Annotated in this window: 104 protein-coding genes, 1 pseudogene and 1 riboswitch (1 of these 106 running past the window's edge); of the genes and pseudogenes, 68 read left to right on the forward strand and 37 right to left on the reverse strand. The window is 63.9% G+C overall.

All coding sequences use genetic code 11. The features are described from left to right. The first annotated feature begins 640 nt into the window (after positions 1–640). Positions 641–784: a hypothetical protein gene (locus Q4G24_RS05535; RefSeq protein WP_303365514.1), complete on the forward strand. Its 144-nt coding sequence runs from the start codon at positions 641–643 to the stop codon at positions 782–784. Positions 785–820: 36 nt separating this feature from the next. Here the strand turns inward: Q4G24_RS05535 and Q4G24_RS05540 are convergent, their stop codons facing one another. Further along, entirely contained in the window at positions 821–1,696 is an 876-nt protein-coding gene (locus Q4G24_RS05540) for a hypothetical protein (protein ID WP_303365515.1), read from the reverse strand. A gap of 58 nt (positions 1,697–1,754) precedes the next feature. Further along, entirely contained in the window at positions 1,755–2,318 is a 564-nt protein-coding gene (locus Q4G24_RS05545) for a TetR/AcrR family transcriptional regulator (protein ID WP_303365516.1), read from the reverse strand. 84 nt (positions 2,319–2,402) lie between these two features. Here Q4G24_RS05545 and Q4G24_RS05550 point away from each other — a divergent pair, with 84 nt between their 5' ends. Next, positions 2,403–2,720, forward strand: coding sequence for a multidrug efflux SMR transporter (locus Q4G24_RS05550; protein ID WP_303365517.1), 318 nt, complete (start codon positions 2,403–2,405; stop codon positions 2,718–2,720). Between the two features lie 33 nt (positions 2,721–2,753). On the opposite strand, the gene Q4G24_RS05555 is transcribed toward Q4G24_RS05550, so the two are convergent. Then, complete coding sequence (locus tag Q4G24_RS05555) at positions 2,754–3,809, reverse strand: 2,3-butanediol dehydrogenase (protein WP_303365518.1); 1,056 nt, start codon at positions 3,807–3,809, stop codon at positions 2,754–2,756. 256 nt (positions 3,810–4,065) lie between these two features. Here Q4G24_RS05555 and pnp point away from each other — a divergent pair, with 256 nt between their 5' ends. The 4 genes from pnp to Q4G24_RS05575 all read left to right on the forward strand — a co-directional run bounded on the left by pnp (position 4,066) and on the right by Q4G24_RS05575 (position 8,788). Beyond that, entirely contained in the window at positions 4,066–6,207 is a 2,142-nt protein-coding gene (pnp, locus tag Q4G24_RS05560) for a polyribonucleotide nucleotidyltransferase (RefSeq protein WP_303365519.1), read from the forward strand. 66 nt (positions 6,208–6,273) lie between these two features. Then, positions 6,274–6,960 (forward strand): hypothetical protein, encoded by a 687-nt coding sequence (locus Q4G24_RS05565; protein WP_303365520.1) that lies wholly within the window; start codon positions 6,274–6,276, stop codon positions 6,958–6,960. After that, positions 6,957–7,712 carry a glycosyltransferase family 25 protein gene (locus Q4G24_RS05570; RefSeq protein WP_303365521.1) on the forward strand — a complete coding sequence of 252 codons (756 nt, stop codon included), beginning with the start codon at positions 6,957–6,959 and terminating at the stop codon, positions 7,710–7,712. Before Q4G24_RS05565 ends, Q4G24_RS05570 begins: the two co-directional genes overlap by 4 nt. Beyond that, the gene (locus tag Q4G24_RS05575; protein WP_303365522.1) at positions 7,709–8,788 is read left to right on the forward strand and encodes a rhamnan synthesis F family protein; all 1,080 of its coding nucleotides are present in this window, start codon (positions 7,709–7,711) and stop codon (positions 8,786–8,788) included. Before Q4G24_RS05570 ends, Q4G24_RS05575 begins: the two co-directional genes overlap by 4 nt. On the opposite strand, the gene Q4G24_RS05580 is transcribed toward Q4G24_RS05575, so the two are convergent. From Q4G24_RS05580 to Q4G24_RS05590, 3 genes are all read right to left on the reverse strand, one after another. Next, the gene (locus tag Q4G24_RS05580; RefSeq protein WP_303365523.1) at positions 8,773–9,639 is read right to left on the reverse strand and encodes a glycosyl transferase; all 867 of its coding nucleotides are present in this window, start codon (positions 9,637–9,639) and stop codon (positions 8,773–8,775) included. The genes Q4G24_RS05575 and Q4G24_RS05580 overlap by 16 nt on opposite strands. Further along, on the reverse strand, positions 9,639–10,295 hold the full coding sequence (locus Q4G24_RS05585; RefSeq protein ID WP_303365524.1) for a peroxiredoxin: 657 nt from the start codon (positions 10,293–10,295) through the stop codon (positions 9,639–9,641). The genes Q4G24_RS05580 and Q4G24_RS05585 overlap by 1 nt, the downstream gene beginning before the upstream one ends. A 69-nt stretch (positions 10,296–10,364) precedes the next feature. Continuing rightward, a complete protein-coding gene (locus Q4G24_RS05590; protein WP_303365525.1) occupies positions 10,365–10,991 on the reverse strand; it encodes a YoaK family protein in 627 nt (208 codons plus the stop codon). Between the two features lie 130 nt (positions 10,992–11,121). Between Q4G24_RS05590 and Q4G24_RS05595 the strand changes: the two genes are divergently transcribed. Then, positions 11,122–12,564 (forward strand): aldehyde dehydrogenase family protein, encoded by a 1,443-nt coding sequence (locus Q4G24_RS05595; RefSeq protein WP_303365624.1) that lies wholly within the window; start codon positions 11,122–11,124, stop codon positions 12,562–12,564. After that, the gene (locus Q4G24_RS05600; protein WP_303365526.1) at positions 12,554–13,924 is read left to right on the forward strand and encodes a deoxyribodipyrimidine photo-lyase; all 1,371 of its coding nucleotides are present in this window, start codon (positions 12,554–12,556) and stop codon (positions 13,922–13,924) included. The genes Q4G24_RS05595 and Q4G24_RS05600 overlap by 11 nt, the downstream gene beginning before the upstream one ends. Positions 13,925–14,097: 173 nt before the next feature. Here Q4G24_RS05600 and Q4G24_RS05605 read toward each other — a convergent pair whose 3' ends face one another. From Q4G24_RS05605 to Q4G24_RS05615, 3 genes are all read right to left on the reverse strand, one after another. Continuing rightward, complete coding sequence (locus Q4G24_RS05605) at positions 14,098–15,735, reverse strand: long-chain fatty acid--CoA ligase (RefSeq protein WP_303365625.1); 1,638 nt, start codon at positions 15,733–15,735, stop codon at positions 14,098–14,100. Between the two features lie 86 nt (positions 15,736–15,821). After that, a complete protein-coding gene (locus Q4G24_RS05610) occupies positions 15,822–16,556 on the reverse strand; it encodes a response regulator transcription factor (protein ID WP_303365527.1) in 735 nt (244 codons plus the stop codon). After that, positions 16,549–18,423, reverse strand: a complete 1,875-nt coding sequence (locus Q4G24_RS05615; protein WP_303365528.1) for a PAS-domain containing protein — start codon at positions 18,421–18,423, stop codon at positions 16,549–16,551. The genes Q4G24_RS05610 and Q4G24_RS05615 overlap by 8 nt, the downstream gene beginning before the upstream one ends. A gap of 203 nt (positions 18,424–18,626) precedes the next feature. Between Q4G24_RS05615 and Q4G24_RS05620 the strand changes: the two genes are divergently transcribed. The 14 genes from Q4G24_RS05620 (at position 18,627) to phoB (ending at position 33,813) form a co-directional block, all read left to right on the forward strand. Further along, the gene (locus Q4G24_RS05620) at positions 18,627–20,600 is read left to right on the forward strand and encodes an AMP-binding protein (protein ID WP_303365529.1); all 1,974 of its coding nucleotides are present in this window, start codon (positions 18,627–18,629) and stop codon (positions 20,598–20,600) included. Continuing rightward, positions 20,597–21,421 carry an ABC transporter ATP-binding protein gene (locus tag Q4G24_RS05625; RefSeq protein ID WP_303365530.1) on the forward strand — a complete coding sequence of 275 codons (825 nt, stop codon included), beginning with the start codon at positions 20,597–20,599 and terminating at the stop codon, positions 21,419–21,421. Before Q4G24_RS05620 ends, Q4G24_RS05625 begins: the two co-directional genes overlap by 4 nt. 21 nt (positions 21,422–21,442) lie before the next feature. Further along, the gene (locus Q4G24_RS05630; RefSeq protein ID WP_303365531.1) at positions 21,443–22,429 is read left to right on the forward strand and encodes a branched-chain amino acid ABC transporter permease; all 987 of its coding nucleotides are present in this window, start codon (positions 21,443–21,445) and stop codon (positions 22,427–22,429) included. Between the two features lie 22 nt (positions 22,430–22,451). Continuing rightward, a complete protein-coding gene (locus Q4G24_RS05635; RefSeq protein ID WP_303365532.1) occupies positions 22,452–23,528 on the forward strand; it encodes a branched-chain amino acid ABC transporter permease in 1,077 nt (358 codons plus the stop codon). Positions 23,529–23,573: 45 nt separating this feature from the next. Further along, positions 23,574–24,857, forward strand: coding sequence for an ABC transporter substrate-binding protein (locus Q4G24_RS05640; protein WP_303365533.1), 1,284 nt, complete (start codon positions 23,574–23,576; stop codon positions 24,855–24,857). A 57-nt stretch (positions 24,858–24,914) separates the two neighbouring features. Next, positions 24,915–25,736 carry an ABC transporter ATP-binding protein gene (locus Q4G24_RS05645; RefSeq protein WP_303365534.1) on the forward strand — a complete coding sequence of 274 codons (822 nt, stop codon included), beginning with the start codon at positions 24,915–24,917 and terminating at the stop codon, positions 25,734–25,736. A 9-nt stretch (positions 25,737–25,745) separates the two neighbouring features. Continuing rightward, a complete protein-coding gene (locus Q4G24_RS05650; protein ID WP_303365535.1) occupies positions 25,746–26,369 on the forward strand; it encodes a hypothetical protein in 624 nt (207 codons plus the stop codon). 24 nt (positions 26,370–26,393) lie between these two features. Further along, a complete protein-coding gene (locus tag Q4G24_RS05655) occupies positions 26,394–27,614 on the forward strand; it encodes a phenylacetate--CoA ligase family protein (protein ID WP_303365536.1) in 1,221 nt (406 codons plus the stop codon). A 235-nt stretch (positions 27,615–27,849) separates the two neighbouring features. Continuing rightward, positions 27,850–28,884 carry a substrate-binding domain-containing protein gene (locus Q4G24_RS05660; protein ID WP_303365537.1) on the forward strand — a complete coding sequence of 345 codons (1,035 nt, stop codon included), beginning with the start codon at positions 27,850–27,852 and terminating at the stop codon, positions 28,882–28,884. 93 nt (positions 28,885–28,977) lie between these two features. Beyond that, entirely contained in the window at positions 28,978–30,222 is a 1,245-nt protein-coding gene (pstC, locus tag Q4G24_RS05665) for a phosphate ABC transporter permease subunit PstC (RefSeq protein ID WP_303365538.1), read from the forward strand. Then, positions 30,219–31,571 (forward strand): phosphate ABC transporter permease PstA, encoded by a 1,353-nt coding sequence (gene pstA / locus Q4G24_RS05670; RefSeq protein WP_303365539.1) that lies wholly within the window; start codon positions 30,219–30,221, stop codon positions 31,569–31,571. The genes pstC and pstA overlap by 4 nt, the downstream gene beginning before the upstream one ends. A gap of 23 nt (positions 31,572–31,594) precedes the next feature. Beyond that, positions 31,595–32,392 (forward strand): phosphate ABC transporter ATP-binding protein PstB, encoded by a 798-nt coding sequence (gene pstB / locus Q4G24_RS05675; RefSeq protein WP_303365540.1) that lies wholly within the window; start codon positions 31,595–31,597, stop codon positions 32,390–32,392. A 12-nt stretch (positions 32,393–32,404) separates the two neighbouring features. Next, positions 32,405–33,124, forward strand: coding sequence for a phosphate signaling complex protein PhoU (gene phoU / locus Q4G24_RS05680; protein WP_303365541.1), 720 nt, complete (start codon positions 32,405–32,407; stop codon positions 33,122–33,124). Further along, positions 33,124–33,813, forward strand: a complete 690-nt coding sequence (gene phoB, locus Q4G24_RS05685; protein WP_303365626.1) for a phosphate regulon transcriptional regulator PhoB — start codon at positions 33,124–33,126, stop codon at positions 33,811–33,813. Before phoU ends, phoB begins: the two co-directional genes overlap by 1 nt. Before the next feature lie 932 nt (positions 33,814–34,745). Here phoB and Q4G24_RS05690 read toward each other — a convergent pair. The 3 genes and pseudogenes from Q4G24_RS05690 to petA all read right to left on the reverse strand — a co-directional run. After that, positions 34,746–35,456, reverse strand: a pseudogene (locus Q4G24_RS05690) (cytochrome c1); the annotation flags it as partial. 525 nt (positions 35,457–35,981) lie between these two features. After that, a complete protein-coding gene (gene petB, locus Q4G24_RS05695; protein WP_303365542.1) occupies positions 35,982–37,304 on the reverse strand; it encodes a cytochrome b in 1,323 nt (440 codons plus the stop codon). Positions 37,305–37,314: 10 nt separating this feature from the next. Next, entirely contained in the window at positions 37,315–37,875 is a 561-nt protein-coding gene (petA, locus tag Q4G24_RS05700; protein ID WP_303365543.1) for a ubiquinol-cytochrome c reductase iron-sulfur subunit, read from the reverse strand. 56 nt (positions 37,876–37,931) lie between these two features. Between petA and Q4G24_RS05705 the strand changes: the two genes are divergently transcribed. The 5 genes from Q4G24_RS05705 to Q4G24_RS05725 all read left to right on the forward strand — a co-directional run bounded on the left by Q4G24_RS05705 (position 37,932) and on the right by Q4G24_RS05725 (position 42,167). Next, positions 37,932–38,276, forward strand: coding sequence for a hypothetical protein (locus tag Q4G24_RS05705; protein WP_303365544.1), 345 nt, complete (start codon positions 37,932–37,934; stop codon positions 38,274–38,276). 65 nt (positions 38,277–38,341) lie between these two features. Then, complete coding sequence (locus Q4G24_RS05710; RefSeq protein WP_303365545.1) at positions 38,342–38,539, forward strand: hypothetical protein; 198 nt, start codon at positions 38,342–38,344, stop codon at positions 38,537–38,539. 739 nt (positions 38,540–39,278) lie between these two features. After that, a complete protein-coding gene (locus Q4G24_RS05715) occupies positions 39,279–40,439 on the forward strand; it encodes a S9 family peptidase (RefSeq protein WP_303365546.1) in 1,161 nt (386 codons plus the stop codon). Then, entirely contained in the window at positions 40,436–41,407 is a 972-nt protein-coding gene (locus Q4G24_RS05720) for a fumarylacetoacetate hydrolase family protein (protein ID WP_303365547.1), read from the forward strand. The genes Q4G24_RS05715 and Q4G24_RS05720 overlap by 4 nt, the downstream gene beginning before the upstream one ends. Then, positions 41,400–42,167, forward strand: a complete 768-nt coding sequence (locus Q4G24_RS05725; RefSeq protein WP_303365548.1) for a cyclase family protein — start codon at positions 41,400–41,402, stop codon at positions 42,165–42,167. The genes Q4G24_RS05720 and Q4G24_RS05725 overlap by 8 nt, the downstream gene beginning before the upstream one ends. 104 nt (positions 42,168–42,271) lie before the next feature. On the opposite strand, the gene Q4G24_RS05730 is transcribed toward Q4G24_RS05725, so the two are convergent. The 3 genes from Q4G24_RS05730 to Q4G24_RS05740 all read right to left on the reverse strand — a co-directional run bounded on the left by Q4G24_RS05730 (position 42,272) and on the right by Q4G24_RS05740 (position 44,583). Further along, positions 42,272–42,631 carry a Rieske (2Fe-2S) protein gene (locus Q4G24_RS05730; protein ID WP_303365549.1) on the reverse strand — a complete coding sequence of 120 codons (360 nt, stop codon included), beginning with the start codon at positions 42,629–42,631 and terminating at the stop codon, positions 42,272–42,274. A gap of 49 nt (positions 42,632–42,680) precedes the next feature. Next, positions 42,681–43,580, reverse strand: a complete 900-nt coding sequence (locus Q4G24_RS05735; RefSeq protein WP_303365550.1) for a transporter — start codon at positions 43,578–43,580, stop codon at positions 42,681–42,683. A gap of 94 nt (positions 43,581–43,674) precedes the next feature. Beyond that, positions 43,675–44,583, reverse strand: a complete 909-nt coding sequence (locus Q4G24_RS05740; protein WP_303365551.1) for a LysR family transcriptional regulator — start codon at positions 44,581–44,583, stop codon at positions 43,675–43,677. 104 nt (positions 44,584–44,687) lie between these two features. Here Q4G24_RS05740 and Q4G24_RS05745 point away from each other — a divergent pair, with 104 nt between their 5' ends. Then, the gene (locus tag Q4G24_RS05745; RefSeq protein ID WP_303365552.1) at positions 44,688–45,908 is read left to right on the forward strand and encodes an NAD(P)/FAD-dependent oxidoreductase; all 1,221 of its coding nucleotides are present in this window, start codon (positions 44,688–44,690) and stop codon (positions 45,906–45,908) included. 68 nt (positions 45,909–45,976) lie between these two features. Here Q4G24_RS05745 and Q4G24_RS05750 read toward each other — a convergent pair whose 3' ends face one another. The 4 genes from Q4G24_RS05750 to Q4G24_RS05765 form a co-directional block, all read right to left on the reverse strand. Beyond that, positions 45,977–47,131 (reverse strand): MFS transporter, encoded by a 1,155-nt coding sequence (locus tag Q4G24_RS05750; RefSeq protein WP_303365553.1) that lies wholly within the window; start codon positions 47,129–47,131, stop codon positions 45,977–45,979. Between the two features lie 24 nt (positions 47,132–47,155). Then, positions 47,156–48,289 (reverse strand): FAD-dependent oxidoreductase, encoded by a 1,134-nt coding sequence (locus tag Q4G24_RS05755; RefSeq protein ID WP_303365554.1) that lies wholly within the window; start codon positions 48,287–48,289, stop codon positions 47,156–47,158. 53 nt (positions 48,290–48,342) lie between these two features. Next, the gene (locus tag Q4G24_RS05760; protein WP_303365555.1) at positions 48,343–49,281 is read right to left on the reverse strand and encodes a VOC family protein; all 939 of its coding nucleotides are present in this window, start codon (positions 49,279–49,281) and stop codon (positions 48,343–48,345) included. A 97-nt stretch (positions 49,282–49,378) separates the two neighbouring features. Then, the gene (locus Q4G24_RS05765; RefSeq protein WP_303365556.1) at positions 49,379–49,825 is read right to left on the reverse strand and encodes a MarR family winged helix-turn-helix transcriptional regulator; all 447 of its coding nucleotides are present in this window, start codon (positions 49,823–49,825) and stop codon (positions 49,379–49,381) included. Positions 49,826–49,931: 106 nt separating this feature from the next. Between Q4G24_RS05765 and Q4G24_RS05770 the strand changes: the two genes are divergently transcribed. The 8 genes from Q4G24_RS05770 to Q4G24_RS05805 are packed head-to-tail and all read left to right on the forward strand — an operon-like array spanning position 49,932 to position 56,907. After that, entirely contained in the window at positions 49,932–51,008 is a 1,077-nt protein-coding gene (locus Q4G24_RS05770) for a cupin domain-containing protein (RefSeq protein ID WP_303365557.1), read from the forward strand. Further along, positions 51,005–51,553, forward strand: a complete 549-nt coding sequence (locus tag Q4G24_RS05775; protein ID WP_303365558.1) for a hypothetical protein — start codon at positions 51,005–51,007, stop codon at positions 51,551–51,553. Before Q4G24_RS05770 ends, Q4G24_RS05775 begins: the two co-directional genes overlap by 4 nt. 26 nt (positions 51,554–51,579) lie before the next feature. Further along, a complete protein-coding gene (locus Q4G24_RS05780; RefSeq protein WP_303365559.1) occupies positions 51,580–52,278 on the forward strand; it encodes a fumarylacetoacetate hydrolase family protein in 699 nt (232 codons plus the stop codon). Further along, entirely contained in the window at positions 52,275–52,907 is a 633-nt protein-coding gene (gene maiA, locus Q4G24_RS05785) for a maleylacetoacetate isomerase (protein ID WP_303365560.1), read from the forward strand. The genes Q4G24_RS05780 and maiA overlap by 4 nt, the downstream gene beginning before the upstream one ends. A gap of 27 nt (positions 52,908–52,934) precedes the next feature. Further along, complete coding sequence (locus Q4G24_RS05790) at positions 52,935–53,915, forward strand: TRAP transporter substrate-binding protein (RefSeq protein ID WP_303365561.1); 981 nt, start codon at positions 52,935–52,937, stop codon at positions 53,913–53,915. Next, on the forward strand, positions 53,912–54,430 hold the full coding sequence (locus Q4G24_RS05795) for a TRAP transporter small permease (RefSeq protein WP_303365562.1): 519 nt from the start codon (positions 53,912–53,914) through the stop codon (positions 54,428–54,430). The genes Q4G24_RS05790 and Q4G24_RS05795 overlap by 4 nt, the downstream gene beginning before the upstream one ends. Continuing rightward, on the forward strand, positions 54,427–55,692 hold the full coding sequence (locus Q4G24_RS05800) for a TRAP transporter large permease (RefSeq protein WP_303365563.1): 1,266 nt from the start codon (positions 54,427–54,429) through the stop codon (positions 55,690–55,692). The genes Q4G24_RS05795 and Q4G24_RS05800 overlap by 4 nt, the downstream gene beginning before the upstream one ends. A gap of 12 nt (positions 55,693–55,704) precedes the next feature. Next, a complete protein-coding gene (locus Q4G24_RS05805; RefSeq protein ID WP_303365564.1) occupies positions 55,705–56,907 on the forward strand; it encodes a 3-hydroxybenzoate 6-monooxygenase in 1,203 nt (400 codons plus the stop codon). A gap of 52 nt (positions 56,908–56,959) precedes the next feature. Here Q4G24_RS05805 and ggt read toward each other — a convergent pair whose 3' ends face one another. The 4 genes from ggt to Q4G24_RS05825 form a co-directional block, all read right to left on the reverse strand. After that, a complete protein-coding gene (ggt, locus tag Q4G24_RS05810; protein ID WP_303365565.1) occupies positions 56,960–58,696 on the reverse strand; it encodes a gamma-glutamyltransferase in 1,737 nt (578 codons plus the stop codon). A gap of 128 nt (positions 58,697–58,824) precedes the next feature. Further along, positions 58,825–59,310 carry a RidA family protein gene (locus Q4G24_RS05815; RefSeq protein WP_303365566.1) on the reverse strand — a complete coding sequence of 162 codons (486 nt, stop codon included), beginning with the start codon at positions 59,308–59,310 and terminating at the stop codon, positions 58,825–58,827. Positions 59,311–59,326: 16 nt separating this feature from the next. Next, a complete protein-coding gene (locus Q4G24_RS05820) occupies positions 59,327–59,719 on the reverse strand; it encodes a cytochrome c (protein WP_303365567.1) in 393 nt (130 codons plus the stop codon). A 10-nt stretch (positions 59,720–59,729) separates the two neighbouring features. After that, a complete protein-coding gene (locus Q4G24_RS05825; RefSeq protein WP_303365568.1) occupies positions 59,730–61,316 on the reverse strand; it encodes a flavin monoamine oxidase family protein in 1,587 nt (528 codons plus the stop codon). Positions 61,317–61,563: 247 nt separating this feature from the next. Between Q4G24_RS05825 and Q4G24_RS05830 the strand changes: the two genes are divergently transcribed. The 3 genes from Q4G24_RS05830 (at position 61,564) to Q4G24_RS05840 (ending at position 65,595) form a co-directional block, all read left to right on the forward strand. After that, positions 61,564–63,102 carry a subtype B tannase gene (locus Q4G24_RS05830; RefSeq protein ID WP_303365569.1) on the forward strand — a complete coding sequence of 513 codons (1,539 nt, stop codon included), beginning with the start codon at positions 61,564–61,566 and terminating at the stop codon, positions 63,100–63,102. A gap of 47 nt (positions 63,103–63,149) precedes the next feature. After that, positions 63,150–64,070 (forward strand): MBL fold metallo-hydrolase, encoded by a 921-nt coding sequence (locus tag Q4G24_RS05835; RefSeq protein WP_303365570.1) that lies wholly within the window; start codon positions 63,150–63,152, stop codon positions 64,068–64,070. A gap of 112 nt (positions 64,071–64,182) precedes the next feature. Further along, complete coding sequence (locus Q4G24_RS05840) at positions 64,183–65,595, forward strand: NCS1 family nucleobase:cation symporter-1 (protein WP_303365571.1); 1,413 nt, start codon at positions 64,183–64,185, stop codon at positions 65,593–65,595. Between the two features lie 50 nt (positions 65,596–65,645). Here Q4G24_RS05840 and Q4G24_RS05845 read toward each other — a convergent pair whose 3' ends face one another. From Q4G24_RS05845 to ptsP, 3 genes are read right to left on the reverse strand one after another with little or no spacing between them, the layout of a single operon-like run. Continuing rightward, entirely contained in the window at positions 65,646–67,361 is a 1,716-nt protein-coding gene (locus Q4G24_RS05845) for a PTS fructose transporter subunit EIIBC (RefSeq protein ID WP_303365572.1), read from the reverse strand. A 12-nt stretch (positions 67,362–67,373) separates the two neighbouring features. Further along, the gene (locus tag Q4G24_RS05850) at positions 67,374–68,318 is read right to left on the reverse strand and encodes a 1-phosphofructokinase family hexose kinase (RefSeq protein WP_303365573.1); all 945 of its coding nucleotides are present in this window, start codon (positions 68,316–68,318) and stop codon (positions 67,374–67,376) included. Next, complete coding sequence (ptsP, locus tag Q4G24_RS05855) at positions 68,315–70,819, reverse strand: phosphoenolpyruvate--protein phosphotransferase (protein WP_303365574.1); 2,505 nt, start codon at positions 70,817–70,819, stop codon at positions 68,315–68,317. Before ptsP ends, Q4G24_RS05850 begins: the two co-directional genes overlap by 4 nt. A 182-nt stretch (positions 70,820–71,001) precedes the next feature. Here ptsP and gyrB point away from each other — a divergent pair, with 182 nt between their 5' ends. The 3 genes from gyrB to Q4G24_RS05870 all read left to right on the forward strand — a co-directional run bounded on the left by gyrB (position 71,002) and on the right by Q4G24_RS05870 (position 75,311). Then, positions 71,002–73,437 carry a DNA topoisomerase (ATP-hydrolyzing) subunit B gene (gene gyrB, locus Q4G24_RS05860; RefSeq protein ID WP_303365575.1) on the forward strand — a complete coding sequence of 812 codons (2,436 nt, stop codon included), beginning with the start codon at positions 71,002–71,004 and terminating at the stop codon, positions 73,435–73,437. 219 nt (positions 73,438–73,656) lie between these two features. Further along, the gene (locus tag Q4G24_RS05865) at positions 73,657–74,376 is read left to right on the forward strand and encodes an outer membrane protein (protein ID WP_303365576.1); all 720 of its coding nucleotides are present in this window, start codon (positions 73,657–73,659) and stop codon (positions 74,374–74,376) included. Between the two features lie 164 nt (positions 74,377–74,540). Then, the gene (locus Q4G24_RS05870; RefSeq protein ID WP_303365577.1) at positions 74,541–75,311 is read left to right on the forward strand and encodes an outer membrane protein; all 771 of its coding nucleotides are present in this window, start codon (positions 74,541–74,543) and stop codon (positions 75,309–75,311) included. A gap of 73 nt (positions 75,312–75,384) precedes the next feature. Here the strand turns inward: Q4G24_RS05870 and Q4G24_RS05875 are convergent, their stop codons facing one another. Beyond that, positions 75,385–75,837, reverse strand: a complete 453-nt coding sequence (locus Q4G24_RS05875; protein WP_303365578.1) for an Lrp/AsnC family transcriptional regulator — start codon at positions 75,835–75,837, stop codon at positions 75,385–75,387. Between the two features lie 112 nt (positions 75,838–75,949). On the opposite strand from Q4G24_RS05875, the gene Q4G24_RS05880 reads away from it, so the two are divergent. The 13 genes from Q4G24_RS05880 (at position 75,950) to cobJ (ending at position 89,519) form a co-directional block, all read left to right on the forward strand. Further along, the gene (locus Q4G24_RS05880) at positions 75,950–77,347 is read left to right on the forward strand and encodes an aminotransferase class V-fold PLP-dependent enzyme (RefSeq protein WP_303365579.1); all 1,398 of its coding nucleotides are present in this window, start codon (positions 75,950–75,952) and stop codon (positions 77,345–77,347) included. A gap of 49 nt (positions 77,348–77,396) precedes the next feature. Then, on the forward strand, positions 77,397–78,128 hold the full coding sequence (locus Q4G24_RS05885) for an allophanate hydrolase subunit 1 (RefSeq protein ID WP_303365580.1): 732 nt from the start codon (positions 77,397–77,399) through the stop codon (positions 78,126–78,128). Continuing rightward, entirely contained in the window at positions 78,119–79,156 is a 1,038-nt protein-coding gene (locus tag Q4G24_RS05890; RefSeq protein ID WP_303365581.1) for a biotin-dependent carboxyltransferase family protein, read from the forward strand. Before Q4G24_RS05885 ends, Q4G24_RS05890 begins: the two co-directional genes overlap by 10 nt. 4 nt (positions 79,157–79,160) lie before the next feature. Next, positions 79,161–79,925: a LamB/YcsF family protein gene (locus tag Q4G24_RS05895; RefSeq protein WP_303365582.1), complete on the forward strand. Its 765-nt coding sequence runs from the start codon at positions 79,161–79,163 to the stop codon at positions 79,923–79,925. A 26-nt stretch (positions 79,926–79,951) separates the two neighbouring features. Beyond that, positions 79,952–80,136: riboswitch (cobalamin riboswitch) on the forward strand. Positions 80,137–80,176: 40 nt separating this feature from the next. Next, positions 80,177–80,848, forward strand: coding sequence for an energy-coupling factor ABC transporter permease (locus Q4G24_RS05900; RefSeq protein WP_303365583.1), 672 nt, complete (start codon positions 80,177–80,179; stop codon positions 80,846–80,848). Between the two features lie 60 nt (positions 80,849–80,908). Beyond that, complete coding sequence (gene cobF, locus Q4G24_RS05905) at positions 80,909–81,640, forward strand: precorrin-6A synthase (deacetylating) (RefSeq protein ID WP_303365584.1); 732 nt, start codon at positions 80,909–80,911, stop codon at positions 81,638–81,640. Further along, the gene (locus tag Q4G24_RS05910) at positions 81,637–81,993 is read left to right on the forward strand and encodes a DUF1636 domain-containing protein (protein ID WP_303365585.1); all 357 of its coding nucleotides are present in this window, start codon (positions 81,637–81,639) and stop codon (positions 81,991–81,993) included. Before cobF ends, Q4G24_RS05910 begins: the two co-directional genes overlap by 4 nt. Then, positions 81,990–83,036 (forward strand): cobalamin biosynthesis protein CobW, encoded by a 1,047-nt coding sequence (gene cobW, locus Q4G24_RS05915; protein ID WP_303365586.1) that lies wholly within the window; start codon positions 81,990–81,992, stop codon positions 83,034–83,036. Before Q4G24_RS05910 ends, cobW begins: the two co-directional genes overlap by 4 nt. Further along, entirely contained in the window at positions 83,036–86,293 is a 3,258-nt protein-coding gene (gene cobN, locus Q4G24_RS05920; protein WP_303365587.1) for a cobaltochelatase subunit CobN, read from the forward strand. Before cobW ends, cobN begins: the two co-directional genes overlap by 1 nt. Then, the gene (locus Q4G24_RS05925) at positions 86,290–87,324 is read left to right on the forward strand and encodes a precorrin-3B synthase (protein WP_303365588.1); all 1,035 of its coding nucleotides are present in this window, start codon (positions 86,290–86,292) and stop codon (positions 87,322–87,324) included. Before cobN ends, Q4G24_RS05925 begins: the two co-directional genes overlap by 4 nt. An 87-nt stretch (positions 87,325–87,411) precedes the next feature. Continuing rightward, entirely contained in the window at positions 87,412–88,041 is a 630-nt protein-coding gene (locus tag Q4G24_RS05930) for a precorrin-8X methylmutase (RefSeq protein ID WP_303365589.1), read from the forward strand. Positions 88,042–88,050: 9 nt separating this feature from the next. Further along, positions 88,051–88,788 (forward strand): precorrin-2 C(20)-methyltransferase, encoded by a 738-nt coding sequence (locus tag Q4G24_RS05935; protein ID WP_303365590.1) that lies wholly within the window; start codon positions 88,051–88,053, stop codon positions 88,786–88,788. After that, positions 88,785–89,519, forward strand: a complete 735-nt coding sequence (cobJ, locus tag Q4G24_RS05940) for a precorrin-3B C(17)-methyltransferase (RefSeq protein ID WP_303365591.1) — start codon at positions 88,785–88,787, stop codon at positions 89,517–89,519. Before Q4G24_RS05935 ends, cobJ begins: the two co-directional genes overlap by 4 nt. Positions 89,520–89,542: 23 nt before the next feature. Here cobJ and Q4G24_RS05945 read toward each other — a convergent pair whose 3' ends face one another. Beyond that, positions 89,543–90,268: a cobalt-precorrin-6A reductase gene (locus tag Q4G24_RS05945; protein WP_303365592.1), complete on the reverse strand. Its 726-nt coding sequence runs from the start codon at positions 90,266–90,268 to the stop codon at positions 89,543–89,545. On the opposite strand from Q4G24_RS05945, the gene cbiT reads away from it, so the two are divergent. From cbiT to Q4G24_RS05965, 4 genes are read left to right on the forward strand one after another with little or no spacing between them, the layout of a single operon-like run. Further along, a complete protein-coding gene (gene cbiT, locus Q4G24_RS05950; protein ID WP_303365593.1) occupies positions 90,267–91,439 on the forward strand; it encodes a precorrin-6Y C5,15-methyltransferase (decarboxylating) subunit CbiT in 1,173 nt (390 codons plus the stop codon). The two genes, Q4G24_RS05945 and cbiT, sit on opposite strands and share 2 nt — an antisense overlap. After that, positions 91,436–91,765 (forward strand): cobalamin biosynthesis protein, encoded by a 330-nt coding sequence (locus Q4G24_RS05955; RefSeq protein WP_303365594.1) that lies wholly within the window; start codon positions 91,436–91,438, stop codon positions 91,763–91,765. The genes cbiT and Q4G24_RS05955 overlap by 4 nt, the downstream gene beginning before the upstream one ends. Then, the gene (gene cobM, locus Q4G24_RS05960) at positions 91,762–92,535 is read left to right on the forward strand and encodes a precorrin-4 C(11)-methyltransferase (protein WP_303365595.1); all 774 of its coding nucleotides are present in this window, start codon (positions 91,762–91,764) and stop codon (positions 92,533–92,535) included. Before Q4G24_RS05955 ends, cobM begins: the two co-directional genes overlap by 4 nt. Continuing rightward, complete coding sequence (locus Q4G24_RS05965) at positions 92,532–93,857, forward strand: cobyrinate a,c-diamide synthase (RefSeq protein ID WP_303365596.1); 1,326 nt, start codon at positions 92,532–92,534, stop codon at positions 93,855–93,857. The genes cobM and Q4G24_RS05965 overlap by 4 nt, the downstream gene beginning before the upstream one ends. Before the next feature lie 3 nt (positions 93,858–93,860). On the opposite strand, the gene Q4G24_RS05970 is transcribed toward Q4G24_RS05965, so the two are convergent. After that, positions 93,861–94,451 (reverse strand): Crp/Fnr family transcriptional regulator, encoded by a 591-nt coding sequence (locus Q4G24_RS05970; RefSeq protein ID WP_303365597.1) that lies wholly within the window; start codon positions 94,449–94,451, stop codon positions 93,861–93,863. Between the two features lie 368 nt (positions 94,452–94,819). Between Q4G24_RS05970 and Q4G24_RS05975 the strand changes: the two genes are divergently transcribed. Together Q4G24_RS05975 and Q4G24_RS05980 are read left to right on the forward strand one after the other, a co-directional pair. Next, entirely contained in the window at positions 94,820–96,703 is a 1,884-nt protein-coding gene (locus Q4G24_RS05975) for an autotransporter assembly complex family protein (RefSeq protein WP_303365598.1), read from the forward strand. Further along, the gene (locus tag Q4G24_RS05980) at positions 96,703–101,187 is read left to right on the forward strand and encodes a translocation/assembly module TamB domain-containing protein (protein WP_303365599.1); all 4,485 of its coding nucleotides are present in this window, start codon (positions 96,703–96,705) and stop codon (positions 101,185–101,187) included. Before Q4G24_RS05975 ends, Q4G24_RS05980 begins: the two co-directional genes overlap by 1 nt. Positions 101,188–101,241: 54 nt before the next feature. Here Q4G24_RS05980 and Q4G24_RS05985 read toward each other — a convergent pair whose 3' ends face one another. Continuing rightward, positions 101,242–102,852, reverse strand: a complete 1,611-nt coding sequence (locus Q4G24_RS05985; RefSeq protein ID WP_303365627.1) for a PAS-domain containing protein — start codon at positions 102,850–102,852, stop codon at positions 101,242–101,244. 85 nt (positions 102,853–102,937) lie between these two features. Beyond that, on the reverse strand, positions 102,938–104,278 hold the full coding sequence (locus Q4G24_RS05990; protein WP_303365600.1) for an ActS/PrrB/RegB family redox-sensitive histidine kinase: 1,341 nt from the start codon (positions 104,276–104,278) through the stop codon (positions 102,938–102,940). A gap of 84 nt (positions 104,279–104,362) precedes the next feature. Between Q4G24_RS05990 and Q4G24_RS05995 the strand changes: the two genes are divergently transcribed. From Q4G24_RS05995 to Q4G24_RS06005, 3 genes are all read left to right on the forward strand, one after another. Continuing rightward, positions 104,363–104,989, forward strand: coding sequence for an SCO family protein (locus Q4G24_RS05995; RefSeq protein WP_303365601.1), 627 nt, complete (start codon positions 104,363–104,365; stop codon positions 104,987–104,989). A 67-nt stretch (positions 104,990–105,056) separates the two neighbouring features. Then, positions 105,057–105,611 carry an ActR/PrrA/RegA family redox response regulator transcription factor gene (locus Q4G24_RS06000; RefSeq protein ID WP_303365602.1) on the forward strand — a complete coding sequence of 185 codons (555 nt, stop codon included), beginning with the start codon at positions 105,057–105,059 and terminating at the stop codon, positions 105,609–105,611. Between the two features lie 92 nt (positions 105,612–105,703). Continuing rightward, the gene (locus tag Q4G24_RS06005; protein ID WP_303365603.1) at positions 105,704–106,009 is read left to right on the forward strand and encodes an H-NS histone family protein; all 306 of its coding nucleotides are present in this window, start codon (positions 105,704–105,706) and stop codon (positions 106,007–106,009) included. Here the strand turns inward: Q4G24_RS06005 and Q4G24_RS06010 are convergent, their stop codons facing one another. From Q4G24_RS06010 to Q4G24_RS06020, 3 genes are read right to left on the reverse strand one after another with little or no spacing between them, the layout of a single operon-like run. Beyond that, on the reverse strand, positions 106,010–106,615 hold the full coding sequence (locus Q4G24_RS06010) for an HD family hydrolase (RefSeq protein WP_303365604.1): 606 nt from the start codon (positions 106,613–106,615) through the stop codon (positions 106,010–106,012). Next, the gene (gene secB / locus Q4G24_RS06015; protein ID WP_303365605.1) at positions 106,615–107,115 is read right to left on the reverse strand and encodes a protein-export chaperone SecB; all 501 of its coding nucleotides are present in this window, start codon (positions 107,113–107,115) and stop codon (positions 106,615–106,617) included. The genes Q4G24_RS06010 and secB overlap by 1 nt, the downstream gene beginning before the upstream one ends. A gap of 54 nt (positions 107,116–107,169) precedes the next feature. Beyond that, positions 107,170–107,640: an FxsA family protein gene (locus Q4G24_RS06020; protein WP_303365606.1), complete on the reverse strand. Its 471-nt coding sequence runs from the start codon at positions 107,638–107,640 to the stop codon at positions 107,170–107,172. Between the two features lie 106 nt (positions 107,641–107,746). On the opposite strand from Q4G24_RS06020, the gene Q4G24_RS06025 reads away from it, so the two are divergent. Then, complete coding sequence (locus tag Q4G24_RS06025; RefSeq protein WP_303365607.1) at positions 107,747–108,403, forward strand: Tim44/TimA family putative adaptor protein; 657 nt, start codon at positions 107,747–107,749, stop codon at positions 108,401–108,403. Positions 108,404–108,406: 3 nt separating this feature from the next. Then, positions 108,407–108,994, forward strand: coding sequence for a Smr/MutS family protein (locus Q4G24_RS06030; RefSeq protein WP_303365608.1), 588 nt, complete (start codon positions 108,407–108,409; stop codon positions 108,992–108,994). Between the two features lie 144 nt (positions 108,995–109,138). Here the strand turns inward: Q4G24_RS06030 and Q4G24_RS06035 are convergent, their stop codons facing one another. After that, entirely contained in the window at positions 109,139–109,321 is a 183-nt protein-coding gene (locus Q4G24_RS06035) for a PLDc N-terminal domain-containing protein (RefSeq protein ID WP_303365609.1), read from the reverse strand. Between the two features lie 63 nt (positions 109,322–109,384). Beyond that, the gene (hslU, locus tag Q4G24_RS06040; protein ID WP_303365610.1) at positions 109,385–110,683 is read right to left on the reverse strand and encodes an ATP-dependent protease ATPase subunit HslU; all 1,299 of its coding nucleotides are present in this window, start codon (positions 110,681–110,683) and stop codon (positions 109,385–109,387) included. Positions 110,684–110,796: 113 nt separating this feature from the next. Between hslU and Q4G24_RS06045 the strand changes: the two genes are divergently transcribed. Beyond that, on the forward strand, positions 110,797–111,393 hold the full coding sequence (locus Q4G24_RS06045) for a WYL domain-containing protein (protein ID WP_303365611.1): 597 nt from the start codon (positions 110,797–110,799) through the stop codon (positions 111,391–111,393). On the opposite strand, the gene hslV is transcribed toward Q4G24_RS06045, so the two are convergent. Beyond that, positions 111,390–111,947 (reverse strand): ATP-dependent protease subunit HslV, encoded by a 558-nt coding sequence (gene hslV, locus Q4G24_RS06050; RefSeq protein ID WP_303365612.1) that lies wholly within the window; start codon positions 111,945–111,947, stop codon positions 111,390–111,392. The genes Q4G24_RS06045 and hslV overlap by 4 nt on opposite strands. A 113-nt stretch (positions 111,948–112,060) precedes the next feature. Here hslV and Q4G24_RS06055 point away from each other — a divergent pair, with 113 nt between their 5' ends. Next, positions 112,061–112,484 carry the 5' portion of an SDR family oxidoreductase gene (locus tag Q4G24_RS06055; protein WP_303365613.1) on the forward strand. 356 nt of this gene lie beyond the right edge of the window, so only the first 424 of its 780 coding nucleotides appear in the window; it begins with the start codon at positions 112,061–112,063; its stop codon lies off the right edge, out of view.

A 112,484-nucleotide genomic window follows, 5' to 3' on the forward strand; every position in this document is an offset into this window, starting at 1 on the left:
AATAAAACCCGCAGACTCTCGTTATAAACGAGGGAACAAAGGGGGGCAGGTCAGCGAACAAAGCAAGTAAAGAAATCGATAATGCCAAAATGATGCCATAAAGTGCGATAGCGGTGATCAGCATCACCTAGATTCGCGATGAAACACCGCTAGTGCGATACCGCCGGAGATGAGGGCTGACGCTCCGTCCTGAGGTAGCAATTTTTAGAGGTACGCTTCATAATAGAACTCTGGAGGTGCCTCACTTGGATAGAGATCGAGAATATGTATGATTGCGGCGTCGCCAATCTTGTCTCCGAGAACGAGCTGGCGTCTGATCATGGCTTTCGCTGTTTGCGCCGGGACTGTCCTTGGTCCTGACGCGAGCATTGGGGCTGTCAAAGCAGCTTTCGCCAGATCGGACCAACCGCGACATACTGACGGGCGACCGGTGCCTTCAGTATGAACCGCACCGGATTTTCCAAAGGCTGACCTCAGTTAGTTACGCGGCTATGCGTTCATCGTTCAGAATGGCGCAGAAGTTCGCCTCGGCTTCGGCGGGCGCGATGTTTCCAATGTACTCTAGCAAACGGTGATTGTTGAATCAATTGACCCATTTGAGGGCCGGCGCATTCGACGGCTTCGAAGCTGCGCTACGAACATGACCCTAGATGGTCTAGGTCTTGAGGAACCCATCGATCGTTTCGGCCAGCGCATTGTCATAACAGTCGCGGCACTGATCGCCATTGTCGTGGTCAGCCTGATGACGCCCGAGCGTGGCGAATACCGCGCCCCGCAGGCATGACGGAAACGCCCGCAGCACTGGCTGCGGGCGTTAACCTTAATTCGAGGGCGGTTTGCTGCCTGGGGGTGGGTTGCCCGGCCCACCGGGGGGCATCCCACCCGGAGGCGGTGCCATCTGCACCGTGCGGTCGGCATTGAAATCGACCGGAACCGTCACCGTTCCAAGATAGCCCGACTGGGTGTCGCCCTGCATGACCAGCGTTTGTTGGGTGATCTGGGCTTCGGTGTTGTCACCGAATACGTTATCCGTCGGGATGGTGATCCGCGCCAGATTGGCGGTGCCGTTGGAATAATGGGCGTCCTGCGCGTAAACCGCCGCGGCCTGATCCTGCGGTAGCGCAATTTGTGCGGTCAGCAGGCTGGCCTGACCGCTGACGGCGGCTTCGGCGGTCTCGAAAACCTCGAAATGGATATGCGGCCAGCGCCCATCATAGCAGCCCGGCACGATGGTCGTAACCCGCAGCTTGCCCTGATCGTCCGTCACAGCAACGCCGCGCAGGAAGTTCTGGTCCGGCAGATCATAGAGGGAATACAGCCCGGTTGCATCGCAATGCCACAGATAGACCGCATGGCCCGCCAGCGGCGTGCAGCCATCGGCGTTCAGCAGCGTCAGTTCCAGAACCAGCGGCACGCCTTCGGCCACGCCGCTCTTGCCGTTGAACGAGGCGCGCAGATCATCGCGGATCACCCCGGCTTCGGTCAGCACATTGATGACCTGACCGCTGCGGCTGTTGCTGCCATCTGCCGGATAGGGGCCTGCGGTTTCCCAAGGCAACGCCACGCAAGATGCCAGCGCCCGCGCGGGGGCTGACAGGCTGACCGCCCCTGCGCCAAGCAGCGCCAGCAGCCCGCGCCGTCCGATCAGGGCGGGCAGGTCGTGGGCGAAACCTTCGTTGTCGTGATGATTGGTCATTGTGGCGTTCCTGCTGCAATTGATGCGGGGGAACGGCCCGGCGGCAGGAAAAGTTCCGTTACGGCAAGGGTTGTTTTATCGGCTCAGCACCTTGCAGCAGCGTCAGAATATCCGCGCCCGCCTGTCTGCGGGTGGTCTCAGACAGGTCAGCGATGCCCAGATGGGTCAGATAGAACAACCCTTCGGCCGCCAGAAAGGCCAGCCGCAGCAGCTTGTCCCCCTCGGTCTGCGCGTCACCCTGCCCAATGATGCTGCGATACCAGTCGCGTTGTTCGGCCCGCAGATCGTCATTCTGGATCAGCGCGGCCAGCAGGGCGGTGCTGCGCTGGTCGTCGGTCAGTTCCGTTTCCACGGTGGTGCGGATATGGGCGCGGATGCGGGCCGTCCGGTCGGTGCCTTGGGCGACCTGATCCAGCCGGGCCTGATGTTCGTCCAGCCAGCGGTGAAACATCGCCCGCAGCAGCCCGTCCTTGGTGCCAAAACAGGACTGCACCCCGCCTTTGGTGATCCCCGCCTGTTTCGCCACCGCATCAATGGTCAGCGCAGCGGGACCGTCACGCTGAATGACGGCTTCGGCAGCGTCCAGAACGGCATTTCGGTCGATTTGCTTTGGTTTGGTCATGGTATTTCAATACGCTTGTATCTTTTTCTTGACAAGTAAAAATACAATTGTATTGAAATGCGCTGAGCGTTGATGGAGCAGGAAATGGCTTGGTTTTATCTGGTGGTGGCGGGTCTGCTGGAAATCGGCTGGCCGGTCGGGCTGAAGCTGGCGCAGACGCCCGGCACGCGCTGGCAAGGGGTGCTGATGGCGGTCGCGTTCATGGCGGCCAGCGGTTTCATGCTGTGGCTCGCGCAGCGCGAGATCCCGATGGGAACCGCCTATGCGATCTGGACCGGCATTGGTGCGGCAGGGACGTTTGCGGTTGGGGTGATGTTGTTTGGCGATGCCAGCAGCCTGATGCGCTATGCCGGGGTGCTGTTGATTATCGCCGGGGTCGTTACGCTGAAACTGGCACATTAAGGGAAAGGGCGCCCCGCAGGGCGCCCGATCCGTTTATTCCGGGGCCTGAACCAGAATCTTGATCTGGGTCTTTTCCTTGACCAGCGCCTCGAACCCTTCGTCCACGATGTCGTCGATCCGGATGCGTTTCGTCACCAGCCTGTCCGCCGAATACCAACCCTGCGTCATCAGTTGCATCACGGCGGGGAACACGTCGCGATAGGCGATGGTGCCTTTCATGCTGCGTTCTTTCAGCACCACGGTATTGGGCTGGAACGATGCCTCTTTTTCCCAAATGGAAACGATCACGGTTTCGCCCTCATACCGGGTGCAATCCACGCATTGTTGCAGGACGGCCGGCACGCCTGTGACCTCGAAGGCGACATCGACGCCGCCGGGGGTCAGTTCGCGGATGCGGGCCACGGCGTCTTCTTTGGCGGGGTTGATGATCGTGGTCGCGCCCAGTTCCAGCGCTTTTTGCCCGCGCTGTTCCGACAATTCGACCACATGAATATCGGTCGCCCCGGCGATGCGCAGCGATTCGATCAGCAGCAGCCCGATGGGACCGGCCCCGAACACCGCCGCTGTGCCGCCCGGTTTCAGGTTGGAGACGCGGATGGCGTGCAGCGCCACGGCGGCAGGTTCGACCAGCGCGCCCTGTTCAAAGGACAGCCCTTCGGGCATCTTGTGGACCCAGCGTTCGCCCACGGTGGTATAGGCCGAAAAGCCGCCGCCGCCGCCGGACAGGCCGTGGAAACCCAGCTTGTCGCAGGTGTTATATTTGCCGTGGCGGCAGGAATCGCATTCGCCGCAGGCAAGGATCGGTTCGACCACCACGCGATCACCGACGGCCAGCCGCGTCACGCCTTCGCCCAGTTCCGCGACCTCGCCGGAAAATTCGTGACCCATGATGATCGGGGCGACATCACCGCTGACCGGGTGCGGGGCCGTGACTGGCACGAAAATCGGCCCGGCCAGATATTCGTGCAGGTCGCTGCCACAAATCCCCGTCCATTTCACCTTGATCTTGACCTGACCCGGACCGGGGGCGGGTTCTGCGACATCCTCGACCCGGATGTCCTTGGCTTTATACCAGCGTGCGGCTTTCATCGTCTGATTCCTTGTGCTGTGGATTGCCGTTATGCGTATGTTAGCGATATCAACCAGTCTGTCTTTGACCTGTATCAGATTTCGGCGTGGTTTGCCATTTTACTGGCCAAAGATGTCATTTTCCTGTAAGCCCCCGGCATCTGTGACGTGAGGCCCGCCCCCGGCCTTATGCAAAGGATAGGGGCAAAGGCGGCAATGGGGTCGCCATATGACACGGCGCGGCCAGAGGGCTGGCATCGCGCCCAGAGGAAAACGTATGTTCGAAGAAGTGAAAAAATCTATCCAGTGGGGTCAGGAAACGCTGACGCTGGAAACGGGCAAGGTTGCCCGTCAGGCGGATGGCAGCGTGATCGCCACGCTGGGCGAAACCAGCGTCATGGCCAACGTGACCTTCGCCAAGGAACCCAAGCCGGGGCAGGATTTCTTCCCGCTGACCGTGCATTATCAGGAAAAATACTATGCCGCCGGCAAGATCCCCGGTGGTTTCTTCAAGCGCGAGGCGCGCCCGTCCGAAAAAGAGACGCTGACCGCCCGCCTGATCGACCGTCCCTGCCGTCCGCTGTTCGTGCCGGGCTTCAAGAACGAAGTTCTGGTCATGTGCACCGTGCTGTCGCATGATCTGGTCAATGATCCCGACATCGTGGCGATGATCGCCGCATCCGCTGCGCTGACCATTTCGGGCGTGCCGTTCCGCGGCCCGATCGGTGCCGCCCGCGTCGGTTTCGCCAATGGCGAATATATCCTGAACCCCGAGGTTCAGGACATGGACAACCTGCGCGGCAACCCGGAACAGCGCCTTGATCTGGTCGTTGCGGGCACCAAAGACGCCGTGATGATGGTCGAATCCGAAGCCTATGAGCTGACCGAGGCCGAGATGCTGGGCGCGGTCAAGTTCGGCCATGAGGCGATGCAGCCGGTGATCGACCTGATTATCGACCTGGCCGAAGTCGCCGCGAAAGAGCCGTTCAACTTCCAGTCGCCGGATTATTCCGCGCTGTCCGCCCGCGTCAACGATCTGGGTGGGGCCGATATGCGCGCCGCTTACGCGATCCGCGACAAGGGCGAGCGTCACGATGCCATCGAGGCCGCCAAGGCCAAGATCAAGGCGGGCCTGACCGAAGAAGAACTGGCAGATGCGAACCTTGGTTCGGCGCTGAAAAAGCTGGAATCGGGCATTCTGCGCGGTGACATCATTTCCGGCGGTGCGCGCATCGACGGCCGCGATACCCGCACCGTCCGCGCCATCGACAGCGAAGTGGGCGTCCTGCCGCGTACGCATGGTTCGTCTCTGTTCACCCGCGGCGAAACGCAGGCGCTGGTCGTGACCACGCTTGGCACCGGCGACGACGAACAGATCATCGACGCGCTGCATGGCAATTCGCGGTCGAACTTCCTGCTGCATTACAACTTCCCCCCCTATTCGGTGGGCGAGGTTGGCCGCGTCGGCAGCCCCGGCCGCCGCGAGATCGGCCATGGCAAGCTGGCATGGCGCGCGCTGCAAGCGGTGTTGCCTGCGGCGACCGACTTCCCCTATACCATCCGCGTCGTGTCCGAGATCACCGAATCGAACGGCTCATCCTCGATGGCGTCGGTCTGCGGTGGCTCGCTGTCGATGATGGATGCGGGCGTGCCGCTGAAAGCGCCGGTCGCCGGTGTCGCCATGGGCCTGATTCTGGAAGATGACGGCAAATGGGCGGTTCTGACCGACATTCTGGGGGATGAAGACCACCTGGGCGACATGGACTTCAAGGTTGCAGGCACCGCCGACGGCATCACCAGCCTGCAAATGGACATCAAGGTTGCCGGGATCACCCCGGAAATCATGGAGCAGGCGCTCGCGCAGGCCAAAGAGGGCCGGATGCACATTCTGGGCGAGATGGGCAAAGCCCTGACCGAAGGCCGGAGCGAGTTCTCTGCCCATGCCCCGCGCATCGAGACCATGACCATTCCGACCGACAAGATCCGCGAAGTGATCGGCTCGGGCGGCAAGGTCATCCGCGAGATCGTGGAAACCTCGGGCGCGAAAGTGGACATCAACGACGACGGCACCATCAAGATCGCCTCGGCCAATGCCGATTCGATCAAGAAGGCCTATGACATGATCTGGTCGATCGTGGCAGAGCCGGAAGAAGGCCAGATCTACACCGGCAAGGTGGTGAAGCTGGTCGATTTTGGTGCTTTCGTGAACTTCTTTGGCAAGCGCGACGGTCTGGTTCACGTCAGCCAGATTGCCAACAAGCGCCTGAACCACCCTTCGGACGTTCTGAAAGAGGGTCAGGAAGTCAAGGTCAAGCTGCTAGGCTTTGATGATCGCGGCAAGGTGCGCCTTGGCATGAAGATGGTCGATCAGGAAACCGGCGCAGAAATCGTCGAGGTCAAAGAAGAATCGGCTGAATAAGTCCGGCTTCTGTGCTATCTGCGGCCCCGGTCCCCGGATCGGGGCCGCAGTCATGTCGGGGGGATGATGCGCGACCTGATAACCCTTTGCCTGACCATCGGGCGGCGTCCTGATCTGCTGCGGCAGACGCTGGAATCGCTTGGTTCGCTACGGGATCTGCCGGTTCTGGCGATCAATGATTTTGGTGATGCCGAAACCAATGCGATGTTCCATCAGCTTTGCCCGCATGGCCGGATTGTCGGGCCGGGGCATCGGTTGGGCCATCACCCCGCCGTCGATGTGCTGTATCAGCAGGTAACGACGCCGTTTATCTTTCATTGCGAGGATGACTGGGCCTTTACCCGCACCGATTTTCTGCCGGATGCGCTGCGCCTGCTGAACGACGGTTCCGAGATTGTGCAGGTCTGTTTCCGCGATACCGGCGATATGCCGCTGTCTGATGCCGACCGCGCTCTGATCGTCACCGAGACCCGCGCTGGTATCGGTTTTCAGCGGTTGGACGGGCTGCATCAGCAATGGCACGGCTATACGCTGAACCCGCATCTGATCCGGCGCGATGAATGGCAGCGTTTGGGTGGCTTTTCCGGCTTTGCCAAGGAACGCCATATCTCGCGTCATATGCGGGGGCAGGGGCGGTTCGCGGCATTTCTGTTGCCGCCCGCCTGCCACCATATCGGAGAGGATCGCGGGGTTGAGCCGCCGAAAAAGACGATCTTCAAATCTATCAAGAACTGGCTGCGGGGGCGGGCGTGATCGACACCTATCTGATTAACCTTGATGGCAGCGATGACCGTCTTTCCAGCGCAACTGCGCAATTGGCCGCAGAGGGGATCGGCTTTACCCGCGTTCCGGCCTTTGACGGGCGCGGGCTGACCCCGGATCAGTTTCCTGATTATGACGCCGGTGCGGCGCTGAATTACATGGGCCGTCCGCTGCGGGGTGGTGAAATTGGTTGCTACCTGAGCCATCTGGATTGTGCGCGGCGGATGCTGGACAGCGGCGCCACCCGCGCGATGGTGCTTGAGGATGATATGCAACTGCCCGCCGGTTTTGCCGGGGCGTTGGAGGAACTTCTGGCCGGGCTGGACCGGCTGGAGGGGTGGGATCTGGTGAACCTTGGTGCGAACAAGCATCGGATTTACACGCCGATTTTCGGCTTTGGCCGCTATGCGCTGACCGATGCGCATTATTTCCCGATGACCACCACCGGCCTGATCTGGTCGCGGCAAGGGGCAGAGGCATTTGTTCAGGCGCATGACCGGATTTTCGCGCCGGTCGATAATTACTTTCGGCATTGGCAGACCCGGCGCGGGCGTGGGCTGGCGGTCTGGCCCGGTCTGGTGACGACCACCGGGGCGGAAAGCCTGATCGCCAATGAATCCGGTCCGGCCCGCCGCAGCAGCGCCGGGCGGCACCCGCTGTATGGGCTGCTGAAACAGCGGCGTTTGCTGGTCGACAAGCTGATCGCGCTGCGCTGGAAATACAGCCCCAGAGCCAAAGCATGAACCTGGCCCGCGTCTGGAATAAGGAAACCCAACGGCTGCGCGAACAGCTTGACAGCTTGCAATGGTGGTGGCGCGGGCCTTTGCTGCGCCGTCGCTATGACCGCCAGCGCGACCGGCTGGTGATGCGGGTGCGGGGCGAGCTGTCCGCTGCGCCGGAAATGGCGGTGCTGCTGATCTATCAGCCGGACGGGATGCTGGATTCGACGTTGTTCACGCTGGACTGGCTGGTGGGCCAAGGGGTTGCGCCGGTGGTGGTGTCGAACCTGCCGCTGTCGCCTGCTGATCTGGACCGGCTGCGGGCGCGGGCGCATCTGGTGATTCAGCGGCCTAATTCCGGCTATGATTTCGGCGGCTATCGTGAAGGTATCCTGACCATTCTGGAACAGGGTCTGACCCCGCAGGCGCTTTATGTGATGAATGACAGCATGTGGTTCCCGCTGCGCGAGGATTGCGACGCGATTGCCCACGCAAGGGCTTCATCTGCGGATATGTTCGGGCTGTTTCGCAACTGCGCCCCGCGTGGCGACCGTTGGGATCATCTGCAATCCTATTTCTTTCGTTTCAGCGGGCGGCTGGTCGCGTCAGACCAGTTCCGGCGCTATTGGCAGGACATGTCGCTGATTGACAACAAACGCGCCGTGATCCGCCGCTATGAACGTAAGCTGACCGGGCATTTCCAGAAGCATGGGTTTAATGTGGACAGTATCCACACCCGCGCCGATCTGATTCAGGCGATTCTGGCGTTGGATGATGCGGACTTGCGTATGGTTGTGGATTATCTGATCGCAACCGACCCAAAGGATGCCGACCGCCTGCGCCCGCTGGTGGAAACCGGTCAGCCTTTCGCACAAATCCGCCCGCAGATCGAGGCGCTGGTGCAGGCGCGTAAGGTCAACAATTCTTATTCCGCGGCGCATCCTCTGTTGCTGGAAAAGCTGGGGGTGTCGTTTCTGAAAAAGGGTCGCGGGCCGGGGTTTGTGGTGCAGCGGGCGGCTTTGCACCAGCTTGGGCTGGATGCGGGCTATTACCCGTCGGTCCGGGCCGAGGTCGCGGGCTGGGATCAACCCAGCCGCTGATCGTGGGGATAGCCGATCGACAGCAGGGCCGATACCGGCGAAGCGCAGGTCAGCCGGATGCCGCGACGTTCGGCAAGCGCACGGGCCAGTGCGAAACCGGCAAGGATACGGTCCAGCCCGCTGGACAGGCCCGAAGGGGCGGTGTCGGCCCCCTCGTAAAAGCGCGGCTGGCTGTCATTGGTCAGGTCGATCCCGGCCAGAAGGATCGCATCCGGTCCGGCGGCCAGCGCGAATTGCAGCGCGGAAAAGGCCACGGTGCCGGTAATCACCACGCCCTGATCCGGGTTGATGGACAGGGCCGCGCCAGATTTGCGGATCAGCACGGGTGACAGCGCCGGGTCTGACAGCTTGCGGCGCGGCAGGTTCACGGGCTTGGCCAGATTGTCGATCAGCGCCACCGCCCGGTCTTGCAGCGGTTCGGTTCCCCGTTCCGCCCATGCCCGCAATGCGGCAGGGGACAACAGCAGGGGGATTTCGGGCGACAGCGCCGCCAGCATGGCATGGTGGCGAAAGACAAAGCGTTCATCCTCGACCGCGACGGCCAGCGGGCGGATGCGCCCGGCCAGCGAGGCCGCGCCGTTGCACAGGATCGCGCAGCCGTCCAGCGCCTCGATGTGCTGATCCTTCAGCGAGGGGCCCGAGCCGACCACTGCCAGCAGATCCCGGCGCGGCATGATCTGTGCGGCAGGTTGCAGGGTCAGCAGATCGCGTCCCCGCCATGTCACCTGCCCGCTGGCCCGGTCGATGTGCAGGCCGGGCCACAGATCCTGACGATGCGCCCGCGACCGCCCCAAAGCCATCGCGCCAAGGCGGACCAGCTTGCGCGACAGGGGGCGGTCGGAATGGTGCATCAGGCGTTCGGGTCTTTCACAAAGCGCAGATAGGGCAGTTTCTTGTCGATCTTGCCGAACCGCGCCTCGGCTGCCGCATCGTCCAGCGACAGTGCCGCAATCACATCCTGACCCGGCTGCCAGTCGGCGGGGGTGGCGATAGGCACGCCATCGGTTGCCCGGATCGCATCCAGCGCCCGCAGGATTTCGGCAAAATTGCGCCCGACCGACATCGGATAGGTCAGCGTCAGCCGCACCTTTTTATCCGGCCCGATGATGAACACGCTGCGCACCGTTGCCGTATGCGCCGGGGTGCGGCCATCGGGCAGGTAAGCCTCGGCGGGCAGCATGTCATAAGCCTTGGCCACGGTCAGGTCGGTGTCGTCGATGATCGGGAAATTGGCCGGGGCCTGCGCGAAAGCCTCGATGTCGCGCTTCCATTTGCGGTGATCCTCGGCGCTGTCCACCGATACACCGATGACCTTGGTGCCGCGCTTCTCGAACTCGGGTGCCAGCCGGGCCACGGCGCCGAACTCGGTCGTGCAGACGGGGGTGAAATCGCGCGGGTGGCTGAAGATGATGGCATAGTTGTCGCCGATGAACTCATGCAGGTTCAGCGTGCCTTCCGAGGTCTGGACGGTGAAATCCGGGGCAATATCATTGATGCGCAGGGACATTTTGCGCTCCTCTATGGTTTCCTGGCGCAAAGATAGGGATTGTTGCCGCCCGTGCCAGAGTAATCTGATCTATGTTTCGGCCAAATACAGAATGAACACGGGCGCTATTGCCAATGCGACAGAAGCGGCCGCACCCAGCGCATGTGCTGCGATACTGCCCGCGACAACTCCCGCAATAAAGATCAGCCACCACAGCCCGTCCAGCAGCACCCCCTGTTCCAGCCGTCGTGCCATGATGGCGCGGCCAAGCCCCTGACCAAAACCGACCAGTGACCCGGTGACAAAGGATTTACCAAGCCCCGCGCCGCGCAGGGTAAAGGCCAGACTGTTTTGCAACCCCATGGCCAGCGCCAGAACGATCAGCCCGGGCACCGGATCTTGCGTCGCCAGTGTGACAGCGGCAACAGTCAGAATCACGATCTGAGCAGTCAGGACAGGGCGCGATGGCCGCAGGCACAGGGCCGTCAGCACGCCCCCAAGAATGGCACCGCAGACAAAGGCCAATATGACGGCGGACAGGATCAGCGCCATATGATGATCCCCCGCAACAAGCGCAGCGCCAAAGCTGGTGCTGTTGCCGCTCATAAAGGATACGAAAAGGCTGGTGCTTTGCGCATATCCGATGGCATCGGCATAACCTGCCAATGCTGTCATAACAGCGGCCTGAACGATCCGGCGGGTCTGATGTTCGGGCATATGCGCACCTTGTTCGTTTGGTTGATCTGGTGGCAAAACCGCATCCGGGTCAAGCAAAGCGGTTGCAGCCGGGGCGGGCTGGTGCAACCATTGCGCAACAGGATGCGAACGGAGGGCCACTATGGCGCAACTGGCGGACAAGCGGCAATTCTATATCAACGGCGCATGGGTCAACCCGGCGCAGGCGCGCGATCTGGAGGTCATCGACCCCTCGACCGAAGAAGCCGTGGCGGTGATCTCGCTTGGCGATCAGGCGGATACGGACGCAGCAGTTGCGGCGGCCAAGGCAGCCTTTCCGGCATGGGCGGCAACACCCCCGGCGGAGCGACTGGCAGCGGTTCAGCGGATTTTGGACATCTACAAGCGCCGCCAGCAGGATATGGCCGATGCGATCACCGCTGAAATGGGTGCGCCGCGTGATATGTCGCTGAATGATCAGGCGGATGCAGGCATCTGGCACACGCAGGTGTTCATCGACGCTTTCAAGGATTTCCAATTTATCCGCCCGCTTGGCGATCACGCGCCCACCAGTATGGTGGCATGGGAACCTGTCGGGGTGGTCGGGCTGATAACGCCTTGGAACTGGCCGATGAATCAGGTCACGCTCAAGGTGATTCCGGCGCTTTTGGCAGGCGATACGGTGGTGCTGAAACCGTCTGAAATCGCGCCTTTGTCCAGCATCGTCTTTACCGAGATCGTGGATGAGGCGGGCCTGCCCGCCGGGGTTTACAACATGGTCAACGGCGACGGGCCGGGGGTCGGCACGCAGCTTTCCACACACCCGGATGTGGATATGATTTCGTTCACCGGCTCGACCCGCGCGGGCATTGCGATCACCAAGGCGGCGGCGGATACGGTGAAAAAGGTCGCGCTGGAGCTTGGCGGCAAAGGGGCGAACCTGATCTTTGCCGATGCCGACGACAAGGCGGTGGTGCGCGGGGCGCGGCATTGTTTCTATAACAGCGGCCAGTCCTGCAACGCGCCGACCCGGATGCTGGTTCAGCGCCCGGCCTATGACAAGGCGGTGGAAACGGCGGCGCGGGTGGCGCAGGAAACGGCGGTTGCCAGCGCCCACCAGCCGGGCAAGCATATCGGCCCGGTGGTCAGCAAGCAGCAATGGGACCGGATTCAGGATCTGATCCAGACCGGCATTGACGAAGGCGCGCGGCTGGTCGCAGGCGGTCCCGGCCTGCCCGAAGGCGTCAATCGCGGCTATTTCGTGCGCCCGACTGTCTTTGCCGATGTGACCCCGGATATGACCATCGCGCGGCAGGAGATCTTTGGCCCGGTGCTGTCGATCATGGCCTTTGACAGCGAGGATGAGGCGCTGGCGATTGCCAATGACACCATCTATGGCCTGACCAATTACGTTCAGACGCAGGACGGCGCGCGCCGTAACCGTCTGGCCCGCGCCTTGCGGTCGGGCATGGTCGAGATGAATGGCGAATCGCGCGGGCGTGGCAGCGCGTTCGGCGGGGTCAAGGCTTCGGGTCGGGCGCGTGAAGGCGGCGTCATGGGGCTGGAAGAGTTCATGGACAGCAAGCAGATCAGCGGCTGGGATCGTGACACCTGACAGCAGCGGGCCGGCTGGGGAAGCAGTCTCGCTGGTCTGGCTGGGCCGCGACCTGCGGCTGAGTGATAACCCGGCGCTAAGTGCCGCGGCAAGCCGGGGCCGCGTGGTCCCGGTTTTTCTGCTGGAGGATGCGCCGCAAGGGGCTGCCGCCCGCTGGCGTATCGGGCAGGCGCTGGCGGCGCTGTCGCGCGATCTGGCCGGGGTTGCGCCCTTGGTCGTGCTGCATGGGCGCGGCGATATGCTGGCGCTTGCGGAGCGGTTGAGGGCGGATGAGATTCACCTGAACAGCGCCCTGCCGTTCTTTCGTGTCGATCCGGCTGCGGTCGAGCGGCCCGGTCTGCGGCTGGTCGTGCATCCCGGCAACTGGCTGTTGCCGCCGGGGCGGCTGCGGACCGGGCAGGGCGGGGGGTATCGCCGTTTTACCCCGTTCTGGCAGGCGCTGCGGCAGCAGGACATTGCCCCGCCGATCCCGGCCCCGCGCCTGCACGGGTTGCCGGTGCAGGGCGTGCCGCCCGAGGTATGGGGGCTGGACCGGGCGATGAACCGGGGGGCGTCAGTGCTGGCCGGGGTCACAGCGGCGGGCGAGGCGGCGGCGCGGGACCGGCTGGCGGTGTTTCTGACCATGACCGGCTATGCGCAGGACCGGGACCGGCCCGACCTGCCGGATGCCTGCTCTGGTCTGTCTGATGCTTTGGCAGTGGGCGAGATCAGCGCCCGCCAGATCTGGCAGGCCGGGCGGCAGGCGATGGTTGAGGGCAACCCGGCAGCCGAGCCGTTCCTGCGGGAACTGGCATGGCGCGACTTTGCCCGTGACCTGTTTCACCATGCGCCGGATATGGCTGGGGTGGCGTGGAACCCGGATTGGGCCGGGTTTCCCTGGCGCGGCGACAATGCCGATGCCGAGGCATGGCGGCGCGGCCAGACCGGCGTTGATCTGGTCGATGCCGGGATGCGCCAGCTTTACGCCACCGGCAAGATGCACAATCGGGTGCGGATGGTCGTCGCAAGCTATCTGACCAAGCGCCTGCTGACGGACTGGCGCGTGGGGCTGGACTGGTTTGCGGATACGCTGACCGATCTGGACCCGGCCAGCAATGCGATGAACTGGCAATGGGTGGCGGGCAGCGGCCCGGATGCCGCCCCGTTCTTTCGCATCTTTAACCCCGACACGCAGGCGGAGAAGTTTGACCCAAAGGCGCGCTATCGGGATTACTGGCTGCGGGGCAAAGGGGCTGCCGCCTTTGCCGCTGCGGTGCCGCGAAGCTGGCCCGATCCGCTGATCCGCCCCGCCTGCCTGGTCATTGGGCTGGCTGAGGGGCGGGCGCTGGTGGCCTATGAGGCAGCGCGCAAAGCCCGCTGACAGGCTTTGTGGGCGCTGTTGAATGGATATTTATATGAAGAAGAAAGCCAGCGGATGCGCCTTGCTGCGTACGGGGCTGGTTCGGGTTGCGGCCTAGCGGGCAAAAGACAAGGCACCACGACAGGATTTGACCTTTCGTGGTGCCATCTGTTGTGCAGATACCCGCGCGTGCCTCAGATGCCGCGGCCTTCCTCGGGCCATAGCACATCGCCATATTCGGCACGCAGGTCGGCCTTGACCACCTTGCCCGTTGCGCCAAGTGGCAGGGTTTCGACGAAGATTACCTTGTCAGGCACCTGCCATGTCGGCACCTTGCCGCTGTAAAAGGCCAGCAGCTCGGCTTCCTCCAGCCCGGATTGCGGGCGGCGCTGGACAATCAGCACCGGGCGTTCGTCCCATTTCGGATGCCGTGCGGCGATGGCGGCGGCATTGGCGACCTTGGGATGGGCGATGGCGATATTTTCCAGCTCGACCGTGGAAATCCATTCGCCGCCGGATTTGATGATGTCCTTGGACCGGTCGCGGATCACCATGAAACCGTCCGGGTCGATGGTGGCGATGTCGCCGGTGTCGAACCAGCCATCATAGGTCAGTGCGGTTTTTTCCTGCATGAAATAGGTGTCCACGATCCAGTGGCCCCTGATCTGCAACTCGCCCTGCGTTTCGCCGTCATGCGGCAGGCGGTGGCCTTCGGCGTCCATCAGCCGCAGTTGCACCCCAAGCAGCGGGCGGCCTTGCCCCTGCCGGATCAGGTCGGCCTGTTCGGCGGGCAGATCGGCATGTTTGGCCAGCGGGAAGTTCATCGTGCCAAGCGGGCTGGTTTCGGTCATGCCCCAGGCGTGGATCAGTTCGATCCCGTGGCGGTCGCGGAAAGCCGCGCGCATCGACGGCGGCAGTGCCGAGCCGCCAACCACGGTGCGTTTCATCGAGGACACATCCGCCCCGGTCGATTCGATGCCGGACAGCAGGCCCATCCAGATCGTCGGGACGCCTGCGGAGACGGTGACGCGCTCGGCCTCGATCAGCCGCGCAAGCGATTCACCATCCAGACGCGGGCCGGGCAGCACCAGTCGCGATCCGGTGGTGGCGGCCATATAGGGCGTTCCCCATGCGTTGACGTGGAACATCGGTACCACCGGCATCACCGTATCGCTGGCGGTGACGGCAAAGCCTTCGGCCTGATTGCCGACCAGCGCGTGCAGCAGCGTGGATCGGTGGGTATAAAGCACGCCCTTTGGGTTGCCGGTCGTGCCAGAGGTATAGCACAGCGAGGAGGGCGCGGTTTCGTCAACCTCGGGCCATTGATAGGCGGGGTCGCCCTCGGCCAGCAGTTCGTCGTGGAACAGCAGCCCGTCGATCTGTGCGGCGGCGGCCTCATCGCGCGGCCCCATCAGCACCACGGCGCGGACGGTTGGCAACTGGTCGCGGATTTTGGCGATCAGCGGCACGAAAGTCGCGTCGATGAACAGCATCCGGTCCTTGGCGTGGTTGATGATATAGACCATCTGTTCCGGTGCCAGCCGTGGGTTCAGCGTGTGGCAGACCAGCCCCGCGCCGGGAACGCCGAAATACAGTTGCAGGTGGCGATAGTTGTTCCAGGCCACGGTGCCGATGCGGTCGCCCGGTTCCATCCCCCGCGCCGTCAGCGCCGAGGCCAGGCGGCGGGCGTTCTGGCCAAGCTCGCCCCATGTGGTGCGGTCGAACCCGCCTTCGGTTGCGCCCGAGACGATTTCGGTCGGGCCGTGATACATTTCGGCATGTTCGATCAGGCTGCTGATAAGCAGTTGTTTGTGCATCATGCGGCCAAGCAGCATGGCGTCCCCCCTCAGTTTCGGAAGGCGATCATGGAGCCATGTGCTGCCAGTGTCCAGCGCGGTATTATGTCACATTCGCGGGATTATTCCCACGTGACTTCGGCCAGAAAGATATAGCCTGCACCATAGATGGTCTTGATCAGCGCGGGGTTTTTCGGGTCTTCGCGCAGCTTGCCGCGCAGGCGCGAGATGCGGACATCCATGGCGCGGTCAAACGCCTCGCCGCCCGCGCCGCCAAGGGTTTCCTGCATCTGGGCGCGGGTAATCAGCCTGCGGGGCGCATCAAGGAACAGGCGCAGCATTTCGGCCTCGGCATGGGACAGCGGTGTAATGTCGTCAGGGCCATCAGGGGCGGGGGCGGTCAGGGTGTAGCTGTCGAAATCGGCCTGCCAGCCCTCGAACCGGGCGCGCCTGCCCCGGCCCGCGCTGGGGCTGGCGGGGCGGCGCAGGCGGGCGCGGATGCGGGCGACGACTTCGGCGGGGTCAAAGGGTTTGGTGATATAGTCATCTGCCCCCAGCTCCAGCCCGGTCACGCGGTCCTGCACCTGCGCCCGACCGGAAATGATAATCACCGCCGCGCCGGTTTCGCTGGCCAGCCGATGCACCAGTGCCAGCCCGTCACGGTCGGGCAGGCCAAGGTCGATCAGGATGGCATCAGGGGTCATGCGGCGCAGCCCGGCCTCGAACTCGGTCGCGCGGCCAAAGCCGATGGTGCGAAAGCCCGCAGTTTCCAGCGCATCGGCCAGCAGGCGGCGGATCTGGGCCTCGTCATCCAGAATGGCGATCAGCGGGGCATTGGGTGGCAGGGCGTCAGTCATGGAACAGCTCGTTCAGGGCAAGGGCAAGGCGGCCTGTATCCAGCGGCTTTTGCAGCACGGGCGCAGGCAGGGTGGCGCGTTCGGGGGCATTGGCAGGCAGGGCGGTCATCAGCAGCAGGGGCAGCCCACCCGCCAGATCTGCGCCCGAGCCGTCACCCAGTTGCAGGTCGGACAGGATTGCGGACAGGTCCGGCAGATCGGCCAGCGCCTGCGCCTCGGCCAGCGAGGCAGCCTCGATCACCGCATGGCCCATGGCGGTCAGCATCTTGCGCGTGGTGGCGCGGATGTCGGGGTCGTCCTCGGCCAGCAGGATCAGGCGCGGCTTGACCGGGCGATAAGGCAGCAGCAGCCGCACCCTTGCGCCGATGCCGGAACCCGCCGGGCCATTGTCCAGCCGGATCAGCCCGCCCGCCGCCTTGACCGAATCATAGACGGTTGCCAGTCCAAGGCCCGAACCTTGCCCGCCCTTGGTGGTAAAGAACGGCTCCAGCCCGCGCTTCAGGGCAGCCTCGGAAAAGCCGGGGCCGGTGTCTTTGACCCGGATTTCCAGCCAGTCCCCGAACAGCCGTGCGGTCAGGGTGATGCGCCCGCTGTCGCCCATCGCGTCGCGGGCGTTCAGCAGCAGGTTCAGCAGCGTGTCCTGTAATGCGCCGTCGTCCAGCATCACCTGACCCGGCGGCAGTTCCGCGTGTAGTTCAAGCGTGATCCCGGCACCAAGCGAAGGCCGCGCCATCGCCGCCAGCCCGTCCAGCAGAGCCGACAGATCGACCGGCTGCATATGGTCGTGATGCGGCGCGGTCAGGTCGTTGATCCGGTCCAGAAGTGCCGCCCCGCGCTGGGCGGCGGCCAGCGTGGCGGCGACATCGGCGGCGGCCTCGGGCGGCAGATCAGCCGCCGCCAGTCGCCCTTGCAGGCCAAGGATGATGGTCAGCAGATTGCCAAAATCATGCGCCAGCCCGCTGGTCATTTGCGCCGCAAGGCTGCGCCGGGCGGTCTGCGCGATGGTTTCGCGGGACTGCACCTCGGCGGTGACATCGGTGGACAGGATATAGACCCCGCTGCCGGTCCCGTCCGGGGTCAGCGCGATGCGGATACGGCGGCCTGATGGCGCGTCGGTGATCTCGAACACCTGCGGCTGGCCGTCCATCGCGGCATCCATATGCGGGCGGATACGGGCGAATGTGTCGCTGCCCAACACCTGATCGCCGGGCAGACCGACCACATCTGGCCCGGCTGAGGGGAACACCGCGCCAATCTGGCGGTTGGAAAACGTATAATTATAGTCGCGGTCCATATGCGCGATATGGGCCGGGACCATGCCGGTAATCTCGCGCACACGGGCTTCGGATGCGCTGGCGATGCGCTGCGCCTCGGCCAGCGCGGCATTGGTGGCGGCAAGCTGGCGGTTGGCGGCGGACAGCCGTTCGGCATGGGCCAGAAGTTGCTCGGACGCCTCGGACGCCCGCGCCCGCAGCAGCGCCTCCTGCGCCTTGATCTGGGTGATGTCGGTGTAAACCGCAATCCAGCCACCCTGCGCCAGAGGGGCGCCCTCGACCGAGATTACCCGGCCATCGGGGCGTGTGCGTTCCAGATAATGCGGCTGGAAATGGCGGGCCTGATCGACACGCAGGCGAATGGCGGCTTCGGGGTCGGGTTGCGGGCCATATTCGCCGCGCTCGACCATGTGGCGGATGATGGCTTCAAAGCTGGTACCGGGGCGGGTCAGGTCGTCGGGCAGGGCGAACAGATCGGCAAAGGGCTGGTTCGCCACCGCCAGCCGCAGATCGGCGTCGAAAATCGAAATCGCCTGCGCAATCAGGTTCAGCCCCGATTGTGTCAGTTCAGCATGGCGTGCGGCTGTGTCCATCCATTCCCCCCTGTCCGAATTGCTAACAGCCTGACGCGCGGGGGGAAAGCGCAGGTTAGGCACAATTCATCGCCTTTGTAACAATTCGTTAGATTCTGGCAAAACCGCCGCAAGAATCAGCCGCAAATCTGCTCTTGTCGCGGTGGCTTGAGGGGGTTGCCGTGGCATTGGCCCGGAAAGGTCCGCGCCAAGAGGGAGGAAACATGCAGACTCAGCCGACCCAAGGGGCCGTGCTGCCGTCGATCCCCGCTGCGCTGGCGCGCAATGCGGATATTTACGGCAACCGTCCCGCCTATCGTGAGAAAGAGTTCGGAATCTGGCAAAGCTGGACCTGGGCGCAAGCGGCGCGGGAAACCCGTGACATTGCGCTGGGGCTGCTGGCTTTGGGCTTGCGTCCGGGCGACCATCTGGCGGTGATCGGGCGCAACCGCCCGGCACATTACATGACCATGGTGGCTGCGCAGATGTGTGGCGCGGTGCCGGTGCCGCTGTATCAGGACGCCGTGGCCGACGAGATGGCCTATGTGCTGGATCATTGCGGCGCGCGTTTCGTGCTGTGCGGCGATCAGGAACAGGTCGATAAGGTGCTGGAGGTGGGCGACCGCGCCCCCGCTATCGAGCAGATCCTGTATACCGACAAGCGCGGGATGCGGAAATACGACCACACCCGCATGAACGCTTTGGAACATATCGCCACCGAAGGCCGCGCGGCGGAGCAGCGTTTCGGCGCCGAGCTGGACGCCCGCACGGCGGCGCTTGGGCTGGATGACACCTGTGTGATGCTTTACACCAGCGGCACGACCGGCAAGCCCAAGGGCGTGGTGCTGTCGAACCGCAATATTCTGACGACCTCGGCTTCCTCCGTGGCGTTCGACAAGCTGAACCATAATGATGAGGTTCTGGCCTATCTGCCGATGGCATGGGTGGGGGATTTCATCTTTTCCATGGGGCAGGCGATGGTGGCGGGCTTTACCGTGAACTGCCCGGAAAGCCCCGACACGATGATGACCGACCTGCGCGAGATCGGGCCGACCTATTTCTTTGCCCCGCCGCGCGTGTTCGAAGGCCAGCTCACCAATGTGATGATCCGCATGGAAGACGCGGGCCGGATCAAGCGGTGGCTGTTCAAGCATTATATGTCGCTGGCCAAGCGTGTCGGCACCGCCATGCTGGACGGCCGCCCGGTCAGCGGGCTGGACAAGCTGCGCTATGGGCTGGGCCGGTTTCTGGTCTTTGGCCCGCTGAAAAACACGCTGGGTTATTCGCGCATCCGCGTAGGTTATACGGCGGGCGAGGCCATCGGGCCGGAGATTTTCGATTTCTACCGCAGCCTTGGCATCAACCTGAAGCAACTTTACGGCCAGACCGAGGCTTCGGTGTTCATTGCCCAACAGCCTGATGGGCAGGTGCGCTCGGATACGGTCGGGGTGCCTTCGCCCGGCGTGGAAATCCGCATCGCGGATAACGGAGAGCTGTTCTATCGCAGCCCCGGCAGCTTTGTCGAATATTACAACAACCCGGAATCGACGGCCTCGACCAAGGACGCCGAAGGCTGGGTGGCGACCGGCGATGCGGGGTTCTTTGAACCCGACACCGGGCATCTGCGGATCATCGACCGCGCCAAGGATGTGGGCAAAATGGCTGATGGCAGCCTGTTTGCGCCGAAATATGTCGAAAACAAGCTGAAGTTTTATCCCAACATCCTTGAGGCTGTGGTGTTCGGCAATGGTCGTGATTACTGCACGGCCTTTGTCAACATCGACCTGCAAGCGGTGGGCAACTGGGCAGAGCGCAACAATATCGCCTATGCCAGCTATCAGGAACTGGCCGGGCATCCGCAGGTCTATGAGACCATTCGTCAGCATGTCGAGGAGGTCAACGCCAGCGTGGCGCAGGACCCGATGCTGTCGGGCTGTCAGATCCACCGTTTCCTTGTGCTGCATAAGGAACTGGACGCCGACGATGGCGAAATGACCCGCACCCGCAAGGTGCGCCGCCCGGTGATTGCCGAGAAATTCGCGGATCTGATCGACGGTCTCTATAACGGCGCGCGCAGCGTCTATACCGAAACCGAAGTCACCTATGAGGACGGCCGCAAGGGCGCGATCAAGGCCGATGTCCGTATCGAGGACGCAAAGGTGTTCCCCTCGGCTCAGCAGAAGGTGGCAGCAGAATGACCTATGATCCCGCAGCAGAAGGCTATGTCACCGCAGACGGTCGCCAGATCGGCGGTGTGCTGATGGAGATGAAAAACATCACCCTGCGCTTTGGCGGTGTGGTGGCGATCAAGGACATCAGCTTTGACATCCGCGACGGCGAAATCCGCGCGATTATCGGGCCGAACGGTGCTGGCAAATCGTCCATGATGAACGTCATGTCGGGCTTTTACGTCCCGCAAGAGGGTGAAGTCTGGTTCAAAGGCTATCGCCGCGGCCCGATGAAGCCCTATCAGATCGCCCGTCTGGGCCTGGCCCGCACCTTTCAGAACATCGCGCTGTTCGACGGCATGTCGGTGCTGGACAACATTATGACCGGGCGGTTGACGATGATGCGCTCGGGCCTGCTGTCGCAGGCGATGTGGTGGGGCGCGGCCAGCCGTGAGGAGGACGAACACCGCGAAAAGGTCGAGAAAATCATCGACTTTCTGGAAATCCAGAACATCCGCAAGACGCCGGTGGGGCGGCTGCCCTATGGCCTGAAAAAGCGGGTCGAGCTGGCCCGCGCGCTGGCTGCCGAACCCAAGCTGCTGATGCTGGACGAACCCATGGCCGGCATGAATGTCGAGGAAAAAGAGGATATGTCCCGCTTTATCCTCGACGTGAACGACGAGTTCGGCACCACCATCGCCCTGATCGAACATGACATGGGCGTGGTCATGGACCTGTCCGACCGCGTGGTGGTGATGGATTACGGCAAGAAGATCGGTGACGGCACCCCGGACGAGGTGCGCAACAATCAGGACGTGATCGATGCCTATCTGGGGGTGGCCCATGACTAAGGCGAACATCCGGGGGGGCAAGTGATGGATCAGCTTATCTACGCATCCGAAGTCATGCTGAACGGCCTGATGGCCGGGGTCATGTATGCGCTGGTCGCGCTGGGCTTCGTGCTGATTTTCAAGGCGTCGGGCGTATTCAACTATGCGCAGGGCGTGCTGGCGCTGTTTGCCGCCATGACCTTGGTCGGCATCCAGAATGGGCAGGTGCCTTTCGCGCATCTGATTAACGCGGCCCTTGGCACCAACCTGCACCATTTCGGCTGGAATGTCCCGGCGCTGCTGGCCATTTTGCTGACGGCGCTGGTCATGGTCGGTCTGGCGGTGCTGATCGAAAAGCTGGTGCTGCAACATCTGGTCGGGCAGGAACCGATCATCCTGTTCATGGCGACCATCGGCCTTGCCTATTTCCTTGAGGGATTGGGCGATGTGATGTGGGGCGCCGACATCAAGACGCTGGACGTGGGCATCCCGCAGGGCGTGAATGACGCGATCGAGGGGCTGACCGACCGCTGGTTCGGCTATGGCTTCTTTGTCGATAATCTGGACATCTGGGCGGCGGTGATTGCGGCGGCGCTGGTGGCCTCGCTGGTGGCGTTCTCGCAATACACCAAACAGGGCCGGGCCATGCGCGCCGTGGCCGACGACCCGCAGGCGGCGCTGTCGGTGGGGATCAGCCTGCAATTCATCTGGATCATGGTCTGGTCGATCGCCGGTTTCGTGGCGCTGGTTGCCGGGATCATGTGGGGGACGAAATCCGGGGTCCAGTTCAGCCTGTCGCTGATCGCGCTGAAGGCGCTGCCGGTGCTGATGCTGGGCGGGTTCACCTCGATCCCCGGTGCCATCGTGGGCGGGCTGATTATCGGTATGGGTGAGAAACTGTTCGAGTTCTTCATCGGCCCGATGGTCGGCGGCGCGACTGAAAACTGGTTCGCCTATGTTCTGGCGCTGCTCTTCCTCGTGTTCCGTCCGCAAGGGCTGTTCGGCGAGAAGATCATCGAGCGGGTCTGAGGCTGGAAAGGGAGGAACACTGATGCTTTATCGTGAAGCGGGCGATTTCAAGACCACCTACCGCGAGGACGGGCAGACCTTCCCGATCCGACTGGACCGGATGGCCTATTATGTGACGATTTTTGCGGCCTTTTGTGTGGTGCCGTTCTTTATCGACAATTACTGGGCCAATGCGGTTCTGGTGCCGTTCCTGATCTATGCGATTGCCGCGCTGGGGCTGAACATTCTGACCGGATATGCCGGGCAGGTCAGCCTCGGCACGGGCGGGTTTATGGCGGTGGGGGCCTATGCGGTCTATAAGCTGATGACCGCTTTCCCGGATGTGAGTATCATCTTCCACATCCTGATCGCGGGCGGGATCACCTCGATCGTGGGGATGCTGTTCGGGCTGCCCTCGCTGCGGATCAAGGGGTTCTATCTGGCGGTAGCCACGCTGGCGGCACAGTTCTTTCTGGTCTGGCTGTTCAACAAGGTGCCGTGGTTCTACAACTATTCCGCATCGGGCCAGATCACCGCGCCGGAACGCAGCGTTCTGGGGCAGGTGGTGACGGGTCCGGCGACCTCGGCACCGGCGAAATACCTGATCTGTCTGGTCTTTGCCGTGGTGCTGGCATGGGTGGCGCGCAACCTGACGCGCGGCACCGTGGGGCGCAAATGGATGGCCATTCGTGACATGGACATCGCCGCCGAGATTATCGGGGTGAACCCGCTGACCGCGAAGCTGACGGCCTTTGGCGTGTCGTCGTTCTTTATCGGGGTGGCCGGGGCGCTGTTCTTTGCCGTCTATCTTGGCGCGGCCGAGGCCAGCGAGGCATTCGGTATCAACAAGTCGTTCCTGATCCTGTTCATGGTCATCATCGGCGGGCTGGGTTCGATCTTTGGCAGCTTTGCGGGCGCGGCTTTTCTGGTGCTGCTGCCGGTTCTGCTGAAAAACCTGCTGGTCGGCGGGATGGGCTGGCCGACCGACCTTGCGGCGCATATCGAGCTGATGATCGTCGGTGCGCTTATCATTGTTTTCCTGATCGTCGAGCCGCACGGGCTGGCACGCCTGTGGGCCTTGACCAAGGAAAAACTGCGTCTGTGGCCGTTCCCGCACTAAGCGGGGCCGCCATCCATCATTGCAACGTCTTGGGAGGAGACACGCATGAAAAAGACTTTCGTAACCCTGACCGTCGGCGCGATCATGGCCGCCGCGCCTGCTCTGGCCGATCTGGTGGTGCCGAACCTCAGCTATCGCACCGGGCCTTATGGCGCGAATGGCACGCAATATGCCGATGGTTTCAACGATTACTTCACCCTGCTGAACGAGCGTGACGGCGGCATCGGCGGCGAGCGTGTGCGGGTGCCGGAATGTGAAACCGCCTATAACACCGAAAAGGGTGTGGAATGTTACGAGGCGACCAAGGGGCAGGGCGCGCTGGTCTATAACCCGCTGTCCACCGGCATCACCTATCAGCTTATCCCGAAGGTCTCGGTCGATAAGATCCCGCTGTATACCCCCGGCTATGGCCGCACCTCGGCCAAGGATGGCACGGTGTTTGAATGGGTGTTCAACGCGCCTGCGAACTATTGGGATGGGGCCTCGATCATCGTCAAGCACCTGCTGGACCTGAACGGTGGCGATCTGTCGGGCAAGAAAATCGCCCTGCTGTATCACAACAGCGCCTATGGCAAGGAACCCATCCGCACGCTTGAAGAACTGTCGAAAAAGCATGGTTTCACGCTGTCGCTGATCCCTGTCGATGCGCCGGGGCAGGAACAAAAGTCGCAATGGCTGCAAATCCGCCGCGAAAAGCCCGATAACGTCATTCTTTATGGCTGGGGCGTGATGAACCAGGCCGCCATTCAGGAAGCTGCGAACACCCGCTTCCCGATGGAAAACCTGATCGGCATTTGGTGGTCGGGTTCCGAACTGGACGTGCGTCCGGTCGGCGCGGGGGCCAATGGCTATAAATCCACGACCTTCCACGGGGTCGGCACCGATTACCCGATGTATGACGACATGAAGCAATATGTTCTGGACACCGGCAAGGCGTCTCAGGGCGGGCAGCATGTCGGTTCGGTGCTGTATTCGCGCGGCATGTATGCGGCGCTGGTGATTTCCGAGGCGATCCGCAAGGCGCAGGAACTGGCCGGCACGTCGCAGGTGAACGCCGAACAGGTCCGTGCGGGCTTTGAGGCGCTGGACATCACGCCCGAACGTCTGGTCGAGCTGGGCCTGCCCGATTTCGGCCCGGAACTGGCGATCACCTGCGCCAACCACGGCGGCTCCGGCATGGCCCGGATGCAGCAATGGGACGCCGCGGCGGGCAAGTGGAACCTGATTACCGAGTTCACCGGCCCGGATGAGGAGGTTCTGGACCCGCTGATCAAACAAGACAGCGAGGCTTACGCCAAAGAAGCGGGTATCACCCCGCGCGATTGCTGACGATGATTGCCCCGGCGGGTTCACCTGCCGGGGACCAAGCCCACAGGGGAGCCGATCATGCTGGACACTCAGACGCCCGAAACCTTGCTTGAGGTCAACAATATCGAGGTGATCTATAACCACGTCATTCTGGTGCTGAAGGGCGTCAGCCTGTCGGTGCCAAAAGGCGGCATCACCGCGCTGCTTGGCGGCAATGGCGCGGGCAAGACCACCACGCTCAAGGCGATTTCCAACCTGCTGCAATCCGAACGCGGCGAGGTGACGAAAGGCGCGATCAGCTATCGCGGCCAGCCGGTGCAGGATATGGACCCGGCCAGCCTGGTGAAAAAGGGCGTCATTCAGGTGATGGAGGGCCGCCATTGTTTCGAGCACCTGACGGTCGAGGAAAACCTGATGACCGGTGCCTATACCCGCACGGATGGCGCGGCGGCGGTCAGGAACGACCTTGAGATGGTCTATAACTATTTCCCGCGCCTGAAAGAGCGCCGCCGGTCACAGGCGGGCTATACCTCGGGCGGGGAACAGCAGATGGTGGCCATGGGCCGCGCCCTGATGAGCCGCCCCGAGATGATCCTGCTGGATGAGCCTTCGATGGGCCTTGCCCCGCAGCTGGTCGAGCAGATCTTCGAGATCGTGAAGGCCGTGAACGAGGGCGAAGGCGTGACCTTCCTGCTGGCCGAGCAGAACACCAATGTCGCGCTGCGCTATGCGCATTACGGCTATATTCTGGAAAACGGTCGCGTCGTGATGGATGGCGAGGCACAGGCGCTGCGCGAAAACCCGGATGTGAAAGAGTTTTATCTGGGCATGTCTGACGAGGGCCGAAAGTCTTTCCGCGACGTGCGCAGCTATCGCCGCCGCAAGCGTTGGCTGGCGTGAGGCGGCGTAATGAGCACGCTTTACAGCTATTACGCCTATGCCGGCCCGACCCCGCCCGATGCGCCCGAGGTGATGGCGCGGGTCGAGGCGATCATGCGCGCGCAGGGGTTGATCGAGGGTGAGGCTGTCCCCTCCGCCAGTCCGGGCGAGCGTGACGGGCCGGCGTTTCGCCCCGGTCCGGGTGTTGATGCCTATTATCCCGACCGGCCTTCGATCCGGGGAAGCCTTCACTATCCCATGATCTTTCATGTCGGGCCGGTGCTGTCCATGGGCCAGCTTCATGATCCCGGCGACTGGCGCTGTCCGCATTGCGGCTGGCTTCCCTGCGATGATGCCGCGCGGGACCGGGACGAGGAACAGGCGGATGCGATGCACAGCCTGATCGGGAACGCCGCCTATCAGGCCAATTTCGCCCCCGATGCTACGGTTTGCCCGAACTGCGACCGGGCGGTTGCGGTGAATGACTGGTGCGCGCCTTACGGGCCGGATGGCGATCATGGCTTTCTTGTGGCCGGTTGCGGGATCGAGGCAGAGGGTTGGACCCGCTCGCCCGAGATGGTGGGCGCGATTGCCGGAATCCTGAAAGAGGCGGCGCCGGGGCGCCGGGTCGTCATTGACGCCTATCGGCTATAGGCGGCGAATGGAAAGGTTAAAGAAATGAGCGGATTTTACGACGAACTGGAAACCCGCAGCGCGGATGAGCGCGATGCCGCGCTGGCGCAGGCATTGCCTGCTGCGATCGGGCGGGCCAAGACGGCCCCGGCACTGGCCCGGCTGCTGCGCGATGTGGACCCGGCGCAGATCACCAGCCGCGCCACGCTGGCCAGCCTGCCGGTGATCCGCAAGGCCGAGCTGTCCGAGGCGCAAAAAAAAGCCCCGCCCTTTGGCGGTTTTGCCACCCGTCAGGCAGCGGGGTTCGATCATATCTTTCAATCGCCCGGCCCGATCTATGAACCGGGGCGGGTCAGCGGCGACTGGTGGCGGCTGGGCCGGTTTCTGCACGCGGCGGGTGTGGGGCAGGGGGATATTGTCCAGAACTGCTTCGGCTATCACCTGACACCAGCCGGGATGATGTTTGAATCCGGTGCGCGTGCGGTGGATGCCGCCGTGCTGCCTGCCGGGACTGGCCAGACCGAATTGCAGGTCCGCGCCGCCGTGGACATCGGCACCACCGTTTATGCCGGAACGCCGGATTATCTGAAGATCATTCTGGATAAGGCCGATCAGATGGGTGAGGCGCTGGCGATCACCCGTGCCACGGTCTCGGGCGGGGCGCTGTTCCCGTCGCTGCGGGCCGCTTATGCCGAACGCGGTATTGCCACGCTGCAATGCTATGCCACCGCTGATCTTGGCCTGTTGGCTTATGAATCCGAGGCGATGGACGGCATGATCGTCGATGAAGGCGTGATCGTGGAAATCGTCCGCCCCGGCACCGGCGATCCGGTTGCGGATGGCGAGGTGGGCGAGGTCGTTGTTACCACGCTGAACCCCGATTACCCGTTGGTCCGCTTTGCCACCGGCGATCTGTCTGCGGTTCTGCCGGGGATCAGCCCTTGCGGGCGCACCAATATGCGCATCAAGGGCTGGATGGGTCGCGCCGATCAGACCGCCAAAATCAAGGGCATGTTCGTGCGTCCTGAACAGGTGGCGGCGCTGGTTGCGCGCCACCCCGAAATCACCCGCGCCCGTGTCATTGCCGACCGTCAGGGCGAGATGGACGTGATGACCGTCCAGATCGAGACCGACGCGGCGGATGCGGCGGGCTATGACGCCTCGGTTCTGGATGTGCTGAAGCTGCGCGGCAAGGTCGAGCTGGTGGCCAAGGGCAGTCTGCCCAACGACGGCAAGGTGATCGAGGATCGTCGCAGCTACGACTGACGGGCGATTCGCAAACTGTCACAATGGGCGTCCCTTTGGGGCGCCCTTTCGCATTTCAGGCGATGTTTTCCTCTGCTCTGAGCCGTGATTCCAAGGGAATCCGGGGGATAATCAGCCAAGACAGCCATTGTCACAAAACCGTCACGGAATATTCGCATAAGCGACACGTTGCCACCTTAGGGAACGGCAAGGCCATCCCGGCCCCGTAATTATTCATGATTCAGGAGTTGCTCCCATGAAATCCGTCAAGCTCACCGTTTCGGCTCTGGCCGTTATCGCCGTTTCGGCTGGTGCCGCCGCTGCCCGTGACCAGATTCAGGTTGCCGGTTCGTCCACCGTGCTGCCGTTCTCGAACATCGTCGCCAGCGCCTTCGGTGAAAACACCGACTTCCCGGCCCCGGTCGTTGAATCGGGTGGTTCGGGCGCCGGCATCAAGCAGTTCTGCTCGGGCGTGGGGACCGGCACCATCGACATCGCCAATGCCAGCCGTCCGATCCGCGAAAGCGAAGTCGCCGATTGCGCTGCCAATGGCGTCACCGAAATCATGGAAGTGCGCATCGGCTATGACGGGATCGTCTTTGCCAGCGACATCAATGGCCCGGATTTCGTGTTCACCCCGGTTGAGTGGTTCAACGCCATGGCTGCCAAAGTGCTCAAGGACGGCGAAATCATCGACAACCCGAACAAGGTCTGGAGCGATGTAAACCCTGATCTGCCGAACCAGCCGATCCTGGCCTTCATCCCCGGCACCAAGCACGGCACCCGTGAAGTGTTCGAGGAAAACGTCCTGATCGACGGCTGCAAAGAAGCTGGCGCACTGGACGCCTTCACCGCTGCCGAAGGCGATGACAAGAAAAAAGGCGAAGCCCTGTGCAAGCAGGTCCGCACCGATGGCGTGGCCGTTGACATCGACGGCGACTATACCGAGACGCTGGCCCGTCTGGACAGCTCCAAGCAAGCGATCGGCGTGTTCGGCCTGTCCTTCTATGAGGACAATACCGACAAGCTGAAAGTGGCCTCGATGTCGGGCGTTGTGCCTTCGGTCGAAACCATCGCTGACGGTTCCTACCCTGTGTCGCGCCCGCTGTTCTTCTATGTCAAGAAGCAGCACATCGGCCAGATTCCGGGCCTGCTGGAGTTCGCAGAGTTCTTCGTCAGCGATGCCATGGCCGGTGCCGGTGGCGAGCTGTCGCGTCAGGGTCTGGTTGCCGATCCGAAGCTGGCCGACACCCAAAAGGCTGTCGCGGATCAGGTCACGCTGAGCAACTGATCTTGCCTTACGGGGCGCGGGTCAGCCTGCGCCCCTAGCGGCATCCGGTGCGCGGGTGCCGCAATTTTCGCCCGAGAGAATCCGAGTTCGCAGATGAGCCTGACCTCTATCGCCCTCATCGCCTATATCGCCATTGGTGTGATTGGCTATTATCTGGGCCGCCAGCGTGCGGTTGCATCGGTGCAAGGGGATACCCGTGTGCTTCATTCGGTTCCGGCCTTTCATGGCTGGAACGTCGTGCTTTGGGCGCTTCAGCCTGCGTTCCTGTTGCTGTTGGTCTGGTTCATCCTGAAACCTGCGCTGGTCCAGTTGCTGCCTGCGGGCGCGTCAGAATGGGTCGCGGACAGCGCCGGTCCGATTGTGACGGTTTTCGCGCTGCTGATGGCACTGGCCGGGGCGGTCTTTGGTTTGTCGCGCATCGCGCCGCAATACCGCGCTCGCAACGTGGTCGAGCAGATGATCCGTGTGCTGCTGGTCCTGTGCGCCGTGGTCGCCATTGCGACGACCGCCGGGATCGTGCTGTCGCTGCTGTTTGAAAGCGCTCGTTTTGCCAGCATGTATCCGCTGGGTGATTTCCTGTTCGGCAAGACCTGGGCGCCGCAGGCCGGTGGCGGGGACTTCTCGCGCATGGGTATCCTGCCGCTCTTGTGGGGGACGATCTATATTTCGCTGATCGCGCTGATCGTGTCGGTGCCGATCGGGCTGTTTGCGGCGGTCTATATGTCGGAATATGCCGGTCCCCGTGTGCGTGGCTTTGCCAAGCCGCTGATCGAGGTTCTGGCCGGTATCCCGACCATCGTTTACGGTCTTTTCGCGCTGGCCACCATCGGGCCGATGCTGCGCGATGCGATTGCCAGCCCGCTGGGCCTGTCGAACTCGGGTTCCTCGGTGATGACCGCCGGGCTGGTGATGGGTTTCATGCTGATCCCCTTTGTCAGCTCGCTGTCGGACGACATTATCAACGCGGTGCCGCAATCGCTGCGTGATGGCAGCCTTGGGCTGGGGTCCACCCATTCGGAAACCGTGACCAAGGTGGTTCTGCCCGCCGCCCTGCCAGGGATCGTGGGTGCGATCCTGCTGGCGGCCTCGCGCGCCATTGGGGAAACTATGATCGTGGTGCTGGGGGCCGGTGTGGCCGCGCAGATCAGCATGAACCCGTTTGAATCCATGACCACCATCACCAGCCGCATCGTGTCGCAGTTGACCGGGGATGGCAGCTTCGATTCGCCCGAAACGCTGGTCGCCTTTGCGCTGGCCCTGACACTGTTTATTATGACGCTCGCCCTGAACGTCTTCGCGCTCTACATCGTGCGCAAATATCGGGAGCAATACGAATGACCGAGGTTTCGCAAGCAATGCCCGGCGGTGCGCCGCGCAAGTCGCTGCTGGTCAAGGATGCCCGCACCAAAAAGCGCAATGCTGCCGAGGCCCGCTTCCGGGGTTATGGTATTGCCGCCATTGGTGCCGCGCTGCTGGTGCTGGTGTTCCTGATCGGAACCATCATCGTGCGCGGGCTGCCCGCCTTTACCCAAAGCTATCTGACCGTTCCGGTCACGGTCGAGGCATCCGTCGCGGACCCGCAGGGCAACCGTAACCCGGATGATCTGCGCAAGGTCTATACCATGGCCTATGCGCCGATGCTGACCACCGCGCTGGAACAATATCTGCAACGGGAAAACATCCAGATCGAGGGCCTGACCGAGCGGGACATCGCGGATTTCTATGGCCGTCAGGCGCGTTCGATCCTGCGGAACCACGTTTTGTCCAATCCCGAGGAGATCGGCTCGACCATCGAGGTTCCGATGCTGGTCAACAGCCGCATTGACGGGATGCTGAAAGGCCGCATCGACCGCGACACCGCCGCGCGCGATGCCAAGACTTCGGTGGCGCAATATGATCTTGCCATGGCCCTGAAAGATCATGGTGTGTTGGGAAAAAAGTTCAACTGGAACTTCCTGACCGGGCCGGATGCGGATGACAGTCAGGCGGAATCTGCCGGGCTTGGTATCGCGCTGATCGGGTCGGCCTATATGATGTTGATTGTGCTGGTGCTGTCGCTGCCGGTCGGTGTCGCTGCCAGTATCTACCTTGAGGAGTTCGCGCCTAAGAACAAATGGACCGACGCAATCGAGGTGAATATTTCTAACCTCGCTGCGGTGCCGTCCATCGTGTTCGGTATCCTTGGCCTTGCCGCTTTCATCAACTTTTTCGGTATGCCGCGTTCGACCCCGCTGGTGGGTGGTCTGGTGCTGGCACTGATGACGCTGCCGACCATCATCATCTCGACCCGTGCGGCGCTGAAGGCGGTGCCGCCCTCGATCCGGGATGCGGCGCTGGGGATCGGGGCCAGCCGGATGCAGACCGTGTTCCATCACGTTCTGCCGCTGGCCATGCCCGGCATCCTGACCGGCACCATCATCGGTCTGGCGCAGGCGCTTGGTGAAACCGCGCCCTTGCTGCTGATCGGCATGGTGGCATTTGTCGTGAACTATCCCGGCCCGCCGCCGGGCGGGATTACCGATGCTGCCCCCGCGCTGCCGGTTCAGGTCTATAACTGGATCCAGCGTTCGGATGCGGCTTTCCGCGATGAAAAGGCATGGGGCGCGATCATCGTGCTGCTGGTCTTTATGCTGAGCATGAACGTGCTGGCCATCATCTTGCGCCGCCGGTTCGAGCGTCGCTGGTAATACCCCGCCGCTGGAGGCATCCTATGAATGACATGAGTATTGTGGAGAGAACCGTGGCTCAGGACCAGATCAAGATCACGGCCGAAAAGGTGCAGGTCTTTTACGGCGACAAGCACGCGATCAAGGATGTGGATGTGAACATCCTCGATAAAGCCGTGACGGCCTTTATCGGCCCGTCGGGCTGCGGGAAATCGACCTTCCTGCGCTGCCTGAACCGGATGAACGACACCATCGACGTGTGCCGGGTCGAAGGTAAGATCAAACTGGACGGCGAGGATATTTACGACCGCCGCGTTGACCCGGTGCAGCTTCGCGCCCGCGTCGGCATGGTGTTCCAAAAGCCGAACCCGTTTCCAAAGTCGATCTATGACAATGTGGCTTACGGCCCGCGTATTCACGGTCTGGTCCGCAACAAGGCGGAAACCGATGAGATCGTGGAGCGCGCTCTGCGGGGTGCTGCGCTGTGGAACGAGGTCAAGGACCGGCTGGGCGAAAGTGGCACCGGCCTGTCTGGCGGTCAGCAGCAGCGTTTGTGCATCGCCCGCGCCGTGGCGACCCAGCCCGAAGTTCTGCTGATGGACGAACCCTGTTCGGCACTGGACCCCATCGCCACCAGCCAGGTCGAGGAGCTGATCGACCAGTTGCGTGAGACCTTCAGCGTGGTGATCGTGACCCACTCGATGCAGCAGGCGGCGCGGGTCAGCCAGAAAACCGCCTTTTTCCACTTGGGCAACCTTGTGGAATATGGCGACACCGACCAGATCTTTACCAATCCGCAAGATCCGCGGACGGAAAGCTACATCAGCGGCCGTATCGGCTAAGGGAGGATGACCATGAACCGAGACCGGCATATCGCCTCGGCCTTTGATCGTGACCTTGAGGGCGTTCAGGCTCTGGTCGTCAAGATGGGTGGCATGGTGGAGGGCGCGATCATTGATGCCGCGACCGCACTGGACACCCGCGACGAGGATCTGGCCGAGGATGTCCGCCGCCGTGACAAGGCGGTGGATAATCTGGAAATGCAGATCAACGAAGAGGCCGCGCGGCTGATCGCGCTGCGCTCGCCCACTGCGACCGACCTGCGGTTGGTGCTGTCGGTGATGAAAATTGCCGCCAGCCTTGAACGGGTCGGGGATTACGCAAAGAACATCGCCAAGCGCAGCCATGTGCTTGCGCATCTGCCGAACATCAACGGTTCGGGCATGGCGCTGAAGCGGATGGCAACGGCGGTCGAAGCACTGCTGAAAGATGCGCTGGACAGCTATATCCAACGCGATGTGGACCTTGCCGAAGATGTCCGTCAGCGCGATCTGGAAGTGGACCAGATGTATAACGCGCTGTTCCGCGAGTTCCTGACCTATATGATGGAAGACCCGCGCAACATCACCGCCTGTATGCACCTGCATTTCATTGCCAAGAATATCGAGCGCATGGGCGACCATGCCACTGGTATCGCGGAACAGGTGATTTACCTTGTCACGGGTGAAATGCCCGATGAGGCCCGGCCCAAAACCGACAGCGTGCCGCCGGTTGCTGATGGTGATATAAAATGATCGGGTCGCAGCAGCCTCTTGTCCTGGTTGTCGAGGATGAAGGCGTGCAGCGCGAGGTTCTGAAATACAACCTCGAAGCCGAGGGTTTCGGGGTTGTGATGGCCGAGAACGGCGACGAAGCCCTGCTGCTGGTGCGCGAGGAAATCCCCGATCTGATCGTGCTGGACTGGATGCTGCCCAATGTCAGCGGCATCGAGATTTGCCGCCGCCTGAAAGCCGACCCCGACACCCGCCACATTCCGATTATCATGCTGTCGGCCCGTGGCGATGAGGGCGACCGGGTGCGGGGGCTGGAAACCGGGGCCGATGATTACGTCGTGAAGCCCTATTCTGTGGTCGAGCTGATGGCCCGCCTGCGCACGCAATTGCGCCGCACCCGTCCGGCGACCATGGGCGAGCGGTTGTCCTTTGATGACATTATCCTTGACGCCAGCGAACATCGGGTATTCCGCGGCGGTCAGGTGTTGCATCTTGGCCCGACGGAGTTCCGCCTGCTGTCCACGCTGATGGAAAAGCCGGGCCGGGTCTGGACGCGCGAACAGCTTCTGGATCGGGTCTGGGGGCGCGACATCTATGTGGATACCCGCACCATCGACGTGCATGTTGGACGCTTGCGCAAGGCGTTGATGGTCAATGGCGGTGACAACCCGGTGCGCACCGTGCGCGGCACCGGCTATGCTTTGGGGTAACGGCAGGCTGCCGTTCGGGCCGTTAGAAATCAGGTCGCCCGGCGGTTGTCAGCAATGCTGATCGTCAAGCCCGGCTGTTTGCTGACCCGCCGCGCCGCCTGCGGGTTGCCATGCAGGATCAGGTTCGACCCCGAACCGAGCAGAGAACAGGCGGTCGCGCGGCTTACGATCTGCACCAGCGACGGGGCAGGGTGGCGCTGGCATTGGTAAACTGCGGCAGCAGTGCCAGAAGCAACAGCAACGCCTTTTGGGATTGATGCCGATAATGACAAAGCTACGCGGAATCCAGCTTTGTCTGTTGCTGCCTATATCCGCTTGCGGCTTGGGCGGGGTGCGCAGAGCCGGAAAGCGGGCAATCGCGGTTCCGGCTCTGCCTGCGAGCACCGGCGCATTTATCAGATGGCCGGCAATATCCGCTGAGCGGTAGGCGGAATCGGAACGGGGCGCAAACTGGCGCATCCGATCAAGGTCCGGCGCTATCACCAGCCCAAAGGACAGACCGCAAGACAGGCAACACGTCCTTGCCCAGTGTCCTTTCTGTCTGATTGTAGTGATGCGATATGATCCCTTGCGCCGGGGTCTTTTCGTTCAGGGCTGCCCGCTTTGCCTGCCCCTGTCCGGGCGGGAGGATTGGGATTGCCGGCAATCGTTTCGTGATGATGGTCGGGACGATCAGGGTCCGCATGGCCCGGTTCGAGGTCGGGCTGTTCCATCCCGATGCGGAGCTACCTGATTATATCATAACGACGGCCCCGTGATCCCGCGGCATTTCAGAGGCCGGATGATGAACACCTGTCGGGGCTGCCGGGGGCTGCGGTGCGGTTCAAACCTTGTGAAAATGTGCCGACGGGCCGGCGCCCTTGCCGTCGTGATGGTGCATAGAAAAACGCCCCGCCGGGTTGGGCGGGGCGTTTCGGGTTCGTGTTACCGGATCACTTGTCTTCCGGGTGTTTGACTTTCCACCAGATCCGCTTGTTGGTCAGATACAGCAGCGCGGTCAGCAGGACGAGGAACAGGACAGAGATCAGCCCGACCTGTTTGCGGTCCATCAGCTTGGGTTCCGCCGTCCACATCAGGAAGGCCGACACATCGCGGGCCATCTGGTCCATCGTGGCCGGGGTGCCGTCTTCATACGTCACCTGATCGTCCATCAGCGGCTGAACCATCTGAATCCAACCACCCGAGAAGGCGTGGTTTTCATAGAAGGTCGAACCGGCCTCATCCTTGGTCTCGCCCGAATATTCGGTCAGGATCGCGTGGATGTATTCCGGGCCACCGATGCCACGGAAGAACTGGTTGATCCCGGTGCCATAAGGCCCGTGGAAGCCAGCGCGTGCCTTGGCCATCAGCGACAGGTCCGGTCCCATCCCTTCGCCCGAAACGGTGGGGAAGTGGTCCGTCGGGACGCGCGGGCGGTCCTCGTCCAGCTCGGGGTCAAAGATCGACAGCTCGGCGGCATAGGCGCGAACCTGATCTTCCGGCAGGCCGGGGCCGTTCGGGTCGGACAGTGTGCGCAGCGGCACCTGTTTCAGACCGTGGCAGGCCGAGCAGACCTCGGTAAAGACCTGCAACCCGCGCTGAAGCTGGTGCTGGTCATATTTGCCGAACGGACCCTCAAAGCTGAAGGAAATGTCGTTGATATGCGGAGCATCATGCGACGCAGCAGCGGCAGGTTCTTCGGTGGTATGTTCTTCCGCAGCCGCAGGTTCGTCATTCTCGGCCGCGACAACATCCGCATCAGCCGCAGCGGCGTCGGAAACCGGGGTTTCCTCGACCGTCGGTTCCGCGGCATCGACCATTTCCTCGGCGGTTTCGGCCTCGGTCCCGGCGGGGGCGTTATCCTCGGCGGGTGTGACCTCAACAGCGGTGACATCCGGTTCGGGTTCCGGCTGGCCGCTGATTTCGGCCTGGGTCTCGGAAACCGAATCGGATGCGCCGGTCTCGGGCAGGGCCGGTTCCGCCGCAGGCGCGGCTTCCTCGACCGGGGCCGTGACCGCAGGCGTTTCAGCCGGGGCCACCGTCACCGTGGGTTCCACGGTAACAGCCGGGGTTTCCACCACCGGGGCCGTCGTGGTCTGCGTGTCTTGTGCCCATGCCCCACCGGCAGCCAGCGTCAGCGCGGCTACGGCCGTGAGCGTTTTCGTTCTCAGGGTCATCGAAGCCTCTCCTTATTCGGCCGGATGGGCGTTGGGGCCGTAATGGGCGTTAAAGTCTTCCTCGATCGTCGCGGGCATGGGCGAGGGCTTCTCGACCAGACCAAGCAGCGGCAGGATCACAAGGAAATAGGCGAACCAATAGGCCGCACCGACCAGCGCGATATAGGGATAGATCCCCTCGGCCGGCATGGCACCTGCCCACATCAGCACGACGAAATCGACGCAGAGCAGCCAGAACCACCATTTGAATTGCGGACGATACTGGCCCGAACGGACGCGCGAGGTGTCCAGCCACGGCACCAGCGCCATGACGATGATCGCCGCGAACATCGCAATCACGCCAAAGAACTTGGCGTCCACGATGCCGAAGGTCACGAACTGGACCAGTTGCACCAGCCACACATCGCCGTCAAAGGCGCGCAGGATCGCGTAGAACGGCAGGAAATACCATTCCGGCACGATATGCGCAGGCGTCACCAGCGGGTTGGCCTCGACATAGTTGTCCGGGTGGCCAAGGAAGTTCGGCATAAAGCCGACAACCGCAAAGAAAAACACCAGAATCAGCGACAGCGCGAACAGGTCTTTCATCACGAAATAGGGCCAGAACGGCAGGGTGTCTTTCTCGGCCTCTTCTTTCGAGGTGCGGCGCACTTCGATACCCGTCGGGTTGTTGTTGCCAGTGTGGTGGAAGGCCCAGATATGGACCACGACCAGCGCGGCAATCACGAAGGGCAGCAGATAGTGCAGCGAGAAGAAGCGGTTCAGCGTGGCGTTATCCACGGCAGGCCCGCCAAGCAACCAGGTCTGGATCGATTCACCGACGAACGGGATGGCACCGAACAGGCCGGTAATCACGGTCGCACCCCAGAAGGACATCTGGCCCCAGGGCAGCACATAGCCCATGAAAGCGGTCCCCATCATGCACAGGAAAATGACGATCCCGATGATCCAGGTCACTTCGCGCGGGGCTTTATAGCTGCCGTAATACAGGCCGCGGAACATATGGATGTAAACCGCAAGGAAGAACAGCGACGCGCCATTGGCGTGGATGTAACGCAGCATATAGCCGCCGTTCACGTTGCGCATGATATGTTCGACGCTGGCAAAGGCCAGATCGACATGCGGGGTATAGTGCATAGCCAGCACAATGCCGGTGGCGATTTGCAGCACAAGGCAGAAGGCCAGCACAATGCCCCAGATCCACCACCAGTTCAGGTTCTTCGGGGTGGGAATCATCAGCGTGTCATAGACGAGGCCGACGATCGGCAGGCGGCGGTGCAGCCAGCGTTCAAAGCCGGTTTGCGGCTCATAATGGTCGTGTGGGATACCGGACATCTGGCGCTCCTTAACCAAGCTGGATGGTGGTGTCGTCGATAAACGCGGCGACAGGGACAGGCAGGTTGGTCGGCGCAGGGCCACGACGGATCCGGCCCGCGGTGTCATAGTGGCTGCCGTGGCAGGGGCAGAACCAGCCGCCGAAATCACCGGCACCATTGCCCAGCGGCACACAGCCGAGGTGGGTGCAGACGCCCATCATCACCAGCCATTCGCCCGCTTCGTCCAGCGTACGGTTTTCATCCAGCGCATCGGCGTCGGGCTTGTTGGCGTTTTCGGCACCTTTATCGACCAGCTGATCCAGTGGGACGGCGCGGCCTTCCTCGATCTCGGCTTCGGTCCGGCGGCGGATAAACACGGGCTTGCCGAGCCATTTTACGGTGATCTGAGTGCCAGGCTCAACGGCGCTGACATCGACCTGAATCGAGGCCAAAGCCTGCACATCGGCCGAGGGGTTCATCTGGTTGACAAGGGTCCAGCCGGCGGCGCCAGCGGCCACCGCACCAGCCCCCGCCGTGGCATAATAGAGGAAGTCCCTCCGGGTGCCTGCGTGTTCTTCTGCGTGGGACACGGGTTATACTCCAATTCGGGCCTTGGCAGGCCATTACGGCAGATCAGACCGCAAAAATGCAGCCCTTCGCATCTGCGCTTCTACCGATCAAAATCCCGTCAGTCCAGCGGCCAAGCGCATCAGCAACAGGGGCAATAAGCCGCAGCGTGGCATTCTGGTCGCGGTTTGCGCTGACATCGGGCTTTGCTGGTCAGCCGGGGCTTGATTCTGGTTTCCCCTGCGGTTGGGCCGCCTGTCACAAGCTGGATATTGCGGCCGTTGCTGAACGCTTGATTTCGCAGCAACACCCGCCGCACATCCGGGCAGCGTGGATTTTTCTGGTGGAGCAGCATGATTTGGACAAGATCAGCGACAGTTTCCCCTTGGCCGCACTCGGTCGCAAGGGCGGTATTGGGAAGTGACCGGCGCCCTGCTGTGCCATCACGACGCCTTGCTTGCCCCGGCGCTGTTTTGAGGTCGTGCAAGGGTGCCGGGCGGGCCGGTATCCACGGTGTTGCTGCGGCGCTATGCGCCATATGCCGCGACGGGGGCGGCATTGGGCGGTATCCGCGCCGGGCCAGCGGCAACCGCAGTTTTGGTGGTTCTGATCCGCGGCTTTATGGTGCTTTGGCCTGAGGCAATTCTGGTGAGGTTGGATAAAAGCGCGGTGCAGGTGCCGCAATGATGGCCGTTGGGCTTTGTCGCGGCGGCGGGTCGGGTCGAACCTCGCGGTGGCGGGCGAAGGCCGGGGCTGTCCCGTGCGCTGCCGACTGTTACGGCGGTGGATGCGATGTTTGCCCGCGTTCACCGGATGGCTCACCAGATATTCGAGGCTCCGCCCAGCCTGACCCTGATGCATGGCCGGGCGGAGCTGTCGGGCGAACATCGCGTCGAGAGCTGCCAACATACCTCCGGCCGATAAGCCGGTCTGCGCCGAATGGCCGCGGCTGGCGCAGGGGCAGCCTGCCAGTGGGTGGTGGCAATGCGGTTGATGGTGCGATTGCTCCTGTCGAGGCCTTCGTACCGTGGGGGTCGATGCTGATCTGTTACATGTCCGCTTCATGCTGGCGGCCTGCCTGCGGGCAGGATGCTTCTGGTGACCCAGATGATACTGATAGCCAACCCGGCTGTTCCCGCCCCCGCAGGGATAAGCTGCCGTCGAAGGAGTTGGGGATACTACGGATAACGTGACCCCATATCCGCTAAAGTTCTCGTGGGGTATTGACGGCCACTCGTATCGGCGAAAAGCATCGTTGGGAGGCTGACGGGTCGGGTTGTTGACGGTTAAGTATATTCATGCTGTGAATACCTTAAATCCCTATATTCCATTTCCACCCATACATCCTGCGGCCTAGCCTGCATCGGACAGGCGCTGCCTCTTTCACAAGGGGGCTGGCGTCGCGCTGCAAGCCAAGGGGGACGCGATGTCGATGTTCAACTATTTCCCGAATTATGTGTGGAACCTGACGGTTTCCATCGCGCTCGCCTCGGGGGGCGAGATGGGCGAGATCATGGATATGTGCCAGCCGCTTCTGGAAAAGGCCAAGGCGGGCGAGGACACCGGCACGCAGGAATTCATGGCGGCATGGGTGCGCGTGGCCGACCGGCTGTCGGGCCTCGCGGATGAGGACGAGGCGGCGGGCCGGCTGTTCTCGGCCGGGGACAAGCTGAAGCGTGCCGCGCTTTACTATATTCTGGCCGAGCGGATGCAGGGTCACGGCGCCGAAGGCCGGGCCGCGACCTATGCCAAGGGGCTGGATGCATTTTCGCGGGGGACGCTGTTTGCGGGTGATTCCGTGGCGCGGGTGGAAATCCCCTATGGCGACAAGGTGATCCCGGCGCTTTACACGCCTGCGCAGGGCGTCGATGAGCCCGGCCCTGCGGTGGTTTACCTGAACGGTCTCGATAGCTGCAAAGAGCTTCTCTACTGGTCCTTCCTGTCGCATGAACTGGCCAAACGCGGGATTGCCACGCTATGCGTGGACCAGCCCGGCACCGGCGAAAGCCTGCGCCTGCAAGACCTGCATGCCCATTTCGACAGCGAGAAATGGGGGACGCCGGTTTACGAATATCTTGCCGCGCGCGACGATGTGGATGCTAAGCGCATCGGCGTCACCGGGATTTCGCTGGGCGGTTATTACGCGCCGCGCGTCTGCGCGAACGAGCCGCGCTTTGCCTCGGGCGCTGTCTGGGGTGCCAACCACAACTGGGCCGAGGTGCAGCAGAAACGCCTGAAGCGCGAGGGCGAGAACCCCGTTCCGCATTACTGGAACCATGTGATGTGGGTCTTTGGCGCGCGTGACATGGACGACTTCATGGCCAAGGCTGCGGGGATGAACCTGAACGGCCAGATGGAAAAGATCCGCGTGCCGTTTCTGGTCACCCACGGCGCGAATGACCGCCAGATTGGGCTGGATTATGCGCATCAGTCCTATGACCAGCTTGTGAACTCGCCCCGGCGCGAGCTGAAGATCTTTACCGAACGCGAAGGCGGTGTCGAACATGTGGGGGCCGACAACATGACCTTTGGCCGCAACTATATCGCGGACTGGTTTGCCGAAACGCTGGGAGGGCGGATCGCATGAAACTGGCAACATTGCCCGACGGCAGCCGCGACGGGCGGCTGTATCTGGTCAGCCGTGACCTGAGCCGCTGCACGCCCGCCAAGGTGGCCACGATGCAGGCCCTGCTTGAGGACTGGGACGCGCTGGCCCCCGGTCTGGTGGCGGATTACGACGCGCTGAATGCGGGCGGCGGTGTGCCGTTCGATCCGGCCCGCGCGCTGGCTCCGCTGCCGCGGGCGTGGCAGTGGCTGGACGGTTCCGCCTATGACAGCCACGGCGCGCTGATGGATCAGGTGTTCAAGATGGACCCGATCCCGCGCAACGCGCCGCTGATGTATCAGGGCATGTCAGATCGTTTCATCCCGCCTTGTGCCGATGTGGCCCTGCCGTCCGAAGCCGACGGCATTGATTTCGAGGGCGAATTTGGCGTCATCTGCGATGCGGTCCCGATGGGGGTGGATGCCGCGCAGGCCGCGCGCCACATCCGGCTGATCGTCCAGATCAACGACTGGTCGCTGCGGGTGATTGCGCCGGTCGAGATGAAGACCGGCTTTGGCTGGGTGCGCGCCAAGCCTGCCTGTTCCATGGCCCCGGTCGCCGTGACGCCGGACGAGCTGGGCGATGCGTGGCGCGATCATCGTGTGGATCTGCCGCTGGTCGTGGACTGGAAAGGCAACCGCTTTGGCGCGGCCGAGGGCTATCCGATGGGCTACGGCTTTGACGAACTGGTGGCCCATTCCGCCTATAGCCGCGATTTGGTGCCGGGGACGGTGATCGGTTCGGGGACGGTTTCCAACCCCGAATATCGCACCGTCGGGTCAAGCTGCATCGCGGAACGGCGCGGGATCGAGATCCTCGACACCGGCGCAGCGCAGACGGGTTACATGAAATTCGGGGATCGCGTGCGGATGGAATGCCGTCTGCGCGACGGCTCGGCCTTGTTCGGGGCGATTGACCAGCAGGTTATCAAGGGGGGAAAGAATGGCTGAACTTATCGACCTGTCGGTGACACTGACCGACCGCTATGCATCCGACCCGCCGGGCCTTGGCCCGCAGATCACCCGCAAGGGCCATGACGAAGGCGCCGCCGAATTTGCGCAGATGTTCGGCATTCCGGTCGAAAAGCAGCGCGACGGCAAGGGTGCTGCGGTCGAACGGCTGTCCGTCACGACGCATAACGGCACCCATATGGATGCGCCCTGGCACTATCACCCGACCATGAACGGCGGCGAGCCAGCGCTGACCATCGACCAGATCCCGCTGGAATGGTGCATGGGACCGGGGGTCAGGCTGGATTTTCGCCACCTGCCGGACGGCCATGTGGTCAGCGCAGCCGAGGTTCAGGCCGAACTGGACCGCATCGGCCACGAGTTGCAACCGGGCGACATCGTGCTGGTGAACACCCGCGCGGGCGAACGTTATGGCCATGACGACTATGTGAGCGCCGGCTGCGGCATCGGGCGCGAGGCGACGTTGTGGCTGACCTCGCGCGGGATGCGCGTCTGCGGGACGGATGCGTGGAGCTGGGATGCGCCGCTGGCCGGTCAGGTCAAGGCCGCCAGGGAAACCGGCGACTGGGGCCTGTTCTGGGAAGGCCACAAGGCCGGGGCGGATTCGATCTATTGCCACATGGAAAAGCTGGCGAATCTGGACAAGCTGCCCGGCACCGGCTTTCAGGTGATCTGTTTTCCGATCAAGGTCGAGAAAGGCTCGGCCGGGTGGTGCCGTCCGGTCGCGGTGCTGGGGTAAGGAAAAGGGGGCGTGGCAGCACGCCCCCTGATGTTGGGATAATGCCGGCCTGTTCGGTTGCGGCATGTGCTGGCCTCTTTCGCCGGCCACGGGCGGGGAATGCGCTATGCCCGTGCCAGCCGTGCCGGGATCAGCACCTGATCGCCCTGCACCGTAACTGGCACCCGCGTCAGCCGCCGCCCCAGACAGGGGCCAAGCACACATTCGCCGCTGTCCAGATCGAACAGCGCACCATGGGCGTGGCAGGCGAAATGCGTGCCATCGCCGTTCAGATAGGCGTCCTTGCGCCATGCCATCGGGGTGCCGCCCGCGTAATGGGGGCAGGAATCCCAATAGGCGACCACCCCCGCGTCACGCCGCATCACGATCACCTGTCGCCGCACGTCCGAGGCGGGCAGAAAGCCGCGCGCCTGCCCTTCGGGCAGGTCGGAGAGCAGGCACAGGGGGATCAGATCGTCGTCCATCGGATTGAAACCCATCGGATCGGGGCCGCAAGGCGCGGCCCCCGCCTTTTCAGAACTTGGTCGAGAAACTGATCTGCACCGTTTCCCCCTTGTTGCGGTTTTCAGCCTTGATGTCCTTCATGTAAGAAATCCCAAGCTGCTTGTGACCGGGGAAAGTATAGGTGATCGACGGTCCCAGCCCGATCCCCATAGAGCGATGCCCGTCCGCCGCCGCGCCCGCGCCCTTATCGTCGCTGACCTGCTGCTGGTAATAGCCGGCCGCGCCAATCCGCCATGGCCCGAAATGCCGCCCCACGGCGAAATCGAACACGATCTGGTCGCCGGTGGTGTAATCGGTATCGTCATTCTTGCCGTTGTGAATATAGCGGCCCATGACGCCGACTTCCCATTTCGGGTTACGGAAATCCAGATAATGATAACCGACCGTTGGCTGCACCGACCAGTAATTCAGCCCCGGATTGGCGATACGGCCCGCGCGGTAGCTGCCGGTCGGCAGGCCGATATCAAGCCCGGTCACATAGGTGTGCGGCCCCTGATGCCACGCCAGCCCGGCGGAAACTGTCGTATCGGCCAGCCCCTTGTTGCTGCCGGAATAGGGTCCGGCCTGCAAATCCAGATCCAGCATGATCGGGAAAACCGCCTGCCAGAACAGCCGCCCGCCGCCGATATGATGATCGGTCACGCCAAGCAGGCGGATGGTCTCGACCTTGACATCGGCGCTGAACCGGAACGGCAACGCGTTTCCGTCGCTACCGGTCATTTCGTCGGAATTGGCGATGCTGGTCTGTGACAGGATGTAAAGCCCCGGCACCGGCGGAATCGCCCCGGCATAGAACTGGGCCGAGCCGGGCGCGTATTGAATCATGCCATTTTCTGCCGCATCCGCCGCCATCGGCAAAGCAATGCCTAGGGCCGCAACAGCGCAGCCCGCATACAGTTGTTTTTTCATGGTTTCCTCCCCTCGAAACGGGGCAGAGACCCCCCGTTTCAGGAAAGCCTAATAACCGCAGGTGTATTCACAAAATTGAAACGGGTGATTGCAGCTATTCGCCATATTGTTGCGCCGCAGCGATGATCTGATCCCGCAGCCAGCCGATCGCCGGGTCGGCGGAACGATAGCTGTGCCATTGTGCGCATTGCCGCATCGGCTTCAAGTCAAAGGGCAGCTCCAGCATCTTCAGCGGCAGATAGCGCACCACCCGTTCCGCCATGCGGCGATGCAGAATGGCCAGCCGCTCGGTTCCGATGACCAATAAAGGCAGCGCGGCAAAGCTGAAGCTGGTCACATCCACATGCCGGGTCAGACCCAATTCCTGAATGGCGATGCTTTCAAAGGACGGCAGGTTGATGGCGGGTTTCATCACTGCATGGCGTTCGGCCTGAAAACCGGCGCAGTCCAGATGCGCCCCGATACGCGGGTGATCCTGTGCAGCTACGGCGACGAAGGTTTCCTCATAGAGAATCTCGATCGGGTGGTCCTCGGATGAGTAATCTTCGGGAATAATCAACAAGTCGGCCTCGCCCCGTTCCAGCGCGCGGGACGCCTGATCGGTCTGCGGCAGGAACTCGAACCCGACGGACAGGTTTTGCGCCTCGACCCGGCGCAGAAAATCGGGAACCAGCGTGGTCAGCGTATAATCCGACACCAGGATATGAAACACCCGGTCCGATATGCGCGGGTCGAAATCCGGCGCGGCGGTGATCGAGGATTCGATGCGCACCAGAATATCACGCACCGGCCCGGCCAGCATCTCGGCCCGCGGGGTCGGTTCCAGCCGGCGGCCCACCTGCACCAACAGATCATCACCGAAATACTGCCGCAGCCGGGCCAGCGCGTTGCTCATCGCGGATTGGGTGATGCCGATACGCTCGGCTGCGCGGCTGACATTGCGTTCCGTTAACAGCAAGTCCAGCGCCGCCAGCAGGTTCAGGTCAAGGTTCTTGAAACGCATCGGAGCCTCAATTCATGGGATCAATAGAAGGGATCATAGCAATCTGTTTATATGATGAACAATCCCGCACTAGCCTTCTTGAAACGCAGAGGAGGGAGAGAAGCATGGCACCAACATGGCGTGAAGGCAAAAGAGTGGCCGTTATCGGCTGCGGTCCGGGGGGCGTCTCGACGGCGCTGGCGCTGATCCGGCAGGGCTTCGACGTTCGCATCTATGAGCGGCAGGCCGAACCCAAAGCCATCGGCGGGGCGGTGCTGCTGAGTGTGCCGGTGCTGGCGATCCTGCGCTCCTATGGCATCGACGTCAGCAATTTTGGCCTGCCGACGGTGACGCATTTCAAGAACCGCCGGGGAAAGGACCGGGTGATCCTGCCCTTTAACCGGCTGGTCGAGGAAAAAATGGGGATCAACGGCTGGCATTACGGCGTGCTGCGATCCTCGGCCTTTCGGCAGATGCTGGAGCTGCTGCCCGAAGGCGTGATCCTGCCGGGGCACGACTTTGCCCGGTATGAGGAGACCGATAGCGGTGTCACCGTCCATTTTCAGAACGGGCAGTCGGTGCAGGCGGATATGATCGTGGGTGCGGATGGCATACGCTCGGGCGTCTCGCGGCAGATGTTCGGTGATCCGGGGTTGTTCCATGTCGGCATCCGGCTGTGGCTGGCGTGGTGCGACCATATCGAGGGCGTGCCGCCGAATTACGGCTTTCTGTCGCATGACCGGCGCAATCAGGTCAGCTTTTTCCCGATGCTGCACGAAGGTAAGCCGGGGTTTGAATGGTGGGTGGTCGAACCCGCGCGGGAAAACGACCCGGTGCCGGACGATCCCCGCGCCCATGTCGGTGCTATCGTCAGGGATTGGTTCGACCCGATTCCGCGTCTGTTCGATGCGACGGATTTTGACACGCAGGTGTTCCGTTGGGAGATCTACAACCGCCCCTCGCTGAAAACCTGGTCGCTGGGTCGTGCGGTCTGCGTGGGGGATGCGGTGCATCCGGTCTCGCCCTATGCCGCCTATGGCATGGGCATGGCGATCGAGGACGGCTATTTTCTGGCGAAGTTTCTGGCCGGGACGGACCTGCGCGACGCTGTGGCCATGACCCGAGCCTTTGCCCGGTATGAGGCGCAGCGCGTCGATTACGTCAATGGCAATGTCGAATTCGCCCGCAAGCTGGGTCGCATCTTTCACAACATGCCCGCGCCGCTGGCGGTGCTGCGCGATCTGGTGTTCGACCATACGCCCTTCCTGCGCAAGATGGTGACGAAGGACCAGCTCGACGCGGCCGAGCGCGAAACGCTGGCGCTGTCGGAACTGCATGTCGGCTGACCTGTGACAGGCAGAACCGGGCGGGCCAAGAGGCACCCGCCCGGTCCGGTTTCCGCCGGAACGGTTGTTCAGGCGGCTACGCCCTGCGCGCCGCGAGACCGCGCGCAGCCCATGGAAAACAGCGTGATCGAGCCAAGCGCGACAACCACAGCGGCATAGCCCAGCGTGGCATGGCCAAGTTGCTGTGACAGCACCCCGCCGACGATGGGGCCAAGCGCCGCGCCCGACATCAGCATGGCGGGCGTCGCCGCCACCGCCCGGCCCGAGGGGTCCATTCGCGCCAACAGGCCAAAGGCAAAGGTATGGGTGAAGATCTGCACCCCCACGAACAGCGCCGCAACCGGTGCCCATACGGTGAACACGCTCGCCCCCGTCACCACCAGCGCGAAGGCCGCCTGCACCGCCGGGCCGATGCGGACCACGTTTTCCGGGCGCAGGCGTTTTTCCAACAGCATGGCGGCGGGGCCGACCAGCACGAAATTGATGATGCCGAGCGCGATCAGAACGGCCAGCACATTCCCCTTTGCGAAACCGCGCGCATCGCCGATGACCTCGACAAAGGAAAACACCATCGACTGGTTGAAGGTCATGGCGCTGATCCCCAGGATCACCAGCCAGACCCCGGCACCAAGGCCCGACAGGTCACGGTCGGGTTCCGGCACCAGCACGGATACCGGCGGGAACAGCACCGCGCAGGCCAGCGCGGCCACGGTCATGACCACGGCCAGCGCGACGAACAGCGCCGCACCCCCCTGCGCGATCATGAGCTGCGGCAGCGCGCCAAGTGCGATGATGCCAAAGGCACCAAGCGCGATCGTGGCGATGCCGAAGGTCCGGTGCGGATTGGCGGTGCGGCCCATGGTGCCATGCACCGCCGACAGCGCAGCACCCACCGAAACGCCCGCCAGCGCGTGCATCGCCCCGAGCCCCGCGAAATCCGTGCGCGTCGAGGCCAGCCCGAATGCCGCCGCCCCGACGGCAAAGCCGCCCGCCGCCACCAGCCGCGGCCGGATCCGGTTGAAGCGCGGCGAGACCACCGCACTGGCCACCACTGCGCCCAGCAGGAACAGCGTCACCAGCCCGCCCGCCTGCTGGGGGGTAAAGCCGAACCGCCCGATCAGCGCGCCGACCCAGACCGGCAGCGCCACAAGGTCGATCATCCCGGCGCAATGCGCCACCACCAGCGCCAGCATCGCGCTGACGCCAAGTTTCCCGTTCGTCATTGTTTTTCCTCCCTGTTTTCTGGCCTAGATGGCCTCGGCCAAGGCGCGCATCGACTCTCCCATGATCCGCGCGTGCTCGGCCTTGTCGCCGCCCGACAGTTCGATCTCTGCCAGCCTGCCCGAGTTCTCGACCACCATCCGGCAGCGTTCCCAGCGCCGGGTCTCGAAACGGTCCAGCGCCTCGGGCAGATGCGTGGACGCGGCGATACATTCCGCCAGAACCACCGCATCCTCGACCCCGATGCAGGCGCCTGCGGCCAGATGCGGGGTAGTGGCATGAACCGCATCCCCGATCAGAACGACGCGGCCGCGATACCACGGGCGCGGCATCAGGAACTGATCCAGCGGGCGATAGATGATCTGGCTGTCCGGTCCCAGCCCGTCCCGCACCCGCGTCAGCACCGGCGAGGGGAATTGCGCCAAGAGGCCCGACAGCCGGTCGATGAAATGCGCTGGCTCGACATGGGTGCGGTCGCAGATCTCGGTCAGGAACAGATAGGCCAGCCCGTCGCCCACTGGGTTGATCCCGGCCTTCAGCCCGCCCGCGATCCACATGGTCGGGCAGGTGATTTCCGGGGGCGCCGGGAATACCGCCCGCCACACCGCCTGACCGATGAAGCGCGGCGCTGGCGCATCGGGAAACACCGCCCGCCGCGTGGCCGAGTTCAGTCCGTCCGCCCCGATCACCAGATCATAGGTTTCGCGGCTGCCATCGGTGAAGCTGACGGTTACGCCGTCGGGCCCGTCGTCCAGCCCGGCAAAGCTCTCGCCCAGCCGCACGTTCACGCCGCTGGCGCGGACCGCATCGCGCAGGATACCCGCCAGCACCGGGCGCATGATCGCGCCGCCGCCGGGAATACCCGGACCGACCGAAGGGGTCGGCACGGTCATCAGAACAGCGTCCGTCGCCAGGTGGCGGATTTGCACGCCTTCGGTTGCGGAACCCTTTTGCAGATATTCGTCCAGAATCCCGATGCGCTGGAACACCCGCATGGTTGCGCCATGCAGGCTGATCCCTGCGCCATAGCTGCGCCAGTCGGGGTCGATCTCGACCAGATCGACGGTGAGGCCGGCGCGCTCAAGCTCCAGCGCGGCGGTCATGCCGGAAAAGCCTCCGCCGATAATCAGAACGCGGGTGATGCCGGAATTGGCGGCCATGTTATCCCTCCCTTGATGTTGCTGGCCCGACCCCCTCCGACCGGGCGGGCTGCTTATTTGCCTTCCGGGCCGCCCATCGGGAACCATTTGTCCCGGTGCTGGAACAGGAAGATCTGCGAGTTTTCGGCATTCGCCTCGGCCTCGCGCGCGGTCCATTCGTCGTCATGCTTGTCCATGTCGGCGTCATATTCGAAATGGCAGCCAAGCGGGCTGTTGAAATACCAGAACCAGTTGGAGCCGAACTTGTGCCGCCCCGGTCCCCAGAAGCTCTGATAGCCCTTTTTCACAAAGCGGGTGCCGGCCAGCATCAACTCGGTCGGGCCGCCCATATGGAAGGCCAGATGCTCGCATCCCTTCATGTATTCGGGGGTGCGGATGAAGAAATGGGTGTGGTGATCGTCGGTGCCCTGCGGGCGCAGGAACGGCCCCGCGCCGGTCAGCACGTCGGTAATCACATGGCCAAGGCGGCGGCAGTAGAAATTCACCGCCACGTCGATATCGGGCACGAACAGCACCACATGCGACAGGCTGCGCGGCAGGGCGGGCATCCCCTCCCATACGCCCAACTCGTTGGGGGCGCGCTGCGCGGGGGCGCCCGGCGCGTTGATCTTTTCGGCGGGCATGTCCAGCTTGCGCCGCTGCGTGACCTGAAAGCGCAGCTCGAACCCGTGGTCGTCCTTGAACTCGACCGCGCCATCGGCCAGCCGGGTCACGCGGCGGTCCTTGCTGATCTCGGTCTCGATCGCATCCAGATCGGCGGCGGATTTCACCCCGAAGATCTGCTGGCGCAGCATGGATTGCGTGGGCAGCGGTGCAGGCAGCGACGGGTCGTCGCGGTGACGGATGATGATGCCCGTGCCGTCCAGCGCCTCGAACCGGCCGCCCTTTTCGGTGACATCGACCGGGGTCAGCCCCCAATCGGTCAGAAAAGCGGTGCAGTCCGCCACATCATCCACCCCAAAGACAAGAAAATCCGGCCCGATAATTTGCATGACTGCCCCCTTGTTTGGTCGTCCCTTATGGATGACCGCTGGTCGGGCATTTGAGAAATTGATTTTCTTTGTTTAATGTATTTTCGCTGATGATGAATCAGCCGCTTGCAGCGGGAGAATCCGTGTCAGTCATGCGATATAAAAGCTGCATGAAAAGGGCCTGTGCGTCCGGGTCCAGCGGGGACAGAATCCGGGCTTGGGCGGCCCGGACCGCAGGCTGGATGGTCTGCACGACAGATTCGCCGCGTTCCGTCAGGGTCAGGGTGCGGGCGCGACGATCAGTTTCGCTGATATTGCGGGTCAGGTAGCCCCGGCTTTCCAGCCTGGAAACTACGCCGCCGATGGTCACACGGTCATAGGCAACCAGCCCGGCCAGCGTGGCCTGATCTATGCCGGGATGTGCAAGCAGCGTCGCCAAGGTGCCGTATTGCACTGGAGTCAGATCATCAAAGCCTGCGGCTTTGGCTTCAATGACAAAGGCGGCAACGGCCTGTTGATGCAGGCGACGGATCAAGTGACCGGGCAGGGCGTAAAGCTGGTTCATACCACCTTTTGACCTTGCTTTCAGAGAATCACAACAAAACTATTTACAAGCATACTTATGATATGCACACTTACTATTAACGCGATTCGCAGGGGAGGGCGAAACGATGGAAAATGCGATGCAGCCAGAGGATTCGCCCGAACTGCGGCAGCTGTATCAGGGCTTTCGCGACAATCACCTGAACCCGCTCTGGACCCAGATCGGCGATCTGATGCCGCGCCACCCGTGCCCCAAGGCGGTGCCGCATGTCTGGAAATGGGCCGATCTTTACCCGCTGGCGCAGGCTTCGGGCAATCTGGTGCCGGTCGGGCGCGGCGGCGAACGGCGTGCCATCGGGCTTGCCAATCCGGGACTGGGCGGAGAGGCTTATGTGACCCCGACGCTGTGGTGCGCGATCCAGTATCTTGGCCCGCGCGAAACCGCGCCCGAACACCGCCATTCGCAAAACGCCTTTCGCTTTGTGGTCGAGGGCGAAGGCGTCTGGACCGTGGTGAACGGCGATCCGGTGCGCATGTCTCGGGGCGATTTCCTGCTGACGCCCGGCTGGTGCTTTCACGGCCACCACAACGACACCGATCACCCGATGGCGTGGATCGACGGGCTGGACATTCCCTTCAGCTATCACAATGACGTGGGCTTTTTCGAATTCGGCGCCGACCGCGTAACCGATTACGCGACGCCGCGCTATTCGCGGGGCGAGCGGCTGTGGTGCCATCCCGGCCTGCGCCCGCTGTCGCAGTTGCAAAACACCGCGGCCAGCCCCATCGGCGCCTATCGTTGGGAGCATACCGACGCCGCGCTGACCCAGCAATTGCTGCTTGAGGACGAAGGCCACCCCGCCACCGTCGAACAGGGCCACGCGGCGGTGCGCTATATCAACCCGACGACCGGCGGCGACGTGATGCCCACCATACGGGCCGAGTTTCATCGCCTGCGCGAAGGCACCGAAACCCCCACCCGTCGCGAGGTCGGATCGACCGTCTTTCAGGTATTCGAGGGGCGCGGTGCCGTGGTCATCGACGGCGAACGCCGCGCGCTCGACAAGGGCGACATCTTTGTCATCCCGTCCTGGGTCGCGTGGTCGTTGCAGGCAGAAACCCAGTTCGACCTGTTCCGCTTTTCCGACGCCCCGATCATCGAGCGGCTGAATTTCGACCGCGTGCTGGTCGAGGGCGCTGAATGACGCTTGAGGCGGCCCGCGCCGCGCTGCGGCTGCGTCAGGGGGCGGGGGCGCGCTATGACGCGCCCGAGGCTCCGGCGCAGGCATTGACCGATGCGCGGCGCGGCATGGCCTATTTCGCGCGCAAGCTGAACGACTTGCCCGACGCGGCGCTGTGGGACGCCTCGGCCCGGCCCGGCTGGTCGCGGCGACGGGTGATCGCGGGCGCGGCCTTGCAGGCGCGCGACATTGCGCAGCGGCTGGAAGACGCGACCGGCCAGCAGGGCGACCGCGAAGATACCGGCCCCGCCGCGCTTGATCTGGCGGAAACGCTGCCCGCCCGCGCGCTGCGCCATCTGGCGGCACATGCCGATATTCACCTGAACGTCGTCTGGCGCGATCTGACCGGGGCGGACTGGCCGCTTGCCGCCGCGACGCCGCACGCCCGCGCGGTGGCGATCTGGGCTGCGGCGCTGGCGCTGCGAAATGGCGGTCGGCTTGCAGATGTGCCGCAGCCTTTGCGCGAGGCTGTCCACGCCCGCATCACCGAACAGCCCGACCTTGCCTGACCCGAACTTGCCTGAAAGGACCGATGATGACCGAAACGCTTTTCCCTTCGCCCGCCTGGCCCACCGTTCCCGTGAATGGTGAAAGCGCGCTTTACCCCGTCCACCGCATCTTCTGCGTCGGCCGCAACTATGCCGCCCATGCCGCTGAAATGGGGGTCGAGGTGGACCGCGAGGCCCCGTTCTATTTCACCAAATCCGCGCTGACGATCCTGCCCGCTGGGCGCACGCTGCCCTATCCGCCCGGCACCGACAATTTCCACTATGAAATGGAATTCGTCGTCGCCATCGGCAAGCCGGTGTTCCGTGTCTCGGTCGATCAGGCGATGGACGCCGTTTATGGCTATGCCACGGGTCTGGACATGACCCGCCGCGACCTGCAACTGGCCGCGCGCGCCAAGCAACGCCCGTGGGATCTGGGCAAGGATGTCGAAGGCTCGGCCGTGATTGCACCGATCACCAAAGCCGCTGATTTCGGCGCCGTCACCGATCAGCGCATCAGCCTGACCGTCGATGGCGAGCTGCGTCAGGATTCTCGCCTGTCCGACCTGATCTGGTCGGTGGCCGAGCTGGTCGCGGACCTGTCCAAATTCTACCACCTCGCCCCCGGTGATCTGATCTATACCGGCACGCCTGCGGGCGTCGGCGCGGTCAAGCCGGGCGCGGTTATTCACGGCACCATCGACGGGCTGGACCCGGTCGATCTGACCATCGGGGATGCGGAATGAGGTTCTATGGCTATTTCCGGTCGTCCTCGTCCTATCGCTGCCGGATTGCGTTCAATCTGAAGGGCATCACGCCCGAATTCGTGCCGGTCAGCCTGCCCGACAAACAGCACAAGTCGTCCGATTATCTGGCGATCAACCCGCAAGGCATGGTGCCTGTGCTGGATACCGGCACCGCGCGTCTGGCACAGTCGCTGGCGATCATCGAATGGCTGGACGAAACCCAGCCCGGCCCGCGCCTCTTGCCCCAAGATCCCACCCTTCGGGCCGAGGTGCGGGCATTCGCGTTGATCATCGCCTGCGACATCCACCCGCTTCACAACCTGCGGGTGCTGAATTTCATCAAGGCGAATTACGGGCTGGATCAGGCCGGAGCGGATGCGTGGTGCCGGCAGTGGATCGGCGAGGGCCTGACCGCGTGCGAGGCGATTGCCGCAAGCCAACCGGGCCGTTTCACCTTTGGCGATACGCCGGGGCTGGCCGACATCTGCCTGATCCCGCAACTGTTCGCAGCCGACCGCTTTGGCGTCGATCTGACGCCCTTCCCGCGACTGTGCGAAATCCGGGCCGCCTGCGACGCCTTGTCCGCCTTTGCCGACGCGCAGCCCGCGCGCCAGCCCGACGCCAGATAACAGCAACATCTTTGGGAGGAGATACCGATGCTGAACCTGACCCGCCGTATGGCGACCATTGCCATCACCGCCACGCTTGCCCTGTCCGCCTTTGCCGCCGAGGCGCGCGAATTGCGCATGGGGTTGATTACGCCGCCAAACCATGTCTGGACCAAGGTTGCCGAACGCATGGCCGCGAACCTGCCCGAAGCGTCGGGGAACAGCCTGTCGCTTGCCGTCTTTCCCGCCGGTCAGTTGGGCGTGGAACAAGAGATGTTTCAGCAGATGTCGGGCGGATTGCTGGATGCGGGGCTGATGACCGCCGCGATCACCAGCCTGCGCGCGCCCGCCATGCAGGGGTGGTTCACGCCCTATCTGTTCGCCGATGTCGAGGCCGCAGCCGCAGCCGCCGATACCGCGGCCGCCAAAGAGATGCTGGCACAGCTTGACCGCGCGGGGCTTGTGGGCCTTGGCTATACCTTCGCCGGTCAGCGCCACATTCTGATGAAGGACAAACCCGCCGCCGCACCCGCCGACCTTGCGCGCAAGAAAATCCGCATCGTGCCGTTCCCGGCGATGAAAACCTATTGGGAGGCGATCGGCGCTGTCCCGACCCCGGTCAACCTGACCGAAGTGTATCAGGGCCTGCAAAGCGGCCTTTTGGACGGCATCGACATCGACCTTGACGCGATGGTCGGCCTCAAGTTTCAAGAGGTCGCCAAGGGCCTGACGCTGACCAACCATATGCCGTTCCCGTCGGTGATGGTGGTCAGCAAGGCAACATGGGACAGCCTGAGCGACGCCGACAAGAAAGCGTTTGCAAACGTTGCCGCCGAGGCACTGGCCTGGGGCACCGCCCAGCAGGTCGAGGCCGAAAAGGCCAACCTTGCCGCGCTGCAAGGTCAGGTCGAAATCCTGACGCTGGAAAACGGGGCCGAGGTTTTTGCCACCGCGACCAAGGCCGTGCGTGACAGCCTTGCAGGCGATGAAATCGTCACCCGCTTCATCGGGGAAGTCGAGGCGAAATGAGCTGGCTTTCCGCCCTGTCGCACGGGCTGGTCGCGGTTGAACGCTGGGCCAGCCGGTTGCTGGTGCTGGCGTTCGTCACGCTGATCGTGGCCAACGTGACGATGCGCTATGTTGCTGGCCGCCCCCTTGTCTATGCCGAGGAACTGGCCGCGATCCTGCTGGTGTGGCTGGTGTTCGTCGCCACCTCGATCACGGTGCATGACCGCGCACAGATCGGGGTGACGATGCTGGTCGAAAAGCTGCCGTTCGAGGTGCGCGGAGCCGTCGATCTGGCGGTTCTGGGGCTGGTCTCGACCGTGCTTGGGATGTTGCTGTGGTTTTCGGTCCAGTGGGTTCTGTCGCCCGCCGTGGCCTTTGAACAGATCATCACGACCGGCTGGGGCAAGGTGCCGTTCTTCTGGATCGTGCCGGTGTTTTCGGGCTGCGCCCTGATCCATGTTCTTGCCGATCTGGCCGAGGCCATCGTCCGTCACCGCCCCATCGAAATCGCACAGGACAAGGGGCTTGAACCATGATTGCCGGATTTTCCTTTGTCGCGCTGATGCTGGCGGCGATGCCGATTGCCTTCGTGCTGCTGGCGACGACAATGATCTATGTGCTGGTGTCCGGGAACACGCAGATCCTGACCGCGATCCCGCAGATCATGTTCGGGTCTGTCGAAAGTTTCGATCTGCTGGCGATCCCGCTGTTCGTTCTGCTGGGCGAGATTATGAACGAATCCGGCCTGACGCGGCGCATCATCATCGCCGCGCGGGTGTGGCTGGCGCGGTTGCCGCATAACCTTGTGATCGTGAACCTGATTTCCAATCTGGCGCTGGCCGCGATCATGGGGTCGGCCACGGCGCAGATGGCGGTGATGTCGCGCGTCGTCGTGCCGGAAATGGAAAAGGACGGCTATGACCGGGGCTATGCGGCCTCGATCACCGCAAGCGCGGGGCTGTTGGGACCGATCATTCCACCGTCGATGGTATTCATCATCTTTGGGGTGATCGCGCAGGTGTCGATTGCCGATATGTTCATGGCGGGCATCGTGCCGGGCATGGTTCTGTTTGCGCTGATCATGGCAATCGCACTGTTTCAGGCAGGCCGCCACCGCACGCCGGGCCATACCGGCACACCCCTGCCCACAGGGTCACGGCTGCGTGCAACACTGCCCGGCGTGGCGACCATGCTGATCCCGCTGACGATCATCGGCGGCATTTCGGGCGGGGTCTTTACGCCGACCGAAAGCGCGGCCGTCGCCATCGTCGTTGCCCTGATCTTTGGCGCGGTGATCTTTCGTGAGCTGCCGATGAAAAGCGTGCCGCTGATTATCGACCGCACGGTGACGAACACGGCCATCGTGCTGTTCCTTATCATGGCGGCCAAGGTGTTCGGCTGGGTTCTGACCTTCAACCAGATCCCGCAGGCGGTGGCGGCGTTCATCGTGTCGCTGACGGCGGACCCGACGATGTTCATGCTGCTGGTGGTGGCGGCGCTGATGGTCGTGGGGATGTTCCTTGACGGTATCGCCGCGCTTATCATCCTGACACCGATCCTGTTGCCGGTGGCGGTATCGCATTACGGAATCGACCCGATCCAGTTCGGCGTCGTGATGTCGCTGACGCTGGTGCTGGGGCTGCTGACGCCGCCCGTAGGCACCGGCCTCTATATCGCCGCGGCCATGTCCGAAATCCCGATTACCCGGCTGGCGCGGCTGGTGCTGCCTTATGTGGCGGCCTCTCTTGTTGTGATCTTGCTGGTCGTGCTGGTCCCCTGGACCGTCCGGCCCTTCTGAGGAGGAGAGACTATGACCCAGATTCTGATCGCAGGCGGCGGGATTGGCGGTCTTGCCACCGCCATCGGCCTTGCGCGAAAGGGGATCGCATCAACGGTGCTGGAACGATCCGCCCGGATGGGCGAAATTGGCGCCGGTATCCAGCTTGGCCCGAACGCCTTTCACGCCTTTGACTATCTTGGCGTGGGCGAGGCCGCGCGCGCCATCGCCGTCTATATCGACAGCCTGCGGCTGATGGATGCGATCGGCGGGCAGGAAATCACCCGTATCCCGCTGGACGATGCGTTCCGGGCGCATTTCGGCAACCCTTACGCGGTGATCCACCGGGGCGATCTGCACGGCATCTTTCTGAAGGCCTGTCAGGATCACCCGCTGGTCACGCTGCGCACCAGCGCCGAGGTGACGGGCTATGAACAGGATGGCGGCAGCGTGACCGCGATCCTGAAATCAGGGGATCGGGCGGTGGGCGATCTGCTGGTCGGCGCGGACGGGCTGTGGTCCGCGATCCGCAAGCAGGTGGTGGGCGACGGCGCGCCGCGCGTGTCGGGCCACACGACCTATCGTTCCGTCATCCCGACCGAGGACATGCCCGAGGATTTGCGCTGGAACGCCGCGACCCTTTGGGCCGGGCCGAAATGCCATATCGTGCATTACCCGCTGAAGGGCTGGAAACAGTTCAACCTTGTCGTCACCTATCACAACGACGCGCCCAGCCCCGAAAACGGCGTCCCCGTCAGCCATGACGAGGTGCGCAAGGGCTTTGAACACGTGGCCCCCGTCGCGCGGCAGATCATCGACCGCGGGCAGGACTGGAAACGCTGGGTGCTGTGCGACCGGGAACCAGTAACGAAATGGATCGACGGGCGGGTGGTTCTGCTGGGCGACGCCGCCCATCCGATGCTGCAATATTTCGCCCAAGGTGCCTGCATGGCGATGGAGGATGCGGTGGCGCTGTCCGCGATGCTGGACCAGTACGCCGACCACGATCAGGCGCTTGCCGCCTATCAATCCTTGCGCAACCTGCGCACCGCGCGGGTGCAGTTGCAATCGCGCGAAATCGGCCAGCATGTTTATCACTCCGCAGGCGCACATGCCGAATTGCGCAATGCTGTCATGCGCGCGAAATCTCCCGCTGACTGGTATGAGGCCGTGGGCTGGCTTTACGGCTCGACAGGGCTGGAAGGGGCGGTGTCACCGCAGTGGCGGGCTGGCTGAACCGTTTGTGGCCAGCGGCGGGTGTGTCCGCCGCTGGTATGGTTTCGGGCGCTCAGTAACCGACCGTTGCCGCTCCGGCACGGCGGGGGTCGGATGCGCCAAGGAAGAACCCGGTTTCGGGGTCGAGCATCACTGATTGGGTGGAGCCCATGACCTCTTGCAGCGACAGCACATGGCCCTTGGCCTGCAAGGCGCGCTGGGTGTCAAGGCTGATGCCTTCCTCGATCCGCAACTCGTCGGGCAGCCATTGGTGATGGATGCGTGGGGCGGTGCTGGCCTCGGCCACGTTCATCTTGTGGTCGATCATATTCATAATGACCTGCAACACGGTGGTGATGATCCGCGCACCGCCGGGGCTGCCGGTGACAAGCCAGACCTTGCCATCCTTGTTGACGATGGTCGGCGTCATGGAGGACAGGGGCCGCTTGCCCGCCTCGACCGCATTGGCGTCGCCGCCGATCAGGCCATAGGCGTTAGGCACGCCCGGCTTGGCCGAAAAATCATCCATTTCGTTGTTCATCAGCACACCGGTGCCTTCGGCCACCAGACCCGAGCCATAGGAAAAGTTGATCGTATAGGTGTTGGAAACCGCGTTTCCGTCCTTGTCGATGATCGAATAATGCGTGGTCTGGTCGCTTTCATAAGGGGCCAGATCGGCAGGCTTTATCAGGGCCGAGGGCGTGGCGAACCCGGCGCTGATCTTATCGCGCATGGCTGCCGCGTATTCCTTGGACATCAGCGCATCCACCGGGACATCGACGAAATCCGGGTCGCCCAGATATTCGGAACGGTCGGCATAGGCCAATTTCATGGCCTCGGCCATCAGATGCAGGGTCTCGGAGCTGTTCTCGCCCAAAGCGCCGATAGGATAGCCTTCCAGCGCGTTCAGAATCTGGATCAGATGCACCCCGCCTGAGGACGGCGGCGGCATCGAAACGATCTCATAGCCGCGATAGGTGCCGCGAACGGGGTCGCGTTTGATTGCCTTGTATCCGGCAAGGTCGTCGGGGGTCATATTGCCGCCGGCTTCGGTGACGGAACGGGCGATAGCCTCGGCCACTTCGCCCTTATAGAAACCGTCCGGGCCTTCGGCTGCGATCTTTTTCAGGGTGTTGGCAAGATCAGCCTGAACCAGCGTATCGCCGGGGCGATACAGCTCGCCGCCGTCCTTATAGAAAATCTTTGCGGCGGAATCATAACGGGTCAGGCGTTCCTTCATCGCTTCCAGACTGTCGGCAAGGTCGGGGGTGACGGTGATGCCATCCTCGGCCAGCCTGATTGCGGGGGCGATGACATCGGCCCAATCCATGCTGCCGTATTCATCCAGCACCATCCGCATCCCCGCAACCGTCCCCGGCACGCCCGAAGCCGCGCCGCTGTAGCGCGACAGGTCGCTGTCGGCATCGCCGTCCGCGTTCAGGAACATATCGCGGCTGGCCCCTGCCGGGGCGATTTCGCGGTAGTCGATGGCGTGGGTCTCGCCGGTTTCGGCGTCATGTACCAGCATAAAGCCGCCGCCGCCCAGATTGCCCGCGCGGGGCAGTGTCACCGCCAGCGCAAAGGCGACCGCAACGCCCGCGTCCACCGCATTGCCGCCCTGCGCCAGAATATCGCGCCCGACCTCGGCGGCGACGCGCTCTTGTGCGGAAACCATGCCGTTTTCGGCCCAAACCGGGTGGATTCGGTCCATGCCAGAATAAATCGCCGCCTCTTGCGCGCCCGCAGGCAGGGCGATCAGCCCGGCCATGGCTGCCGCAAAGCCCTTGCGGCGAAGATGGTGAATGAACATGCGCGTCTCCCTCCTTTATGTCTGTGGTTAATGCAGCATCATCCTGCCCATAGGTCAACCGCGACAGCAAAACACCCCGGCGCGGGCCGGGGTGTCTGGGGTCATATGTGGCCCGTATCAGGCCCGTATCAGGGGCGAACGGCGGTGACTTCCAGTTCGACCAGCCAGCCGGGGTTGACCAGCGCATCCACGACCATGGCGGAACGCACCGGCAGGTTCGGTTGCGCCTCGGTACCGAAGAACTGGGTATAGCCAGACATGAAACCGGCAAAATCGACAGCGCCGCCTTCGGGTGCGACAAGGAACGCCTGCATCTTGATGATGTCACCGACGCCCATGTCCATGCTTTCCAGTTGTGCCTTGATGCGGTTCATCACGCTGACGGTCTGTTCCTCCATCGTGCCGAACGCCTCGACGCTGCGTGGGTCGGCGTCGGCGTTCAGCACGGCGGGGACGGTGCCGGACAGGTAAACGGTGGTCTTGCCCGCCGGAACCTCGACCGCTTGCACGATCGGGAAATCGGAATCCGGGATCGGATGGCGGGTGATGTCCTGCGCGGCGGCAGAGGTGGCGGCGCTGGTCAGCAGCAGCGTGGCGATCAGGGCGTTCTTCATGGGTTTTCCTTTCAGGTTAACGTGCGGCCGAGACAGTTTCGGCGGTTGCGGGGGCTTCGGCATAGTCATTGCCGAAATGGGTGCGGATATAGTTGACGACGACGGCGACCTGTTCATCGTCCAGCATCTCGCCCACGGGGGGCATGGCCTTCTGGCCGTGAACGATCAGGTGGATGGGGTAATTGGCATGGGCGAGGTTTTCATTCCCGGCCAGCGCCGGATAGTGACCCGCGCCCGTCGCGCCCTGACCATCGGGCATATGGCAGGCGGCGCAGACGGCGCGATAGATGGTTGCGCCATCGGCTTGGGTCAGCCGGGCCGGGTCCGCGAACCAGCCTGTCGTATCGGGGCGGTCCTGCGCCATGGCGGGGGTGGCCAGCAGCGCGGCCAGAAGCAATGCGTATTTCATGGCGTTCCCTTCAGCTTTCGGTGACGATGGCGTGCAGGCGGGTTACGGCGTCCAGCGAGGACAGGATCGCGCCCTCCATCCATGCGGGCAGGTATGAGATATGTTCGCCGGCCATCAGGGTGCGGCCATCCATAGCGGTGGCGTCCATGTAATCGGCGTCGCGGTCCTTCCAGATACCATAACAGCCCATGGTCCATGGCACCCGATGCCAGCCGACGGCAACGCCGGACAGGAACTCGTCAGGGTATTGCGGATGGATCTGGCTGCCGTAACCCAGCGCCTTTTGCACCCGTTCTTCGGCGGGCAGGGCGTTCCACTGATAGGCATAGGCGCCCCAGGGATAAGCCCCCAGCAGCACCCCCGGCCCGTCGCTGAAGAACCCGGTCGAGGGATAGGAAATCAGCGTGATAGGCAGGTCGGTATAGCTGATGCCGCCATAGATATGTTCATCCTGTTCCCAGAAACGGCGCTTGAACTCCAGCCCGACCTTGAAGGCGGAATCATAGGCCATGCCGTCGATGATCCCGGTCATGCGCGGGCTGAAATCGTGGTCGATCTGACCAAGGACAGAAAACGGGATGGTGCAGATGCAATAATCCGCGGTTTCGGTGGTCTCGGGGCCGTCGCCATTGGCCGGAACCCATGTCGCGGTCACGCTGTCGCCGTCATGGCGGATGCGCGTGACCTTGGCGTTATAGGTGATGAGATCGCCCACCTGTGCTTCAAACCCTTTGGCGATCATGTCCATGCCGCCGACCGGCTGGAAGATCGTCGATTGGAAATGCAGCCCGTCGCCTGCCGTCAGCCGGTTCCACAACTGCGATTGCAGCACCACCGACAGCGGGTGCGGCTCGGACGGTTCCGGCTTGCCGCTGGCACCGCCGCCCTCGGGCTTGGCAAAGCCGCGATAGGACGAGGTGTCCTCGCTTTTGACATAGGCCAGATCGTCGTTCAGCGTGCCGTAGCGTTTCAACGCCTGCACCAGCAGGGCGGCGTCATCCTCGGTCACGGTGGCGTCCAGCGCGCCCTGATCCACCACCTTGGCCAGCAATTCCGCGACATGGCCCCGGAAATCGGTCGAGATTTCCTTGAACCGTTGCGGCTGGCCGTCAAAGGCCCCGCTGTTGTGCAGATAGGCGTTGTAATTCACCTGAATGAACGGTTCCAGCTTGACCCCGAACCGTTTGCAGTAATCCAGAACGGCGAAGTGATCAGAGGGGATGCGCCACGGGCCGGGGTTGATATAGTTACCCTCGGCAAAGGTGCAGGTCTGGGTGAAACCGCCCAACTCGGTATAGGTATCGCCGCCGCGAATGGTCCAGCAGCGCCCGCCCGCCTTTTCGCGGTATTCCAGCACCTTGACCTGATAGCCCGCGTTGCGCAGCTCGAACGCGGCGGTCATCCCGGCCAACCCGCCGCCAAGGATCAGCACGCTGGTGCCTTTGGCATCGCCTTGCAGGTTCAGCTGCCCTTTCCAGGTGGATGGTTGCGCAAGGCCCATTGCGCTCATGGCGCTATACATCGCGGCGGCCCCTGCGACCGTCCCGATCATTCCCAGCAGCGACCGCCGGGACATCCCTTCTGCGTTGAACGTCATTCTTCCCCACCTGTCAAAGCGGCCTTTCCGGCGGCTTGTGTTGTCCTTTGGGTCAGAAAGAGCGGCGCGGGTGGGGAAGGTAAATGAAACCGGGGCTGCAAAAGCGCGGAAAACCGGATATGTGCAATTTATACGCTTGGCTGCATCTGCGTGGTTCATGCCTGCCGCTGGTGGGGCAGTCCCGGATTGGTGATGCAACCAACGTCCGGCCTGCGGGTTGGGCCCGATCCATATGTATGAGGTCGCCATGAACCGTCGTCTGTTGCTGCAAAGCTGTGCCGCCCTTGGTCTGCTGTCGGTGCTACCGCCGTTGCGGGCTGAGGCCAGTGCCGGGGTTGGGGCTGCCGCGCCCGCCGCCTTTGATCCGCAGGGGTTCAAGACCCTGACCACGAGCATCACCACCGATAAAGGTGCGGTCCGTGTGACCTATCGCTTCTGGTCCTCGGTGGTTTATGTCGGTGCGCCGGTCGATGCGGCCTATCAGTCGATGAATATTTCCGTGCCGGTGCAAATCGACGGGCAGGATGTGGACGCCAGCACTGCGCCGGTGCTGTTTGCCAATGCAGTCGGCGGCTATATGCCCTCGATGACGGCAGGGGCGCCGGGGGTGGGAGAGCGTTCGCCCGATGCGCAGATGCCGGTTATGCCGCCTGCGGCGGATGGTGCGGCCCCGACCTTCAGCAGCGCGATGATGGCGCGGGGGGAACAGGTGTCGCTGCCCAAATTGGGGCTGGCGGCGGGGTTTGTCGTGGTCGAGCCGGGTGCACGGGGCCGCACGCTGGTCAATGCAGAGGATGATTATTACGGTGTGGCCCCGGCGGCGATCGTGGACCTGAAAGCCGCGCTGCGGTTTTTGCAGGCCAACCGGGGCGTTATTCCGGGGAATATGGACCGGATCGTATCCACCGGCAGCTCGGCGGGCGGGGCGCTGTCGGCCCTGCTGGGGGCCAGCGGTAACAGCCCGGATTACGACGCGCTTCTGGCCGAGGTTGGCGCGGCGCAGGGCAGCGACGCGGTTTTCGCCGCCGGTTGCTGGTGTCCGATTACGGATCTGGACCATGCCGATATGGCCTATGAATGGAACTGGGGCGCGAACCCTTATGACGGTGCGCCGGTGGATGCGGCGCTGTCCGGGGAACTTGCGCAGGGTTTCGCGCCCTATCAGGCGGGACTTGGGCTGACCACGGGCGACGGCCAGCCGCTGACGGCGGACAATTACGCCGATCACCTGCTGGATGCCTTTATCCGCCCCGATGCCAGCGCCACGCTGGCCGCGATGGATGAGGCCACGCGCAGCGCATATCTGGCCGCGCATCCGCATATCGGCTGGCAGAACGGACAGGCGGTGCTGGATTGGCCGGGCTTTCTGGCCCATGTCGGCACGCGCAAGAAATCTCTGCCCGCCTTTGATGCGTTTGACCTGTCAGCGGGCGAGAATAACCTGTTCGGGCGCGACAAGGTGCCGGCACGGCATTTCACCAACTGGTCGCTGCGGCAGGCCAGTGGCGATCCGCAGGCGGTGATTGATGCCGACCTGCCCCGCACGCTGGAGCTGATGAACCCAATGCCTTATCTGGCGGCGGAAAATCCGGGCCGGGCGCGGCATTGGTGGCTGCGTGTCGGGACCAGCGATACCGACACGTCCCTGACCGTGGTTGGCAATCTGGACGCGCAGGCCCGCAAACTGGGCGATGCGGTCGATACGCGGCTGTATTGGGATCAGGGCCACGGCGCGAATATCGACGCCGCTGCGTTCATTGACTGGATGCGGCAGATTACCGCCTAGGCGGTGCCATGGCCTTTGTGACGGTGCATAAAACAAGAGGAAATGACATGAACAAGATCAGCATGAACCGGCGCAGTCTGATGATGATGGCGGGTATGACCCCGCTGCTGGCGTCGGTCCCGGCCTTGGCGCAGGGGGCAGGGGTGGCACCGTCACAGGGCAGGGCTATGACCATCCGTCTGGGCCAGTTCGGGGTCAGCACCCTGCTGGGCGGTCAGAGTATGCGCCCGAATCCGATTGAAACCTTTGGCGTTGGTGCCGACCCCGCCGCGTTTGAGGCTGTCAGCACCGATAACTTCCTGCCCTCGGACCGCGGCGGCAGCTCTTATACCATGACGCTGGTGAAAACCCCCGAGGCCCTGCTGCTGTTCGATACCGGGCTGGCGGCGGCGGACAGCGTGGCGGCGCTGGCGGCGGCGGGATACCAGCCGCAGGATGTGACCCATGTCGTGCTGACCCATATGCACGGCGATCATGTCGGCGGGCTGACCGAAGCAGGCCAGCCGGTTTTTCCCAATGCCGAACTGATCGTGCCAAAGGCGGAAAATGATTACTGGGCCGCGAATCCTTCGGAAGCCTATACGACCCATGTCGCGCCGCTGATCGGGGCCGCGCGACAGATCGGGCCGGGCGATGAAATCACCCCCGGCATTACCGCCGAGGCCGCCTATGGGCATACGCCGGGCCATACCACCTATCTGCTGGAAAGCGAGGGGCAGCGCCTGTTGATCTCGGGCGACAGTTTCAACCATTTCGTCTATTCAGTTGTCCGCCCTGACTGGCATCTGCGGTTCGACATCGACAAAGAGGCGGCTGTCCAGACGCGCCGGGCGGTGCTGGCACGGCTGGCGGCGGATCGTATCCCCTTTATCGGCTATCACATGCCTTTTCCGGCGCTTGGCTATATCGCGGATGCGGGGGATGGCGGCTTTCGCTATGTTCCCGCAAGCTATCAGTTCCAGGACTGAAATCTGCCTGTTTGTTCAGCAGGTTGAATATCCGGCCTGCTGAACCGATCTGTCCTGTTGCAATGTTTATCCTGCCCGCTAACCTGACCCGAAATAACAACAGGGACAGATTATGGCTGAACAACATACCGACGACAGCGACACGCTGCGTCCGGTTCCGGCGGGTATGAAAAGCTGGGGCTGGTTTGCGATTTTCAATATTTGGGCGAATGATGTGCAATCGCTGTTCGGCTATACGCTGGCGGCTTCGCTGTTCATTTCCTATGGGGTCAGCGGCTGGACCGCTTTTGCGGCGCTGATTGCCGCCGGGCTGCTGGTCATGGTTCTGGTCAACCTGTCTGGTGCGGCGGGCGAGCGTTACGGCATCCCCTATCCGGTCTTTGCCCGTGCCAGCATGGGCACGGCGGGATCGAAGCTGCCTGCCATTCTGCGGGCGGTCGTGGCGGTGTTCTGGTATGGGGTGCAGGTCTATTTTGCCTCGACCGCGCTGGCGCTGCTGATCCGCTCGGTGACGGGCTGGACCGGCGGGGCCGAGGTCTTGGGGCTGACCGGCATCGACTGGTTCAGCTTTTTGCTGGTCTGGTTCTTTCACATCCTGATCTTCTGGCGTGGCATGGGCTGGGTGGAAACCTTCCTCAATATTGCCGGGCCGTTCGTCTATCTGGTGATGATCGGGCTGGTTATTGTGCTGTGGCAGCGCGCGGATGGTCAGCTTCTGGCCGCCACCCGCACGATTTTCGCCAACCCGGAAGGCACATGGGGCGACGAGATCCGGGGCTTTTTCGCCATCATCGGCACGATGGTCGCCTATTTCGCGGCGGTGATGATTAACTTCAGTGATTTTTCCCGCTTTGCGCGGGACAAGCGGGCGATGCTGCTGGGCAACCTTGCCGGGTTGCCGTTCAACATGATCCTGTTTTCGGCGCTGGCTTTGCTGACCACGGCGGGCGCGGCGGTGGTCTTTGGTGAAGCGATCATCAACCCGACCGAGATCGTCGAGCGCACCGACAGCGTGCTTCTCAGCGTGATTGCGGCGATCACCTTTTTCGCGGCGACGGTGGGCATCAATCTGGTGGCCAATTTCATCCCGGCGGTGAACGGGATTGCCAACCTTGCGCCGGGGCGGATCAGCTTTCGCGCGGCGGGGCTGGTGACATCGGGCTTTGCGCTGGTGATCGGCGGGCTGTGGGTCAGTTTCATCAGCCAGTTCGGCATCGGCGGTTTCGTGAACACGCTGGGGGCTACGCTGGCGCCGCTTTATGGGATTCTGATCGTGGATTACTACCTGTTGCGCGGGCAAAAGCTGGACCGTGACGATCTGTATGACCTGAAGGCCGGGCGCTATCGCTATGGCAACGGCTGGCATGATGCGGCGCTGATTGCCTTTGGCGCGGCGGCGGTATTTTCGGTTGCAACCGTCTGGGTGCCGGCGTTGGAGGCGCTGTCGGGCTATGCCTGGTTGCTTGGTGCGGCCTTTGGCGGGGCGATTTACTATGCGCTGGCCAAAGGGCGGGTCGACGTCTGAAGTCAGCGGGCCTGAATGGAAAGGGCGGGGATTGTCCCCGCCCTTTGTCTTTACGCGGCAGCCGGGGCGGCCACGGGTTTCTTGACCACCATCAGCGCGACGGCGGATACAAGGGTGCCGACCAGCATGGCAATGATGAACCCCATCAGATTCGTGACCGCGTTCGGGATCGGCAACACGAACACCCCGCCATGCGGCACCCGCAGGGCGACACCCATCACCATGCACAGCGCCCCGGCAATGGCCGACCCGGCGATCAGCGACGGGATCACCCGCAGCGGGTCGCGCGCGGCAAAGGGAATCGCGCCCTCGGTCACAAAGGCCAGACCCAGAACGGCGGCGGCGTTGCCAGCCTCGCGTTCCTCGGGCGTAAAGATCGAGGGGCGCAGTTTTGTCGCCAGCGCAAGGGCCAGTGGCGGGGTCATGCCGGCGCACATGACGGCGGCCATCGGTTCATGCACATTGGCGGCGATCAGCGTGGTGCCAAAGGCATAGGCGGCCTTGTTGATCGGCCCGCCCATATCGACAGCCATCATGCCGCCGAGCAGCAGCCCAAGGATTGCGGCGGATGATCCCTGCATCCCGCGCAGCCATTCGGTCAGCGCGGCCAGCGCCTGCGCCGTGGGGCCGCCGACGACGTAATACATCAGCAACCCGGTGATCCCCGTGGCCAAAAGCGGCAGGATCAGCACCGGCATCAGCCCTTGCAGCGTCTTGGGCAGGCGGATGATGCGGGTCAGCGCCAGCACGGTGTAACCGGCGATGAAGCCCGCCACGATCCCGCCCAGAAAGCCCGCGCCGATGGTGCCTGCGATGACGCCGCCGGTCATGCCCGGCGCGATACCGGGCCGGTCGGCAATCGAATAGGCGATGTAACCGGCCAGTGCCGGAACCATCAGCGTAAAGGCTCCGTTTGCGCCGATCTGGAACAGGGTCCAGCCGAGGGTGCCTTGATACTGGTCCTCGTAAACGTAAATCCCGCCCAGCGCGAAGGCGATGGCGATCAGCAGACCGCCTGCCACCACAAAGGGCAGCATAAAGGAAACGCCGGTCATCAGGTGCTTGTAAACGCCGACTTTTTCCTTTTCGGCGGGGGTGTCCGAGGCGGTACCGGCCTGCAACCGCGCCTCGGCCTGCGCGCGCTGGATCAGGGCGGCACCGTCGTTGATGGCAGGTTTCGTGGGGCTGGTGAACACGCGCTTGCCCGCGAAACGGCCCAGTTCCACCTGCTTGTCGGCGGCAATGACCACCAGATCGGCGGCGGCGATTTCATCCGCCGTCAGCGCGTCCTGCGCCCCCACGGACCCCTGCGTTTCGACGCGGATCGTGTGGCCCAGCTTTTTCGCACCCTCGACCAGCCCTTCGGCGGCCATGAAGGTATGCGCAATGCCGGTCGGGCAAGAGGTGATGGCGACGATTTTCAGCGGGCCATTCTTGGCCGGTGTGGCGGTGGGGGACGCGCCGCCCGCAGCCGTTGCCAGCCGGGCAACAACCGCGCCTGCGTCATGCAGGATGTCCTCTTTCGTGGCGCGGGTCTGCGGCAGGCTGGCAAAGCGGCCATCATCCACGGCGTCATCGACCAGCAACACCGCCCCGGCCCCGGCAATGGCCGCCGGGTCCAGCGGGTCGGATATGCCGTCAGCGGTGACGATTTCGACATCAAGATGGTGGCCCTGTGCCTCGGCGGCCTTTTTCAGCGCCTCACGCGACAGCACCGCATGGGTGTCTCGGTGCCGGGTTCCGACCACGGCGATAAGGTTTGACATCATGTCCTCCTGTCAGGCCCCGGCGATCCAGTCGGCTACGGGGCGAGGGGTGATCTGGCTGGCAAGCGTTCGGACGGTCTCGACCGAGGGCAGATGCGGGCCGGGGTTTTGCAGTTTCGCGCCGGAAAAGGCGGTGGCCTGACGGGCGAGGTCGGGCAGGGCCAGCCCTTCGGCCAGCCCGGCGGTGATACCCGCCACCATTGCATCGCCCGCGCCGACGGTGCTGCCGGTGGCCAGCGTGACCGGGGCGACCTGCACACCGCCGTCGCGGGTCAGGAACACCGCGCCGTCAATGCCCAGCGAGATCACCACCAGCCCGATACCGCGCGCCACCAGCGCCTGCCCCGCCGCGACCAGATCGGTGCGGTTCGACAGGTCGGTGCCGGTGTAGTCCTGCAATTCGTGCTGGTTGGGCTTGATGACATGGGGCAGAGCGCGGGCCTCCAGCGCGGCTTTCAGCGGTGCGCCGGATACATCCAGAACCACCTGCGCCCCCTGCGCGATCAGCCCGGCGATCAGGTCCGAGGTCGCCCCCGCCTGTAACCGTGCGGGTTGGCTGCCGGAAACGACGACCAGCCCGCGCACATCCGCAAGGCCAAAGCGCAGGCGATAAAGCGCCTCGGCATCGCCGTCGAAACCGGGCAGGTTAATGTCGGTGGTGCGCCCGTCGGGTTCGACGATCTTGATATTGGTGCGGGTTAGACCTGGCACACGCACCATCTGATCGGTGATATGCTTTTGCGCGAAAAGGGCCTCGAAACTGTCGGTATTTCCGGCGCCAAGCAGGCCATGCACCGTCACCGGCAGTCCCCAATCCGACAGGATCGAGGCCACATTCACCGATTTGCCGCCGGGATCGGTGCGGGTGCCGGTGGCGCGGTTCACTTCGCCCACCACCAGCCGGTCCAGCGTCACGGTCTGGTCCAGCGCGGGGTTCAGGCCGACGGTGTGGATCATGCCAGCTCCCCCGCCAAGGCCCGCACCGCCGCCGCATCGGGCGCGGACAGGGCGCGTTCCGCCAAGGCCCGCAGCGCGGCCAGATCGGCATTGCGCAGCCGGTCCTTGACCGCCGGAATGTCGCGCGGGGTCATCGACAACTCATCCACGCCAAGCCCCGTCAGCAGCGCCGCGCCGAATGCATCGCCCGCGATCCCGCCGCAGACGCCAACCCAGCGGCCATGCGCATGGGCGCCCTGAACCGTCTGCGCGATCAGTTTCAGCACGGCGGGGTGCAGGCTGTCGGCCTCCGGGGCCAGCACCGGGTTCTGGCGGTCGATCGCCAGCGTGTATTGCGTCAGGTCATTGGTGCCGATGGAAAAGAAATCGGCGTGCTGCGCCAGTTCCCCGGCCAGCAGCGCGGCGGATGGCACCTCGATCATAATGCCCAGCGGCACGGCGGGCGCGTCCAGTTCGGCGCGGATCTGTTCGCAGGTCTCGCGCAGCGACAAGAGTTCCGCGGCAGAGGTAATCATCGGGAACATCACATGGATGTCGGCCCCGTCCTTTGCCGCGCGATAGAGCGCCCGCAGTTGTGGCACCAGCAGTTCCGGGCGGCGCAGCAACAACCGCGCCCCGCGCACGCCAAGGAACGGGTTTTCCTCGCGTGGCAGGTCCAGATAGCTGACCTGTTTATCCCCGCCGATATCCAGCGCCCGGATCACCAGTTGCCGCCCGCCCATGGCGCGGGACATGTCGGCATAGGCGCGATACTGGTCATCCTCGGTCGGGCTGGCGCTGCGTTCCAGAAACAGAAACTCGGTCCGCATCAGGCCGACGCCCTCGGCCCCCTGCTCCAGCGCGAAAGCCGCCTGTTCGGCAAGGTTGATATTCGCGCCGATGGCGACCTGATGGCCGTCGCGGGTGGTGGCGGGCAGGGCGCGGGCCTGCGCGGCATGGGCGCGCTTTTCGTCCTCGGACGCGATAAAGGCGCGGGCGGATTGCAGGTCGGCATCCGATGGCGACAGATACAGCCGCCCGCCGGTGCCGTCGATAATCGCCTGATCGCCGTCCTTTAGCCGGGTCAGCGCCGCACCGGCCCCGACCACGGCTGGCAGGCCAAGCGTCCGCGCCAGAATCGCGGTGTGCGAAGTCGGCCCGCCCTGTGCCGTCACCAGCCCGGCGATCCGGTCCGGGTCCAGCCCGGCGGTGTCGGTGGGGGTCAGGTCATCGGCAATCAGGATGGTGCCGGGGGCGACCTCGGCCGGGGTCGCACGGGCCAGATCGGGGTCGATCAGCGCCAGCACCCGCTGCCCCACATCGCGCAGATCCACCGCCCGGCCCGCCAGCACGGCATTTCCCACGGCGGTCAGTTGCGCGGCGGTTTCCTGCACTGCCGCGTTCCACGACCAGGCCAGCCCGTGACCCGCCACCAGTTTCTGCGAGGCCAGCGTGACCAGCACCGGATCGTTCAGCAACTCGGCCTGCGCCCGGAAAATCCCGGCGTCGGATTCACCCAGACGCCGTGCGGTGTCATCGGCAAGCGAGCGCAACTGCTCCCGCGCACGGGCCAGCGCGTCATGCAGGCGGTCGGCGGCGCTGGCCAGATCGGTCGGCGTGTCGGGAATATCCACCGTGCCGGATTCCATCCGGTGCAGCGTGCCGATCGCCAGACCGGGCGAGGCCGACACCCCGTCCACCACATCGCCACCATCGACCGGCACCCAACCACCCGTGGCGGCGGTCGCGGCGCGCTTTTCCTCGGCCCGCGCGGCATCGGCCTTTTCGCGGGCGGACAGGCGGGTGATGACCACGCGCAGGGTGGACAGCGCATCCGCCGCATCCGCGCCATCGGCGGAAACCGTCACGGCGTCACCGGGTTTCAGCCCCAGTTGCAGCAGGTCGATCATGTTGCGGGCATCCGCAGCCTCGGCCCCGTGGCGCACGCGGATACGGGCGGCAAAGCGGCGGGCGGTTTCGGCCCATTCGGTCGCGGGGCGGGCGTGCAGGCCGGTCGGGTAATCCACTACCCAGTCAAAGGATTGCGCGAAATCGGTCGCCGCCTCGCCCACCGGGACAGGGGCCTCGGCCCCGCTGAGGGCGGCAACGATCTGCGCCTTGTCCTCGGTGACGGCCAGCATCTCGACCCGCGGTTCGTCCTGCATCAGCCGGGTCAGGCGGCGCAGGATACCGATATGGGCATCCGAGCGCGCGGCAATCGCCACCACCAGATGCGCCCGCTGATCGTCGTTCCACGCCACGCCGTCGCGCACCTGCAACACCGCGATACCGTCGCGCAGGATCATGTCGCGGTCCTCGACCATGCCGTGCGGGATGGCGATGCCCTTGCCCAGATAGGTGTTCGAGGTCGCCTCGCGCCGCAGCATACTGTCCTCGAACCCCGGCTTCAGGCAGCCGGCGGCGGTCAGCAGCGCGGTGGCCTGACGGATCGCATCGGTTTTATCGGTGGCTTTGGCATCAAGCTGGACCAGCTCGCGCGGCAGAATATCCAGTTCACTCATCCGGGCGTCCTCCTCGGGTGTCCAAATTGGATTTTTCTTAGCGGAATTGTCGGGGTGTTTCCACATGCCCCGCGCAGGTTGCGGCAATCAGGCTGCGTGGGCATCAATATCTTGTGGCAAAGCCGTGACAATCCGGTGCGGACGCACTATAAGATGCGGGCAAAAGGCAGGATTTACACCGCATGAGCGACAACCCCACGCCCGGCGCCGAATATGGCGCGGATTCCATCAAGGTTCTCAAGGGACTAGAGGCCGTGCGCAAACGGCCCGGCATGTATATCGGTGATACCGATGACGGCTCGGGCCTGCATCATATGGTCTATGAGGTCGTCGATAACGGCATTGACGAGGCGTTGGCCGGTCATGCCGATTTCGTGCGTGTGGTGATTCACGCCGACAGCAGCGTTTCGGTGCGCGACAACGGGCGCGGCATCCCGGTGGACATGCACCCGACCGAGGGCGTTTCCGCAGCCGAGGTCATCATGACCCAATTGCACGCGGGCGGTAAGTTCGACAGCAACAGCTATAAGGTGTCGGGCGGTCTGCACGGGGTCGGTGTGTCGGTGGTGAACGCGCTGTCCGACTGGCTGGAACTGCGCATCTGGCGCAACGGCAAGGAACACGTTGCCCGGTTCGAGAATGGCGAAACCGTCGAGCATCTGCGCGTCGTCGGTGATGCGCCGGGCGAAAAAGGGACCGAGGTGCGGTTCCTGGCCTCGTCGCGGGAAAATCCGCAGGGCGGGACGTTCAGCAACCTCGACTATGTGTTCAAGACGCTGGAAACCCGCCTGCGCGAGCTGGCCTTTCTGAACAGCGGCGTGCGCATCATCCTTGAGGACGAGCGCCCCGCCGAACCCCTGCGCAGCGAGCTGTTCTATGAAGGTGGTGTGCGCGAGTTCGTCAAGTTCCTCGACCGCAGCAAAACCGCCGTCATGCCCGAGCCGATCTTCATGCAGGGCGAGCGCAACGGCATCGGGGTCGAGGTGGCGATGTGGTGGAATGACAGCTACCACGAAACCGTGCTGCCCTTTACCAACAACATTCCGCAGCGTGACGGTGGCACGCACCTTGCCGGTTTCCGGGGGGCGCTGACCCGCGTTATCACCAAATACGCGCAGGACAGCGGCATTGCGAAAAAGGAAAAGGTCGATTTCACCGGCGACGATGCCCGCGAAGGGCTGACCTGCGTGCTGTCGGTCAAGGTGCCGGACCCCAAGTTTTCCAGCCAGACCAAGGACAAGCTGGTGTCGTCCGAGGTGCGCCCGGCGGTCGAAGGGCTGGTCGGTGAGAAACTGGCCGAGTGGTTCGAGGAAAACCCCGGCGAGGCCAAGGCCATCGTCGGCAAGATCGTCGAGGCCGCGCTGGCCCGCGAAGCCGCCCGCAAGGCCCGCGAACTGACGCGGCGCAAGACCGCCATGGATGTCGCCAGCCTGCCCGGCAAGCTGGCCGATTGTCAGGAAAAAGACCCGGCGCTGGCCGAATTGTTTATCGTCGAGGGTGACTCGGCGGGTGGTTCGGCCAAACAGGGCCGCGACCGTAAAAATCAGGCCGTGTTGCCCCTGCGCGGGAAGATTCTGAATGTGGAACGGGCGCGGTTTGACCGGATGCTGTCCTCGGATCAGATCGGGACGCTGATTACCGCGCTTGGCACCGGCATTGGCCGCAGCGAGTTCAACCTCGACAAGCTGCGCTACCACAAGATCGTCATTATGACCGACGCTGACGTGGACGGCGCCCATATCCGCACGCTGCTGCTGACGTTTTTCTTCCGTCAGATGCCCGAGCTGATCGAGGCGGGCCATCTGTATATCGCCCAGCCGCCCTTGTATAAAGTGGGTCGCGGCCGGTCCGAGGTCTATCTGAAAAACGAGGCCGCGCTGGATGATTACCTGATCCAGCAGGGGATCGACGGGGCCAGCCTGCGGCTTGCCTCGGGCGAACATATTGCCGGGCCGGATCTGGCCCGCGTGGTCGAGGAGGCCCGCGCGGCGCGGCGTGTCCTGCGCGCCTATCCGACGAACTACCCGCCGCAGATCACCGAACAGGCGGCGATTGCCGGGGCGCTGGTTCAGGGCCGGATCGACAGCGACGCGCAGGGTGTGGCGGCTGACGTTGCCGCGCGGCTGGATATGGTGGCCGAGGAATACGAACGCGGCTGGTCGGGCCGCCCGACGCAGGATGGCGGTATTCGCCTGTCGCGGATGCTGCGCGGGGTCGAGGAAAGCCGCCTGCTGGACGGCCCGATGCTGCGCAGCGCCGAAAGCCGCCGCCTTGGCGCGATGACCGACACGCTGCGCGAGGTTTATGCCGAACGGGCCATGCTGGTGCGCAAGGACCGCGAAACCCCGATCTTTGGCCCGCTGTCGCTGCTGTCCGCGATTTTCCTTGAGGGCGAAAAGGGTCTGTCGCTGCAACGCTATAAGGGTTTGGGCGAAATGAACCCGGAACAGCTTTGGGAAACCACGCTGGACCCGGCAGCCCGCACCATGCTGCAAGTGCGGATCGAGGATGTGGCCGACGCTGACGACCTGTTCACCAAGCTGATGGGGGATGTCGTCGAACCCCGGCGCGAGTTCATCCAGTTGAACGCGCTGAGCGTCGAAAATCTGGATATTTGACCCTAAAAGGACATGAATATCACACGTTTGGGGCGAGTCCTGCTGCTGCGGACTCGCCCTTTAGCGTCGGTTTTGTGTTGTTTTGGTTACGGAAATAGCCTGATTTCATAGCCTTGTTGGGTTTTCAGCGATGTTTCTGCTGGACTGTGGCATATTGCACATATCCATTCTGATTCGCGCATTGGCCCGGATCTTATTTTCAGCCGAACGGAGTTCGTCATGTCCCTCAAGACCTCTATCCTTGCCGCATCTGCCCTTGTCGGCTTTGCCGGTGCTGCTGTCGCTGGCGGTTTCGTCGCCCCCCCGGCCCCGGTCATTGCGCCGGTTCAGGAAATCGTCACTCCGCTGACCTGGGAAGGCGCCTATATCGGTGGTGCGCTGGGTTATGCGTTCAACGGTGATGACGAAGTTGGCATCTGGTCGCCCACCGACACCTATCAGGGCTATACCGGCAATCTGGAGCTGGGCGGCGCTTTTCTGTCGCTGCGCGGCGGCTATCGCTGGGAGCGTGAAAACTGGGTCTTCGGCCCGGAGCTGTCGATTCAGGGCGGCAGCATCAAGGATGACGTGAACGTCACCAACGACTCGCTGACCGGCACCGCTGAAACCAAAGAGAAATACGGCGTCACCCTGTCGATGAAGACCGGCTATAAAGTCCGCCCGGAAACCATCGTCTATGGCCGCGCCGGCGTGGCTTACAGCAAGTTCGACTATAAGATGAACAACGCCTTCACCGGCGGCGAAGCCAGCGACGATTTCGGTCGCGCCGGCTATCTGCTGGGGATGGGTGCTGAACACAAGCTGAACGACCGTCTGAGCGTGACCGGCGAAATCAACTATCGCAACTTCGGCAGCAAAGATCTGGACCTGAACGGCGTCCGCACCCGTGCGACCCCGAAATACATCGGTCTGGAAGTCGGTCTGAACTATCAGTTCTGATCTGGCACCTTCGGGTTGACGGGGCCGCGCAGCGATGCGCGGCCCTTTTCTTGTGGTATTTGGGCAACCGGCTTGCCCTGATACAGCCCGGATATGGCGTTAAATCTGGAACTTCGTGTCATTTGCGCCATATGCTGCCCCGGTTCATTGTCAAGGAGCTTCCAATGTCGCGCATCTTTGCCGTTCTTGCCGGTTCTGCTTTCGCCGGTTCTGCCGTCGCGGGTGGTTTTACCGCACCGCCTGCGCCGGTCATTGCGCCGGTTCAGGAAATCGTCGCCCCGCTGACGTGGCAGGGGGCCTATATCGGCGGTGCTTTGGGCTATGGTTTCAAGGGCGATGATGAGGTCGGGGCCTTCACCCGCGACGCGGGCCAGCCTGATTTTACCTATAACGGCAATATCGGGACGCTGAAGAACAAGGGCGCCTATCTGTCGCTGCGCGGCGGCTATCGCTGGGAACGCGACAATTGGGTGGTCGGCCCGGAACTGTCGGTGCAGGGCGGCAATATCAAGGACAGCATCCGTCTGGCATTTGTGGATGATGATGGCGATACGGGTATCGCTGGCGCGGATAGCAAGGAAAAATATGGCCTGACGCTGGCGCTGAAAACCGGCTATAAGCTGCGCCCTGAAACCATCATTTATGGCCGTGCCGGGTTGGCCCATTCGAAATTCGATTACAGTATTCAGGACATCTATGACAATCCGGCCCTTGGTGGCATGGTGTTGGACGGGGATTTCTCGGCAACTGGCTATGTTGTCGGTCTTGGGGCCGAGCATAAGCTGAATGACCGGCTGAGCCTGACCGGAGAGATCAATTACCGCAATTTCGGCAAGACGCAGCTGACCTGGACAGATGCCGAGGGCGATTCCGTTCGCACCCATGCGACGCCGAAATATATCGGGCTGGAGGTTGGCCTGAACTATCAGTTCTGATCTGGCCCCTTCGGGTTGACGGGCCGCGCAGCGATGCGCGGCCTTTGTCATGGCAGGGTGCTGGGGCGGGGTGTCAGGGCAGGCTCAGCGGGCGGTCGGCAAAGATCGTTTCCATGGTAAAAATGCCGGTGACACGTTCCAGATCAAGGTCTTGGATCAGGCGTTTATAGACCGCATCATAGCCCGCCATGGATGTGGTCGTAACTTTGGCCATATAGTCCCATTCCCCGCCGATCCGCCAGAAATCGGTGATCTCGGGGATAGATTCCACCCGTGCGCGGAACCGCGCTGCCCATTTATCGTCATGGTGGCGGGTGCGGATCATCACCATCACCGTCAGGTTCAGCCCGATGGCCGCCGGGTCGATCACCGCGCGGCTGCCCTTCAGCACCCCGGCCGCTGTCAGCTTTTGCAGCCGCCGCCAGCAAGCGTTTTGCGACAGGTGCAGCCGGTCGGCCAATTCGCGTTGCGACAGGCTGGCGTCTTGTTGCAGCTTGTTCAGGATTTGGTTGTCGATCTTGTCCATAAAGGGTCATTCATCATTCATATGACAACTGTTTTATGGATATTTAAGTGAAGAAGAAAGTGATTTCACGCTTGTATTCGATCACCCTGCCCCGATCAGACAGGAGATGACGATGCCCGATCTTTTCGTCCCGTTTCAGGCTGCGCTTGGCGCTGATCCTTTGGCCGCGCTGCGGGCGGGGGTGATCGGGCGGGATGCGGTGATCGACGGGCCTTATGGGCCAAAGCGGCTGATCTATGCGGATTATACGGCCTCTGGCCGGGCCTTGCGGCAGGTCGAGGGCTTTGTGATGGATCACGTCCTGCCATGGTATGCCAACAGCCATACCGAGGCCAGCCATTGCGGCGGGGTGATGACCCGGATGCGGCGGCAGGCGCGGCAGGTGATTGCGGATTGTATCGGCGCAGGGCCGGAACATGCGGTGATTTTCGCAGGCTCGGGGGCGACGGCGGGGATCAACCGGCTGGTGCATCTGTGGCAGGCGGGGCCGGGGGTGACGGTGCTGGTCGGGCCTTATGAGCATCATTCCAACCTGCTGCCATGGCGCGAATCCGGTGCGGATGTGGTCGAAATCCCCGAAGCGGCGTTTGGTGGGCCGGATATGGCGGCGCTGCGGGCGGTCCTGGCGGCGGCGCCGGGGCGGGTGATCGGGGCGTTTTCGGCGGCGTCCAACGTCACCGGGGTTCTGACCGATGTGCCTGCGGTGACGCGGTTGCTGAAGGACGCCGGGGCGCTGGTTTTGTGGGACTATGCGGGCGGCGGCCCCTATCTGCCGATTGATCTGGCGCAGGGGATGGATGCGGTGGTGGTGTCGCCGCATAAGTTTCTGGGCGGGCCGGGGGCCTCGGGTATTCTGGCGCTGCGCCGCGATTCCGTGCGGGCTTTGCGGCCCAGCCTGCCGGGCGGCGGCACGGTGCGCTTCGTCTCGCCCTCGGGCCACGATTATGCGGGTGCGGTCGAGGCGCGAGAGGAGGGCGGGACGCCCAATGTCATTGGCGACATCCGCGCCGCGCTGGCCTTTCTGGTCAAGACCGCTGTGGCCGATCGGCTGGAGGCGCTGGACCGCGCCCGCATGGCCTTGGCGCGGGCGCGGCTGTGGGATCACCCGCGTTTGCAGATTTTGGGCCAGCGTGATGCGGCGCGGCTGCCGATTATCTCGTTCCGGCTGCGCGACGGGCAGGGTGGTTTCGTGCATCAGCAGCTTGTGACGCGGATGCTGTCGGATCGTTACGGCGTGCAGGCGCGGGGTGGCTGTGCCTGCGCGGGGCCTTATGTGCATCGGCTGCTGGGGATTGACCCGGCGGAATCCGAGCGGATGCGGGCCGCGATCCTTGCCGGGGATGAGGTTGAAAAGCCCGGTTTCATTCGTCTGAACCTGCCCTGGGCCTGCGATGATGCCGAGGTTGATGCGATTCTGGATGCCGTTTGCGATCTGGCAGAGGCCGCGCCGGGGTTGGCGGCGGATTACTGTTGCGACCCGTCCCGCGCGATTTTCAGCCCGGCGGCTTGATTTCGGTCGCCGCACCCGCCTAACCTGCGCCTTGGTTTCGGGGGATGTGATGCAGGTTCAGGCGCAACTGCTGGCGGATCGGGCGGTGACGTTCCGGCTTGGGGCGCAGATTTCGCCGCAGGTGGCCGCGCAGGTGCGGGCGGCGGATGCGGCGATTGCGGCGGCGCTGGCGGCGGGGGCTTTGCCCGGAGCCTGTGAATCCGCCCCCAGCTTTTGTGCGGTGACGGTGCATTACGATCCGTTGCAGACCGATCCGCAGGCGCTGATTGCGGCGGTTTCTGCACTGCTGGAACCGCTGGACGGCGCTGCCGGCCTGTTGGGGCGGGAGTGGGTTTTGCCATGCTATTACAACGGGATGGATCTGGCCGATCTGGAAGTCGCGCTGAACCTGCCGGCTGCGCAGATCGTGGCGGCCCATGCGGCGACGGTGTTCGATGTCTATGCGCTTGGGTTTCTGCCCGGCCTGCCGTTCATGGGCAGCCTGCCCAAAGGGCTGTCGCTGCCGCGTCGGGCCTCGCCCCGGTCGCGGGTGCCTGCGGGGGCGGTGGCGATTGCGAACGGGCTGTCGGTGATCTACCCCTCGGCCAGTCCGGGCGGCTGGCATATCGTCGGACATTGCCCGGTGCCGCTGTTCGATGCGCGGCGTGACCGGCCTGCGCTGCTGGCACCGGGGGACCGGGTGCGGTTCCGCGCGGTAGAGCAGGGGGAAAGTGACCAGATCGCCGCTGATCTGGCCGCCGGACGGCTGGACCCTGACAGCATGGGGGCCGCATGTTCCTGACAGTTCTGGACCCCGGCGCAAGGACGGCCTTGCAGGACACCGGCTTTCGCGGCGGGTTGGCGATGGGCGTGCCTGTGTCGGGCGCAATGGACCGGGAAAGCCTGATGTTTGTCAATGCTTTGGCCGGAAACCCGCCCGATACCGAAGCGTTGGAAATCGCCCTGACTGGTCCCCGCCTGCGGGCTGATGGCGGCGCGGTGCGCATCGCTATCAGCGGTGGGTTGTCGGGGCAAATCACCCGTGCGGGCGGCGGGCATGAGGCCCTGCCGCCATGGACCGCCGCCACGCTGGAGGCGGGTGAGGATATCCGCCTGACCCTGACCGCGCCCTCGCAATGTCAGGTGTTGGCAATTGGCGGTGGGGTGGCGGTGCCGCGGTTCCTTGGCAGCCGCTCGACCCTTGCGGGGGCCGGTGTGGGCGGCTTTCAGGGCCGGGCCTTGCGGGTGGGCGACCGGCTGCCGGTTACGGCAACCAGCCTGCGCGGCGGGCTGGTGCTGACCCCGCCGCAGGCCAGCGGTCCGATCCGGCTGGTGGCGGGGCCTCAGGCCGGGCATTTCACCGATGCTGCCTATGCGGCGCTGACCGGCGGGGATTATACCGTAACCGCACAGACCGACCGCATGGGGATGCGACTGGAGGGCGCGGCGCTGGAGCATAGCGCACTCGGGGCGGATATTATCTCGGACGGGATCGCGCCGGGGGCAATTCAGGTGCCGGGCAATGGCCAGCCGATCGTGCTGTTGGGCGAGGCGCAGACGACTGGCGGCTATGCCAAGATCGCCACGGTGATTTCCGCCGACCTGCCGCGCCTGTCGCGGCTGATGCCGGGGGACCGGCTGCGCTTTGCGCTGGTTTCGCCTGAACAAGCCGTGGCGGCAGCGCGGGCGCAGGCGGCTGCGCTGGCGGCGGCGATTGCGGGGATGCGTGGGCTGGGACTGGACCCGGCGCGGTTGCTGTCCGAAAACCTGATCGGGGGCGCGGTGGATGCGGCCTGCCCCGACCATTTCCATGCGGCTTTGCAGGGGTAAGCCTATGAAGATCAACCTGAACGCGGATATGGGCGAAAGCTGGGGGCCTTATACGATCGGCAATGATGCGGCGCTGCTGGGGATCGTCGGCGCGGCAAATATCGCCTGCGGGGCGCATGGTGGTGATGCGCATGTGATGCTGGACACGGTGCGGCTGGCCCGCGGCAATAGGGTCAGCATCGGGGCGCATCCGGGCTATGCCGACCTGCACGGTTTTGGCCGCCGCGCGATGACCTTGCCCAGCGATGAGCTGCGCGGGCTGATCCTGACGCAGATCGGCGCGCTGATCGCCGTGGGCCGGGCCGAGGGCCACCCTGTTACCCATGTCAAACCGCATGGGGCGATGAACAATCAGGCTTGCGCGGATCGGGCGATGGCCGATGTCATTGCGCAGGCGGTGGCGGATGTGGACCCCGGCCTGATCCTGCTGGCTCCGGCGCTGTCGGAGCTGGCGGCGGCAGGCCGGGCGGCGGGGCTGGTCGTGGCGCTGGAGGCTTTTGCTGACCGTGCCTATCAGCCTGACGGCCAGCTTGCCCCGCGCGGCACACCCGGCGCGGTGCTGCATGACCCGGATCAGGCGGCGGCGCATGTGCTGCGCATGGTCACGGGCGGCGGGCTGGTGACGACGGGCGGGGATCTGCTGCCGACGCCGATCCATTCGATCTGTGTGCATGGCGATGGCCCCACCGCGCTGGTGATTGCGGCGGCGGTGCGGGACGGGCTGGCCGGGGCGGGCTATGACCTGACGACATTGCCAAAGGTCGTGTAAGGCGCTTGACCCGCGCCCGGCTTTTCGGCCATGCTGTCGCTGACGGTCCCCGCAAGGGGATAAAAGGGAACGCGGTCCAATGCCGCGACTGCCCCCGCAACTGTAGGCGGAGAGCGGGATGCACCTTATGCCACTGGCCCTATGGTCGGGAAGGCAGCATCCCCGCATCGACCCGCAAGTCAGGAGACCTGCCGTCACGCGGATAACCCGCAACCATCACGCCGCCGGGGTTGGCGGCAAGCGAGGGCGATATGCACATCGAACCCGGCGTCGTGGACGGCGCCAAGATCCTTCTTTCCTATGCAACCGCAGCCGGTGCCGTGACTTATGCCGGCAAACTGTCGCTGGATGCGATCCGCGTGCAGGGCGCTGGCTCGCTGCTGGCGCGGGCAGTGATTGCGACCGTCGCGGTTTTCGCCTTTTTCGAGGTGCTGCCGCATTATCCCGTTGGCGTGTCCGAGGTTCATCTGATCCTTGGCAGCACCCTGTTCCTGCTGCTTGGGGCCGCACCTGCGGCCATTGGGCTGGCCTTGGGGCTGCTGATTCAGGGGTTGTTCTTTGCGCCCTTTGACCTGCCGCAATACGGGATGAACCTGACCACGCTGCTGGTGCCGCTGTTCGCGGTGCGGGCGCTGTCGCGGCGGATCATCGCGCCGGGGACGCCCTATGTGGACCTGAAATATACGCAGGCGCTGGCGCTTTCGACCGCCTATCAGGGTGGCGTGGTGGCCTGGGTCGCGTTTTGGGCGATCTATGGGCAGGGGTTTGCGGATCTGTCCGGCATTGCCAGCTTTGGCGCTGCCTATCTGCTGGTCATCGCGCTGGAACCGCTGGTCGATCTGGCGGTTCTGGCCGGGGCCAAGGCGGCACGCGGTCTGGCTGGCTCGGGTCTTGTGACCCGGCGCTTGCATCACCCGGCATAAAGCCACAGACCCGGCGCGCGGCCCCGCCTGCCGGGGCCGTTTCGCATGAAAGGAACCGGCATGAGGCTGCTTCTGGTCGGCATCGGCACCGGCAACCCTGACCATCTGACGGCACAGGCGGCGCAGGCTCTGGCCGGGGCCGACCTGATCCTGATTCCCGACAAGGGCGCGGAAAAGGCCGATCTGGCGGCGCTGCGCCACCTGATCTGCGACAGCGTTGCGCCGGGCGTGCCGCGCGTAGGCTTTGCGGTGCCGCAGCGTGACGCCTCGGGCGATTATCAACAGGGCGTCAGCGACTGGCACGATGCGATTGCCGCCGAATGGGCGCGCGCCATTGGCGACCAGACCGGCACGGTGGCGTTGCTGGTGTGGGGCGACCCTTCGCTTTACGATTCGACCCTGCGGATTGCTGAACGCCTGCACCCCCGGCCCGAGGTTCAGGTGATCCCCGGCATCACCGCGCTGCAAATGCTGACGGCGGCCCATGCGATCCCGCTGAATACAGTGGGCGGGCCGGTCACGATCACCACCGGCCGTCAGTTGCGCGATCACGGCTGGCCCGAGGCGGCCGAGACCGTGGCGGTCATGCTGGACGGCGCATGTTCCTTTCAGGCGCTGGACCCGGCGGGGCTGGTGATCTGGTGGGGGGCATTTCTGGGGATGGATCAGCAGATCCTTGACCACGGGCCGCTGGATCAGGCCGGGCCGCGTATCCTTGCCGCGCGGGCAGAGGCGCGGGCGGTGCATGGCTGGATCATGGATATTTACCTGTTGCGCAAGGTGGCCGCATGACCGTAACCCTGCATGTCTGCATCACCTGCCGCGCCGGTCAGCCGGTGGCCGAGGGCGACTCCACCCCCGGCGCTGACCTGCTGGCCGCGCTGACCCCGGTCCCGCCCGGCGTGCGGGTGGTTCCGGTCGAATGTCTGTCCGCCTGCGATCAGGGCTGCGCGGTGGCGCTGACCGGACCGGGCCGCTGGTCCTATGTCTATGGCCGCATGAGTGCCGCCGACGCCCCCGACATTCTCGCCGGTGCCGCAGCCTATGCCGAAACCCCCGACGGGCTGGTGCCGTGGCGCAGCCGCCCGGTCCAATTCCGCAAGCAAAGCCTTGCCCGTATCCCCCCTTATGAGGTTCCGAAATGACCGATCTTGCGAAAATCCCCGTCACCGTTGTCACCGGCTTTCTTGGCTCGGGGAAAACGACCCTGATCCGGCATCTGATGCTGAACCCGCAGGGGCGGCGGCTGGCGGTGCTGGTGAATGAGTTTGGCACCGCGGGCGTGGATGGGGCGATCCTGCAATCCTGCGCCGATGAGAACTGCCCGGCCGAAAATATCCTTGAGCTGGCGAATGGCTGCATTTGTTGCACCGTGGCTGATGACTTCATCCCGACGATGGAGCAGCTTCTGGCCCGTGACCCGCGCCCGGATCATATCCTGATTGAGACCTCGGGGCTGGCCTTGCCGAAGCCGCTGCTGAAGGCGTTTGACTGGCCCGCGATCCGGTCGCGCATTACGGTTGATGGGGTGATTGCGCTGGCCGATGCCGAGGCTGTGGTGGCGGGGCGTTTCGCGCCGGATGTTGCGGCGGTGGATGCGCAGCGGGCGGCGGATGACAGCATCGACCACGAAACGCCCCTGTCCGAAGTGTTCGAGGACCAGATTTCCTGCGCCGATGTTGTGCTGCTGACCAAGGCTGATCTGGTCGATCAGGCTGCGCTGGACGCCGCCCGCGCTGTGATCGAGGCCGAGGCCCCGCGCAAGCTGCCGATCATCGCTGTGACCGAAGGTGCGGTCGATCCGCGTGTGATCCTTGGTCTTGGCGCGGCGGCGGAGGACGATCTGGACGCCCGCCCCTCGCATCACGACGGGGCCGACGACCACGAGCATGACGATTTCGACAGTTGTGTGATTGCCCTGCCCGAAGCCACCAGCCCCGAGGCGATTGCCGAGGCCGTCGCGCGGCTGGCGCAGGATCAGAATATCCTGCGAGTCAAGGGCCATATCGCCGTGCAGGGCAAGCCGATGCGGCTGCTGGTGCAGGCGGTGGGCGCGCGGGTCCGGCATCAATATGACCAGCCCTGGGGTGCCGCCCCGCGCGAATCGCGGCTGGTGGCAATTGCCGAGCATGACGACCTGAACCCGCAGGCGGTGGCCGATGCCTTGGGGGGCCGCGTGGTCGCCTGATGCATATTATCTTCCGCGAAAGCCATGGGTTAGAGGAAACCGACGCGCCATATGATCCCGGCCAGACGCCGGGCGATCTGGTGGTGCTGTCCTTTTCCGACAGCGACCTTGGCGCTTTCGCGGCGGGCTGGCGGTTGTTGCAGGCGCAGGCAGGGCAGCAGGGGGTGGGGTTCTCGGTCCGGCTGCAAAACCTTGTGGCGCTGCGGCATCCGGTATCGGTGGATAATTACCTTGAAACCGTGCTGGAGGGGGCGCGGGCCGTGCTGATCCGCCTGATCGGCGGCGAAAGCTATTGGAGCTATGGTCTTGGTGCACTGCGGGATCTGGCGCGGCGGCGCGGGATTGCGCTGGCGGTGCTGCCTGCGGATGGCCGCCCCGACCCGGCGTTGCAGGCGGCCAGCACCGTGGATGCGGCGCTGTTGTCGCGTCTGACAGCTTGGGCCGAGGCCGGTGGCGCCCGTCCCGCCGCTGCCGCGCTGGCGGCGCTGGCCCGTGCAGCGGGCCTGCCCGCGCCGGATATGGACGGCGAAACCACATTGCCGGAACGCGGTTGGTATGACCCCGACCGGGGGGTGACGGATGCGCCGCAGGGTGATGGCCCGCTGGCGGTCGTGACGTTTTACCGCAGCTATCTGGCCGCCGCCGATACTGACCCGGTGGATGCGCTGATCGCCGCCCTGCGCCAGCGTGGTTTTCGGGCGGCGGGGCTGTTCGCGCCTTCGCTGAAAGGCCCACATGCGCCATGGCTGGCCGACCAACTGACCCGCGCTGCGCCAGCGGTGATTGTCAACGCCACCGCTTTTTCGGCGCGGGATGGGGGCTTGCCGGGCGGGGCCTCGCCGCTGGACGGGCCGGGGTGTCCGGTGTTTCAGGTGGCACTGTCCACCGCCCGCAAGCGCGACTGGCAAGGTGCGGCACGGGGCCTGTCGCCCGCCGATCTGGCGATGTATGTGGTGCTGCCCGAGGTGGACGGGCGCATTTTCGCGGGACTTATCAGCCATAAACAACCGTCCCCGCGTGATGCGGATACGCAATATTCCCGCTTTGCGCACCGTGCCGACCCGGCGTTGGTCGCGGCGGCGGCGGATCGGGTGGCGGGGTGGTATCGCCTTGGCCAGACCCCGCCCGCTGCGCGGCAACTGGCGCTGGTGCTGTCCACTTATCCGGGGCGGCCCGACCAGATCGCCCATGCGGTCGGGCTGGATGCGCTGGCTTCGACCGATGCGGCGCTGGAACTGCTGGCGGCGCAGGGCTATGCGACCGGGCCGGGCGCGCCGCTGGCCCCTGACCTTTTGGCGCAAAGCCTGCGCTGGCCGCTGGCCGATTACCGCGCCGCGCTGGCCCGCCTGCCGCAGCCCTTGCAGGATGATCTGGCGCAGGCATGGGGCGACCCCGCCGATGATCCGGCCTGCCAGGACGGCGCGTTCCATTTCGCGGCCACCCGGCGCGGCGCGGTGCTGGTCGCCCTGCAACCCGAGCGCGGCCAGCCCGCCGCCCGCGACGACGATTATCACGATCTGGACCGGGTGCCGCAGCATGGCTATGTCGCTTTCTATCTGTATCTGCAAAGCCTTGGCCTGTCGGCGCTGATCCATATGGGGGCGCATGGTACGCTGGAATGGCTGCCCGGCAAGGCGGTGGGTCTGGGCCCGGCCTGCTGGCCCGCTGCGCTGGCCGGGGCGGTGCCGGTGATTTACCCCTTTATCGTCAATGATCCGGGCGAGGCCGCGCAGGCCAAGCGCCGCCTTGGTGCGGTGATGCTGGGCCATGTGCCGCCGCCGCTGGCCGCCGCTGCTTTGCCTGAACGGCTGGCCACGCTGGAACGCCTGCTGGACGAATATGCCACCGCCGAGGGGCTGGACCCGCGCCGCCGCGCCCGGCTGATCGAGGGTATCCGCCTTGAGGCGCAGGCCGCAGGGGTCGAGGATGACCTGAACCTGCCCGCTGACGCCAGCCCGGCCGAGGCCATCCCGCGCATCGACCGCTTTGTCTGCGATCTCAAGGAAAGCCGCTTTGCCGAGGGGCTGCATATTTACGGCACCGCAGCGGGCGAGGCGCAGGGCCTGCTGGATGCGCTGGACGGGCGGCGGGTGGCGGCGGGGCCTTCGGGCAGTCCTGCGCGGGGGCGTCTGGACGTGCTGCCGACCGGGCGCAACCTGTTCGCCGTGGACCCGCGCGCGGTGCCGACCCCTTCGGCCCATGCGCAGGGCGTCAAGCTGGCCGAGGAGCTGATCCGCCGCCATTTGCAGGATCACGGTGACTGGCCGCGTGATCTGATCGTGGATCTGTGGGGCAGCGCCACCATGCGCACCGCGGGCGAGGAATATGCCATGGCCCTGCATCTGGCCGGGCTGGCACCGCTGTGGGATGCGGCCACGGGTCGGGTGACGGGCTATGACATCTTGCCGCTGGCGCTGCTGAACCGGCCTCGGGTCGGGGTGACACTGCGGGTTTCGGGCTTGTTTCGGGATGTGTTCCCCGATCTCGCGGCACTGTTCGCAGCGGCTGCGCAGGCGCTGGCGGAACGGGACGAGGCCGCAGACCAGAACCCCTATGCCCAGGATGGTGCGCCGCGCGTCTTTGGCCCGCGCCCCGGTGCTTACGGGCTGGGTATGGACCCGGCCGGGGATCTGTCCGACGCCGCTCGCGATACGGCGGGGCAGGCGTGGCTGGCGGGGTCGGAATGGGCGCTGACCCCCGATGGCCCGCGCCGCGACCGGGCCGCGCTGGAAACCCGGCTGCGCGCGGCGGCGGCCTTTGCCCATGCGCAGGATCTGGCCGAGGCCGACCTGCTGACCGCCCCGGATTTCGCGGCGCATCAGGCCGGGCCAGCGGCGGCGGCGGCGGCGATCGGGGCGGCGCTGCCACCGTTGTATCATCTGGACAACACCCGCCCCGGCCAACCCGCCGCCCGTGCCTTGACCGACGAAATCGCCCGTGTCACCCGCGCCCGCGCCGCCAATCCGGCATGGGCCGACAGCATGATGCGCCACGGGTTTCGTGGTGCTGCGGAAATCACCGCCACGCTGGACAATCTGGCGGGCTTTGCGCAACTGACCCGCGCCCTGCCGCCGCATCTGTTCGATCTGTATTTCGACGCGACACTGGGGCGGGACGACATCACCGCCTTCATGGCCCGCGAAAACCCTGCCGCGCTGGAGGCCCTGCGCGGACGTTTCGCCGCATTGCGGGCGGCAGGTCTGTGGATCACCCGTCGCAATGATATTGCCGCGATGCTGGAGGAGAACGCGCCATGATCCCTGTTATTCAAGGCTGGTGTCCCGGTGCCTTGCGTCCGATGATGTCGGGTGATGGGCTGGTGGTGCGCGTCCGTACCCGCAACGGCTTTCTGCCGCCCGATCAGGCCCGCGCCATCGCCGCGCTGTCGCGGGATTTTGGCAATGGGCTGATGGATGTGACCAGCCGCGCCAATCTGCAACTGCGTGGGGTGACGCCCGACAGCCACCCGCATGTGCTTGACGGGTTGCGCCAGCTTGGCCTGCTGGATGCCGACCCGCAGGTGGAATCGCGTCGCAACGTGATCCTGTCGCCTTTTGCCGCCCAAGACAGTGCCGCATGGGGTATTGCCGCCCGGCTGACCGATTTGCTGGCCGCGCAGGACGCGCCACAAACCCCGGCCAAGTTCGGCTATGCCGTGGATGATCGCGGCTGTCTTGCGGATACGCCTTGCGACATCCGCATCACCCTGACCCCGCAAGGCTGGCGCATCGCCCCCGATGGCGCAGAGGGCAGCCTGCCCGCAGGTGACGACCCGGCAGGTGCGGCGCTGGACCTCGCCCGTTGGTTCGTCAAGGCCGGCGTCAGCAATGGCCGTGGCCGGATGCGCAACCACCCGGCACTGGACAGCCTGCCGCTGGAACCCGTGCTGCCCGAACCAATGCAGCCTCATATCGGCCCGGTCGAAAACGGCAGCCTGATCGGCCTGCCCTTTGGTCAGATCACCCCGGACCAACTGGAACAGCTTGCCAGCCATGGCCCGATCCGCCTGACCCCGTGGCGGATGCTGCTGACCCAAGGCACAGCAAACGGCCTTATCACCGACCCGGCGGACCCGCTGCTGCGTGTCACCGCCTGCACCGGCGCGCCGGGCTGTCCGCAGGCGCTGTCGGATACCCGAGGCCACGCCCGCCGCCTTGCCCCGCAGCTTGCGCCCGGTGAAACCCTGCATATCAGCGGCTGCCCGAAACGCTGCGCCTCTCAGGCCCCACATTCCCGCACGCTGATCGCCACCGGCCCGGACCAGTTTCAGGATTTCTTCTTCACTTAAATATCCCGGGGTGCGGGGCAGCGCCCCGCTGAACCCTTGCCGCATATCCCGCCCCATGACATAGCGGGACAAACTAACGGAAACGCGATGCCCTACGAATACGAAAAAGACGGCGCGGCGATCTATGCGCAATCCTTCGCCACCATCCGGGCCGAGGCCGATCTGGCCCGCTTTGACCCGGACGAAGAACCCGTGGTGGTGCGGATGATCCATGCGGCGGGGCTGGTCGGGCTGGAACGCGATGTGATCTTTTCCCCCGGCATGGCGCAGGCCGCGCGGCAGGCGCTGGCCGCAGGCGCGCCGATCCTTTGCGACGCGCGGATGGTCAGCGAGGGCATCACCCGCCCGCGCCTGCCTGCGGATAATCGGGTGATTTGCACCCTGCACGACCCGCGCGTGCCGGAATTGGCCCGACAGATGGGCAACACCCGCAGCGCCGCCGCGCTGGAGTTGTGGCGCCCCGATCTGGCGGGGGCGGTGGTGGCTATCGGCAATGCCCCGACGGCGCTGTTCCACCTGCTGAACATGCTGGCGGACCCGGCCTGCCCGCGCCCGGCGGCGATCATCGGCTGTCCGGTCGGCTTTGTTGGCGCGGCGGAATCCAAGGACGCGCTGATCCATGACCTGCCCGTGCCATCGCTGATCGTGCGCGGGCGGCTTGGCGGCAGCGCCATCACCGTGGCAGCGGTCAACGCCTTGGCCAGCCGCGCGGAATAAGGGGACAGCATGACCAGCACCCGGATCATCTGCGCGGGCCTTGGCCCCGGCGATCCCGACCTGATGAGCCTGCGCGCGCATCGGGCGATCAGCCATGCCGCGACAATCGCCTATTTCCGCAAGCCGGGCCGGCTTGGCATGGCCCGCAAGATTGTGGACGGGATGCTGCGCCCGGATGTGACCGAACTGGCGATGGAATACCCCGTCACCACGGAAATCCCCTTGGGCGATCCCGAATACAACCGCCAGCTTGCCGCTTTTTATGACGACTGGGCCGACCGTCTGGCGCAGGCGGGTGGCGAAATCGTGGTGCTGTGCGAGGGCGACCCGTTCTTTTACGGCAGCTTCATGCACCTGCATCTGCGCCTGCAAAACCGTGCCGAAATCGAGATCATTCCCGGCATTACCGGCATGTCCGGCTGCTGGACGGCGACCGGCCAGCCGATCACATGGGGCGATGATATTCTGACCGTGCTGATGGGGACATTGCCCGAGGAGACCCTGACCGCGCGGATGGCGGGGGACGATGCGCTGGTGGTGATGAAAACCGGGCGCAACCTGCCCAAGGTGCGCCGGGCGCTGGAACGTGCCGGGCGGCTGGATGCGGCATGGCTGGTCGAACGCGGCACCATGGCAGGCCAGCGCGTCCAGCGCCTGTGCGACGCTGATGCAACCGCTGCGCCTTATTTTGCCATTGTTCTGGTCCACGGCCACGGCCGCCGCCCCTTGGCGGAGGCCGCAGAATGAGTGGCTGGCTGGTTGTTGCGGGGCTTGGTCCCGGCGCGGAATCGCAGATCACGCCCGAGGTCTCGGCGGCGCTGGATCAGGCCACGGATGTTATCGGCTATATCCCCTATGTCGCCCGTGTCGCGCCGCGTGAAGGGCTGGTGCTGTATCCGTCGGATAACCGGGTGGAACTGGACCGCGCCCGGCAGGCGCTGGATCTGGCGGCCAAAGGGCGGCGGGTGGTGATCGTCAGCTCGGGCGATCCGGGGGTATTCGCCATGGCCTCGGCTCTGTTCGAGGCGGTCGAGGCCGACCCCGCCAAGGCCGCGCTGGACATCCGTATTCTGCCCGGCATTACCGCGATGCTTGCGGCGGCGGCGGCGGCGGGTGCGCCTCTGGGCCATGATTTCGCGGCGATCAACCTGTCGGATAATCTGAAGCCATGGCAGGTGATCGAGCGCCGCCTGCGCCTTGCCGCGCAGGCCGATTTCGCGATGGCCTTCTATAACCCACGTTCGCGTTCGCGCCCCGAGGGCTTTGCCCGCACGCTGGAGGTGCTGCGGCAGGAGTGTGGCCCCGAGCGGCTGGTGATCTTTGCCCGCGCGGTCAGCACAGCGGAACAGGCGATCACCTGCGTGACGCTGGCCGAGGCGCAGCCCGAAATGGCCGATATGCGCACCGTCGTTCTGGTCGGTAACAGCCAGACCCGCCGTGTCGGGCCGTGGGTCTATACGCCCCGGTCATGGCACTAGGGGCCAGATCCGTGGCACGGGGATCAGCCTTGCAGCCAGTCCATGACCGCCCCCGCATCTGGCAGGGCCAGCCGGGGCGGCAGCGCGGGCCGGTCGATCAGGATGACCGGCAGGCGCAGGGCGCGGGCGGCATCCAGCTTGGCCCGCGCGGCATCCCCGCCCGCATTCTTGGTCACAACGATGCGTATATCGTGATCTTGCAGCAACGCCATGTCCCCGGCCAGCGTATAGGGGCCGCGGCTGGTTATCAGCGTCGCGCCAAGCGGCACCGGCTGGCTGCGGTCGAACTCGGCAAAGCGCAGCAGCCAGCGGTGTGGCAGCGGGGCAAAAGGCTCCAGCGTCTGACGGCCAATGGCCAGAAAAACCCCGGTTGGCTCGTGCGGCAGGGTGCGGGCGGCGGCTTGCGTATCGGGAACGTGGGTCCAGTCATCGCCGGGCTGTGCGGCCCATGCCGGGCGCTCCAGCGCTGCCAGAACCGTGCCGCTGGCTTGTGCGGCGGCAACCGCGTTGCGGCTGATCTGCGCGGCAAAAGGGTGGGTTGCGTCGATCAGATGGGTGATGCGGTTCTGGCGCAGGTAATCGGCCAGCCCTTCGGCCCCGCCAAACCCACCCGTGCGCGTTGGCAAAGGCTGTGCCACCGGGTTCAGCGTCCGGCCGGCATAGCTGAAGATGGCGTCCAGCCCGGCGTCCGCCAGTTTCCGCGCCAAAAGGCTGGCCTCTGCCGTGCCGCCAAGCAACAATATGCGCATGTCTGAACCCTGGTTAAGCATCATCGGATTTGGCGAAGATGGCCCGGATGGGCTGTCACCCGCAAGCCGTGCCGCGCTGGATGCGGCGGCGGTGGTCTTTGGCGGGCCGCGGCATCTGGCGCTGGCCGGGGTGGGCGTACGCGGGCGTGCATGGCCGGTGCCGTTTTCCATCGCCCCGGTGCTGGCGCTGAGGGGGCAGCGCGTGGCGGTGCTGGCCTCGGGCGATCCGTTCTGGTTCGGCGCTGGCGGCACACTGGCGGCGGCGCTGGACCGGGCCGAATGGCGGGCTTTCCCCGCGCCGGGGGTGTTTTCCCTGCTGGCCGCGCGGCTGGGTTGGCGGCTGGAGGGCTGCGCCTGCCTTGGCTTACACGCCGCGCACTTGACCCGGCTGCTGCCGCATCTGCGACCGGGGGCGCGGCTGCTGGTGACGCTGCGTGATGGGGCGGCGGTGGCCGATCTGGCGGCCTGGCTGGTGGCGCAGGGCTGGGGTGACAGCAGTCTGTGGGTGGGCGAATCACTTGGCGGCGGGCGCGAGCGCCTGCGCCAGACCCGCGCGGCAGGCTATGATCTGCACACTGAGGCCCCGGTGGCCGTGGCCATTCAGGCTATGGGCGGCACCCCGCGCCCGGTGGGTTTTGGCCTGCCAGACGATGCGTTCATTCATCATGGCCAGATCACCAAGCGGGCGATCCGCGCGGTTACGCTGTCATCCTTGGCACCGCTGCCGGGGCAGATGCTGTGGGATTTGGGCGCGGGCTCGGGGTCGATCAGCGTGGAATGGGCCTTGGCAGGCGGGCGTGTGGTGGCGGTGGAAAACCGTGCCGACCGCGCCGCGCTGATTGCTGCGAATATCCAGCGTTTCGGCCTGGAAACCGTCGATCTGCGGGTGCAGGACCACGCCGCGCTGGACGATCTGCCCGCGCCGGATGCGGTGTTCATCGGCGGCGGGGCCTCGGCGGCGCTGGTGGCGGTGGCGTGGGACAGGCTGCCCCTTGGCGGGCGGCTGGTGGTCAATGCGGTGACGCTGGAAACGCAGGCGCTGGTGATGACGGAACAGGCCGCGCGGGGCGGCGAATTGCTGCGGCTGGACATCGCGCAGGCCGAGCCGCTGGGCCGGATGCGTGGCTGGCAGGCGCAGCGGACGGTGCTGCATTGGGTGGCGCGGAAATGAGGGTCGCGGGCATCGGACTGAGGGCGCAGACCAGCGCGGCGGATGTGGCGGCGGCGCTGGCCGGGCTGCGCGTCGATGCGCTGGCCTGTCTGGCGGGCAAGGGCGCGGCGCTGGTGGGGCTGGGCTTGCCGGTGGTGCAGATCGCAGAGGTGGCGGGTATTGCCACCCCGTCCCATTCCGACCGGATCATGGCGCGGTTCGGCACCGGCTGCGTGGCCGAGGCCGTGGCGCTGGCCGCCGCCGGCTCTGGCGCGCGGATCGTGCAGGCGCGGCAGGTGTTCAACGGGCCGCTGACGCTGGCCATCGCAGAAGGATCAGGCGAATGACGGTGCATTTTATCGGCGCGGGGCCGGGGGCGGCGGATCTCTTGACGCTGCGCGGTCGGGATCTGATCGCGGCTTGCCCGGTTTGTCTTTATGCCGGGTCGCTGGTGCCGCAGGCGGTGCTGGCGCATTGCCCGCCCGGCGCGCGGATCGTGAACACCGCGCCGCTGTCGCTGGATGAGATCATGGCCGAGATTGCCGCTGCCCATGCGCAAGGACAGGATGTTGCGCGGCTTCATTCGGGTGATCTGTCGGTCTGGTCTGCCATGGGCGAACAATTGCGGCGGCTGCGGGATATGGGCATCCCCTATGACGTGACGCCGGGGGTGCCGTCATTCGCCGCCGCCGCGGCGGCCCTTGGGACGGAACTGACCCTGCCCGGCGTCGCGCAATCGGTGGTGCTGACCCGCACCAGCGGCCGGGCCAGCGCCATGCCGGAGCGTGAAACCCTTGCAGCCTTCGGTGCGACCGGAGCGACGCTGGCCATTCACCTGTCGGTGCATGTGCTGGACCGGGTGCAGGCCGAGCTGATCCCGCATTATGGCCCGGATTGCCCGGTTGCGGTGGTGTTCCGCGCAAGCTGGCCCGAACAGCGCATCATCCGCGCCACGCTGGCGACGCTGGACCCCGGCGTGGGCGAGGGCGAGCGCACGGCGCTGATCCTTGTCGGCCCGGCGCTGGCGCAGGAGGGTTTTGACGAAAGCCGCCTTTACGCCGGTGATTACGACCGCCGTTTCCGCCCGGTCGGCACTGACCCGAGGTTTCCCGAATGACCCGGCCTCTGCCCCCCGGCATCATGGTGGCCGCCGCTGCATCGGGCTGTGGCAAGACGACGGTGGCCCTGGGGCTGATGGCGGCGTTTCGGGCGCAGGGGCTGGCGGTGCAGGCGTTCAAGAACGGCCCGGATTACATCGACCCGGCTTTTCACGCAGCGGCCAGCGGGCGGGTGGCCTGTAATCTGGACACCTGGGCGATGGGCCGGGGGCAGATCTCGGCGCTGATGGAATGGGCGCAAGGGGCGGATCTGGTGGTGGCCGAAGGCTCTATGGGGCTTTATGACGGCGTCGCCATGGCAGGGGAAAGCGGCATCGGGGCCTCGGCTGAGCTGGCGATCATGGCGGGCTGGCCGGTGGTGCTGGTGCTGGACTGCGGCGGTCAGGCGCAGACGGCGGCGGCGGTGGCCGCAGGGCTGGCCGGGTTTGATCCGGCATTGCCGGTCGCGGGGGTGGTGCTGAACCGCGTTGCCAGCCCCCGGCATGAGGCGCTGCTGCGCCGGGGGATGCAGCAGGCGGGGCTTGCGGTCTTTGGCGCACTGCCGCGTCAGGCGGACATCGAGATACCGGAACGTCACCTTGGTCTGGTGCAGGCCGAGGAGCGCGAGGGGCTGAATGATGCGATGGCGGCCTTTGGCCAGTTCATCGTGGCGCATCTGGACCTTGATGCGATCCGCCGCGCGGCTGGGGCGGCCCCGCAGCCTGCGCCTGTAGCCCACCGCCTGCCGCCGCCTGCGGACCGTATCGCGCTGGCGCGGGATGCGGCGTTTTCCTTTGTCTATCCGCATTTGCTGCGGGAATGGCGCGATCAGGGGGCGACGATCCTGCCGTTTTCACCCCTTGCGGATGAGGCCCCCGACGACAGCGCCGGGGCCTGCTGGCTGCCGGGCGGATACCCGGAATTGCACGCCGGGCGGCTGGCCGCCGCCGACAGGTTCCGCGACGGGCTGACCCGGTTCGCGCAGACCCGGCCCGTGCATGGCGAATGTGGCGGCTATATGGCGCTTGGCGCGGGGCTGGTGGATGCGGAGGGCAAGCGGCACCGGATGGCCGGGCTGCTGGGGTTGGAGACCAGCTTTGAAAAGCGCCGGATGCACCTTGGCTATCGTCATGCGCGTCTGCTGGCCCCGATGCCCGGCCTGTCCGCAGGCACCAGCCTGCGCGGGCATGAGTTTCATTATGCCCGTATCCTGACACAGCCCGACGCGCCGCTGGCGCAGGTTCAGGATGCTACAGGCACCGCGCTGGCGGATGGCGAACACGGGTCTGTTTGCGACCATGTCACCGGCAGCTTTTTCCACCTGATTGCCGGTTCGGCCTAGGGTTTACTTATTCCACGCCTTGCTGCGGTCCTCGTTCGCCAGATCGCGCAGGGCTTCAAGATCGGCAATATGGGCCTTGTTCGTTTCGACCTGAACGCCATGTTCACGCAGCTTCGCAAAGGCGCGGGACAGGCTTTCGGGCTGCATCCCAAGGTGGCCGGCAATCAGGTTCTTGTTATAGGGCAGTTGCACGGTCGGGCCGTCGTCATCATCCTGCGCCAGATCGACCAGAAATTCGGCCACGCGCTGCACACCAGAGCGGGCTTTGAGCTGTTCGACCTGCGCAACAAGCTGCTGCATATGCACAAAGACCGAGCCAAGCAGGCTGAGGGCGAAATCCGGGTTTTCCATCACCATTTTGCGCAGTCGCGCTGCGTCGATCTGCAACAGGGTGCTATCGCTGATCGCCTCGGCTGAGACCGGATAGGCCAGCCCACGCAATGCGACGTTTTCGCCAAAGCTGCGGGAATGGGGCAGGACCGAGACGACGGCTTCGGCACCGTTGCTGGCCAGCCGGAACAGCTTGACCCAGCCTTCAATGATGATGAACACCGCATTGGCCGGGTCGCCCTGCACAAAGATGGTTTCACCCATTGCGTATTTCCGCTGGGTTGCCCCTTGCAGGACTTGTTGTGCAAGGTCATCCGATACACCGTGAAGCAATACGGATTTTTTCGCGGCGGCGAGAATCTGGGGCGTCATTGAGCTGCCTGGATATTAAGCAATGCGAATCAGCCCTGTTTACACGGCTTTCGCAAAATAGAAAGTCTGTTCAGTTATGCGCGTCTTGTAAATCTGTCAGATTGTCGCGGTGACGGATAAAAGTGTCATGTGGTCGTTACTTTCTGGCCGTTCCTGACAGCAGATAGGTTTTTGTTGATTTCCCCGGATTTGCGGTGGATTTCAGCGGGGCTTCCTGCGATGATTTGCACCAGAGGCAAGGCAGATAACGAGAGCAGAACATGACGACCGTGCGGCGCTTTGGTCTGACGGCAGGGGCGGTCTTTGGCCTGAGTGTGGCGGCGGCCTTTGGGCAGTCCTCTGGCTCGGGTTCGTGGTTGTCCTCGCCTTTCAGCGGATTGTTCGGCAGCCGCGCTGAATCGCCAGTTGATTTGCAGATCCAGATTGTTGGCGACCCGGACGGGCTGGAAAACGCCATTCGCAACACGTCGCTGATCGAAGCGGCGCTGCGGGATAACCGCTTTACCGGACAGGATGTGCTGGCTGCGGCACGCGGGGATTATGCGCGGATTTTAGGCGCGCTTTATGACAAGGGCTATTATTCCGGCGTTATCAATATCACGCTGGATGGTGTCGAGGCGGCGCAGATTGCCCCTTTGGACGCGCCCGGACAGGTGCGTCAGGTGGTGATTGGAATTGATCCGGGGCCGCTGTTCCGTTTCGGGCAGGCCGAGATTGCGCCGCTGGCACCGGAAACAAAGCTGCCGCGCGGTTATGCGGTGGGTGAGGTTGCCGGAACCGGGACGATCAAGGGGGCCGCAAGCGAGGGGGTGAAACGCTGGCGGGCGCTGGGCTATGCCAAGGCGGATGTTGCCCACAGCGACATTACGGCCATTCACCCCGATGCGCTGGTGGAATCGCAAATCGCGCTGGACAGCGGCCCGCTGGTGCATTTCGGCCGGATGCACGTCAGCGGGAATGAGCGTTTGCGCACCGGGCGGCTGTATAAGATCGCCGGTTTCCCTGAGGGCAAGCGGTTTGATCCCGAGGATATCGAGCTGGTGCGCAAGCGCCTGCGCCGGTCGGGGATTTTCTCGGCCATCACGCTGACCGAGGCTGAAACGCTGAACCCGGATAACAGCCTTGACGTCGATCTGACCGTGGTTGAGCAAAAGAAACGCCGCGTCGGTATGGGGTTTGAGATCAGCACCACCGACGGCGCGGCGCTGTCGGCCTATTGGATGCACCGGAACCTGCTGGGCGGCGGAGAGCGGCTGCGGGTCGAGGCGAGTTCAACCGACATCGGCTCCAAAAACAGCGAACGCGATGACAGTTTCAGCATCCGGCTGGAACGTCCGGCCAGTTTCCATCCCGACATTACCGCTTACACCGGGTTTTCCGCGTCCAAAGTGCGCGAGGATGACTATAATCAGGACGGGGCCAGCTTTGCCTTTGGGGCGAATTACATCCGGGATGAGCGGCTGAACGCGGATGTGGCGCTGGAATATAACTGGGCGCGGGTCTATGACGCCAACGGACGCACGGATTTTCGTCTGCTGGCGCTGCCTGCGCGGGTGGAATGGGACCAGCGCGACGTGACGACTGATCCGACCGGCGGCTATTGGCTGTCGGGGCAGGCGACGCCTTTTCTTGGTTTTGGCGATACCGGCAGCGGCTTGCGTCTGATGGGCGAGGGTCGGGTTTATCATGGCTTTGGCGAAGAAAAGCGGCTGGTTCTGGCAGGCCGCGCCCGGATCGGCACGATTGCGGGCAGCGCCATCGACGAGATCCCGCGCGACTATCTGTTCTATTCGGGCGGCGGCGGTTCGGTCCGGGGGCAACCCTATCAGTCGCTGGGGGTCGAGGTGATCGACAGCCCCGAAGGGCCGATCAAGACCGGCGGCATGAGCCTAGTGAACCTGTCCGCCGAGGTCCGCTATCGTGTCCGCGACAAAATCGGACTGGCGGTCTTTGCCGATGCGGGCAAGGTCTGGGCCGAGGGCAGCTTCAAGGGCGATGGTGGCTGGCAGGCGGGCGCGGGTGTCGGGGTGCGCTATATCACCCCAATCGGGCCGCTGCGTCTGGATCTGGCCGGGCCGGTCGGCAGCAACCCGCAGACGGGTGAGGGGATGCAGGTCTATATCGGTTTGGGGCAGGCATTTTGATGAAGCGCCTTATCCTTTTGTTCTGGATGGTTCTTTTCCCCGCATTTGCCTATGCGCAAAGCGCCGCCGAAATCTCGCAGCAGACCGAGGACGACCGCGGCTTTCTGACCCGGTTTCTGGAAAGCAAACTGTCGGGCGCGGGGCGTCAGGTGGTGATCTCGGGCTTTCGCGGGGCGCTGTCGTCGCGGGCGACCTTTGACGAAATCGCCATCTCGGATGCCGAAGGGCAATGGCTGGTGTTGAAAAACGGCGCGATCCAGTGGACGCGCAGCGCCCTGCTGACGGGTCGTATCGAGATCAACGAACTGTCTGCCGCTGAAATCCTGATCCCGCGCAAACCCGAAACCGGCGAAGAAGGCCGCAAGCTGGAGGTGCAGACCTTCAGCCTGCCGGAACTGCCGGTGGGTATCCGTATCGACCAGCTTCGCGCGGATCGTGTGGAACTGGGTGAAGCATGGATCGGTCAGCCGGTGGCGCTGTCGGCGCAGGGCAAAATGCAGCTTGCCGGGGGCGAGGGCAACGCCGATCTGACCATTGAACGGCTGGACGCTGCGCGGGGCAGCTTTGTGCTGGACGCGGCCTATTCCAACAGCACAACGGTTCTGAACCTTGATCTGACGCTGGACGAGGGGCAGGGCGGGTTGCTGTCCACCATGCTGGACCTGCCCGGCCACCCATCGGTCGAGGCGCATATCAAGGGCGGCGGGCCGCTGTCGGACTGGGCATCAGACATCAGCCTTGGCACCAATGGCCAGCCGCGTGTCACCGGCATGGCCTCGATCAAGGCCGAAGCCAATGCTGCTGGCGAACCGGGGCGCAGCTTCCGCCTGCAAATCGGCGGTGATATGGCGGCGCTGGTGCGTGAAGCCCAGCGGGATTTCTTTGGTTCACAAGCAGAACTGCGGGCCGAGGGCTGGCGCGGCGATGATGGCGCGATCTCGGTTCCGGTTTTGCAGGTCAGGACCGAGGCAATGCAGGTCGCGGGCCGGGCCGAGGTGAATGCCTCGGGCGCACCGACGCTGGCGGCCTTGCAGATTGACCTTGGCCGCGATGCGGGGGCGGATAACCTGCCGGTGCGGCTGCCTTTTGCGCCTGCCGGGGCGATGGTGGAATCGGGGCAACTGCGGCTGTCCTATGACGTGGCGCAAAGCGATGGCTGGACCCTGAACGGGCAGCTTGGTCAGATTCTGACCGAAGGCGGCAGCCGGATCGAATCCCTGCTGCTGAGCGGCGGCGGTCAGGTTCGCATGAACGGCACCGAGATCGAAGGGCTGGGTGGCCCCGTGGGCTTTCAGGCGCTTGGCATTGCGCTGGCGGATGCCGGGCAGGCGCAGGCGGTCGGCCCGTTCCTGTCGGGCAGCTTCGATCTGGACTGGACCAGCGGCAACGCGGTCGAACTGACCGATTTGCAGGTCGAGGGTGAGGATTACGGGGTTGATGGCGAAATCCGCGCCGATGGTCTGAACAGCGGTATGACCGTGACCGCCGATCTGGATGCGCATTATACCGACCTTGCCCGCCTGTCCGAATTGGCGGGCCGTAAGATGAGCGGGCGGGCCGATGCCAATTTGCGCGGCTTCTCGACCCTGCTCAGCGGCGCGTTCGACGGCACGCTGACCGTAACCGGCACCGATATTTCCGTAGATCAGAAATATCTGGACCGGCTGCTGCGCGGTCAGTCCAACATTATCATTGACGCGGGCCGCCACGAGGACGGGACCGAGCTGCGTGAACTGTCGATCCGGGCGCAGCGGTTGAACGGTCGCGCCTATGGCACCTTGCGACAGGACTCCAGTAATTTGCAGGCCGTGTTCAGCGTTCCCAGCCTGTCTGATCTGGACCCGGATATGTCGGGCAACCTGCGGGCCGAAGCCGCGCTGACCGGGCCTTCGGGCCTGCGCCGTGTGACCCTGAGCGCCGAGGCCAACGACTTACGCACCGGCCAGCCCGATCTGGACGGCGCCCTGAACGGGCGCACCATGCTGACCGGGATCGTGCAGGAAACCGAGGGGGTCTATAAGCTGGAAACCCTGCGGCTGGCGAATGACCAACTGGTGCTGAACGGCACCGGGGATTTCACCGAAGGCGCAATGGATGCGCAGCTTGACTTTGATCTGGCCGACCTGGGGCGTATCCGCGCTGCTGCCGGGGGCAGCCTGAAGGGGCAGGCGCAATTACGCGATCAGGGCGGTAGCCGCCACCTGACCGCCAGTGCTGAGGGGCTGAACCTGCGGCTTGGTGGCGTGCCGGACGGGGCGCTGTCCGGGCCGTCGCGGCTGGCGCTGGATGTAGAGCAGGCCGCGAATGGCCGCCTGACGGTGAACCGCTTTGACCTGAGCAGCGACCAGACCAATGCCACCGCGCAGGGGGTGCTGGCGCGGGATGGCGGCTCGAACCTGACGGCATCGCTGCGGATGAACACGCTGGCCTCGATCGGACTGGGCTGGCAAGGCTCGGTGCAGGCTGACGGGCAGGTGACGGATAATGGCGAGGGCGCGCAGGTCGTGTCGGTCAGCGGTGTTGCGCGGGATCTGTCCATGGGGCAGGGACAGGTGGATGCGGCGCTTGCGGGTGCGACCAATTTTGCTCTGCTGGGTGTGTTCCGCGACGGGGTATTGCAGATCGAGGAAGCCACCGTCGAAAACCCGCGTCTGAACGCGCAGGCCGAAGGCCGTGTCGGGGCGGGCGCAACCGATGTTACCGCACGGCTGCGGGCGGCCAATCTGGCGTTTCTGGGCCACGGGCTTGGCGGTTCGGTCGAGGCCAGCGGGCGGCTGCGCGATGACGGCAACAGCCGCCGGATCGAGGCACAGGGCAATGCCAGCGGGCTGCGGGTCGGCAATGCGCAGGCCGACGCGATCCTTGCCGGGACCACGCGCTTTGACCTTGCCGCGCAGCAGGTGGGGGATCGGTTCTCGGTCAGCCGGTTGATGGCGCAGAACAATCAGTTCCAGATCAATGCTTCGGGCGATCCGATGGCGGATATTCAACTGGATGCGCGACTGTCCGACCTTGGGCTGGTGGTGACGGGCTTTCCCGGCCCGGCGCAAGTCACCGGGACTGTCCGGCAAGAGGCGCGCAATTTTGTTCTGGACCTTACGGGGCAGGGGCCGGGCGGCACACGGGTGCAGGCCAGCGGGACAATGGCGCGGGATGGGTCTGACAGCGACCTGCGGATCAGCGGCACTGGCGATGCGGCGGCGGCCAACCCGATGCTGCGGGTGCGCTCGGTCGAGGGGCCGGTGGATTTCGACCTGCGGATGCAGGGGCGGCCGGGGCTGGAGGCCCTGACGGGGCAGGTGCGCCTGCCCAATGCGCGGATCGCGGACCCCGCTGCGGGGGTGCGGATCGAGAATATCGCCCTGACCGCTGATCTGGACCGGGGCCGGATCGTGCTGGACGGGACCGGCAATTTCGCTGCCGGGGGGCGGGTTTCGGTCTCGGGGCCGGTCGATTTGCGTGGCGACCGCGAGATGGATCTGGTGGTGACGCTGGATAATGTCCATCTGCGCGACCCTGAACTCTATGAAACCATCGCCAACGGGCAGGTGCGGATCACCGGACCAGAGGCGCGGGGTGCGCTGATTTCCGGGCGGGTGCATCTGGAAGATACGGAAGTCCGTATTCCGAACAGCAGTTTCGGGGCCAAGAAAATCCCCGAGATACGCCATATCGCTGATTCCGCTGCGGTCGAGGCAACCCGCGCCAAGGCCGGGCTGACGCCCTGGCCCAGCCCGGCCTCGCGGCAGGCCGGGATGAGCGGTCCGGCGGCGACGCCTTCGGATCGCCCGATGCGGCTGGATCTGCTGATTGACGCGCCGAACCGGGTGTTTGTGCGCGGGCGCGGCGTCGATGCCGAGCTTGGCGGCCAGTTGCGCCTGTCCGGCAATGTTCGTGCGGTTATCCCGATTGGCCATCTGGAGCTGATCCGGGGCCGTGTCGATTTGCTGGGCAAGCGGTTCGATCTGACCGAAGGGCTGATCGAATTGCAGGGCAGCATGATCCCGGTTCTGCGTCTGGTGGCGCAGACCGAACAGAACGGTATCCTGACCGAGATCATCATTGATGGCGAGGCGATGGACCCTGACATTACCTTCCAGTCCAGCCCCGACATGCCGCAGGAAGAAGTCCTGTCGCATCTGTTGTTCGGGCGGGGTCTGGATAATATCAGCGCGCTTCAGGCCGCGCAGCTTGCCAATGCGGTGGCGGTTCTGGCCGGGCAGGGCGGCATCGGCGTGGTCGGGGCGCTGCGTGAGCAGACGGGGCTGGACGATCTGGACCTGACCACGGATGAGGACGGCAGTGTTGGTGTCCGGGCGGGGAAATACCTGTCGGATAATGTTTATACCGATGTGCAACTGGACGATACCGGACGCACCAAGCTGAACCTGAACCTCGACATATCCGATTCGCTGACGGTGCGCGGATCTGTGTCCAGCGATGGCGGCAGCAGCATCGGCCTGTTCTATGAGCGGGACTACTGAACCATGCCGCGCGGTCCATGGTTCAGCCCGGCACGATGCCGGGCGTTGGGGTCGTTACTCTGCGGCGGCGTGCAGGACGGGATGTTCTGTCGGCTGGTTCGCGGCTTGAGGGGCTTTGTCGGCCCGTTCCTGTGGTAACAGCCCGTGCGACGCAGGGCCAAAGCCCGTCAGGGGGGGGGTCATTTGGCCGGGCTGGCTCTGGCCAAAGCTGACCATCCGCCGTCCGCGACCCGCTGGGGCCACGCGCCAGTTCAGGACCGGCCCTTCCCGCAGTTGCAATCGCCCGTTGACCTGTGGTGCTGCAGCCTCGGTGGTCAGTGCATCTGACAGCGCCCGTGCCTCTGACGGGTCGGCGCTGCTGGCCTGCCAGCGGCCAAGTGCAAAACGGATGCTTTCGGGTTCCTTGGACCACAATTCCCGATAGGCGCGGTTGCTCATCACCATGGAGCCGTCCAGCGAGAACAGCGCCAGCGCATCATCGAGCGAGTCCAGAAGTTGCGTGCCATGTGAAAGCTCGGACCGGAACCGGCGGGTCATCATGGTTTCCGAGCTGATGTCCTCGAACAGAAAGGCGATGGCACCGTCGGGGTGTGGGCGGCCGGTGACACGATAGGTCTGGCCACCCGGCAAGGACCAGGTTTCGACATAATGTCCCGCAGCCGCGCCGGTTTCCAGATTGGCAATCTGGCGCTGCCAGGTACGGTAATCCTTGGGTTCGGGGATCATCCGCGCCTCACGCAGACGGTCCAGCACCGCATAGAGGGTCGGACGCGAGATCATAAAGCCGGTTGGCAGCCCAAAAAGGTCGATCAGCGCCGGGTTGAACAGTTGCATCCGCCGGTCACGGTCGAAAATCGCCAGACCGATGGGCAGATCGGCAAAGGTCTTGGTGAGGGTCTGCACAAATTCGCGCAGGCTGCGCTCGGCCCGGACGGTTTCATCGGCGGGCAGAGCGCAAAACAGCGTGCCGCCCTGTTGGGTGCTGGCGTTGCAGTCGAACCAGTTCTGGCCCTTGGCGCCCTCCAGCATCAGGCGAGAGGTCTGACCGTCCTGCATTTGTGCCGGATTGACCTGGAACAGCCGGGGCAGCGGCCAGAGCGTTGGCTGCCCGGTCTGTTGTTCGGCCAGCGCGATATAGGCTGCATTGGCCCATGTAATCGCCCCCTGCGCATCCTGCTGCCACGCCAGTATCGGTGCGGTATCGACCGCGCGGCGCAGCAGTTCGACCTCTTGCAGCAGCGCGGTTTGTGCCAGTGGGTCAACGATCTGGCCAACCCCTTCGCGCCCCGGTGCGGTGATGGTCAGGCGCAGGTGATCGTCGCCCATATCCTCGACCAGCAAATGCACCGGACTGTTGCCATCGCTGGTCAGTGCCAGCCGATGCCCCGATTCGGGGCGCGGAAAGCCGTGATCCAGATACGGGAACTGCATGGCCAGCCAAGCTGTCAGCCGCGCCCTTTCCGAAGTGCCGGGCAATTCTGCCAGCAGCGCATGGGCGGGCGCGGTGGCATCGACCAGCTTGTTGTTTTGAAATAGAAATACCATCGGCTGAAGGGCACCGGTCAGCCCGGCAGACGCTGGCCCGGCCTTGCGTCCGTCCAATGCGCGAAACAGCCCCAGCGCGATCACAACCGAGATCGTCCCTGCGATGACCACCGTTAGCATCGTTGCCACGCCACTTTCCCCCAAAAGGATGTTATCAGAACTCCATTACAACCTATGGGGTTAAAATATGGTTAACAAGTCTGCGCTATTTTGTGATTTTCGGATTTTCCCCAAGCGCCGCCCGCCCGGTTTCCTCCAGTGCGTTGCGCGGCCATGTGACCCGGATCACCGCGCCCGGCCCGCCATTGCCAAAGCTGATCTGCCCGCCAGATCGTTCCAGCAGGGTTTTGGCGATGAACAGGCCAAGGCCCATGCCTTCATAATCGCCGGTTTCGCGTGCTGTGGGTCGGGTGGTCAGGAAAGGGTCGCCCACACGGGCCAGCATTTGGGGGCTGAACCCCGGACCGTCATCGGAAATGGTGATCGAGATGGTCTCAGCGGACCAGCCCGCCGTGACCTGAACCCGGACGCGGGCGAAATCCACGCCGTTCTGGATCAGGTTGCGCAGGGCATGAATGATGCCCGGATCGCGGCGGATTTCGGGGACCGGGCCGGTGGTTCCGGCAAGCTGGATCTGCACCTCGATGCCACGGCTGGCGTGGGGGGCGGCGGCCTCCTCCAGCACGACTTCCAGCGGGGCCGAGCGCAGCAGCAGGTCATCCTTGCCCGCCTGCCCCATTGAGCGCAGAATGTCGCGGCAACGATCGACCGAAGCGCCAAGCTGCGCCAGATCGTCGGTCAGGTCGGTGCGGTCGGGCAGGGCTTCGGTCAGCTCATCCGCCAGTTCCGAGCTGATAAGTTTCATCGTGGCCAGCGGTGTTCCCATCTCATGTGCGGCGGCGGCGACGACGCCGCCAAGATGTTGCAGCTTTTGTTCCCGTGCCAGCGCCATGCGGGTGGCGAACAGCGCATCGGCGGTGGCTGTGAACTCGGACGCGACGCGGTGGGCGTAGGTGGCAAAAAAGACCACCCCAATGACGATGGCGACCCAATGCGCCAGCGCCAGCAGCCAGGGCATTTCCAGCTCGGTGCCGCGAATGTCATAGAGTGGCCGCCCGAACCACGCCGCAAGCGAGATCATAACCACCGTCGCCGCGCCAAGCGCCACGGTTTCGCGTTGGGGCAGGACGGTGGCGGCGACGGTTACGGGGGCCAGAACCAGCAGCGCAAACGGGTTCGACAGCCCGCCCGTCAGCGACAACAGTGCCGCGAGCTGGACCAGATCGAACAGCATTTGCAGCGCGGCCTCGCGGCTGGAAATGCGCGGCAACGGGCGGGTGCTGAGCCAGATATTCAGCAGCGCCGCCACCCCGATCAGCACCAACATTGCCAGCAAAGGCACTTGCACCCCGACCATCCATGCAGCCAGCATGGCGGCGATTTGCCCTGCAATCGCCACCCATCGCACATGCACCAGCGTGCGCAGGCGGATCGGCTCGGGGCGGGTCATAACCTCGTTCGGGTCGGCAAGCATATTCAGCGGCATTTCGGCACCTGCGACATTGCTGTGGATTGATAATCGGCAGCGTATAGGCAATCAATGCGACAGCATGGCATGAAAGGAAATGCAATGGCCGACAGAAAGATCATCGCGCTTGCAACACTGGCGGCATTGCTGCTTTTGGTGACGGGCTGGCTTTGGCTTGGGCGCGGCACGGCAGATGCACGCTATGCGCAATGCCAGCAAAGTCAGGTGCCGGGCGGATTTGCCGCGCTGGGTGGGGCATTTACCTTAACGGATGAGAATGGCCAGCGCGTTACCGATAAGCAGGTCTTTGACAAACCGTCGCTTTTGTATTTCGGCTATACATTCTGCCCGGATGTTTGCCCGATGGACAGCGCCCGCAATGCTGCTGCCGTCGATATTCTGGCCGAGGCGGGGCAGGACGTGAAACCTGTTATGATTACCGTGGATCCCCGGCGCGATACGCCCGAGGTGCTGCGCGATTTCACCGATCTTCTGCACCCTGAAATGGTCGGCCTGACCGGGACCGAACAAGAGATCGCGGATGCGAACCGGCTGTGGCGAAATTATTATCGTGCGCAGAATACAGAAGACCCGGATTATTATTTGGTCGATCACATGACGAACACCTGGCTGATCCTGCCCAATGCCGGCACGGTCGAAATGTTCACCCGCGATGTCACGCCCGAGGCCATGGCCGAGCGGGTCGGCTGCTTCCTGAACGTCAGTTGAACCGGGATTTGCACATTCCTGAGACAAAGGCTAAAAGAAGTGCATTTCCCAACGTCCCGAGGCCCCTATGCCTGACGACCGCCTGAACGATCTGCCCGCTGACCGCTCGCTTTTGCTGGTTGATGATGATGAGGTTTTCGTGACCCGCCTTGCGCGGGCGATGGAAAAGCGTGGTTTCCAGACCAGCGTTGCCCTGTCGGTTGCGGATGCGCGCAAGCTGGTGCGTGACGCAGCCCCGGCCTTTGCGGTGGTCGATCTGCGGCTGGAGGATGGCAGCGGGCTGGATGTGGTCGAGCTTTTGCGCGAGACGCGGGAAGATGCGCGGGTGATCGTGCTGACCGGCTATGGTGCGATTGCCACCGCCGTGGCCGCGGTGAAAATGGGTGCAACCGATTATCTGTCGAAACCCGCTGATGCGAATGATATTGCCGCTGCATTGCTGACGCAGGGCGAGGCTTTGCCGCCGCCGCCGGAAAACCCGATGTCGGCGGACCGGGTGCGCTGGGAACATATCCAGCGGGTTTATGAGCAATGCGACCGCAATGTCAGCGAAACGGCACGGCGTCTGCATATGCACCGCCGCACGCTCCAGCGGATTTTGGCCAAGCGCAGCCCGAAATAATCAATTACCCTGCTTTGGATTTTTCTTTTATTGTCATTTGAATTGTTTTTCGGATAATGGCAGGCACATTTCCGTAGGACAGGAAAACGACAATGAACCTCGACAACCTTTCGCTGAGCGAACTGCGTGAACTGCGCAACCGCGTTGAGCGTGCGATTACCTCGTTTGAACAGCGTAAAAAGCGCGAAGCCTTGGCTGCCGCCGAGGAAGCGGCCCGTGCGCTGGGCTTTAACCTTGCCGAATTGACCGGCGGTAAAATCTCGCGCCGCAGCAGCGCGGCGCCGAAATATGCCAATCCGGCGGATACGACCCAAACCTGGAGCGGCCGTGGCCGTCAGCCGGTCTGGGTCAAGGAGTATCTGGCTGCAGGTAAAACGCTGGAAGATCTGGCGATCTGATTACCGACTGTCGATTTCAGTTAACAGGGCCTGAAATCGCAGCAGAAAATCCCGTCGCACTTCGACAGGCGGGCGTGGGGTGATAACCACCTTGCGCCCGCTTTTTCCTGCAAGGCGCCCGAACAGCCGGTCGGCCTCGGCTTCGGAAAACCCGGCAATCTGCACCGCCTCGGCCCATGCGGATATTGTATCGGCGGCTTTAATGGCTTTTTTCAGCGCAACAGGCAGCACCGCAGGCAGGCCAAAGCGGCGGTGAATGGCCGCACTCAGACGCTTGTCCATTTCGCCGTATTCAACGCCAAGCGCGGATTTCACCGGCGAGATCATATCCCCGATCACATATTCCGGCGCATCATGCAGCAGCGCCGCCAGCCGGTCCTGCGGGCTTGCCGAGGGGGTGACCCCGGCAAACAGCGCCTCGACCAGCAGCGAATGTTCGGCAACGGAATAGGCCCAATCACCGCGCGTCTGGCCGTTCCAGCGCGCGACAAAGGCAAGCCCATGGGCGATGTCCTCGATCTCGATGTCGAAGGGCGTCGGGTCCAGCAGGTCCAGCCGCCGCCCGGACAGCATCCGCTGCCAGGCGCGCGGGGGTTTCTGTGGCATCAGTTCGGGACTTGCCCGGCGGTTTCTGCCTGCGCCCGGCGGGCGAGTTCCTGACGATACAGCGCCACAAAGTCGATCGGGTCCAGATTGACCGGCGGGAAACCCCCGTCACGGGTCACATCCGACACGATGCGCCGGACAAAGGGGAACAGCAGGCGCGGACATTCGATCATCAGGAACGGGTGCAACTGGTCCTCGGGGACGCCCTCGACATGGAACACGCCGGCATATTCGACCTCACACAAGAACAGTTGTGCGCCGTCCTGCTGGTTTTTCGACCCCACTTTCAGCTTTTGCAGCACCTCATACTGGTGTTCCTGCTGGCGCTTGCGGGCGTCAAGGCTGACCTGAACCGTCAGTTCCGGCTGGACGTTGTTATCCGCCAGCCCCTTTTGCGACACGATGTTTTCAAAAGACAGATCGCGGATATATTGCGCCAGAATCTGCACACGCGCGGGCTGCTGTTCCGGGGCGGCATTGGTCGGGGTTTCGTCGGCCATGATGGTTCCTTGGTTTCGGTTTCGGGCCGTTTCTAGCACCCGCGTCGCCGCGCCTCAATCGTCAGTATGTCGCGTCCAGCCCGAAGGCCCCTGCTGCGGCGACCGGGGCGGCAGCGCGTCGTGGTCCTGCACCACATAGTCGCCGTCAATCACCTGATCCGAGGCCCCGCGCGTGTTGCGCATCACCGTCATGCGGGCGCGGGCATTGCGCAGGATCGCACGGCGAACCGCCGGGATCAGCAGAAAAAGCCCGCAAGTGCTGGTGAAAAAGCCCGGCAGAATCAGCAAGAACCCGGCCAGCATGACCAGCGTGCCATGCGCCATCGCAGCGCTCGGGTCCACGCCTTGCATCGCTTGCTGCATGGCCTGCCGGGTTCGTATCCCCTGCGCCTGCAAGACCCACAGCCCGGCGGCCACCGACAGCAGCACCAGGCCCAGCGTTGGCCACAGGCCAATCGCGCCCCCAATCTGGACGAACAGTGCAATTTCAATCAGCGGCAGCAAAAGAACGGCGATCAGCCACATGGAATCATCCTTACGTTAGCGGGCAACTGGACTTGTGGCTGCCCTGCACCTACATAAGTGTGGACTGATAAAGAACCAAGATTGATGCCGAAACCAAAGGTTGCCCATGTCCAGCGCCCTGATTCAACTTCTTGTCCTTGCCGCGATTGCGCTGTTCCTGATTATCAAGTTGCGCGACGTGCTTGGCACCCGTGACGGGTTCGAAAAACCGCTGCCGCCCGCAGATGAAGCTCCCGCCCGTGACCGTTTCCGCGTGATCGAGGGCGATGCCGAGGATGCGGATGATATTGCCGATCACACCGACCCCGCCAGCCCTGCCGCCAGCGCCTTGCGGGCGATGAAACAGGCTGAACCGTCGTTTGAGGTGACGCCCTTCCTGAACGGCGCGAAACAAGCCTATGAAATGATCCTGATGGGTTTTGAACGCGGCGATCTGTCCGAGGTCCGCGCTTTCCTTGCGCCGCAGGTGGCCGAGGCGTTCGACAGCGTGTTGGCTGACCGTCAGGCGCGGGGTCTGACCACTGAGGCGCAGTTCCTTGGCACCCGCGAAACCGCGCTGGACAGTGCCGATTTCAACCCGGCCACGGGCGAGGCCGAAATCTCGGTGCGCTTCGTCGGTGAGATGATCGTTGCCACCCGTGATGCCGCCGGCGAGGTGGTCGAGGGCGATCCGAAGGCGGCCCGCAAACAGCGCGATGTCTGGACCTTTGCCCGCCGGATGGGTCAGAATGACCCGAACTGGCAGCTTGTCGCCACCGGCTGATCCATGTCCCGGCGGCGCGGCCTGACGGACGAGGATCGGGCGCTCTGGTCGCAGGTCGCCCGCAGCGCGGTGCCGCTGCATCCGGCGCGGCCCGCTTTGCCCAAAGTGCCGCCCAAGCCCGCGCCTCTGCCGCGCCGCGATCCGCCGCAAAGTCAGGCTTTGCCGCAATTCCGCATCGGTCAGGGCGCAGGCCCGGCGCATGGCCATGATCTTGCGCCCGAAATCGCTGCCGGGCTGGCCGCGCAACCCCTGCGGATGGATCACAAAACCCACCGCCGGATGAATCAGGGCAAGCTGCGCCCCGAGGCCCGAATTGATCTGCACGGCATGACGCTGGCAATGGCGCAGCCGGAATTGCTGCGTTTTGTTATCGGCTCTCATGCGATGGGGCGGCGGCTGGTGCTGGTGATTACCGGCAAGGGCAAGCCACGCGACGATGGCGGCCCGATCCCGGTGCGGCTGGGTATTCTGCGCCATCAGGTGCCGGTCTGGCTGCATCAGCCACCTCTGGCCGGTCTGGTCCTGCAAGTTACGCCCGCCCACCAACGTCATGGTGGCAATGGCGCCTATTATGTCTATCTGAGACGTTGAAAGGGGGCGCTCGCGCCCCCTCTTGAGCTGACGCTCAATTCACCCCCGGAGGATATTTTCAGACAAAAGATAAAATACAGTATCTTTTGTCCCTAAATATCCCCGCCGGAGGCATCTGCCGGTTCAGGCAGACAGGTCGTCAGATCAGCGCGAATAATTCGCCTTTGGTCCGGCGAAATACCAGGCAATCAGCCCGATCACCGGCAGGATGGCGATAATCAGCACCCAAATCACTTTGGTTTGCGTGGATTCATTGGTGTTGATGACGGATGCAATCGCCCAGATATCCAGAACGAAAACAACAGCCCAGAAAAGCCAGCTTAGCATCGCGCGCCCCTTTATTGCGGTGTCGTCAAGGAAACCCGCCTGGTATCCCGGCGGTTCCCGCGTTTACAGCACATAACGCGACAAATCGGTGGAGCGTGCCAACTCGCCAAGGTGGCGCTCGACATATGCGGCATCGACCGTCACGCTTTGCCCGGATTGATCGGGGGCAGCGAAGGAAAGCTCTTCAAAGACCCGCTCGATCACCGTGTAAAGCCGCCGGGCGCCGATGTTTTCGACACTGGCGTTGACCTCGGCGGCGATGCGGGCAAGGGCGTTGATACCGTCATCGGTAAAGCTGACCGCGACGCCTTCGGTTTGCATCAGCGCGGTATATTGCCGGGTCAGGGCATTGTCGGTCTCGGTCAGGATGCGGGTGAAATCGGCCTCGGTCAGCGGTTTCAGCTCGACCCGGATCGGCAGGCGGCCCTGAAGTTCCGGCAGCAGGTCCGAGGGTTTCGCCACATGAAACGCCCCCGAGGCGATGAACAGGATATGGTCCGTGCGCACCGGGCCGTATTTCGTCGAAACCGTCGTGCCTTCGATCAGCGGCAGCAGGTCACGCTGGACGCCCTCGCGGCTGACATCGCCGCCACGGGTTTCCTGCCGTGCGGCCACCTTGTCGATCTCGTCGATAAAGACGATGCCGTTTTCCTGCACGGATTCCAGTGCGGTCGTCTTGACGATCTCATCATCCAGCAGCTTGTCTGCCTCCTCCGAGATCAGCAGCTCATAGCTTTCCGCCACCGTTACCTTGCGCCGCACCCGGCGGCCGCCAAAGGCTTTCATCAGGTCGCCGAAATCCATCATCCCGGCCATGCCGGGCTGACCCGGAACCGCCATGCCGAGGGGCGAGGAGGTGTCGGTCAGCTCAATCTCGATCACGGTATCGTCCAGTTCGCCGCGTTTCAGCTTGTCGCGGAACATCTGACGGGTGCCTTCGCGGGCATCTGCTCCGGCGATGGCGGTGATGACGCGATCTTCGGCAGCCTTATGGGCGCGGGCCTTTACCTCGTCGCGCATCCGGGTGCGTGTGTCCACAATCGCAGCGTCCATCAGGTCGCGGATGATCTGTTCGACATCGCGTCCGACATAGCCAACCTCGGTGAACTTGGTCGCCTCGACCTTGATAAAGGGCGCATTGGCCAGCTTGGCCAGACGGCGGCTGATCTCGGTCTTGCCGACGCCGGTGGGGCCGATCATCAGGATGTTCTTGGGGTAAACCTCGTCACGCAGGTCATCGCCCAGTTGCTTGCGCCGCCAGCGGTTGCGCAGTGCTACGGCCACAGCACGCTTTGCGTCCGCCTGGCCGATGATAAAGCGGTCCAGTTCGGACACGATTTCGCGGGGGGTAAGGTCGGTCATGCCGTCTCCTGTCGCATTTGCGCATCACTTAGACAGCAGGTCAGGTGGTTTCAACCAAGGTGCTGGAACGAATCAAGAGAGTTGGCGATGAAACAAGGGAAAGGAACGTGAACATGACCACCGCATCCCGTCTGACCCGCCGCGCTCTTGGGGGCGTTTTTGCGTCGGCTGCCACAGCTTTGGGGCTTGGCGGTTCCCTGCCGGTTGCACTGGCCGCGCCTGTCCCTGATCCGGTGCTGCGCGATGCCATGTTGCGCGGGCTGGCGCTGGCATGGGTGCGCGGTGATGCGGCGCAGGTCGCGGCGGCACAGGCTGCCGTGGATGATCTGGCGCAGACCGACCCGGAAGGGGCGCTGTTGTGCCGTCTTTATCGTGTGCTGGACATCCGCCCCGCCGCCTATTGGCATGGGCAGGATGCTGGTCAGGCCGCGCCCGAGGATATGGCGCTGCTGCATCGGGCGATGGCGGCCTGCCAGCCGGTTGGGTTCACTTATACCGATATGCAGGGCGATGTGACCGGCCGCCGGGTTTTGCCCTTGGCGCTGGTGCATCCTGCGCAGGGTGTGAAACTGCTGGCATGGTGCCTTGAGCGGCAGGATTATCGTCAGTTTTTTGTGCGGGAAATGGCCGGGCTGACCAGCCTTCCCGGCGATTTCCGCGCCGACCGGCTGGCCCTGCTGGATGGTCTGGTCGCGAAAGAGGGGGCCTAGCCCCCGATCGTCTCGACTGTCAGATTGCCGTTGGTATAAACGCAAATATCAGCGGCAATCGCCATTGCCTTGCGGGCGACGGCTTCGGCGTCCAGATCGGTTTCCATCAACCCCCGCGCCGCCGCCAGCGCAAAGTTTCCGCCCGAGCCAATCGCGGCCACGTCATGTTCCGGTTCCAGCACATCGCCCGCGCCGGTGATGACATAGACCTGCTGCCCGTCGGTGACGATCAGCATGGCCTCAAGGTTGCGCAGATATTTGTCGGTGCGCCAGTCCTTTGCCAGTTCAACCGCCGCGCGCTGAAGCTGGCCGGGTGCGGATTCCAGCTTTTTCTCCAGCCGTTCCAGCAGGGTGAAAGCATCGGCGGTTGATCCGGCGAAACCGCAGACGACCTCATGCCCGCCCGGATTCAGGCGCCGGACCTTGCGGGCGGTGCCTTTCATCACGGTCTGACCCACGCTGACCTGACCATCGCCCGCCACCACAACCTTGCCGCCGCGCTTGACCGCCAGAATCGTGGTGCCATGCCAGCCGGGGAACTTGTCATCTGCCATTGCTGCCTCCTGTTGCTGGCTGGCAGATAGGGGCGGGACGGCGGGAACTCAAGCCGAATGGCTGGACAATTACCCGCCCGTGCCGCAGCCTGATACAAACGCAAGGGGGTATCATGGATCTGGGAATTAAGGGAAAACGCGCCATTGTCTGCGCCGCATCAAAGGGGCTTGGCCGGGGTTGCGCCGAGGCGCTGGCGGCCGAAGGGGTCGATCTGGTCATTAACGCCCGCGGAGGTGAGGCGCTGGAGGCCACCGCGCAGGCCATCGCTGCACAATATGGCGTCAGCGTAATCCCGGTCGCCGGGGACATCACCACGTCTGAGACCCGCGCCCGCCTGCTGGAAGCGGCCGGGCCGGTGGATATTCTGGTGAATAACGCAGGCGGCCCGCCCCCCGGCGATTGGATGGACTGGTCGCGTGAGGATTTCATTCGCGCCATTGATGCCAATATGCTGACTGCAATTGCGCTGATGCAGGCGGTGGTGCCGGGTATGGCGGAGCGTGGCTGGGGGCGGGTGGTGAATATCACCTCGGCGG

Source organism: Paracoccus sp. (in: a-proteobacteria) (genome assembly GCF_030538695.1).
Classification (GTDB): Bacteria; Pseudomonadota; Alphaproteobacteria; order Rhodobacterales; family Rhodobacteraceae; genus Paracoccus.

Excerpts from the sequence above, each read along its gene's own strand:
- Q4G24_RS05535 (WP_303365514.1), top strand. The coding sequence starts at position 641 with ATGACCCTAGATGGTCTAGGTCTTGAGGAACCCATCGATCGTTTCGGC.
- Q4G24_RS05540 (WP_303365515.1), bottom strand. The coding sequence starts at position 1,696 with ATGACCAATCATCACGACAACGAAGGTTTCGCCCACGACCTGCCCGCC.
- Q4G24_RS05545 (WP_303365516.1), bottom strand. The coding sequence starts at position 2,318 with ATGACCAAACCAAAGCAAATCGACCGAAATGCCGTTCTGGACGCTGCC.
- Q4G24_RS05550 (WP_303365517.1), top strand. The coding sequence starts at position 2,403 with ATGGCTTGGTTTTATCTGGTGGTGGCGGGTCTGCTGGAAATCGGCTGG.
- Q4G24_RS05555 (WP_303365518.1), bottom strand. The coding sequence starts at position 3,809 with ATGAAAGCCGCACGCTGGTATAAAGCCAAGGACATCCGGGTCGAGGAT.
- pnp (WP_303365519.1), top strand. The coding sequence starts at position 4,066 with ATGTTCGAAGAAGTGAAAAAATCTATCCAGTGGGGTCAGGAAACGCTG.
- Q4G24_RS05565 (WP_303365520.1), top strand. The coding sequence starts at position 6,274 with ATGCGCGACCTGATAACCCTTTGCCTGACCATCGGGCGGCGTCCTGAT.
- Q4G24_RS05575 (WP_303365522.1), top strand. The coding sequence starts at position 7,709 with ATGAACCTGGCCCGCGTCTGGAATAAGGAAACCCAACGGCTGCGCGAA.
- Q4G24_RS05580 (WP_303365523.1), bottom strand. The coding sequence starts at position 9,639 with ATGCACCATTCCGACCGCCCCCTGTCGCGCAAGCTGGTCCGCCTTGGC.
- Q4G24_RS05585 (WP_303365524.1), bottom strand. The coding sequence starts at position 10,295 with ATGTCCCTGCGCATCAATGATATTGCCCCGGATTTCACCGTCCAGACC.
- Q4G24_RS05590 (WP_303365525.1), bottom strand. The coding sequence starts at position 10,991 with ATGCCCGAACATCAGACCCGCCGGATCGTTCAGGCCGCTGTTATGACA.
- Q4G24_RS05610 (WP_303365527.1), bottom strand. The coding sequence starts at position 16,556 with ATGACTGACGCCCTGCCACCCAATGCCCCGCTGATCGCCATTCTGGAT.
- Q4G24_RS05615 (WP_303365528.1), bottom strand. The coding sequence starts at position 18,423 with ATGGACACAGCCGCACGCCATGCTGAACTGACACAATCGGGGCTGAAC.
- Q4G24_RS05620 (WP_303365529.1), top strand. The coding sequence starts at position 18,627 with ATGCAGACTCAGCCGACCCAAGGGGCCGTGCTGCCGTCGATCCCCGCT.
- Q4G24_RS05625 (WP_303365530.1), top strand. The coding sequence starts at position 20,597 with ATGACCTATGATCCCGCAGCAGAAGGCTATGTCACCGCAGACGGTCGC.
- Q4G24_RS05635 (WP_303365532.1), top strand. The coding sequence starts at position 22,452 with ATGCTTTATCGTGAAGCGGGCGATTTCAAGACCACCTACCGCGAGGAC.
- Q4G24_RS05640 (WP_303365533.1), top strand. The coding sequence starts at position 23,574 with ATGAAAAAGACTTTCGTAACCCTGACCGTCGGCGCGATCATGGCCGCC.
- Q4G24_RS05645 (WP_303365534.1), top strand. The coding sequence starts at position 24,915 with ATGCTGGACACTCAGACGCCCGAAACCTTGCTTGAGGTCAACAATATC.
- Q4G24_RS05650 (WP_303365535.1), top strand. The coding sequence starts at position 25,746 with ATGAGCACGCTTTACAGCTATTACGCCTATGCCGGCCCGACCCCGCCC.
- Q4G24_RS05655 (WP_303365536.1), top strand. The coding sequence starts at position 26,394 with ATGAGCGGATTTTACGACGAACTGGAAACCCGCAGCGCGGATGAGCGC.
- Q4G24_RS05660 (WP_303365537.1), top strand. The coding sequence starts at position 27,850 with ATGAAATCCGTCAAGCTCACCGTTTCGGCTCTGGCCGTTATCGCCGTT.
- pstC (WP_303365538.1), top strand. The coding sequence starts at position 28,978 with ATGAGCCTGACCTCTATCGCCCTCATCGCCTATATCGCCATTGGTGTG.
- pstA (WP_303365539.1), top strand. The coding sequence starts at position 30,219 with ATGACCGAGGTTTCGCAAGCAATGCCCGGCGGTGCGCCGCGCAAGTCG.
- pstB (WP_303365540.1), top strand. The coding sequence starts at position 31,595 with ATGAATGACATGAGTATTGTGGAGAGAACCGTGGCTCAGGACCAGATC.
- phoU (WP_303365541.1), top strand. The coding sequence starts at position 32,405 with ATGAACCGAGACCGGCATATCGCCTCGGCCTTTGATCGTGACCTTGAG.
- petB (WP_303365542.1), bottom strand. The coding sequence starts at position 37,304 with ATGTCCGGTATCCCACACGACCATTATGAGCCGCAAACCGGCTTTGAA.
- Q4G24_RS05705 (WP_303365544.1), top strand. The coding sequence starts at position 37,932 with ATGCAGCCCTTCGCATCTGCGCTTCTACCGATCAAAATCCCGTCAGTC.
- Q4G24_RS05715 (WP_303365546.1), top strand. The coding sequence starts at position 39,279 with ATGTCGATGTTCAACTATTTCCCGAATTATGTGTGGAACCTGACGGTT.
- Q4G24_RS05720 (WP_303365547.1), top strand. The coding sequence starts at position 40,436 with ATGAAACTGGCAACATTGCCCGACGGCAGCCGCGACGGGCGGCTGTAT.
- Q4G24_RS05725 (WP_303365548.1), top strand. The coding sequence starts at position 41,400 with ATGGCTGAACTTATCGACCTGTCGGTGACACTGACCGACCGCTATGCA.
- Q4G24_RS05730 (WP_303365549.1), bottom strand. The coding sequence starts at position 42,631 with ATGGACGACGATCTGATCCCCCTGTGCCTGCTCTCCGACCTGCCCGAA.
- Q4G24_RS05735 (WP_303365550.1), bottom strand. The coding sequence starts at position 43,580 with ATGAAAAAACAACTGTATGCGGGCTGCGCTGTTGCGGCCCTAGGCATT.
- Q4G24_RS05740 (WP_303365551.1), bottom strand. The coding sequence starts at position 44,583 with ATGCGTTTCAAGAACCTTGACCTGAACCTGCTGGCGGCGCTGGACTTG.
- Q4G24_RS05745 (WP_303365552.1), top strand. The coding sequence starts at position 44,688 with ATGGCACCAACATGGCGTGAAGGCAAAAGAGTGGCCGTTATCGGCTGC.
- Q4G24_RS05750 (WP_303365553.1), bottom strand. The coding sequence starts at position 47,131 with ATGACGAACGGGAAACTTGGCGTCAGCGCGATGCTGGCGCTGGTGGTG.
- Q4G24_RS05755 (WP_303365554.1), bottom strand. The coding sequence starts at position 48,289 with ATGGCCGCCAATTCCGGCATCACCCGCGTTCTGATTATCGGCGGAGGC.
- Q4G24_RS05760 (WP_303365555.1), bottom strand. The coding sequence starts at position 49,281 with ATGCAAATTATCGGGCCGGATTTTCTTGTCTTTGGGGTGGATGATGTG.
- Q4G24_RS05765 (WP_303365556.1), bottom strand. The coding sequence starts at position 49,825 with ATGAACCAGCTTTACGCCCTGCCCGGTCACTTGATCCGTCGCCTGCAT.
- Q4G24_RS05770 (WP_303365557.1), top strand. The coding sequence starts at position 49,932 with ATGGAAAATGCGATGCAGCCAGAGGATTCGCCCGAACTGCGGCAGCTG.
- Q4G24_RS05775 (WP_303365558.1), top strand. The coding sequence starts at position 51,005 with ATGACGCTTGAGGCGGCCCGCGCCGCGCTGCGGCTGCGTCAGGGGGCG.
- Q4G24_RS05780 (WP_303365559.1), top strand. The coding sequence starts at position 51,580 with ATGACCGAAACGCTTTTCCCTTCGCCCGCCTGGCCCACCGTTCCCGTG.
- maiA (WP_303365560.1), top strand. The coding sequence starts at position 52,275 with ATGAGGTTCTATGGCTATTTCCGGTCGTCCTCGTCCTATCGCTGCCGG.
- Q4G24_RS05790 (WP_303365561.1), top strand. The coding sequence starts at position 52,935 with ATGCTGAACCTGACCCGCCGTATGGCGACCATTGCCATCACCGCCACG.
- Q4G24_RS05795 (WP_303365562.1), top strand. The coding sequence starts at position 53,912 with ATGAGCTGGCTTTCCGCCCTGTCGCACGGGCTGGTCGCGGTTGAACGC.
- Q4G24_RS05800 (WP_303365563.1), top strand. The coding sequence starts at position 54,427 with ATGATTGCCGGATTTTCCTTTGTCGCGCTGATGCTGGCGGCGATGCCG.
- Q4G24_RS05805 (WP_303365564.1), top strand. The coding sequence starts at position 55,705 with ATGACCCAGATTCTGATCGCAGGCGGCGGGATTGGCGGTCTTGCCACC.
- ggt (WP_303365565.1), bottom strand. The coding sequence starts at position 58,696 with ATGTTCATTCACCATCTTCGCCGCAAGGGCTTTGCGGCAGCCATGGCC.
- Q4G24_RS05815 (WP_303365566.1), bottom strand. The coding sequence starts at position 59,310 with ATGAAGAACGCCCTGATCGCCACGCTGCTGCTGACCAGCGCCGCCACC.
- Q4G24_RS05820 (WP_303365567.1), bottom strand. The coding sequence starts at position 59,719 with ATGAAATACGCATTGCTTCTGGCCGCGCTGCTGGCCACCCCCGCCATG.
- Q4G24_RS05825 (WP_303365568.1), bottom strand. The coding sequence starts at position 61,316 with ATGACGTTCAACGCAGAAGGGATGTCCCGGCGGTCGCTGCTGGGAATG.
- Q4G24_RS05830 (WP_303365569.1), top strand. The coding sequence starts at position 61,564 with ATGAACCGTCGTCTGTTGCTGCAAAGCTGTGCCGCCCTTGGTCTGCTG.
- Q4G24_RS05835 (WP_303365570.1), top strand. The coding sequence starts at position 63,150 with ATGAACAAGATCAGCATGAACCGGCGCAGTCTGATGATGATGGCGGGT.
- Q4G24_RS05840 (WP_303365571.1), top strand. The coding sequence starts at position 64,183 with ATGGCTGAACAACATACCGACGACAGCGACACGCTGCGTCCGGTTCCG.
- Q4G24_RS05845 (WP_303365572.1), bottom strand. The coding sequence starts at position 67,361 with ATGTCAAACCTTATCGCCGTGGTCGGAACCCGGCACCGAGACACCCAT.
- Q4G24_RS05850 (WP_303365573.1), bottom strand. The coding sequence starts at position 68,318 with ATGATCCACACCGTCGGCCTGAACCCCGCGCTGGACCAGACCGTGACG.
- ptsP (WP_303365574.1), bottom strand. The coding sequence starts at position 70,819 with ATGAGTGAACTGGATATTCTGCCGCGCGAGCTGGTCCAGCTTGATGCC.
- gyrB (WP_303365575.1), top strand. The coding sequence starts at position 71,002 with ATGAGCGACAACCCCACGCCCGGCGCCGAATATGGCGCGGATTCCATC.
- Q4G24_RS05865 (WP_303365576.1), top strand. The coding sequence starts at position 73,657 with ATGTCCCTCAAGACCTCTATCCTTGCCGCATCTGCCCTTGTCGGCTTT.
- Q4G24_RS05870 (WP_303365577.1), top strand. The coding sequence starts at position 74,541 with ATGTCGCGCATCTTTGCCGTTCTTGCCGGTTCTGCTTTCGCCGGTTCT.
- Q4G24_RS05875 (WP_303365578.1), bottom strand. The coding sequence starts at position 75,837 with ATGGACAAGATCGACAACCAAATCCTGAACAAGCTGCAACAAGACGCC.
- Q4G24_RS05880 (WP_303365579.1), top strand. The coding sequence starts at position 75,950 with ATGCCCGATCTTTTCGTCCCGTTTCAGGCTGCGCTTGGCGCTGATCCT.
- Q4G24_RS05885 (WP_303365580.1), top strand. The coding sequence starts at position 77,397 with ATGCAGGTTCAGGCGCAACTGCTGGCGGATCGGGCGGTGACGTTCCGG.
- Q4G24_RS05890 (WP_303365581.1), top strand. The coding sequence starts at position 78,119 with ATGTTCCTGACAGTTCTGGACCCCGGCGCAAGGACGGCCTTGCAGGAC.
- Q4G24_RS05895 (WP_303365582.1), top strand. The coding sequence starts at position 79,161 with ATGAAGATCAACCTGAACGCGGATATGGGCGAAAGCTGGGGGCCTTAT.
- Q4G24_RS05900 (WP_303365583.1), top strand. The coding sequence starts at position 80,177 with ATGCACATCGAACCCGGCGTCGTGGACGGCGCCAAGATCCTTCTTTCC.
- cobF (WP_303365584.1), top strand. The coding sequence starts at position 80,909 with ATGAGGCTGCTTCTGGTCGGCATCGGCACCGGCAACCCTGACCATCTG.
- Q4G24_RS05910 (WP_303365585.1), top strand. The coding sequence starts at position 81,637 with ATGACCGTAACCCTGCATGTCTGCATCACCTGCCGCGCCGGTCAGCCG.
- cobW (WP_303365586.1), top strand. The coding sequence starts at position 81,990 with ATGACCGATCTTGCGAAAATCCCCGTCACCGTTGTCACCGGCTTTCTT.
- cobN (WP_303365587.1), top strand. The coding sequence starts at position 83,036 with ATGCATATTATCTTCCGCGAAAGCCATGGGTTAGAGGAAACCGACGCG.
- Q4G24_RS05925 (WP_303365588.1), top strand. The coding sequence starts at position 86,290 with ATGATCCCTGTTATTCAAGGCTGGTGTCCCGGTGCCTTGCGTCCGATG.
- Q4G24_RS05930 (WP_303365589.1), top strand. The coding sequence starts at position 87,412 with ATGCCCTACGAATACGAAAAAGACGGCGCGGCGATCTATGCGCAATCC.
- Q4G24_RS05935 (WP_303365590.1), top strand. The coding sequence starts at position 88,051 with ATGACCAGCACCCGGATCATCTGCGCGGGCCTTGGCCCCGGCGATCCC.
- cobJ (WP_303365591.1), top strand. The coding sequence starts at position 88,785 with ATGAGTGGCTGGCTGGTTGTTGCGGGGCTTGGTCCCGGCGCGGAATCG.
- cbiT (WP_303365593.1), top strand. The coding sequence starts at position 90,267 with ATGTCTGAACCCTGGTTAAGCATCATCGGATTTGGCGAAGATGGCCCG.
- Q4G24_RS05945 (WP_303365592.1), bottom strand. The coding sequence starts at position 90,268 with ATGCGCATATTGTTGCTTGGCGGCACGGCAGAGGCCAGCCTTTTGGCG.
- Q4G24_RS05955 (WP_303365594.1), top strand. The coding sequence starts at position 91,436 with ATGAGGGTCGCGGGCATCGGACTGAGGGCGCAGACCAGCGCGGCGGAT.
- cobM (WP_303365595.1), top strand. The coding sequence starts at position 91,762 with ATGACGGTGCATTTTATCGGCGCGGGGCCGGGGGCGGCGGATCTCTTG.
- Q4G24_RS05965 (WP_303365596.1), top strand. The coding sequence starts at position 92,532 with ATGACCCGGCCTCTGCCCCCCGGCATCATGGTGGCCGCCGCTGCATCG.
- Q4G24_RS05970 (WP_303365597.1), bottom strand. The coding sequence starts at position 94,451 with ATGGGTGAAACCATCTTTGTGCAGGGCGACCCGGCCAATGCGGTGTTC.
- Q4G24_RS05975 (WP_303365598.1), top strand. The coding sequence starts at position 94,820 with ATGACGACCGTGCGGCGCTTTGGTCTGACGGCAGGGGCGGTCTTTGGC.
- Q4G24_RS05980 (WP_303365599.1), top strand. The coding sequence starts at position 96,703 with ATGAAGCGCCTTATCCTTTTGTTCTGGATGGTTCTTTTCCCCGCATTT.
- Q4G24_RS05985 (WP_303365627.1), bottom strand. The coding sequence starts at position 102,852 with ATGCTAACGGTGGTCATCGCAGGGACGATCTCGGTTGTGATCGCGCTG.
- Q4G24_RS05990 (WP_303365600.1), bottom strand. The coding sequence starts at position 104,278 with ATGCCGCTGAATATGCTTGCCGACCCGAACGAGGTTATGACCCGCCCC.
- Q4G24_RS05995 (WP_303365601.1), top strand. The coding sequence starts at position 104,363 with ATGGCCGACAGAAAGATCATCGCGCTTGCAACACTGGCGGCATTGCTG.
- Q4G24_RS06000 (WP_303365602.1), top strand. The coding sequence starts at position 105,057 with ATGCCTGACGACCGCCTGAACGATCTGCCCGCTGACCGCTCGCTTTTG.
- Q4G24_RS06005 (WP_303365603.1), top strand. The coding sequence starts at position 105,704 with ATGAACCTCGACAACCTTTCGCTGAGCGAACTGCGTGAACTGCGCAAC.
- Q4G24_RS06010 (WP_303365604.1), bottom strand. The coding sequence starts at position 106,615 with ATGCCACAGAAACCCCCGCGCGCCTGGCAGCGGATGCTGTCCGGGCGG.
- secB (WP_303365605.1), bottom strand. The coding sequence starts at position 107,115 with ATGGCCGACGAAACCCCGACCAATGCCGCCCCGGAACAGCAGCCCGCG.
- Q4G24_RS06020 (WP_303365606.1), bottom strand. The coding sequence starts at position 107,640 with ATGTGGCTGATCGCCGTTCTTTTGCTGCCGCTGATTGAAATTGCACTG.
- Q4G24_RS06025 (WP_303365607.1), top strand. The coding sequence starts at position 107,747 with ATGTCCAGCGCCCTGATTCAACTTCTTGTCCTTGCCGCGATTGCGCTG.
- Q4G24_RS06030 (WP_303365608.1), top strand. The coding sequence starts at position 108,407 with ATGTCCCGGCGGCGCGGCCTGACGGACGAGGATCGGGCGCTCTGGTCG.
- Q4G24_RS06035 (WP_303365609.1), bottom strand. The coding sequence starts at position 109,321 with ATGCTAAGCTGGCTTTTCTGGGCTGTTGTTTTCGTTCTGGATATCTGG.
- hslU (WP_303365610.1), bottom strand. The coding sequence starts at position 110,683 with ATGACCGACCTTACCCCCCGCGAAATCGTGTCCGAACTGGACCGCTTT.
- Q4G24_RS06045 (WP_303365611.1), top strand. The coding sequence starts at position 110,797 with ATGACCACCGCATCCCGTCTGACCCGCCGCGCTCTTGGGGGCGTTTTT.
- hslV (WP_303365612.1), bottom strand. The coding sequence starts at position 111,947 with ATGGCAGATGACAAGTTCCCCGGCTGGCATGGCACCACGATTCTGGCG.